Below are 105,248 nucleotides of genomic sequence, written 5' to 3'. Positions count from 1 at the left end.
TATCTATCTGTAGTAGGAGGAAAAAACATGATTGTTGGCGTTTCGAAGGAAATCAAGAACAATGAGTTCCGCGTCGGTATGACCCCTTCGGGTGTCGAGGCGATGCGCCGTGCTGGTCACACGGTCCTGATCGAAGAGGGTGCCGGCGTTGGCAGCGGCTTCACGGATGCCGATTACAAGGCTGTCGGTGCTGAGATCATCTCGGACAAGAAGGCTCTGTTTGATCGTTCTGAAATGATTGTTAAGGTAAAAGAGCCTCTCGAATCCGAGTATGACCTCTTCCATGAGGGTCAGATCCTCTTCACCTACCTCCATCTCGCAGCTGAGCCCGAACTTACACAGGCTCTCCTCAAGAAGAAGGTTGTCGGCATTGCCTATGAGACGGTTATCGGCAAGAATGGCCGCGGTCTCCCCCTCCTCGCTCCCATGAGCGAAATCGCAGGCCGTATGTCCGTCCAGATCGGTGCACAGTTCCTTGAGAGCCGTTACGGCGGCAGCGGCGTCCTCCTCGGCGGTATCGCAGGTGTCTCTGCAGGCCAGGTCGTCATCATCGGCGGCGGCAACGTCGGTACGAACGCTGCTAAGATTGCTGTCGGTCTCGGCGCACGCGTCACGGTTATCGATCTCTCGATCGAGCGTCTCCGTGAGCTCGATGACATCTTCGGCGGCCGTATCGTCACCGAGTACTCCTCGAGCTACAACATCGCTAAGTGGGTCAAAGAGGCAGACCTCCTCGTCGGCTCCGTTCTCATCCCGGGCGCTCGTACCCCGATCCTCGTCACCGAGGAAATGATCAAGACCATGAAGAAGGGCTCCGTTGTTGTCGACGTTGCAATCGACCAGGGCGGCTCCATCGAGACCTGCGATCACTGCACGACGCATGAGAACCCGACGTTCGAGAAGCACGGCGTTGTTCACTACTCCGTTGCAAACATCCCGGGCGCTGTTTCCCGCACGTCCACGCTTGGCATCACGAACGCAACGATTTCCTATGCTGTTGACATCGCAACAAAGGGCTGGAAGGCTGCACTCCAGCAGGTTCCCGGTCTCAAGTATGGTCTCAACACCATCGACGGTCACCTCACCAACGAGGCGGTCGCTAAGGCTCTGAACATTCCGTTCAAGTCCATCGATGAGTTCCTAAAGTAATTCTCCACTCTGACTGCTGAGGGGGCTGTTTCACTCCCATATGTTTCCATATGTGCCGTGAAACAGCCCCCTTTTTAAGTAAAGTAAAGCGTTTTGAGAAACTGAAAGGACTGGTTCACTTGGCTTCATGGAAACGCGTATGCATTCTTGCAGGCTCCTATCTGGGCTTCATGATTGGAACCGGCGTTGCAACGGGACAGGAAATTCTCCAGTACTATACGGCAAACGGCTGGATGATCTTCGGCACGGCTGTCGTCATTGCGATCATCTTCATTGTTGCTAACTACGGTTTTGCTCTTGCAGGACGCGATCACAACGCGACTTCCGGACAGCAGGCGTTCATCTTCTACAATGGCACGTTCCTTGGCAAGGCTTTTGACTGGTTTACGGTCTTTTTCTGTTATCTGTCATACTGCGTCATGGTCGCCGGTGGTGCCGCTACACTGCAGCAGCAATATGGACTTCCCGTCTACGTCGGCGCTGCAATTGTTGCCGTTCTCGCAGGCGGGTCGGTGGCGCTTGGCCTCGGCAAGCTCGTTGACATCATCGGGCGCATCACGCCGGCGCTTCTCTTTGCAATCGTCGGTATGGTCTTTGTCCATCTCGTTCAGCACATTGACACGCTTGCAGCAAATGCAGACCTCATCTCCTCCGGTCAACTCGAGATGACGCGTGTCGGCAGCAACTGGTTCATGTCCGGCATGTCGAACGGCGGCTACAGCATCCTGATGCTTGCAAACTTCAGCGCCGTCCTTGGTGCGCGTGAAGATTTCAAGACGCTGTTCCGCGCCAACGTCCTCTCCACCGTTCTGCTCGTTGTGCTCAACACGATCATCGGTCTCTCGATCATGAGCCGCATCACGGATCTCTATCAGGTTCAGATCCCGAACCTCGTCATTGTGGCAAGCCTCTCACCGGGTCTCACGACCATCTTCGGCGTTCTGATCTTCGTCGCGGTCTATACGACGGCGTGCCCGCTGCTCTGGACGGCAGTCGCACGCACTGGGGAAGAGGGCTCGGCCAAGTATAAGATGTGGGCGCTCGGTCTTGCGGCCATTGGCTTCTTCTTCGGCATGTTCGTGCCCTATCACATGATGCTCAACTATGTGTATGGTCTGAACGGCTACATCGGCTTTATCGTCATGGCTCTCATGTCGATCAAACTCATCCGCATGAAGTTCTTCTCGAAGGGGAGTGAGTCCTGATGCCGAATCGTGCAGCATGGGCGGAGATCAATATGGGGGCACTTTCCCACAACTACCGTGAGATCCGCTCGCGTATTGCAAAGGGTGCAAAGCTCTGTGCCGTGGTCAAGGCGGATGCCTATGGTCACGGGGCGATTGCCGTTGCGCGCGTGGCGCTCGAGGAAGGCGCAGACTATCTGGCTGTTGCAACCCTCTCCGAGGCGCTGAAGCTGCGTGCAGCGGGATTTACGACACCACTCCTCATTCTCGGACTCGTGGAGCCGGAGAGTGCGCGTGAGGTTGTGGACGGCGATATCACGCAGACGGTCTGCCGCATGGATCTCGTTGAGGCGCTCTCGAAGGAGGCTGTGCGTCAGGGCAAAACGGTAAAGGTTCACCTGACGATTGAGACCGGTATGGGGCGCATCGGCGTTCATCCGAAGGATGCTGCTGAGACGGCGAAGAAGATTGCCGCATTTCCAAATGTGGAGCTTGAGGGCGTCTTCTCCCATTTCGCTCTGGCGGATATTCCGGATAAGACCTTTACGAAAAATCAGGTCAAACTCTTCCAAGAGGCATGCAATGCAATCGAAGCGGCAGGAATTCACATTCCCGTCAAACATATTGCCGAGTCGGCTGCAATTCTTGAGATCCCAGATGTGCACTTCGACATGGTGCGTGCGGGCATCATCCAGTATGGGCTCTGGCCGTCGGATGAGGTTACGCGCCCCATCGACCTGCGTCAATGCATGAAGTTCTGTGCGCGCATCGTCTACGTCAAGACGATTCAGCCAGGCGAATCCGTTGGTTACGGACGGAAATTCATCGCAGAGCGTGAGACGCGTATCGCGACTCTGCCGGTCGGCTATGCGGACGGATACATCCGTGCTTATGCGGGCGGGAGTGTGGAGGTCTGCGGAAAGCGTGCCCCGATTGCGGGACGTGTCTGCATGGATCAGTTCATGATCGACATTACGGACATTCCAGAGGCGCAGATGGGCGATGTCTGCACGCTGTTCGGCTCGGAGACCCTTCCGACGGACGAGGTCGCAGGCTGGGCAAATACGATCAACTATGAGGTCGTCTGCCTCGTCTCTGAGCGCGTCCCTCGTGTCTATGTCAAGTAGCGTAATTTTCTGCGCGTGACGTTACCAAAGAGCGGGGCTGCTGCGGATGTGTTTGTGTCCGCGGCGGCTCCGTTTATTTATCATTATGAAAGAAAGGAACAGATATGAATACCTTGGTCAGCCCTGAGAATACATGGGTATTGATGACTGTGATGCTGCTCGCGGTAGCGGTTTCGGTCTATCTGGAGCAGAAATATGCTTGGGCGTCCCGCATTTCGGGCGCTGTCATTGCCCTGATTATTGCACTGGTTTTGGTTAATACGAATATTATTCCGCCGCATGCGGAGCTTTACGATGATATCGTATGGGGCTATGTCGTGCCCATCGCTATCCCGCTCTTGCTCCTCCAGACCAATATCCTGAAGATTTGGAGGGAGACGGGCCGTCTGCTCGTAATCTTCCTGATCGGTGCGGCGGGAACCATTGCGGGCGCGCTCCTTGGCTGTGTCCTGCTGGGCTCTGCAATCGACGGTCTGCCAAAGGTCGCAGCGATGATGACGGGGTCGTACATCGGCGGTGGTGTCAACTTTACAGCGCTTGCCGATGCATTCAAGGTCAGCGGTACGCTCGTCTCATCGACGATTGTCGCGGACAATCTCAATATGGCGATCTACTTTTTGATCCTCCTCGGAATTGCGGGGAATTCGTTCTTCCGCAGCATGTATACGCATCCTCTGATCGATGATGTGGAGAAGAACGGGGCATCCGATGAGGGGAAGACGCTTGCGGCGACCTACTGGGGACGCAAGGACATCTCGCTCAAGGATATTGCTATGTGTGTCACCTATGCGGTCGTCGTCGTCACTGCGTCGAAATTCATCGGTGCAACGCTCGGCGGACTGATCCCCGCAGACGCGAACTGGTTCACGAAGATGTGCAACACCTTCCTCGGCAGTCAGTATGTCTGGATCACGATGATCTCGATGATCTTTGCAACGTTCTTTGAGAAGCAGGCGAGCTCGATGAACGGCGCGCAGGAAATCGGTACATTCTTCATCTATATGTTCTTCTTTGTCATCGGCGTGCCTGCCTCCATTATGGAGATTCTGACGAATGCACCGCTGCTCTTCGTCTTCTGCCTGATTATGGTGGTTGTCAATATGCTCTTCTGCCTGATCGGCGGGAGGCTGCTCAAATTTGACCTAGAGGACATTATCATCGCTTCCAATGCGAACATCGGCGGCCCGACCACGGCGGCAGGCATGGCGATCTCGCAGGGATGGAACAAGCTCGTAGGACCCGCAATGCTGGTCGGTACGCTCGGCTATGTCATAGGAACGTATCTTGGCATTATTGTCGGCAGTATCTTGGGCGCATAGATGCGGGAGAGCAATGAATGAATACAAAGATAAGCGTCTTTGATGCGCACTCAGATCTGTTTACCAATGTCACCCTGCGCAGACAGCAGGGCGAGCAGTCGGTTATCCGCCGCTGTCACAGCGCGCAGCTGCAGGAGGGCAATATCCAAGCGATGACCTGCTGTGTATGGATTGATCCGCCGTACACGGATACGCCGACGGAGCGTATGGTTGAGATCATGTCCTCTGCCTGTGCGGAGCTGAGGGAGGCTGCGGATGTCGCAGAGACTGCATACTGTGCAGCGGATATTGAGCGCATCTGCGCGCAGGGAAAGCTGGCAATTCTCCTTGGCATGGAGGGGCTGAGCGGTCTGCGCGGGCAGGTCGACTTCCTGGATGTGCTCTATGCGTGGGGCGTTCGGCATGCAATGCTGACGTGGAACGAGGTCAACGAGTTTGCCAATGGCGCATGCAGTCCCCATGCAGATGCAGGGCTGACGCCGCTTGGCATCAGAGCTGTACAGCGCATGGAAGCGCTGGGGATGATCGTGGATGTATCCCATGCCAACGAGCAGACCTTCTGGGATATCTATGAGCACACGGAGAAGCCGTTCATCGCTTCGCACTCCAATGCCTACGCGCTGTGTGCGCACGCGCGCAATCTGAAGGACGATCAGATCAAGTCGCTCGCCGCGCGCGGCGGCGTGATCGGGATGAATGCGTGGCCGGAGTTCATCGCGGCGGAGCAGCCGAGTGCGGAGCGGCTGGCAGATCATGTCGATTACATTGCCGGGCTCGTCGGTGTGGATCACATTGCCTGCGGCTTTGATTTCTGCGATTATCTGCCGGGCGATACGCTCGCCTCGTTCGTCCATACAGAGGAGATGACTGCGGATCTCACGAGTGCGGCAGATGTACCGCACTTCCTTGATGTTTTGAAAAAACGGGGCTACAGTGCGGGAGATCTGGAGAAAATTGCGCATGGGAATTTCATGCGCATCGTCTCCGAGATCGTCGGCTGAATACGCGCTTTGCCGCATACAAATAGGACTGCCAAACGAATGGCAGTCCTATTTGTATGCACAGGATTCAGTCCTCCGTCTCTCGCTGTGCGATGATGGCGCTGATCTCGCGCTGCTGCTGTGCCTCAATGCGCTTCTGGATGAAGATGTTCGGGATGGAGACACCGACGACGACGGCGAGAATGATGGTGACGCCGTTTACGCCGAAGCGCAGCGCCTCCAGCAGCTCCTCGACGGAGATGGTCTGGATGTGCAGGACGGCGAAGAGGAGGCGATAGAGGAGGACGCAGGGGATGAGGGGGATGACGGGCGGGATGATGAGCAGGGTATTCGGCGTGTGAACGATATGGATGATCTTCAGCGCGGCGATGCCGACGACGGCTGCTGCTGCGAAGGAGCCGATTGCCTGCGGCAGTCCGAACTCGAGCATCAGGACGTTGCGAATGAGCATGGTCACAATGCCCTCGATAGCGACGATGGCGAGCAGCTTCTTCGGTGTGTTGAACATGATGGAGAAGCCGCCTGCCGCGAGGATGGCGGCAATCGCCTGATTGAGATAGCTGTCGGTCGGCTGTATGTGCACGTCCGAAATATTGTGTACGCCCGCAACGAGGATGGCAAAGGCGATGCCGAAGGTCATGCCGCCGATGATGAGCATCGTGTCCATTGCGCGCGTCATGCCCGAGGTGGTGAAGCGGTTCAGCAGGTCGCTCGCGGCGTTGATCGATGGGAAGCCGGGCATGAGGAAGATGGTGCAGGCGACGAGCGCATACCACATCGTAGGAAGCCCGAGCGCAGCGGGGATGATCCATGCGCCGAGCGTTGCGACAAAGCCCGTAATCATGGCGCATGCATAGGGGTTGAAGGCGTATCGCGTGCTCGTGCGGTGGGCGAGGAAACCCATGAGCGCCGCGATGGTGGCGACAAGCGCCTCTGTCCAGCTGCCGCCAAAGAGCTTGCACGAGCCGCCCGAGCCGACGGCGGCGCCGAGCGCAATGATCCAGTCGGGATAGCAGAGCGGACGCTCGCGGATGCGGTTGATTGCGCGCTCGATTGGATCCAGCGGCGTATTGCCGCGCAGGATACGCCATGTCAGCTTGCTGACAGCGGCGAGGACGGCGAGGTTGACACCGTGCTTCAGACATTTGCGGAACTGTGTAAAGGAGCGCTCACCGTCGCTGACGCAGAGCATGAGCGTCGTGTAGGTAACGTGCGACTGGATCTGCTCGGAGGGAATCCTGAGATGCACTGCCGCGCGCCGCATATCGCGCACGATGCGCGAACAGTCCGCGCCGTTCTCCATGAGTGTCTGCCCGATGTCGAGCAGGATCTTCATCTTGTGGTTGAGCATTTTATTGCTGTCTTTGGAGGCATTTTGTATGAGTTCAGTGTTCATAGGAGCATCACGGTCTGCCTTTCTCACCTGCTTACAATATTTTTGTCATTATATCACAGAAGATTATCGGCGTGAAATAAGAAATCCGGTATACAGATGGACAAATACTCTATGATAGATAAAAGCGATAGAAAGAATAAGTTTCAGCTATAAAAATTTATAAATATGTGACATTACTCACATGCACGTAAAAGCCTATATAGTAAAATTATATCGTATCTATAAGCCTTTTCAATGAAAGCCAAAATAATGGAGGGGTGAAGGCGTGAGCAGTATCTTTCAAAAGTTTAAGTATCTGATTCCAACGTCGAAATCCGCAGACGGTCACAATGAGACGCACGAGGGCGGGCGCGCATGGGAGAACATGTATCGCGACCGCTGGTCGTTCGACAAGACGGTCCGCACGACGCACGGGGTCAACTGCACGGGCTCGTGCAGCTGGAACGTCCACGTCAAGAACGGCATTGTGGCGTGGGAGAATCAGGCGACCGACTATCCGGAGACGGCGCCGGATATGCCGGACTTCGAGCCGCGCGGCTGCCCGCGCGGGACGACGTTCTCGTGGTATCTCTACAGTCCGCACCGCGTGAAGTACCCGTATATGCGCGGGGAACTCGCGGCTCTTTGGCGTGAGGCGCGTGCGGCGCATCCGAATGCGTACGAGGCATGGAAGAGCATCGCCTCCGATCCCGCAAAGAAGAAGCAGTACAAGCAGGCGCGCGGTATGGGCGGCTTTGTGCGCTCGAACTGGCAGGAGGTCAGCGAGCTGATCGCCGCCTCCGTGCTCTACACGGCGTACACCTACGGCTCCGACCGCATCTTCGGCTTCTCTGTCATCCCTGCAATGTCGATGCTGAGCTATGCGGCGGGCATCCGCTTCATGCAGCTCATGGGCGGTGTCGGCCTTTCGTTCTACGATTGGTACGCCGACCTGCCGCCCGCGAGCCCCCAGATCTGGGGCGAGCAGACGGACGTGCCCGAGTCGAGCGACTGGTACAATGCAGGCTACCTCATCACGTGGGGCTCGAATGTACCGCTCACGCGCACGCCGGACGCACACTTTATGGCGGAGGTGCGCTACAAGGGGACAAAGGTCGTTTCCATCGCGCCCGACTATGCCGAGTCCTCGATGTTTGCGGATACGTGGATTCCGCTCAAGGTCGGCAGCGACTCCGCAATGGCGATGGCGATGGGGCACGTCATTCTCAAGGAATACTACGTTGATCAAACAACGCCGTTCTTCCTCGAGTACACGCGGAAGTATACGGACTTCCCGTTCCTCGTGCGCATTGAGAAGAAAGAGGACGGCACGTACATCCCCGGGCGTATGCTCTCCTCGCGCGACATGGGGCGCGACGAGAAGCACGCGGACTTCCGCTACTACGTCGTGGACGACAAGACGGGCGATATCGTCATCCCGAACGGCACGCTCGGCGAGCGTTGGTCGACGCAGGAGAAGTGGAACATCCGCGAGGAGAACCGCGACACGGGCGCGGAGATCTGCCCACGTCTCTCCGTCTGGGATGACAAGACGGGGACGGTTGAGGTGCAGCTGCCGTACTTCGGCAACGATCGCAGGGAGCGTACGCTGACGCGTGCTCTGCCTGTGCGCAGCGTGAAGACGGCGGACGGCGAGGTGCTCGTCACGACGGTCTATGACCTCACGCTTGCAAACTATGCGATTGATCGCGGCATCGGCGGCGAGAGCGCAGGCTCGTACGAGGACGACACCCCATATACGCCCGCGTGGCAGGAGAAGTACACGGGCATTTCGCCCGATCTCGTCATCAAGACCGCACGCGAGATCGCGGACAACGCCATCAAGACGAACGGCAGAACCATGATCATCATGGGCGGTGGCATCAACCACTGGTTCCATGCGGACGTCGTCTACCGTACGATCGTCAACCTCCTGCTCTTTACGGGCTGCGAGGGGCGCAACGGCGGCGGCTGGGCGCACTACGTCGGGCAGGAGAAGCTCCGCCCGAACGAGGGCTGGGCGCGTATCATGACGGGTACGGACTGGCAGGCACCGCCGAAGCTGCTCAACTCTACCTCGTTCTACTACTTCGCGACCGACCAGTGGCGCAGCGACGAGATTCAGACGGATGCACTGACGGCGGCGAACGAAAATGCACGCTACAATCACGCGGCGGACTATGCTGTGCTCGCGGCGCGTCTGGGGTGGGCACCCTCCTACCCGACGTTCAACCGTGGCTCGAACGACCTCGCTGCGGATGCAAAGGCGGCGGGCTTCGAGGGCGCGGACGGCATCAAGGAATACATCGTCAAGAGCTTGAAGGACAAGAGCCTGAAGTTCGCATGGGAAGACCCCGATGCACCGGAGAATTTCCCGCGCAACCTCTTTGTCTGGCGCTGCAACCTGCTCGGCTCGTCCGCGAAGGGCAACGACTACTTCCTCAAATACCTCCTTGGCACGGAGAACAGCATCTTCCAGGAGGAGGACTGTGCGACGCGCCCGCAGGAGGTGAAGTGGCGCGAGAAGGAGGAGCTCATGCAGCCGGGCGGCGCGCTCGAGGGCAAGCTCGACCTCCTCGTTTCGCTCGATTTCCGCATGGCGGGCAACGCGCTTTACTCCGACATTGTGCTGCCGACGGCGACGTGGTACGAGAAAACCGACCTCTCTTCGACGGATATGCACCCGTTTGTCCATCCCTTCCAGCCGGCGGTCGACCCGCTCTGGGAGTCGCGGACGGACTGGGACATCTACCGCACACTGGCACAGGCGGTGTCGCAGGTCGCAAAGGACGCAAAGCTCACGCCGTACACGAACATCGCTGCGACCCCGCTCGGGCACGACAGCGAGGCAGAACTCGCGCAGCCGGACGGCATTGTGCGCGACTGGAGCAAGGGTGAGTGTGAGCCGATCCCCGGCAAGACCATGCCTAACATTGCATCGAATACGATTGACTATACGAAGCTCTATGAGAAGTGGATCGCGCTCGGCCCGAATGCGGGCGGCAAGACGGCGAGCCACGGCAATACGTGGGACTCGGCGGAGGACTACGAGGAGATTCGTCAGCGCAACGGCATCATTCAGAACAAGGACTATGTGTCCTACGGCTGTCCCTCCATCTACGAGGCGCGGCAGGCGATTGACGCCGTGCTCGGTATGTCCCCGACGACCTGCGGCAGGACGGCCGTCCGCGCATGGGAGGCGGTGGAGAAGCGCACGGGGCTGAATGACCTCGTGAAGCTCGCAAAGGATCGTGAGGAGGAGCGGTTCACCTACGATCAGGTTATCGCACAGCCGCGTGAGACGATCACGGCACCGACCTTTACGGGCAGCAACCAGAACCGCCGCTATACGCCCTTTACGAACAATGTGGAGGAGCTGATCCCGTTCCGTACACTCACGGGGCGCCAGCATTTCTACATGGATCACGAGGTCATGCGTGAGTTTGGCGAGGCACAGGCGGTCTACCGCCCGATCCTCGACTTCCGTCCGATGAACAAGTCGCTGAACGGCACGCAGAAGGAGATCACGCTGAAGTACCTGACACCCCACAACAAGTGGAGTACGCACAGCATGTACTTCGACGCGCAGCAGATGCTCACGATGTTCCGCGGCGGGCAGAGCGTCTGGATGAGCGAGAAGGATGCGGCGGAGATCGGCGTGAAGGACAACGACTGGATCGAACTGTACAACCGCAACGGTGTCGTCGCTTCGCGCGTCGTCGTCTCGCCGCGTATCCCGCACGGTGCGGTCTTTATGCACCACGCGCAGGATCGCCACATCAACGTACCGGGCTCGAAGATCTCGGGCACGCGCGCAGGCACGCACAACACGCCGACGCACATCCACATCAAGCCCACCCACCTCATCGGCGGCTATGGGCAGCTCAGCTACGGTTTCAACTACTACGGCCCGACGGGCAATCAGCGCGACTCGTACGTTGTCGTGCGGCGCATGGAGGAGGTAGATTGGCTTGAAGATTAAAGCACAGATTGCGATGGTCATGAATCTCGACAAGTGCATCGGCTGTCATACGTGCTCCATCCTCTGCAAGAACGTCTGGACGAACCGGCGCGGCGCGGAGTATATGTATTTCAACAACGTCGAGACCAAGCCCGGCATCGGCTATCCGAAGCAGTGGGAGAATCAGGAGAAATGGAAGGGCGGCTGGGAGCTGCGCGATGGAAAACTCGGCCTCAAGACCGGCGGCATGACGACGCGTCTTGCAAAGCTGTTCTATCATCCGCAGCAGCCCGAGATGGACGACTACTACGAGCCGTGGACGTACGACTACGAAACGCTGATTCATGGGAAGCGGCGCAACCATCAGCCCGTGGCGCGTCCGCGCTCGCTCATCACGCAGAAGCGCATGGAGATCAAGTGGGGACCGAACTGGGAGGACGACCTCGCCGACGGCGCGTCCGCACGCAAGGACTACAACCTCGCGAAGATCGGACAGGAGATCACGCTCGAGTTCCACGACATCTTCATGAAGCATCTGCCGCGCCTGTGCAATCACTGTCTCAACCCCGCGTGCGTTGCGGCGTGCCCCTCGGGCGCGATCTACAAGCGCGACGAGGACGGCGTGGTGCTCATCTCGCAGGACGGCTGCCGCGGCTGGCGTCACTGCGTTCCGTCGTGTCCCTATAAAAAAATCTATTACAACTGGGAGACGAACAAGGCGGAGAAGTGCACGTTCTGCTTCCCGCGTCTGGAGAACGGTCTGCCGACCGTGTGCAGCGATGGCTGCGTTGGACGCATGCGCTATATCGGTGTCCTGCTCTACGATGCGGACAAGGTCAAGTCGGCGGCATCCACCCCCGATCCGAAGGATATCTACAAGGCATACCTCAGTGCGCTCTGCGACCCGAACGACCCTGCGGTGGTCAAGGCGGCAAAGGAGGCGGGGATCCCCGACCGCTGGATGCGTGCGGCACAGAACTCGCCCGCACACAAGCTGATCGCCGAGTGGCAGCTCGCGTTCCCCCTCCATCCGGAGTACCGCACGCTGCCGAATGTCTGGTACGTCCCGCCCCTCAGCCCGATTGCACGGCGCGTCGAGGAGAAGGTCTTCTTCCCGGGCGCGGCGGAGATGCGCATCCCTGTCGCCTACCTCGCACAGCTCCTCACGGCGGGCGACGAGGCGGCGATCGAGCGCGTGCTGCACGTCCTCCTCGAACTGCGTGCCGTCATGCGTGCAAAGCAGACGGGCGATGCTCTGCCTGCGAATCTGACGCACGATGTGGAAACCTACGAGGCGATGTACCGTCTCCTCGGGCTTGCGAAACGCCGCGAGCGTTTCAACATCCCTGCGGGGCTTCAGGATGTCACGCATGAGAAACTGCGCGAGCTGCAGGGCTCGGTCGGCTATGCCTGTCCCGGAGGGTGCTGCTGATGGATACGAACCGCATTCAGACACCGCTCCTCCTCACCTCCTACCTGTTCGAGTACCCCTCGGCAGAGTGGTGGGAGGGCGTTCCCACCCATGCAGCGGCAGTTGCGGATGTCGAGCGTCCGCAGTCGCGCGAGGTGTTCGAGGAGTTCTTTGGCTACATCGGCGAGAGCGACAGACAGGAGTTCGAGGATGCCTACGTACGTGCCTTTGACTTCTCGCAGAATACGAACCTCTACCTCACGACGCACAACCGTACGGATTTCGGGAAGCAGTCCGAGGAAATGCTCGCATACAAGCAGCTTTTCCTCGATGCGGGCTATGACCTCGATCACGAACTGCCCGACTACCTGCCCGCGATCCTCGAACTTGCGGCGGCGGTGCCGGATAAACAGGCACTGCACATCCTGACCGAGGTGCGTCCGAAACTGGAACTCCTGCGCGACCGTCTGATCGAGGCGAAGCTGCCCTATGCGTTTCTCCTCGATGTCGTGCTCACGGAGGCGGCGGGACTCGAAGGGAGGACAGCATAATGAAACAATTCGCATGGGGCATCCTGCCCTACATCGCGTTCACGTTCCTCATCGTGGGGACGATTGTGCGCTACACTGTTTCTGAGCGGAACTGGACGACGAAGTCGAGTCAGTTCCTCTCCAAGAGCGACCTGAAGATCGCGGGGCCGATGTTCCACCTCGGTCTCGTCATGGCATTTGGCGGACACGTCATCGGCGTGCTCATCCCGAAGTTCATGACCGAGGCGGCGGGCATCGACGAGCACCTCTACCACATGATTGCGCTCGGCGGCGGAGCACCTGCGGGTATCCTCTTCTTCGGAGGCTTTGTCCTGCTCCTCATTCGCCGTTTCGGCAAGGACCGTATGGCGGTCAACACGTCGACAATGGACAAGTGGCTCTATTTGTTCCTCTTCCTTGCGATCTTTACGGGCTGCGCGTCCACGACGCTGAACGCCGTGCAGGGCGGGTTCGACTACCGCGAGACGATTTCTCCGTGGTTCCGCTCGGTTCTCGCACTCAGCCCCGAGATCGACTACATGGAGAACGTGCCGCTCATGTTCCGTATCCACATGTTCTCATGGATGGCAGTCGCGTTCCTCTTCCCGTTCACGCGTCTCGTCCACTGCCTCAGCGCACCCTTTGAGTACCTCGTGCGCAGCCCGATTATCTATCGGAAAAAATAAATCGGTGGATAGAAAATCCCCCTTCGCGCGAAAATCGTGCGAAGGGGGATTTTTAGCGGGGGGGGGGTGCATCAGCATTTGATGCCGCTGCCCTTGCGTGCGTAGAATACATATGTAATAATGATGGTCAGGAAGGTGAATCCAATGAGAAAATAGAATGCGGGGATAACATTGCCCTGCGTTGCGTACGAAAGTCCGAAGAGTTTCGGGATGAAGAAGGCACCGTATGCTGCAATTGCTGCTGTAAAACCTGTGACGAGCGAGGCGTGCACGGGATTTTCGAAGACGAACGGGATCATGCGGAACGATGCTGCATTGATGAAGCCCGTCGAGAAGAAGAGCACGAGGAATGAGCCGAAGAAGAGTGCGAAGTTATGCGCCTGGATGCCGAGCATGGTGACGAAACAGGCAACAAGCATCAGCAGCAGCGAGTAGAACGTAACCTTCGAGCCGCTGTTGACCTTGTCCGAGACCCAGCCGCCGATGGGGCGCACGCCCGCGCCGATGAATGGTCCGAGGAATGCCGCGTAGGCGAAGGAGACTTCGGGGAACTCGCGGTTGACGAGGAGTGCGAGAGCTGCCGAGTAGCCGATGAACGAACCGAAGCCGCAGGTGTAGATGACCGTGATAAGCCACGTGTGCTTGTTGCCGAAGATGGACATCATGCTGCGCGGACTCTGCTTCGGGATGGGCAGATTGTCCATGAACATCCAGACGAGGACGAGGGTGAGCGCGGTCGGAATCGCCCAGAAGTAGCAGACGTTCTGAAGGTAGACCTCCTTGCCCGCCGCGTTCATGAGCGGCTCACCGAAGAGGCCGCCGAAGCTCGCGCCGAGGAGCATCGGCGCAGTCAGGTAGATGAGCGAAACGCCGAGGTTGCCGATGCCGGCGTTGATGCCGAGGGCGAGACCCTTCTGCGCCTTTGGGAAGAAGAAGCCGATGTTCGCCATGGACGAAGAGAAGTTTGCGCCCGCAATGCCGATGCCTGCTACTAGGAGGACAAAGGTATCATAGGTCGTCGTTGTGTCCGTAAGGGCATTGCCGAGACCAATGAGCGGGATGAGCAGGAGGGCGGTCGAGATGAACGTCCAGTTGCGCCCGCCGACGATAGCGGGGAGGTAGGTGTAGATGAGTCGTCCCGTTGCGCCGACGAGTCCCGGCAGCGCTGCGAGCGTGAAGATCTCGTTGTCCGTGAAGTGAAAGCCCACTTGATTGAGCTGTGCGGCAATCGTCGCCCACATCGTCCACGCGACGAAGGCGAGGGTCAGCGCCCACGTCGAGGTGTAGAGATTCTGTTTTGCGACGCGCTCGCCGTATTTCTTCCAGAATGCCTCGTTCTCCGGATCCCAATGCGCGAGGATGTCGCGCCGTGACGGATTCTCGCCGAGAGCGGCGAGGATGTCTTTGCTTTCCATTTGCATCTCTCCCATAATGATTTCGTGAAACACTGAGGAAGGTTGTGCCTTATCAGAGTTTCCTATGAATTTTATATGAAAAAATTATAGTGAAAAATTTTTCTCTTGGATGTGACTGATGTCACAGGTTTTTCATAGTTTTTTCGATAATATTAAAAAATATGATAGGTGAGTCCTATGAAATGAACGGAGGTGAGACTTGTGGATCAGGAGGCGCTCATTCGGGAGATGATGTCGATCCCGGGGAAGGTGATATCGCTGCATGATGGGGCGTATCTGTTTCGTGAGGGCACGTCGGCGCGCTATTTCTACATTGTGCGCTCGGGGCATATCTTCATCGTAAAATATGGTGAGTCAGGGCGCGTCCTGTCGCTGCGCCTTGCGACGAAAGGGAGTCTTATCGGCGAGCTACCGCTCTATGAGGAAACTCCAACCTATATTTTCAGTGCGGTTGCACGCAGCGCGTCGGAGGTCTATGCGATCGAGTTCCCCGTGCTGCAATCCTATCTCGAGAAGCACCCGCATCTATCAATTGCGCTTCTCAAGCTGATCGGTCTGCACATGCGCAAGCAGCATCTGAAGTTCCGTGACCTTGTGCTTTACGGGAAGAAGGGTGCGCTCTACTCGACGCTCATTCGCCTTGCGAACAGCTACGGGATGCAGACGGATGAGGGGATTCTCATCTCCGTGCCGTTGACGAATCAGGAACTTGCGAACTACTCGGCATCCGCGCGTGAGAGTCTCAACCGCATGCTTGCCGATCTCAAAAAGAATGATGTGATTGCGATGCGTGGTCACCTCATCCTCATCAAGGACATCGAATTTCTCAAGGCGGAGATCCACTGCGAGAACTGCGGCAAGGACATCTGCAATATCGAATAAAAAAACGCCCGTCGGGGCGTTTTTTGTTATGGTATCGGTACAGCACTATACTTTTGGTCACCGAGTTGGTATCGCGCTCGCCCCGCCGTAAGATCGGTGAGTGCACGCTGGTGGAGCTCGATGTCGCCTGTCGGTACGAGGAGGGCGAGGGTGACGGCGTCCGCATAGTTTGTCTCGCCTGTTTGTAATGCAGCATCGCGTACATAGCGTTCGGCGGCTGCGAGGAGGTCGTAGTCGAGCTGCACGTACATCGTATGCAGCGGCGTCATGCGCAGCTTTGCCGCTGCCTCGAGTCCGAGACCTGCCGCGTGTGCATAGGCGCGGATGAGCCCGCCTGCACCGAGTTTGATCCCGCCGAAGTAGCGCACGACGGCGACAGCAGCATTTGTAATCTCACGCGCCTTGATTGCCTCTAGGATGGGGCTGCCCGCCGTGCCGCCCGGCTCACCGTCATCGCTCGAGCGTTGGCGGTCGGCACGCGCCCCGAGCACCATTGCATAGGGGACGTGGCGCGCCTCGTAGTGCTCCTTCTTTACGGATGCGAGCCATGCACGCACCTCCTCCTCGTCCTCTGCGTGGATGGCATAGGCGAGGAAGCGCGAGCGCTGAATCTCATACAAAACAGGGGAGACACCGCCCGCCGGTATCTCCCCTGTGATGGTCGTATAGGCTTCCATCGTTATTTGTTCTTGCGGTTGAAGTAGTCGATGATGCTTGCGTCGAGCAGAATGTAGGTCGGCCCCGTGCTCGCCGTCAGTTCACCCGCCTGAAAGATTGGGCAGACATAGCCGCGCCCGCCGAGGAAGTAGTTCGTCGGCACCTCGCGCACGGACTTCTCGGGCTGAATGGGGGTGTTGCGTCCCTGCTCGTTGTAGAGATGTCCATTCACCGCCTCGCCGTCGAGATCGGACGGTGTGACGTGGACGAAGAACGCGAGCGGCAGACGCTGACCCGTCTTCTTGTAGTAGACGTAGCCGTAGTCGTGGCGTGTCGGCTGGTTGCCGCGCAGCTCGTAGCGCAGATCCGTGAACGTCACGGAGAGGAAGTTGTCATCGTCGAGGTGGACGCGATAGCCGAACTCGCCGCGATAGAATGCGCCGCTCTCGTAGGCAGAGCGCACGCTCGCCGCCAGCGCCTCCATGTCGGCGTTGATGAGATTCGCGACAGCAGCGTCCTCGAGGCTGAGAACAGGATAGGCGATGGAGAGATTTGTCGTCGACTCGCGATGCTCGGTGACGGCTGCGCTCGTCGTGCCCGAGACCGTGATGACAAGCACGAGAGCGAGCAGCAAGGCTCTGAATTTCATAATACTAGCTCCTCCTTTACATAGTTGCTAATGATGATAATAAAAATTTACAGCTTTGTCAAATAAATCGTAGTAATCTATGCGTTCTTGTAGTATGATAAAGGCGCATTTTCATCCAGTGCAATCGGGAAGAAAGGTCGTGTTAGAAAGCCCATGGGCGAATCCACAATGAAACGGAAGCTGAAGCACAGACATCTTCAGTTCATCTCTCTCGGCGGCGTCATCGGGAGCGGATACTTCCTCGGAACGGGCTATGTGCTCGAGCAGGCGGGACCTGCTGCCATGATCTCCTATCTCCTCGGGGGCGTCATCGTCCTCGCGGTCATGCTCTGCCTCGCCGAGCTCGCGGTGGAAAAGCCGCTCTCGGGCTCCTTTGTCGTCTACGCGCGCGAGAATATCTCGGCGACGTGGGCGTGCGGTGTCGGCTGGTCGTATTGGGTGACATGGGTCTCCTATGTGCCGTCGGAGATGATCGCCGCCGGCATCATCATGAATGGCTTTTTCCCGGAGATCGGGACAATCTGGTGGGCGGTGTTCTTCGGTCTCATCGTCACCATTCTCAATCTGTTTCGTGTCGATAAATTCGGTGAGAGCGAGTTCTGGCTCTCGCTCATCAAGGTGACTGCGCTCGTTGCGTTCAGCGTGGTCGCGCTCCTCATCTGCCTTGGACTCATCGGTGAGGAGGGCTATATCGGGACGCGTATTCTGCTCGGCAGCGGCGGCTTCGCCCCGCACGGCTATTGGAGCATCGCACTCACGATGGTCATTATCCTTGTGAACTTTCAAGGGACAGAGATCATCGGTCTCGCGGCGGGAGAGACTGCCGATCCCGCACGCAGCATACCGACGGCGGTGCGCAATGTGACGTGGCGCATCATCGCGCTCTACATCGTGCCGATCACCCTCCTTATCTCAATTCTGCCGTGGGATCACGCCTCGCTCAGCGAGAGCGTCTTTGCGGCGGCGCTCGCCGAGCACGGATTCTCGCATCTCGCAGCGCTCTTCTCGCTCGTCGTACTCACAGCGGCGATCTCCTGCTCGAACTCGGGGCTCTACGGTGCGGCGCGGACGGTGCACGCGCTTGCGACCATGGGCATGGCACCGCGCGTACTCGAAGGACTCAGCGCAAAGGGCGTCCCCTCGCGCGCAATCTACGCCTCCATCCTCTTCTGCTGGGGCGTCATTGCGATCTATGCGATGAACCCGCACGCCGAACTCTATACCTATCTGCTCGCGCTCTCGGGCTTCTCGGGCGCGGTGGCGTGGATCTCGATTTGCTGGAGTCAGTATCGGCGGCGGCGCAGGCTCGAGGCGGAGGGGCAGGTGGAGCTCCTGCGCTACCGCATGCCGTTTTTTCCGTACGTGACCCTCTTCGGCATCTGGGCGCAGGTCTTCTGCCTCGCCTTCATGATCTTTATGCCTGAGCTGCGTTCCGCGCTCTATCTCGGTGTGCCCATGCTCGTTGTTCCCATGATTCTCTATCGCTTATTGCGGAGAAGGTAGAGAGATGTTATAATTACATTAAAGCGCCTTTGCAGATAGGGAGGTAAATTATGTTCGGATTGTTTGGGAATAAGAAAAGGGAAGAGGTCTCGCTCGCGGATCGGATCAAGGCGAAGCCTCTTGCCGTGGAGCCGCAGGCCCACGAAGAGGGAACGAAGACGCGTGCGCCGTTTGCCGGGCTCGGCACGGTGGGCGGCAGCGACATGAAGTCTGCCTATCTCTCGCGCAGTGAGCTGACGGCGGAGCGTCTGCGTGAGCTCTACGATGTGCCGGGCGGCCCTGCGATTGTGCTCGGCTTTATCTCCGCAGATCTCGCGATGGACGATGTGGCGCGCGCCGTGCAGTCTGCCTCGCCGCCCGATGTAAAGCTCCTGCTCATGACGACCTGCGGCGAACTGACACACACCCCAGGCACGCGCTCCTACTACATGGATGCGGCGGACGGGCGTGCGAAGGTGCTCCTGCAGGTGTTCAGCAAGCGCATGATCGCGCAGTCCTATATGATGACGATCCCTCTGCACAACGAGGATATGAGGCGCGGGGAGGCGACGCTTACACCCGCCGAGCGCGTTGTGCAGATCACAGCAGACGTGCGTGCTGAGCGCATTCCGTTCCCCGTGCGTTTCGATGACACCTTTGCCTTTGTCTACGTCGACGGCGTGAGCGCGTGCGAGTCCTTTGTCCTGCGGGCACTCTACGAGGCGGAGAGCCTGCCCTGCCCGTATGTCGGTGGCAGCGCGGGCGGTGCGCTCGACTTTTCCCATACCTACATCTACAACGGCACGCAGGTGCTCGAGAACCATGCTGTTATCCTCGTGGTGAAGCTCGCCGAGGACTACCGCTACTCCGTGTTCAAGACGCAGGCAGCGGAGGAGACGGGGGCGCACTGGACGATCATCGGCTCGGATGCGACGTTCCGCACCGTGGACACCGTTGCCGATGCCGAGGGACGTCCCGTATTATTCGCGGATGTGCTGATGGATTATCTGCATGTCTCGAGTGTCTCGGCACTCACGGATGCGCTTGCGGGTTATACATTTGCAACCCACGTCGGCAATCAGTTCTACATCCGCTCTCTGCAGAAGATTGACGAGGCGACGAAGCGCATGCACTTCTTCTGTGACATTACGACGGGCGAAGAGCTCTATCTCATGCGCCGTGAAAAATTCCTCGAGACGCTGCAGGCGGACTATGCGGGATTTTCCAAGGGCAAACCCGCGCCCATCGGAGTCGTGATGAATGACTGCATCCTGCGCCGTCTGACCTTTGCGGACGAAATCGGCCGTGCCGACCTCTTTGACGGATTCCCTGTGGCGGGCTACTCAGCGCTCGGTGAAATCGCAGGTATGCACATCAACGAGACGCTGACGGCGATCTTCTTTTATCAGCTCTCGGGCGGCGGCTTCTATGACGGCTATATGAACCGCTTCCCATCCGTCTATGCGCTCTGTCAGAAATCCTTCCTCGAGCACGAGGTCAGCCGTCTTGAGATCATTGGGCGCCTCAAGGACAGTATTATAGGTGAATTCAACGAGTACCGCGGCGAGATGGCGGGCATGTCCAAGGCGATGGCGCGCGTCGGCGAAAGTGCCGAGAACGTTTCCGGTCTCATTGACAAGCTGAGTAGCGGGCTCGGCGGTCAGGGCGACATGACGAAGGAGCTACTCGGACGGAATGCTGAGATCACGCCGAAGCTCGAACGTCTCACGGAGAGCACGAAAAAGATCGAGCAGGTCATGAACATGATTACGGAGATCTCCGCGCAGATCAACCTCCTCGCGCTCAATGCAGCGATCGAGGCGGCGCGTGCGGGCGAGATGGGGCGTGGTTTCGCCGTTGTTGCGGGCGAGGTGCGAAAGCTCTCCGAGAACACGCGTGAGCGCCTCGAGGCGTCGGATGAGGCGATTGGGGAGCTCCTGCGTGACGTGCAGGAGATCGACAAGATGCTCGCGACGAATCATGCACTTGAGGATCAGGTGGAGAATTTCGAGCAGGGATTTGACGGGCGCATGGCGGATCTGAAGAAAAGTCTGGACGATGGACTCGGCGCGATTCAACGCTCGACGGAGGCCATTGATCGTATGGCAAAGCTCGGCGCGCAGCTGACCGAGCGCTACGATGAGCTGGAGACGGTGCTCCGCTCCATTCGCTGAGAAAATTTCACAGCACAGAAAAAGCGCGGATGATGCCGCGCTTTTTCTGTGTCAGAACGATTTCATTAGAATGGATACGATGGTATAAGTGGAGGCGACGTAGAGCATGGCGAAGACGAGTTTGCGAAAGAGAGCGGCAGGCATAAAGCGCATGCTCTCGCGTCCCGCGATGATGCCGACGGCGAGCGCGGGCAGGAGATAGATGAACTCGTTGAATGCCGCCGTAAGCGGAAAACCGCCGATGAGGTAGCTGACGAGTGAGGTTGCATTGCCGAGGAAGAAGTAGACGAAGCAGGTTGCACGGAAGACATTAGGAGGCATGGAGGTGTAGGCAAGGTAGATCAGGAACGGCAGACCGCCCATGCCCGTCGTGATCGCCGTGAAGCCCGAGAGCATGCCCGTGATGATCGTGTTGCGCCGGCATTCCGGGATGCGGCGGTGCGAGATCTGCATGAGGAGGAGACTTAGCAGGACAACAACGTTGATGAAGACCTTCAGCGCGTCGTTCGAGATGTAGGTGAAGAAAAAGAAGCCGACGGGCTGGCCGAGGAGCATGCCGAGATACATCCAGCGCACGAGCGGCAGATTCGCCTGCCGCCGCATGAGGAAGCCCTGTACGGCGTTACCGCTGCATGCGAGCAGCAGCATGATCGGCACGGTCAGCTTCGGCTCGTAGAAGAACATCAGGAGGGGGGCGGCGATGATGACGAGACCGAAGCCCGTGATGGATTGGATGAATGCCGCGAAGAAGATCGCAAGCGTTGGCCCCATATGTGTGGCGACACCCGCAAGATAGTGCTCCAACGATACCCCTCCTTCATAAAAATTATGTTGCATCGTCATTGTACCACGAACAAACAGGGAATGCACGAGGTATGCCGTTGTATTTAGACGGATAGGGATATAGGAAAAAAGTCCGTATTTTTGTGACGAAAAATATGAATAATGATTGACGCGTTCATCCCGTTTCATGTATAATGAATCAAAACTATTAAAAGAAAATATCTCACGGTTTTGTTGTGAGATTTGGTTTGGATACTGGGAGGAGCAAGAGTATAGTGGAGAGATATTGCCCGCAGGAGATTGAGGCGAAGTGGCAGAAGCACTGGGAGAGTGCGCACAGCTGCCATACGGAGATGGATGACACGAAGCCGAAATACTACGTGCTTGAGATGTTCCCCTATCCGTCGGGAAAACTCCACATGGGTCATGTCCGCAACTACTCGATTGGAGACGTGGTCGCGCGTTTTCGGACGATGGAGGGCTACAACGTCCTGCACCCGATGGGATTCGATTCCTTTGGCATGCCCGCAGAGAATGCGGCGATCCAGAACAAGGTGCACCCCGCGCAGTGGACGTATGCGAACATTGAGAACATGGAGCGCCAGCAGCGCGCATTGGGGCTTGCGTACGATTGGTCGCGCGAGGTCATCACCTGCCGCGAGGACTACTACCGCTGGACGCAGTGGCTCTTCGAGCTGTTCTACAAGAAGGGGCTGGCTTACAAGAAGGCGGCGTCCGTCAACTGGTGCGACACGTGCGGCACCGTGCTCGCGAACGAGCAGGTGGAGGACGGCAAATGCTGGCGCTGCAAGTCCGAGGTGCACAAGAAGAACCTCGCACAGTGGTTCTTCAAGATTACGGACTATGCCGACGAACTCCTTGCCGATCTTGCGAAGCTGCCGGGGTGGCCTGAGCGCGTCAAGACCATGCAAGAGAACTGGATCGGGCGCAGCGAGGGACTGGAATTCCGCCTGCCCGCACCCGCACTTGCGACGGAGATTCCCGTCTACACAACACGCCCTGACACCGTATTCGGCATCACATTCCTCGCACTCGCACCCGAGCATCCGCTCGTGGACAAGATCTGTGCGATCAGCGACAAGGCGGACGAGATCCGCGCGTTCTGCACGCGCGTGAAGAAGCAGTCCGATATCGAGCGTGCATCAAGCGAGTCGGAGAAGGAAGGAATTTTCACAGGTCTGTACTGCATGAACCCGTTCAACGGGGAGCAGGTCGAGATCTGGATCACGAACTACGTCCTCTTCGAGTACGGCACGGGCGCGGTCATGGCAGTGCCTTCCGAGGATCAGCGCGACTGGATGTTTGCGACGAAGTACGGCATCCGCAAGATCCTCACGATTCGTCCGCCCGAGGGTGAGCTGCGCCTTGAGAACATGACAGCGGCGTATGTTGAGAAGGAAGGTTTCCTGATCAACTCCGGCAAGTTCACGGGCTTGGAGATGCACGCGGCGATGGGGGCAATCATCGACGAGGCGGAGGCACAGGGCTTCGGCAAGCGCCGCGTCAACTACCGTCTGCGCGACTGGCTTATCTCGCGTCAGCGCTACTGGGGCGCGCCCATTCCCATCATCAACTGCGAGGCGTGCGGCGAGGTACTCGTTCCAGAGGAGGAACTGCCCGTACGCCTGCCCGAGGATGTGTCGTTCGAGCAGGGCACGGTGTCGCCGCTCTCATCGAGCGAGCACTTCCTCCACTGTAAATGCCCGAAGTGCGGCGGCAACGCGACGCGCGAGACGGACACGATGGACACCTTCATCTGCTCCTCGTGGTACTACTACCGCTACGCCGACCCGCACAATACGGAGCGTCCCTTTGATCGGGACAAGGTCAACTACTGGGCACCCGTCGATCAGTATATCGGCGGCATTGAGCATGCGATCCTGCATCTCCTCTATGCACGCTTCTTCACGAAGGTGTTGTGCGATGCAGGGATGCTCGACTTCGATGAGCCGTTTACGAACCTCCTCACGCAGGGCATGGTCATCAAGGACGGCGCAAAGATGTCGAAGTCGCTCGGCAACGTCGTCTCGCCCGAGGAGATCATCGAGAAGTACGGCGCGGATACGGCGCGACTCTTCATCCTCTTCGCCGCTCCTGTGGAGCGTGATCTGGACTGGAGCGATCAGGGCGTCGAGGGAGCTTTCCGCTTCCTGAACCGTGTCTGGCGCATCCTCCTGCAGTTCGAGGAGGCGATCAAGGGCGCGCCGGAGTCCTATGACACGGCATCGCTTACCCCCGAGGAAATCGAGCTGCGCCGCGTCCTGCACACGACCATCAAGAAGGTCACAGAGGACGTGCGCGACCGCTTCATGTTCAATACGGCGATCTCCTCCATCATGGAGCTTGTCAATGCGTTCTACGCATTTCAGGATAAGGAGCTCAATCCCGCGCTTGTGCGTGAGACGGGGAGCGCACTTCTGCGCATGCTCGCGCCGTTTGCTCCGCATATCACAGAGGAACTCTGGGCACGCCTCTTTACGGGCAGTGTGCACGCTCAGAAATGGCCTGCCTACGATGAATCTGCACTCACGCAGGACGAGATCGAGGTGGTTCTGCAGATCAACGGCAAGGTGCGTGACCGCGTGAAGATTGCCGCCGATCTGGACAAGGCGGCGATGGAACAGCTTGTCACAGAGCTGCCGCGCGCGAAGGAACTCACGGCGGGCAAAGAGATCGTTAAGGTCATCTGCGTGCCCGGCAAGCTGGTCAATATTGTTGTCAAGGGATAAATAGGTATAACACCTCAGTTCAAGGAAGAAAAGGGAGAGATCAATCATCATGTTAAAAGCGTTTGCTGTTCGGAGCCTCCTGCCGGAAATGCTCATTGGGCGCACGGTCTACGAAGGCGAGACGGAGGTCGTTCTGGTTGAGGGCGGTACAGTTCTGGATCGTGCCACGATCAACCTGCTCAAGGAGAAGGGGATCGCGTCCGTCTATGTCGATGAGGACAGCATTCTCGCCGCCGTAGAGAAGGAAAAGGCGGCCAAGGCAGAGCCTGTTGAGGAGACTGTGACGCCTGAGCGGGACGCAAAGCTCGACGATAAATACGCCGAGGACTACCGCTATGTATACGGCGAGATGGAAAAGCTTTTCCAGGAGGCTGCCGTTACGGGGCGGCTCAACATGGATATCCTGCAGCCTGTCATGGCGAGCGGACGCCTGCGCGACCTTTACAAGGAGGGCGCAACGGCGGTCTCCATGATCTACACAATGAATCAGGATGGGGATTACAACATACACCACTGCGTACATCTCGCGATTCTCAGCGGACTGATGGCAAAGTGGATGGGGCTTGTGGGCATGGATCGTCAGAACCTTGTGCTTGCGGGACTCTTCCTCGACATCGGCAAGCAGTTCATAGAAAAGGATCTGCTCGAGAAGAAGGGGCGTCTCACGGAGGAGGAGTTCGACATCCTCAAGAACCACGTGGTTGACAGCTTCAAGCTTCTCGAGGGCAGCGATCTCTCCGGCCGCACGGATCTCATGAATGGAGTCATTCAGCATCACGAGCGCAATGACGGCTCCGGCTATCCGTCCGGACTCGAGGCGGATCAGATCTCAACGTTCGGCAAGGTGCTTGCTGTGCTCGACAGCTATGACGCGATGGCGTCCAGCCGCACCTATGCGGAGAAGCGCTCGCCGTTCGAGGTGTTCAAGATCCTCTATGCCGACGTTCTGGATGGGAAACTCGACTCCGAGTACGCCGTGCTCTTCATGCGCAAGCTCAACGCCGCGCTCAACGGCTGCTGGCTGCGCCTCTCGGACGGCACGGCAGGGCGCATTGTCTACATCGATGAGTCGCGTGTTACGGCAATGCCCGTTGTGCAGCTCACGGACGGCGGCTTCATCGACCTCAATACGGTGAAGGATCTCACCGTTGTCGAGATCATGACGGCAGCAGAGGTCAGCAAACTCTAATGCATCAATCAGGAAGCACCCTGCGGGGTGCTTTTTCATTCGCCGCTATTTCCATCGCACGATGAATGCGCTATAATACAGAGATGACTTTTCGAGAACAGCAGGGAGGGCAGCATATGGCGATGGTTCCAAAGCTCAATACGACAATATTCGAGGGGGAGATTCCGTTCAAGGTCGCCGCACCGTTCGAGCCGATGGGGGATCAGCCGCAGGCAATCGCCGATATTGCGGGCGGCATCGAGAATGGAATGGCAGCGCAGGTGCTGCTCGGTGCGACGGGCACGGGCAAGACCTACACGATGGCAAAGGTCATCGAGCAGGTGCAGCGGCCAACCCTCGTCATTGCACACAACAAGACGCTCGCGGCGCAGCTGGCGAGCGAGTTCAAGTCCTTCTTTCCCGACAACTACGTCGGCTATTTCGTCAGTTACTACGACTACTACCAGCCCGAGGCATACATCGCGCAGACAGACACCTACATCGAGAAGGACGCGTCCATCAACGACGAGATCGACGAACTGCGCCACTCCGCGACCTGTTCGCTGTTCGAGCGGCGCGATGTCATCATCGTTGCGAGCGTGTCGTGCATCTACGGCCTCGGCTCGCCGGAGAGCTATCACGAGATGGTGCTCTCCGTGCACAAGGGGCAGACGATCCCACGCGAGGCGATCCTGCAAAAACTCGTCTCCATTCGCTACGAGCGCAACGACATTGCCTTTGAGCGCGGGCGCTTCCGCGTGCGCGGCGATGTCGTGGAAATCTTCCCTGCGGGCTACAACAACCGCGGCGTGCGCATCGAGATGTTTGGCGACGAGGTGGAGCGCATCATCGAGTTCGATGTCATGACGGGCGATGTCTACGGCGAGCGCCTGCACTCGATGGTCTTTCCCGCATCCCACTACGTCACCGAGGACGAGGATATGAAAATCGCGATGGCAGACATCCGCACGGAGCTTGCGGAGCGTCTGGACGAGCTCAAGGGCGCGGGCAAACTCCTCGAAGCGCAGCGGCTCGAACAACGCACGAACTACGACCTTGAGATGATCGAAGAGATGGGCTACTGCTCGGGTATCGAGAACTACTCGCGCCATCTGACGCATAGGAAAGCAGGGGATACGCCGTATACACTGCTCGACTACTTCCCCGAGGACTTCCTCATCATGATCGACGAGTCGCACGTTACCCTGCCGCAGATTCACGCGATGTACGGCGGCGACCGCAGCCGCAAGATCTCGCTCGTGGACAATGGTTTCCGCCTGCCGTCCGCATTTGACAACCGCCCGCTGACGTTCGAGGAGTTCGCCGCGCGCGTCAACCAGATCGTCTACGTCTCGGCGACTCCCGGCAAGTACGAAATGCAGCAGGCGCAGCAGGTTGCACAGCAGATCATACGCCCGACGGGGCTGCTCGACCCCGTGGTCGAGGTGCGCCCGCTCGACGGGCAGATCGACGACCTTCTCTCGGAGATTCGCCTGCGCATCGAGCGTAACGAGCGCGTCCTCGTCACGACGCTCACAAAGCGCATGGCGGAGAACCTCACCGAGTACCTGCGCGAAGCGGGGGTCAAGGTGCGCTACCTCCACTCGGACATCGCGACCATCGAGCGCGCGGAGATCATCCACGACCTGCGCGCGGGCGAGTTCGACGTGCTCGTCGGCATCAACCTCTTGCGTGAGGGGCTGGATATGCCCGAAGTCTCGCTCATCGCCATCCTCGACGCGGACAAGGAGGGCTTTCTGCGCTCCGATACGGCACTCATCCAAACCATCGGACGCGCCGCACGCAACGCGCGCGGGCACGTCATCATGTACGGCGATGTCGTCACGGGCTCCATGCAGCGCGCCATCGACGAGACGGAGCGCCGCCGCGCGATACAGAACGAATACAACGAGGCACACGGCATCACGCCGAAGACGATCGAGAAGCCCATCGTGCCGCTGATCGAGATGACACTTGTCGCCGCCGAGGAGAAATCGCCGTACGGCAAGAAAGACGGCAAGGCGAAGAAGAAGCTCGGCAAGAAGGAGCGCGAGAACCTTGTCAAGAGCCTCCTGCGTGAGATGCAGCAGGCATCGCGCGCCCTCGAATTCGAGCGCGCAGCAGAACTGCGCGATATGATTGTGGAACTCGAAGGCGAACTGCCGAAGAAGAAAAATAGGAAAAATAGGGGAAAATGAACGAAAGCATCAAAATCGAAGGGGCGCGTGCCCACAATCTGAAGAATATCAACGTGGAGATTCCGCGCGACAAGCTGGTCGTGGTAACGGGGCTGTCCGGCTCGGGCAAGTCCTCGCTCGCCTTTGACACGATCTACGCCGAGGGGCAGCGCCGCTATGTCGAGTCGCTGTCGGCGTACGCGCGGCAGTTCCTCGGGCAGATGGACAAGCCCGACGTGGACAACATCGAGGGACTGTCGCCTGCGATCTCCATCGACCAGAAGACGACGAGCCACAATCCACGCTCGACGGTGGGCACGGTGACGGAGGTCTATGACTATCTGCGCCTCCTCTACGCGCGCGCGGGGCGCCCGCATTGCCCGAGCTGTGGCAAGCCCATCGCGCAGCAGAGCGTCGATCAGATGGTGGATGCCATCATGACGCAGCCCGAGGGAACGAAGCTCCTCATCATGGCGCAGCTTGTGCGCGGGAAAAAGGGCGAGCACCGCAAGATCCTCGACCAGATCCGCCGCGATGGCTATGTGCGCGTGCGCATCGACGGGGAACTGCGTGACCTCGGTGAGGAGATTGCTCTCGAGAAGCAGAAGAAGCATACGATAGAGATCGTTGTAGATCGCCTCGTTGTGCGCGCAGGCATGGAGAGCCGCCTTACGGACTCTCTCGAGACGGCGCTGCGTGCGGGCGGCGGCGTGGTCTACGTGCAGGTGGTGGACGGGGAGCTGCTCATGTTCAGCGAAAATTTTGCCTGTGTGGACTGCGGCATCTCGCTCCCCGAGATTGCGCCGCGTATGTTTTCATTTAACAGCCCGTTCGGCGCGTGTCCCGTCTGTACGGGACTCGGCAGTCACAAGGAGTTTGACCCCGATCTCGTCGTGCCCGACCCGACGCTCAGCGTGGCGGACGGTGTCTTTGCGCCGCTCTCGAAGAATCCAAACTCCTACGGCATGCGCGCAATCACGGCACTCCTCCGTGCACATGACTATGACGAGCACACGCAGTGGAACCGCATGGACAAGAAGACGCAGCAGATGCTCCTCCACGGCTCGGAGGAGTATGTCTCCTTCCAATATACGAATATGTTTGGCGAGGAAAAGGAGTACAACGTGCCCTATGAGGGCGTGCTGCCCGCGCTTGCGCGCCGTTATCGCGAGACGGACTCCGAGGAGATGCGCGAGAGCTACGAGGACTATATGACGGATACGCCCTGTACGGCGTGTCACGGGGCGCGTCTCAAGCCCGAGACACTTGCCGTCACCGTCGGCGGCAAGAACATTGCCGAGCTCACGGCGCTCACGATCCGAGAGGCGGACGCATTCCTTGCGGAGGCGGAGAAGGACTTTTCCCCGCGTGAAGCGAAGATCGCCGTGGAGATCCTCAAGGAGATTCACGCGCGTCTCAATTTTCTCCTCGACGTGGGGCTGGACTACCTCACGCTCTCGCGCGCAGCGGGCACGCTCTCGGGCGGCGAGGCACAGCGCATCCGCCTCGCAACGCAGATCGGCTCGGGGCTGATGGGCGTGCTCTACATCCTCGACGAGCCGAGCATCGGCCTGCATCAGCGCGACAACAACCGCCTGCTTGCAACCCTGCGCCACCTGCGCGACCTCGGCAATACGCTCATTGTCGTGGAGCATGACGAGGACACAATGCACGCCGCCGACCACATCATCGACATCGGACCCGGCGCGGGCGAGCACGGCGGCGAGGTGGTCGCCGAGGGAACGGCGGAGGAGATTATGGCAAACCCCGCCTCCATCACGGGACAGTATCTCGCACGCAGGAAGTTCATCCCCGTGCCCGCCGAGCGGCGCAAGGGAAATGGAAACGCGCTCGAGATTGTGGGCGCGGCAGAGAACAATCTCAAGAACATCAACGTGAAATTCCCGCTCGGGACGCTGACCCTCGTCACGGGCGTCTCCGGCTCGGGGAAATCCACACTCGTCAACGAGATTCTCTATCGCGGCGTCGCCTCGCGTCTCTACCGCGCGAAGGGAAAGCCCGGCAAGCACAAGAAAATCAAGGGGCTCGAGCATATCGACAAGGTGATCAACATCGATCAGCAGCCGATTGGACGCACGCCGCGCTCGAATCCCGCGACCTATACGGGTGTGTTCGACGCGATTCGCGACCTCTTTAGTCAGGTCTTGGAGTCGCGTATGCGCGGCTACAAGGCGGGGCGGTTCAGCTTCAACGTGAAGGGCGGGCGCTGCGAGGCGTGCCGTGGGGACGGCATCCTCAAGATCGAGATGCAGTTCCTCCCTGACGTCTATGTCCCCTGCGAGGTGTGCAAGGGAGCGCGATACAACCGCGAGACCCTCGAGGTGCACTACAAGGGCAAGACCATCGCCGAGGTGCTTGACATGATGATCGAGGAGGCCGTGACCTTCTTTCAGAATGTGCCGCGCATCGCGCGCAAGCTCGAGGTTATCCGCGACGTGGGGCTGGGCTACATCCGTCTCGGACAGCCCGCGACGACGCTCTCGGGCGGCGAAGCGCAGCGTGTCAAGCTCGCGACGGAGCTGTCGAAGCGCAGCACGGGCAAGACGCTCTACATCCTCGACGAGCCAACGACGGGACTCCATGCGGCGGACATCCACAAGCTGCTCGTCATCCTCCAACGGCTCGTGGACGGCGGCGATACCGTCGTCGTCATCGAGCACAACCTCGATGTCATCAAGGCTGCGGACTACGTGATCGACCTCGGACCTGAGGGCGGTGTGCGCGGCGGAACGATTGTCGCGCAGGGAACGCCCGAGCAGATCGTTGAAGTGCCTGAGTCTTATACAGGACAATTTTTGAAGCCGCTGCTTGAAGAAAAGCATCCCCTTTGAGCCTCCCCCGTGCGCCACGGGGGAGGGGGACCATGCGGAGCATGGTGGAAGGGGCGCCCAATCCATAAACGAACTGAAAAAGAAGGTAATGTAATGCTGATTTTAGGGCAGATGATCGTATTCTTTCTGATGATCTTTGCGGGGGCGCTCGCGCGCCGTTACAACATCATCATTCCAAACAATCAGGAGCAGTTTTCCTCCCTGATTGTCAACATCGCGTGCCCGTGCCTCATCATCTCGGCAGCGATGCGCGCGGAGGAGCACATGGGGCTCGCGCAGGTCATCGAGACCTATACCGCCTATGCGGCGCTGCTTGCAATGATGTGCATCGTTGGCTTCCTGCTGCCGCTCCTGTTGCGCTTTCGCGGGCGTCTGCGCGGGGCAGTGAACCTCTCGTTCTGGTTCAACAACTCGCTCTTCATGGGGCTGCCGCTCGTGCAGGGGGTGTACGGCGATCAGGCGGTCGTCTACATGACGCTCTTTTTCATTCCCGTCAATTTACTCTTCTTCGTCTACGGCGTCTCCTCCATCAGCATCCACAAGCGGCGTGGCTTCGAGATGTTCCGCATGCTCCTGAATCCAGGCATCATCGCCTCACTCATTGCGTGCGTGATCTACTTCGGTGAGATTCCGACGAATCCGTTGCTCTCGCAGGCTTTCGCAATGATCGGGGCGATGACCGCACCTCTGGCGATGATGATGATCGGCGCATCGCTTAAGGACATCCATATGCGCCATATGCTGACGGATCACAAGCTCCTGCTCTATACATTCTTGAAAGCAGTCGTCCTGCCGATTCCGATTCTCTTTGCGATGAAGGCGTTTGTCACGAATCCCTACATCCTCGGATGCAGCCTCGTCATCGTCGCCGCACCGACGGGCGGCATGGTTGCAATGGTCGCGCTCCTCTACAACAAGGTCGCCTATCCGCTGATGACGGAGATTATCGCGCTTTCGACACTGATCTCTGTGGCGACAATTCCGCTTGTGTCTATGATTACGGGGCTGTGATTTGCTACAAAGGAGGCATATTTGCTCACCGCGTTGACAATTTTCATGCTCGTCGTGCTCGCCTGTCTTGGACTGTCTGTCTTCTTCCTGCGCTATCTCGCTGAGGGTAAAATGCTCCTGACGGCGCGCATTGGGATTGTTGTTTTTGAAATTGCGGCGGTTGGCGGGCTGTTCTATCTGTTCAGCACGCACCGCACGGACGGTTGGGCGGGACTTCTGACGCTGCCGATCATCCTCTTTCTCGTTGGTCAGCTGATTGTCCTAGCCTTTGTCGTGCTTGCCGTCCTCCTGCGTTTCATCTGGCGCAGAATACGCGGCGTTCCGTATTCTGCGGAGCGGCGGCGCGTGCTGAAAAATGCAGCGCTCTATCCTGCGGCGGGCTTTCTTCTCAGCAGCTACGGTGCATTCATTGAACGGCATCAAACGGTGCGGCGCGACTATGTGATTCCCGTCAAAAATCTTCCGTCCGAGGCGGACGGCATGGTGATCGCGCAGATCAGCGACGTGCATCTCGGGACGTACTTCTCCGTGGAGGAGTTCGACGCGCTGCTTGCGGAGGTTGCGCGCGGCGGTGCCGATCTCCTCGCCGTGACGGGGGATGTCTTCGACGACGAGCCGCTGAACGAGGCGGCGGCTGAGGTGCTTGCCGCGCACGCGGGCGACTGGCGCGACGGCATCTGGTACTGCATCGGCAACCACGAATACTATCGGAATGCGCGCCCGCTCGTCGACCGCATGCAGCGCGAGGGACGTGTGTACGTCGTTCGGAACAGTGCGGCGCAGGTTACGGGACGCGGCACGCTCTGGATTGCGGGGACGGATTATCCGTTTGCGCGCGGCGAGGCGTTCTATCCCGAGAAAGAGGCGTACTTTGCGGCGGCGATGCAGAATGTGCCTGCAGATGCGGTGACGGTCTTGCTCGCGCATCATCCCGAGTTCATCGACGATGCGGCGGCGCATGGCGGCGTGCCGCTGACGCTGACGGGGCACACGCACGGGAGTCAGTTCGGCATCCTCGGACAGCCGCTCTTTCCCGTGTTCAAGTACACGCGCGGCATGGTGCGCATTGGTGAGAATTACGGCTACGTCCATACAGGCAATGGGAGCTGGTTTCCGCTGCGGATCGGCTGTCCGCCGGAGATTGCATATTTTAGATTGGAGAGAGTAGAACGATGAGCTGGATGGATGACTACACGGCGATTCGCGAGGACATTCACACAGGGTATATCTATGAGGCGATTGAGGCGATCCTCTATCTGCGCGCGCACGAGGAGATCCCCGCCGATGAGCAGTGGCGTTTCTCCGAGATGATGGGCGCGTGCTGCGGTGCACTCGCCGATACGGAGGGCGCAATTGCCGCGTATTTCGAGGCAGCGACGGAGGACAAATATCTGCGCAGCCAGCGCTCGCATTTCTCCAACTATCTCTATCTCTGTCATGCCGTCCCGAATCTGACGCCGAAGGAGCTCAAGGCGCAGTTTGATATGTACGCGACGCTCTATCGTCACGAGGAGCCGCTTCCGCTGCGTGCGGACGTTCATCATGCACGTCTGCGCATCGGCTTTATCGCGCAGCACTTCCTCGCCTCTTCGTCCTCCCTCTTCTACGAAGGGCTGATGCGCGGGCTGACGGAGAAATTCGATGTCTACGCGTACGCGCTCGACGACCGTGTGGATGATTTTACGGAGGAACTGTGCGGCGCATTGAACTATCGCGAGCTCGCCAATCGCTCCATCGAGGAACAGGCGGAGGCAATCCGCGCGGATGAGATCGACGTGCTCTTCGACCTCGGCGGACACACGGACGGCGGCATGACCCTCATGGTGCTCGCACGCCGCCCTGCGCCCGTGCAAATCTCGGGGATTGGTTGGTTTGCGACAACAGGCGTGCCGTTCGTCGACGGCTTCCTGACGGATGCGGTGCTGTCCCCTGCGGGCGCGGAGGAGTTCTACAGCGAGCAGCTTCTGCGTCTGCCGCACGCATTCTGCTTCACGCCAGATGTGGCGATGCGTGCAAGCACGGTGGCAGAGCGTCCCGCAGATGCGCCCGTGATGTTCGGTGTCATGCAGAACTTCATGAAGAGCAATGAGGAGTCGCTGAAACTCTGGGGACGCATTCTGAAAAAGCTGCCGAAGTCGCAGCTCGTCCTCCAGGATGCCGCCGTGGACAGCCCGCTGCGTGTGACGACAATCCTCGAGATGATCGAGGGGCTGAAGCTGCCCGCAAAGCGCATCTTCGTCCGCACGGGAAAGCGCGACTATCTCGGGGACTACGGGGACATCGACATCGCGCTCGACACCTTCCCGTATGCGGGGGGCGCGTCGACGGCAACGGCGCTCTACATGGGCGTGCCCGTCGTCACCATGCGCGGGGAAACGCACGCAGCACGCCTCGGCGCGTCCATGCTCACGGCGGCGGGGCATGCGGAGTGGATTGCGGACGATGCGCGCACGTATGAGAATCTTGCCGTGCGGATGGCAGAGGATATTGCTGCCGTGCGTGCAAGCCGTACAGCACTGCGTGGAGAGGCGGAGAAGTCTGCATTGATGGATGGGGCATCCTACCTCAGTGCAGTTACGGACGCGATCGAACGCATCTGGGCAGAGCGCGGGGACTTTTCGCGGTGAGGACGGAGCTGCTTGAACTCCTTGCACCGAGTGCGGAACGCCTTTGCATCCTTGTCGTCGACGGCTCGGAGCACCTTGCGCGGCTGCGGGAGATGTACCCGTACGCCGAGATGCACGCCGTTACGCCATACGAGGAGATTGCGGAGAATGAGATTGTTGCCGCGCTCGGCGTGCACTGGCACATCTTCGACTGGCGGCGCGACACGTTACCGTTTGCGGAGGAGACGTTTGACCGTATCATTTCGGCGTTTGCGATTGAGTGCGCCTATGAGCCGTATGACGCGCTCATGGCTCTGAACCGTGCGCTCAAAGAAACGGGAACCCTCTACACCTGCTACACCAACATCCGCTATCATCGCGTGCTTGCGGCTCTGCGTGACGGCGAGTTCCGCGTGCGCGGCGACCGTCACCTGTACGCAAAGCCCGAGATTGTGCGTCTCCTCAATGATACGCTCTACAAGGAAATCCACTTCTTTGCGGGGGAGCGCGACGACGATCCGTCGGCGGGGGAGGCATGGGCTGTGGAAGGCTTTCAAAACTTCAGCGACGACCTCATAACGCGCACGTGGCTCATACAGGCATCGCGCAGTACGGCGGCTGCGGCGAACCTCAAGCTGTTCTTCTCGCAGGAGTCGCGCCGCATGATGGCACGTCTCCTGCATCGCATCGAGTATGATATTGCGGCAGAGCATGCTGTGACGGAGCTGCGCGAACTCTGTATGCGCGAGGGAATCTTTTACGACTATCTTTCGGATTTCGTTGCAGAGGTCTGTGTGCATGAAGAACGTGTACGGTCACTGCTCACAGGAGTGCTTGCTGACATATAAAAAGTAAACCATAACTAAATATTTAGTTGACGGAATAAAAAACCTGCCTTATAATAGATGACATAAACATAATCTATGACAAGGCAGGTATTTTTTTATGCGCGTAAATCGTGTCAACGAACTGACGAAGAAGGTCATCGCGGGGTATCGTGTCAGCCGTGCAGACGACCGCTCCATCTTTATGGATACGCCCGTTGAGGAGCTTGGCGAGGGAGCATACCGCCTCCAAAAGCATTTTTGCGGGAACCACATCGACCTGTGTACGATCGTCAACGGACGCAGCGGCCGCTGCGGAGAGGACTGCAAGTACTGCGCACAGGCAGGGCGACATAAGACGGGCGTTGACACCTATGGCTTTATGGCACAGACGGATCTGATTGCGCATGCAAAGGCGAATCAGGACGCGGGTGCGAACCGTTTCTCCATCGTTACGTCGGGCGGGGCGCTCTCGGGGACGGAGTTTGAGCAGGCACTGGATGCCTACAAGGAGATGCGCCGCACGCTTTCCATCGACCTCTGTGCCTCGCACGGGCTGCTCACGCGCAGTCAGTTCCGTCGCCTGCGCGAGGCAGGTGTGACGAGCTATCATCACAACATCGAGACCTCGGAGCGCTACTTCCCCGAGATCTGCACGACGCACAGCTACGCCGACCGCATTCGCACGATCAAGGCGGCACAGGCGGAGGGGCTCTGCGTCTGCTCAGGCGGTATCATCGGCATGGGGGAGACGTGGGAGGATCGCTTCGACATGGCATTCGCACTGCAGGAGCTCGGCATCGAGTCCATCCCGCTGAACTCGCTCATGGCAATTCCGGGCACGCCGCTCGAACATCTCGCGCCTCTCTCGGGCGAGGATATTCTCAGAACGATTGCGATTTTCCGCTTCATCAATCCAACGGCGAACATCCGCCTTGGCGCAGGGCGCAAGCTCCTTCCCGAGAACGGAGCGACGGCGTTTCGCGCGGGTGCGTCCGCATCCATCACGGGCAATATGCTCACGACATCGGGGACAACCATCGCCGAGGATATGGAACTCATCCAAGAGATGGGCTTCACAAACCGTGACGAAGACTGCAGCGTCTCGACGGGGACGTGCGGCGCACGATGACATTGATTCCTACAACATTTACATAAAAAGCAGAGCTGCTGTACGAAATGGTACGGCAGCTCTGCTTTTGTGTTGGGGAAAGATATTTGAATGGAGGGGGCAGGTTACAGATACTCCTCGAATTGTTCCATATCCAAAATCCGTATACTGCGCCCCGTCGCCTCGATGATACCCTCGCGCTGCATCGCGCTCAGCTCGCGCGAGAGGGAAGGGCGGCTGACAGCGAGATAGGCGGCAATGAACTCACGGCTTACCTTAAGTGCAATCTGCCCTTTTTCGTCAATATGAGGGAAGAGGTAGCGGACAATCTTCTCACGCAGCGTGCCGCTCGCGAGAATTTTCAGCTTTGTGTGCATTGCATACGCCTTGCCCGCAAAGATCTTCATGAGGTTGCGCTGCACGATCAGTGCAGAGCGGCGTGGTGTCTCGCCGACATCGAGCGTGAAGAGGTGGCTTGATACCTCGAGCAGCTTTACCTTTGTCACAGCACGCACGTACATATCGTATGGGCGTTTCAGCACCTCGTAGACCTCGCCGAACATATCGCCGGGGCGGTCGATCTCCGAGATGAAGATCTGCCGTCCTGAGTACGTGTCCTTGAGGATGTGCACCTCGCCCTCGAGCAGAATGTAAAGCGAGTGAGGGAGATCCCCGTCGTGGAAAATGACTGCGCCCTTCGGGTAGGAGCGCAGCGCCACGTCACTGGAGGCAAGCAGCTCCGCTACATCCTCCTCGTTCATACCCTGCGCGAGACTGGTCTCGGCGAGAATTTGGGCAGCGTTTTCTTTGCTCATGGCATACTCCTGCATATATACGAAAAAACCGCCCACATAGGACGGCATCAGATACATACATGGTGCTCACTGAGGGATTCGAACCCCCGACCCCCTCCATGTGACGGAGATGCTCTACCAACTGAGCTAAGTGAGCCTGAGATAAAAAAATCCGCACACATGCGGATGAGAAAACAAATGGTGGGGTTAACAAGATTCGAACTTGTGACCTCCTCGATGTCAACGAGACACTCTAACCAACTGAGCTATAACCCCATTTTTCGCCGTTCATGTCCAAACGACAAGATGGATTATAACAGATGAACAAGCACTCTGTCAACCCGTATTTTCTAAATTATACAGCAGTGAATCAACACCTAAATTGCAATATCAAATCGGACAGTCGAGCATAACAGAATCAAAATTTATGGACGAAGATTTTTTAGCGCGGCATCGAAGCGCTCTTGTGGCGTTTCATAACCTAGAATCTTGCGTGGCAGCGTATTGATCCAATCCTCTACGTGCTGCACTTCTTCCTCGCTCAAGTTCGTCATATCCATGCCCTTCGGAATGAAATACCGAACGAGTGCATTCTGCTTCTCGTTCGTTCCACGTTCCCAAGGGGCGTAAGGATGAGCATAGTACACCTTCACCTCCGGAACAGCTTCTTGCAGACGAGCAAACTCGCTCCCATTGTCGCAGGTGATCGTACGAAATACCTGTGAAAATTGTGCCCCATAGAGCTCTCTTAGTTTGGCAAGCCCTTCGGCAACCGCCTCTGCGGTCTTTGCACGAATCTTTATAAGATGTCTTTTTCGCTTCTTACGTTCATCTGCGGCAAGTAGAACAGGATCCGTTCCCTTTTTTCCGACGATGGTGTCAAGTTCCCAATTTCCAAAGGATCAGGAGAGTGTTTGTCTTTGAGAATGGCATTTTCTACATACCGGATGAAGTCGTGTGCTGCGTTAAATTTGGACGGTTTTCCGGAGTTCTCACGATTGCGCTCATAGCGAATTTGACCGGACTGTGCAAAATACTGCTCGTAGTACGTCCAATCGGAACGCTTCTGCGTTACCGTGCCGCGCTTTATTTCCTCGTACAAAGTGGAGCGGGCGATGCCAAGGTCTTTGGCGATTTTCACCTTGGGAACACCAAGACGCAGCATCGCCTCGATCTGCCCGCGCTGATAGGCGTTTAAGTGTTTGAATGTGCGGCGTTTTGTGGTAGAATGTGCGTGGGACATACAGAACCTCCTGGTGGTGTTTGTGCAAAGATATTTTACCAGATTGATTCTGTATGTTCTACTTTTTTATGTGTCCGATTTCATTTTACAATGAACCTATGATTAACAGTATGGAATACGATTACCAATAGTAATTCTATGTAAAAGACAGTGATTTCGATTAAAATCCCTTGACGTTTTGTTTATTCTATGATAATCTACGGAAAGATTTTGGGAATTAAATCACAATTGAATACTTTGCCGATCGGGTGTGCATCGCACTTTATAGAGAAGCAGGTGAAAGACCTGCGCTGTCCCGCAGCTGTAATGCAGAGTCAACTCCAATACGTCACTGGGAAACTGGGAAGGCGGAGAAGACGAGGAAGCAGAGCCAGAAGAACTGCCCGATTGGAACGCTGTATCGTCCCTGCGAGAGACAGGAAGGCGCGATTATTTTTATGTGTTTCGTGTGCCTTTTTGCTGTGGGGAGCAAGAAGGCTTTTTGTTTGCTTTTTAATGCAGCAAATGTATCACGCTGTATTTTGCTTTATCGCTAAGACTGGATAAAGCAATGGGAAATATGGGACAGGGAAATACTGTCCGATTAACAGGGAGGTAAAATTTTTATGAAAAAAAGGAATCTTACTCTGTCGATTCTGGCCGCGCTTGTCAGTGCAGGTATGGGTCAGAACTTTGCGTATGCAGGACACGATGAGAATCTCCAGCACTATACGATTGACAATATCGTCGTAGAGGCGGAGCAGACGGTCAACCAGTTCAATGATATTGTCAAGAACAGTTGACAAATTTCTCACAAGGGAATGAACGCTTAAGTAGCTGCGGCAATAGAGTCATAGAACTGACGCCGCTTCACCATCGGAGGAAGCCCCCCGTTTGTTGAACAAATCCGACGGTTGTTCCAATAGCTCATGAAGTATCGCCAAACCAGTACCTTCAACTCTTCGATTGTCATCTTCTTTGTGTCATAGCGTCCATAGAGCAGCTCGGACTTCATGCGCGCCCACATACTCTCACAGCGCGCATTGTCATGACAGCGTCCACCGGCACTGTTCATGCTTTGACGAATCCCATAGGTATGAATTGCCTCCCGATACAGCTGACTCGTATACTGGCTGCCGCGATCCGAGTGCAGGATTGCTCCCCTGAGCTTTGGGTAGGAGAGCATAGCGTTATCCAGCATCCTTACGCATAGAGAAGCCTTCATGTTCGTGTCCATAGACAGTCCGAGCACGCTGGCATCATAACAGTCAAAGAGTGCTGAAATGTAGAGTTTTCCGTCATACGCCGGAATCTTTGTCATGTCAGTGACACACTTGGAAAGAGGTGTGTCGGCAGTAAAATCGCGCCCCATGAGATCCTCTGACATCTGTGCCTTATGATCTGTTTTGGTGATACCGTTCGGTCTATGATTGGGGCGATGACTTAAGCCAATCTCTTCCATAACACGGTAAACAGTTCGTTCACTCGGAATACGGACGCCTTCCGGCTGTTTGATCTTGAGTGCCTGATACATGCGGATTCTTCCGTAGGTGTCGTTGCATTCGTCCTCTGCATGAATCTGCATCATGGCGTCGGCAAGTTCCTGATATTTCCATGGGCGGTCTTTGCTCGTCAAATACTGATAAAATCCCTGTCTCGTGACATGGAGCATCTTGCAGCAGAAGCTGATATTTCCTTTGAGGGCGCCATCTGAGGTCTTGAACGCAATCAACTTCATGCGTTCGTTTTTGTTGACTTCAGACGGCTCGCGGCGAAAAAAGCGCTTGCTTCCTCCAGAAAGTCATTCTCTTTCTTTAGCCGTCGAATTTCCTTCTCCTGTGCTTTGAGTTGTGCACGAAGCTGTACGAGTTCCTCGTGCAGACTTAGGGCACTCTGCGGTGTTTGCGTGCCACACCCAAGATCCAAATATCCAAGCCGATGAGCACGCATCCATGTATACATTGTGTTCTTGGAAATTCCCAGCTCTTTGGCGGCTTTCGCCTGACCGATTTCCTGCGCCAGCTTGATTGCCTGCACCTTAAATTCGTGATCGTATTGTCTGTTTGTTGCCATTTTGATCTCTCCTTCTCCTCTTTGACTTTATCTAAAATCCTTGCAGAGAAGTTGTCAACTTTATTTATACAACATCACAATGACACGGTAACGGAACAGTCATACTACCGCACAGGCGGTGATGTGAAGGTCATAACACGCGAAGAAATTGAGAAGCGGCATTACACAGATGTGACAGAGGCAATTAAACGGATTCCCGGCGTGACCTTCCAGAATCCCGGGTATCGCGGCGGTGAGTATGGATATGTAGCGTATAACAATGGTGTTCTGATCAATGGTGATTCGCGTGTCATTATTCTGGTCGATGGGCGCCGCGTTGACAATGCTGCGAGCCAACGTATCAGCGGTTCGAGCCGACGTGGCACAAAATCTACGGGCGTCAATCTCGATCAGGTCACGAATATGGAAAATATCGAAAAGATTGAAGTGATCAAGGGCCCCGGCGCCTCAGCTTACGGACCGGATGCAACCGGCGGCGTAATTAATATCATTACGCGCAAAGGTGGCTACAGCACAGTTGGGACGATTGATCTGGCAAGCGGGTCGTGGAATAAGCATAATTATTCATTTAGCTATTCCGGTTCTCTGGATCATGATAACTCTCTGCATTATTTTGTTTCGATGAATCGCACGATGTCCGGCGATACAGAATTCAAGGACGGACAGACGGGTGATGTCATTCGCCTGCCGGGTTCTCGTTATAGAGAAGACGGAGCAAATATTCGAATCGACAAGGATTTTGACAAAAAGCATAGCTTGAGGTTATGGTATAACCACAAAAGCGGACGGGATGGTTATCCCGTTGCAACACCGAGCGCAAAGTATTGGAATGAAAGAGATTGGTACCGTATTTTATTCGAGATCGTCGTGGGGCGCTACGATTCGAACCACAAGCTCACAGAAAAGGGGCAATGGTGGACGGATCAGCGTCAGCCGGGGTATCACAATGTCTATCTGACACGATATATGTATGACATCTCCAACGACTTTAATAATAACGACTGGGATTTGGTATATACCTTCAATAAAGATAAGGGAATGGAGAGCTTCGTCCGTGCCTATTATCAGAACCATATTTATAGGGGGCGCGCTGCATTTCAATTTTCGAAATTCGGCGGCGGCGGTGGAAATGGTGCCGGTGTAGGTTATGATGAATACAACAATACGTTCCCGACAGGAACTACTTATGAGCAAATGTATGCGTGGATGAAAGAACATTTGGCGCCGTTCCCAGGTGGGGATAAAAAGGCGATGGATGAATGGGTAGCAAAGACGGGGGGCGTGTCGCCTGTCACAGACTGGCACCGTGAGGAAAACAACGGAATAGAGCTGCAATATGCAAAGTCGCTTGGCAAGCATGATGTTATTGCAGATTTCAATTATGACAAGGCGAAAAACTATACGTGGCGCAATCGGAGAGCGGGAGATTATTCCGTGACACATCTGTCTCGTGACACAATAACGGGATATGTGCAGGATAAGATCCATGTATCGGACAAGTGGGATGTTACTCCAGCGTTGCGCTATTCGCATTACAGTTCCTTTGAGAATACGAATTCTAGCGATACGCAACAGGGAAAGGGCAAGACAAGTGCACTGACCTATGCGCTCAATACGCAGTATATGTTCGACGACACGATGAGTATGTATTTTGGCTGGACGCGTATTTTCCGCCCACTGCGTGAGGGAGACTATTCGACTGCAAATGGGGAATATCCGAACATGTTGGAGGACGAGGAAGGTCATGTAATGACGATCGGTTTGCAAAAGTTGCTCGGCAATAAGACCTCCATCGGTGTGAACTACAACTGGACAGATATGACAAATGCTGTTGCGACGCTGCCCATCTGGTCAACCCGTTTGAATGATTTTGCGGCAACGGCGGTCAATGCACGGGAAAAGAAGACCGCGTTCAACATAACGCTGGATCATCAGTTTAATCCCCATGTGACACTGAGCGCCTCATACGATCACATGTATGATAAGTGGTCGGCAAAAGACGGTATGAGAATCGATCCGAACTGGGGATATGTCAGTGCTGACGATATCAATGTACAGATCAACCGCCTGCGACCCGCAAATCATTATGCGCTGAATCTTTCCTATGAGAATCGGAAGCTCTATACCGGATTGCTTGCAAACTGGTATACGGGGAATAATACGAGCGCATTTACCTCGCGGCAATTCCTTCTCCTCGATTGGAACATCAACTATCAGGTGGCGAAGGATTTCAACGTATACATGGTGGTCAGCAATCTCACAAATCAATCTTATGAAACGACGTATAACGCGCGCAATGGCATCGGCTCTGCGGCTATGCCCGGTCGTTCGTTTGTGATTGGCGCAAAATACACATTCTAAAATGTAGATACACGATGGCAAGCGGGGGGGCGACTGCTTGCCATTGTGTTTGAGGGGCTCTATTTATGAGAAGAATTTCGATCTTATTGGTTGTTCTCGTTATAGTCGTGATCCTTTTGCTCGGGAGAGAGCGCTCCTCCATATATAGAGATGAGTCTGAAACAAAGGCTTTGATCCACCAGACGGGGCAGAATCTCGTAGAGATACAGACCTTTGATACGGCAAAGCAGCCACGCTCAATCTATTTGACAGAGATACCATCACGCGTCTTTGTGAGTGAGGGCAGTATTTTGGAATCATTGCTGGCTTTGGGACAGGGCGACAGGATCGTTGCCGCATCGATCAGTGGGGCGTCGAGCGGCGCATACGAGAGGATTCGGCAGGAGTATCCTGAGGAGCTTGAGAAGGTACCGCATATCGCGCCGCAGGGAATGAACAGGGAGCAGGTTGTCGCCTATGCTCCGGACTTTATCATGGGATGGCAGTCCGCCTTTACATTGTCGCGGTTTGGAACTGTTTCATGGTGGCAGGAACGCGGGGTCAATACCTATATTGCTGCGACATCGAATCATGTATTGAAGTACGGTACTATTGAGGACGAATGTAAATTTCTGGATGATATCGGGCGTATTTTTGAGGTGAAAGATCAGACGGATTCTCTTATCCATTCCATTCATGCTGAGCTGGAAAAGGATGGTGAGTGGATCGCGCAGCAAAAAAAGCAAGACGTTATGGTTATCGAGATCAATGGACGGGCGATTACAAATTATGATGATGGATGGCTTGTAGGAGATATGGTGAAGCGTCTGGGGGGGCACATGCCTGTTACCAGCCGTCGTGTGAGCGAAGAGGTGCTGTTTGCGTATGATCCGGATGTCATATTTGTAGTGTATTTTAATCCTCAACACGGAAAGCATGCGGAGGAATTTTTAGGAGATGTGCGCTTTAATTCGTTGAAGGCATCGAAAAACAAGCGGATCTATATGCTGCCGTTCTGGTATATGTATACCCCGGCAGTCAACACATTGGAGGGTATTCGGGCGATCAAGAGGGGGCTGTATCCGGAATTATGAATCGTAAAGATTGGCGGCATGCCGTAATCCTTCTCGAACTATTTTTGATTTTGCTCGTCAGCATGGCGGGCGCACTGACGATTGGCACGGTATCCCTATCTGTCGGAGATGTGGTATCCGCAGTCTATGACTCCCTGCGCAGCAGTGTGCCGATTGATGCGCCGGGGCAGGGGCCGCTGCATGATATTGTATGGCTGCTCCGTATGCCGCGTATTCTCATGGCTGCGTGTATTGGTGCGGGGCTTGCAACATCGGGTGTCATCATGCAGGCGATTGTGAAAAATCCGCTTGCTGACCCCTATATTCTGGGCGTTTCTTCCGGTGCCTCTCTCGGCGCAACGGCAGCAATTTTGCTTGGTGTTGGCGTATCACTGGGTGAGAACTTCGTTGGGATCGCCGCATTCATCGGTGCCTTTGCCATATCGCTTGCGATTGTCTTCATTGCGAATATGGGAGGGCGTGCGAATGCAGTGAAGCTCCTGCTCGCGGGCATGGCGCTCAGCGCTGTATGCAGCGCGTTTGCCAGTTTCATTGTCTACTTTGCGAACGATAAGGACGGCATCCAGTCCATCACATACTGGCTGATGGGGAGCATGGCGGGGGCGAAATGGTCGACGCTGCAGGTGATGATTCCGATGAGCATTATCATACCGTTCTTTTTCTACACGCAGGCAAAGATTTTGAATTTGATGCTCCTCGGAGATGATACGGCGATCACGCTCGGCGTGGATCTGCATAGATATCGGCAAGCATATCTGCTTGTCAGTGCACTTCTCGTTGGTTTTGCGGTCTATGCGGCGGGCATGATCGGCTTTGTCGGACTTATCGTCCCGCACGTCAGCCGCATGCTGGTCGGCGCAGATCACAGGAGGCTGCTGCCGATTGCAGCGCTCTCCGGCGCAATCTTTCTCGTCTGGGCAGATGTGCTCTGCCGCGTGATTATTCCGCAGACCGAACTGCCGATCGGGATTCTGATTTCGATGATCGGAGCGCCCTGCTTTATCTATCTGATGGTGAAGCGGACGTATGGTTTTGGCGGCGCGTAGGTGGGGTGAGCATGTGATGGATATTCGCGTAGAAGCGTTGGAAAAGAGTTTTGATGGGCGGCAGATTTTAAATAAAATTTCTCTTGCGGTACATAATAAGGAATTCGTCGGCATTATCGGCCCGAACGGGAGTGGAAAGAGCACGCTCCTCAAGTGCATCTATCGTGTGCTCAGTCCGGATGGCGGCACCATGTTCCTTGGCGGGGATCGTCTGGATGATCTTTCGGTACGGGAAACGGCGACACGACAGGCTGTGCTCGCCCAGCATCATGCGTTCTCGTTTGATTTCAGCGTGTTGGAGGTCGTTCTGATGGGGCGCAGTCCCCACAAGCGCATGTTGGAGCGCTATCATGAAGAGGACTATAAACTTGCCAAGCGCTATTTGGCATTCACCGGGATGGAAGCCTTTGAGGAGCAGCCCTTTTCCAGTCTGTCGGGCGGCGAGCAGCAGCGCGTGCTTCTCGCGCGGGCGCTCACGCAGTCGACTGCCTGTCTGATTCTCGATGAGCCGACGAATCATCTGGATATTCGCTACCAATTGGAGATCATGGAAAATATTCGGCAGATGAATCTGACGGTGATTGCCGCGATTCACGATCTCAATGTCGCCGCCTCATACTGCGATCGAATTATTGCGATGAAAGACGGCATGATATTGAGAGAGGGAACCCCCGAGGAGATTTTCACAGATGAGTTTATCTATGAATTGTATGGTGTGCGGGCAAGAATTCACCGCTTTGGAGATGGGAATATTGTGATTTCGTATCATCTATAGAAATTGTTCCCTTTATATTTGTGAGGCAAGCTCTCCCAGGGATATCCGAAACAATAATGACATAACGCAGGGAATATGATTGCTAGTAATTATTTATATGCCTAAAACAAATGAATTTAAGAAAAAATTGTCTTGACACACAATTTGGAGTATGATACCCTACATAAGGTTCTTGAGAGCCAAATTATAATTGAATTATTTGCCGATGAGGTGTGCGCCGCGCTTAATAGAGAAGCAGGTGAAAGACCTGCGCTGTCCCGCAGCTGTGATGCGGAGTCGCCCCCAACACGTCACTGGGAAACCGGGAAGGCGGGGGAGGACGAGGATGCAGAGCCAGAAGAACTGCCTCGTTGGAACGCTGTATCGTCCCTGCGAGAGACAGGAAGGCGCGATAAGATTTTTTTGTATGCCTTTTTGCCAGCGAGCAAGAAGGCTTTTTGTTTTGTTGCGATTGTGACGATCAGGCGGATCTCACCGGATTTGCCGATGGCATTACTGGAAACGAAATGTGGATGTACGCATTCGGACATTGTTTCCATAAATGTATAGCCGTATTTGTGACCTATGTGTGATAAGGAGACCGATTGAATGAAGAAGAACCTGAAGAAGTCTGCTGTGCTTGGCATCTTACTGTCAACTGTTGCGTACGGGGGACTTGACGTTCATGCACAGGAAGTGAACGAGTCTGAATCCACTGAAGAAACAACAGAATCCGTTTCTTATACGACAAAGGATATTGAGGTCGAGGGAGAACTCAAAGACCCATTTGGCAACGTGATCACGGAGCAGTCCTACTACCGCACGGGCGGCGACGTGAATGTCATTGATCGGGATATGATAGAGAAACGGCATTATGAGCAGCTGACGGATGCACTGCGGCATGTACCGGGGGTTTTAGTCCGCACGCCAGGATTTCGCGGCGGTGAGTTTCAGATCGCCAACAATCATAATGTTGTGAGTATCAACGGTGATGATCGCGTTGTTGTACTTGTTGACGGACGGCGTGTTGATAATTCTGTGAGCGATATCTTTGGATCCTACTCCGATGCTGAGACAAAGGCAAATGTCGATATTAACCAAGTAATTAACATGAATGGTATCGAGAAGATTGAAGTCATCAAGGGACCTGGCGCTTCGATCTACGGCTCAGACGCAACGGGTGGCGTCATCAACATTATCACGCGTAAAGGTATCGATCAAACGGAGGGGACACTCGACATTTCGACGGGCTCGTGGCATCGTCATAACTATAAACTCAGCTATGCAGGCAGTCTCGATGAGAACCGTCTCAAATACTTTGTCGGGCTGAGCCGCGAGATGAGCGGTGATTCCAAATATAAGGACGGTCTCAGCGGCAACACCTATACCTTTGTCAATACGGGGTATAAGGATGAGGCCGCGAATATCCGTATCGACTACGATTTCGACAAGAATCATACGCTGCGTTTTGCGCATAATCACATGCAGAGTGATGCAGACTATCCGATGGCGGCGCCCGACCATAAATACTTTAATCCGACGGACTGGGAGCGCATTAAGAGGCATTGGCTGACACCAAGGAGCCCGAAGGGAGAGTCTGTATTCCCAGGATTCCGTACCAAGTGGGCAATTTGGGCGGCAACGGGAGCATTCAGCGCCTATAACAAGAACAATCACGATTTGACCTATGTGTTCCATCGTGACAGCGGGATGGAAAGTTTTGTGCGCGTCTATCAGCAGAATGAGCGTTATTGGGGATCGAACGGACAGGAGGACATACTTGCTGATACGCCCGTTCCGGAGACCCCAGAATGGTATGCATGGGCAAAGGCTCATTACAAAGGGCGAGATTTTCGGAAGTGGTATGACCGTCTCGGCAATGAGGGAATCCAACTGCAGCTTGGTAAGGCGTATGGGAAGCATAATGTGCTGACGACATGGTCGTATGACAGTTCGGAGTATGATCATATCTATCTTGGTACTGGAAAGATATACCATTTGGAGCGCAGTACGCTGACGGGCTATCTTCAGGACAAGATTTTCCTCTCGGATAAATGGGAACTGACCCCTGCGGTACGTTATGCACGCTATAATGACATCGGTCAACGGACAAAAACCGATGTGGAATCAACGATTCGAACCTCGGGCGGCGCTATTTTTACGCCGTCACTGAATACGCAGTATGCTTTTGACAAGGCGACGAGTGCATATTTCGGCTACAGCCGGATACACCGTCCCATCAAGGTGGACGACTATACGAACGATCTTGGTCCGCGTCCGCTCGAAGATGAAAAGGGCGATGTATGGACGGTGGGTGTTCGTCACGCATTCAGCAAGGACACATCGCTTGCCGTTCACTACAATTATACGCACATGGCCAATGCAATTACGGAGTACAGCGTTTGGGACGATGATGAAGGAGATTTTACTGCGAAGTCCATCAATGCAAAAGAGGTAAAGAAGGCGTTCAACCTTTCTCTTTCGCACCGTTTCCGCCCGCATTGGTCGCTGACGCTGAATTACACCCATGCCTTTGACAAGTTCTCTGCAAAGGATGGACTCATCTTTGACCCTGCACTCACATGGGCGAACGGAAATGTTAATGCTGCCATCAATGACATGCGCCCTGCAAATGTCTATATGGCGGATCTCGTCTATGAGAACGGCAAACTCAATACATCGCTGACGGGAACGTGGTATACGGGCTGCAATACGGCGGCATTTACGAGTGCGCGCGCACTCCTGCTCGATTTCAACATCAATTACAAGCTGCATGATGACATGACGATCTATGCATCGGTGTCAAATCTCACGAATCAATCCTACGAAACGATTGTGTCAGAGTATCATGGAAAAGGCTCTTGGCCGGAGGCGGGACGTCGTTTCATGATCGGTGCGAAGTATACGTTCTAAGAATTCCATAGAATATAATGGCAAGTTGGTTCGATAACCACTTGCCATTATGTTTGAGGTGTTATAGCAATGAAAAAATCTATTCTGTTATTGTTTGTTATGGGGGGCATTATCATAGCGGCTGCAATGGTTCGGGATCCATATCCTGTTATGGACGAGCCGCGCAATAATTACGTTAATGATATACGACATGAGTCAATCGAGATTCAAAATATTGATACGAATGAGGAGCCACGGTCCATTTATCTCACAACAATACCTTCCCGCGTTTTTGTATGCGATGGCGTTTTGCTGAATACCCTGATCCCGCTGGGGATTGGGGATCGGATTATTGGGGCATCAATTAGCAACACGGCAAGCGGCCTTTATGAAAATTTGAAAAGGGAATATCCGGAGGAGATCAAAAAAATACCGCATATTTCTTCTCGGCTTATCAGTCGTGAAGAGCTGATTTCCTATCAGCCGGATTTTATTATTGGGTGGAAATCTGCATTCTCTCCGCACCGATTTGGCAGCATCCGATGGTGGGAGGCGCGCAGTATCCCATCCTATGTTGTCGCGACTTCCAATCATGTGAAAAAATCCGCGACCATCGAAGATGAGTGTAAGTTCTTAGATGATATGGGGCAGATTTTTGACGTGCAAGAGAAAACGAATGCTGTCATACGGGATATTTATGCGGAGTTGGAGATTGACTGGACGGATGACAGGGTGAAGCAGCAGGATGTCATGGTTGTGGAGGTTGATGGGAACGAGGTCATGAACTATGATGAGGGCTGGATCGTGGGAGATATGGTACGGCGTTTGGGCGGGCGTATGCCCCTTCAAAGTGAATCGGCAGGTGTGGAGGAGATGATCCTGCAGAATCCCGATGTAATATTTGCGGTATATTTCGATGAGCGGCATCGTGCGCAGTCGGAGGCATTCTTTCGAAATGTGCGCTTGAACTCACTGCGTGCGGTGCAAAACAAGCGTATCTATATGATTCCCTTTGGCTATATTTACACGCCGGGAATTAAGACGCTTGATGGTTTGCGTGCGATCAAAAAGGGATTGTATCCCAATATGTAATGACCTGCCCCCCAAAGTTAGACTTAAAGAGGGGGGCAGGTCAAAAAACTTTGTGTAACAGTCCCTTCATACGCCATGTATGCAGGGATTATTTCTTCCGGCGTTTCTTACGCTCCTGAGGAAAAAACTCTACTTCTGTTGGTACAGCTTCTTTTCGCAGTCCGAGCCAGAGGAAGAAGCCAAGGGCGACGAGACCGAAGCCGAGACTGGTCATCTGGGCACTGGTAAAGAGTCCGAGGTATTTCTCCGTGTAGTCGCCGCGCAGGTACTCGAGGGCGAAGCGCACGAGGCTGTAGAGCATGACGTAGAGGGCGAAGCACTGTCCACGTGCGTGTCCACGTGCGCGGAAGATGAGCAGCAGCGCAAAGATGACGATGTCGAGCTGCCCCTCCCAGACCTCCGCCGGCCAGAGCGGCTGCGCACCGTAGGTGTGGTGCGCGAGGGTGGTGTCGGGGTAGAGGATGCCGTAGCTGCTGCCCGTCGGTGCGCCGAAGGCATCCCCGTTGAGGAGGTTTGCGCAGCGGCCGAGCGCCTGTCCGAGGACAATCGCAGGAGCGGCAATGTCCATAAAGTGGATGGTGTCGAGCTTGTGATTTCGGCTGTAGAGGATGCCGACGAGCACACCGAGAAAGACACCGCCCTGGATCGCCATGCCGCCCTGCCAGACGTTCAGAATCTCGGTCAGGTGGTGCTGGTAGTAGTCCCAGTCGAAGAAGAACACGTCCCAGAGCCGCGCGCCGAGGAGTCCCGCGATGCCGCAGTAGATGCCGAGATCGGGAATGTGCTTCTCATAGCCGCGTCCGTCCGTCTTTGCGAGGAAGTAGCCGACACCCGTCGCAAGCAGGATGGAGAGGGAGATGACGACACCGTACGAGCGGATGGGGAAGTCTCCGATGTAGAAGAGATATTGATGCAAGGAAGCCTACCTATCCTCTCTACTCTGCCTCAAAGAGCGGCAGCGACTCGAGGAAGATAATATCCGTGCGCTTTACCGCATCGCCCTCGGCAAGCACGGCAGCCTGTCCGACGACGTGTGCGCCCGCCTTTTCGGCGAGATTGCTGAGTGCCGTCATGGAGCCGCCCGTGCTGATGACATCGTCGAGGAGGAGCACCTTGCGCCCCGCAATGCGGTCGATATCCGCACGCGTGAGATAGAGCCGTTGCTTGCCCATTGTCGTAATCGATTCATCCTCGACCCAGATGGGATCTTCCATGTATGCCTTGACAGATTTGCGTGCTGTGATGTAGTAGGGCATTCCAATCTGCCGTGCAAGCTCCGCCGCGAGGGGGATTCCCTTCGTCTCGGCGGTCATGATGATCTCGGCTTCGGCGGGCACCTTCTTTGCGAGTTCACGCGCACAGTTTTCGCAGAGTTCGACATCGCCGAGCATGACGAAGCCGGCAATTGCAAGACTGTCACTCAGGTTGAGGATGGGGAGACTGCGCTTGCAGCCCGCGACCGTAAGATCGTAGTATCGTTTTGCCATAATGCACCCTTTAGAGTCCTTTCTCTGTGAGGACGAGCTCTACGGCGTTCAGTACGTCGTTGATATTGTCCTCGGTGATGATGAGCGGCGGCTGAAACGCCATGACGTTGCGTCCGATGCCATTCTTGCCGATGATAAAGCCCCTGTTTTTGAGCTCTTCAAGTACCATGTCGAGTTCGGCGGCGGCGGGGGATTTGTCCGCGTGGACGAACTCTGCGCCGACCATCAGTCCGAGTCCGCGCACATCGCCGATGATGGGATGGCGTTTCTGGATTTCCCTGAGGCCTGCACGCAGCTGCACTCCACGCCGTTCGGCGTTTCCGATGAGATCGTGCTCCTCGATATAGCGAATGACATGAAGGCCTGCCGTTGTGGAGACGGGGTTGCCGCCAAGTGTCGATGCGCCGGGCTTCGTGTAGGTATCCGCGACCTCAGGCGTGGCGATGAATGCGCTGATGGGTGCACCGTTGCCGAGTGCCTTCGCCATGGTCATAATGTCGGGCGTGACGCCGAAATGCTCGATGGCGAACATCTTGCCCGTGCGCGCAAAGCCCGTCTGCACCTCGTCCGCGATGAAGAGCACGCCATAGTGGTCGAGGATCTCCTTGACGCGTTTGAAGTAGTTCTTGGGCGGGACGATGATGCCAGCATTGCCCTGAATGGTCTCCGCGATAAATGCGGCAGGACGCCCAGAGGTGGCACTTTTGATCGTTTCCTCGAGCTCGTAGGTGCAGTCAATGCCGCACTCCTCGGGCGTATGCTGATGCGGGCAGCGGTAGCAGTAGGGATTTTTGACAAAGTGGATGCCGCCGACGGGATTCGGGTCGGTGCGCCACATGGAGATGCCCGTGAGGCTCATCGTGAGCTTCGTGCGCCCGTGGAGACCGCCGCGCAGAGCGATGAACTCGCTGCTGCCCGTGGCAACCTGGGCGAGAAGTGCTGCACCCTCGTTCGCCTCTGTGCCCGTGGAGCAGAAAAAGCTTTTTTGGAGTTTTCCCGGTGTGATGCGTGCAAGCTGCTCGGCGAGGTTGACGAAGTTCTCCGTGAGGTAGATGTTGCAGACGTGTTGGAGCGTGTTCAGCTGCTCTGTGACGGCGGCATTGATCGCGGGATTGCAGTGCCCGCAGTTGATGACGGAGACACCCGCAAAGCAGTCAAGATATTTCCTGCCCTCGCTGTCGTAGAGGTACTGCATCTCGCCGCGTACGATCTGGCGCGGCTCGCTGTAGAAATGCCCAAGACAGGGCATGATGTATTTCTGCTTTTTCTCAAGGATGGCGGCTGCGCCGATATAGTTCTTCTCGTTCGAGGAAGCTGTGTCCATGAAGTATTCTTTCTAGTATCAGATTGAATTACGGCTCTGGCGGAAACGGTACGTGCCAATGCCGAGTGGGCGCGGCGAAATCTCCGTGAGCCGCTCGAAATCCTCTGTCCGATAGCCGTCACTGCCCGCCGCGAGGCGGTCGAGTGCAGCGCGGTAGATGCGGACGATCTCTGCGGTCACGTCCGCCGTATAGTCCTGCGCCTCGATGCGATAGGAGCCGAGTCCGTTGAACTTCTCCAAGTAGGGATAGAGACACAGATCCTTTGCAAAGTAGAGGTGGTTGCGCCCGTACTGGTCGATGCGGATGGAGTGCACGCCGCCCGCCTCGTCACGAAACGCGTAGAGGCGATCCAACAGCTCGGGTGCAGCGAGGTCGCTGTAGTTCGGCAGCGACATCGCGGGGAAATTGTAGTCGCAGATCATCGACTCGTATGCACCGTGGATGACTGCCTCAACGGGCAGCACAGCGTTCTCGACGATCTGACGCAGCTGCTGAAACGAAAGCTCGTAGGAGGCGGTCGCCATCGTGAGCCCGTTCTCCTTGAGAAAGGTGATTGCGAGGTGGTTAAAGATGTTGAACGAATGGTCCGCCTGCACAGGCAGCTTCGTGAGCGTGCGTGCGAGCTTCAGCGTGCCGAGGTTGCCGACCATGATGCCGTCAACGCCGATGTCGTTCAGTGCGGCAAAGAACTGTTCGAGTTCACCGCACTCACGGCGCATGGTCGTGCGCGGTGTGTTCACGACGACGCGTGCGCGTCCTGCTGCATAGCGGACGAGATCCTCGTAGTCCGTGAGCTTCCACGGGCGGTTGGGGCGGAATGCCTCGCCGCCGACATAGACGGTATCGGCACCCGCATCCACCGCCGCACGCGCAGCATCGACCGTGCCGACGCGAACGCTGAGATGGCGGCTCGGCGCATTTTCCTTTTCAATCGGGCGTTCGGCGCGCAGCACCTCGTCGGCAAAGCCCGCCTCTTCGACCGCTTGGCTGAAGAAGCGCGGTTCGCGCTCGCCCGTCATGCCGATGTCGACAGCCGTCGGCTGTCCGAATGCAAACGTCGTCGTGTAGTCGCGTACACGGTTGTCGTAGAGTGTACGCCAGCCCTCCTCATCCGTTGTGTAGCCATTCGGGTCTGCAATGTAGGCATCAATTGCCTTGCGGTAGGTAGAGACGAGCCGCGCGATGAACTCGGGCGAACGCATCCGCCCCTCAATTTTGAACGAATAGACCCCCGCCTGAATGAGTGCGGGGATGGAGCGGTACATGCACATATCCTTGAGTGCGAGCTTATACGGCCCGGGGCTGTTCGCATCGAGCACTTCTCCTGTCGTCTCGTCGATGAGGGCGAACGGCCAGCGGCAGATCTTCATGCAGCGTCCGCGATTGCCGCTCTGTCCGAAGAGCACCCCCGAGTGGATGCATTGACCGCTCTCGGAGATGCACATATCGCCGTGCATGAAGTACTCGACCTCTATGCCCGTGCGCGTGCGGAAAAGTGCGAGTTCGGAGAGCGTCATCTCGCGCCCGACGACGATGCGCGTGATGCCATACTCCTTGAGTTTTTCGATGGCGTGCTCGTTGTGCGTGTTCATCATGACGGAGGTGTGCAGGGGGACGGTGATGCCCATCTCGTGTACGAGTTCGAGTACGGCGAAGTCCTGGACGAGGATTGCGTCGGGGCGGATCTCGTTGAGGTAGGCGAGGTATTCGCGTAGCGCGGGCAGCTCCTCGTTGCTGATGAGGTTGTTGAGCGTGACGTAGAGCTCAACATTGTGCGCGTGCGCGTAGTCGACGGCTGCCTTCAGGCGCTCGTCATCGAAATTGAAGTCGCCCTCGTGCAGACGCATATTGAAATGTTTGCCGCCGAGATAGACGGCATCCGCACCCGCTGCAATGCCTGCGGTCATGGCATCCCATGTGCCCGCCGGGGCAAGCAGTTCGACGGATTTTCGGTGTAACAGCATTGTGTAAAAAACTCCTTCTGGCTTGAGAACTTGTTGCTCCGATCAACGAAGCGTTCCCCGATATTGCTTATGATTATAGCAGGAAAAGCCATTTCTTTCAAATGACGAAGCGGGATTCGGTGCATTCCATGATAGGTTTTTGTTACTTATACATAAGGAAGTTTTTTCGCCGTTTTCCTTGTAAAAGAAATGCTTTTCGGGTATATTATACATAGATTTTATTGTTTCTTCCATTAATTATAAATTTTATCTAGTACCACGTGTTTTGACATAATTTTTTTACCTTACAATTATTGTTTCTGATTATTTATTTTCCCTATGTATTTATTTTATACTCTAATAAGGAGGCCTGTGTATGGGAGAGTTTGGAAGTCTGGGGATTTTTCTCGTGGTGGCGCTGCTGTTTCCTGTCATGGCGCTCGGTCCTGCATTTCTCTTGCAGCCGAAGCAGCCGTCACCGCAGAAATACATCCCCTACGAGTGCGGTGTCGACCCGATCGGCTCGCCGTATGTGCAGTTCCGCGCGGGGTATTTCCTCTACGCGCTGCTCTTCATCGTCTTTGACATCGAGACGGTGTTCCTCTATCCGTGGGCGGTGGAGTTCCAGATGCTGGGGCTGTTCGCGCTGCTCGAGATGTTCGTCTTCGTCGGAATTCTCGCGCTCGGCCTTGGCTATGCGTGGCGAAAGGGGGATCTCACATGGAGATAGCGGATCGCGTTCCCGAAAGCCTGCGGCACAATGTCTTCGTGGTGAAGCTCGACGAGCTTCTGCGCTGGGCGCATGCGAGCTCGATCTGGCCGCTCTCTTCGGGGCTTGCCTGCTGTGCAATCGAGATGATGAGCACGGCGACGGCGCGCTTCGACCTCGCGCGCTTCGGCTACGAGGTGTTTCGCCCGTGTCCGCGTCAGGCGGATCTCCTGATCGTTGCGGGGACGCTGACGTGGAAGATGGCAGATCCGATTGTACGCCTCTACGAGGAGATGCCCGAGCCAAAATATGTGATCGCAATGGGGGCGTGTACAATTGCGGGCGGCCCCTTTGCGGATTCGTATGCCGTTGTGCCGGGCGTGGATGAGATCCTGCCCGTGGATGTCTATATCCCCGGCTGTCCGCCGCGTCCCGAGGCACTGATCGACGGGATGCTCAAGCTGCGCGAGAAGATTCTACACCCCGAACGGGTCGCTGCCGAGCGTGCGTTCTGGGCGGAGCAGGCGGAGAAGAAGGCGGTGAACGCATGAGAAAAAACTATGTATCTCTCGATGCGCTTGCCGGCATCCGACTTGCCTTTCCCAATGCAGAGTACGATGCCGAGGCAGAGCGTCCCGCCCTCTATATCGGGGCAGATGAACTCATCGCGCTGCTGACATTCCTGCGCGACGACAGCAATCTGCAGCTGACGCGTATGGAGAATGTGACGGCGGTCGACTGGAAGGATCGCTTTGAGATGGTCTACCATCTCTTTTCATACACACATATGCACTGGCTGACGGTGAAGGTGACGCTGGATCACGATGCCCCCGTCATCCCGTCGGCAACGGCAGTGTTCCCGGGCGTGGAGTTCGAGGAGCGCGAGGTCTATGACCTCATGGGAATCACGTTCACGGGGCATCCCGATCTCAGGCGCGTGTTTCACCATGAGGATTTCGTCGGGCATCCGCTGCGCAAGGACTTTGTGCCGCCGCCTCCGCCGAACATTCCGCGCATCCGAAGGGAGGGGATCTGATGGTACGCAGCGAGACCTACACGCTTAACATGGGGCCGCAGCATCCCTCGACGCACGGCGTTCTGCAGGTACAGCTCGAGCTTGACGGTGAGCGCATCGTGAAGGCGACGCCGATCATGGGCTATCTCCATCGCGGCATCGAAAAGCTGCTCGAGGACAGGACGTATGTGCAGGGACTCCCCTATACGGATCGCCTTGACTACATCTCTGCGATGAACAACAATTTCGGCTATGCGCTTGCGGTTGAGGAGCTTGCGGGCATCGAGACGACACCGCGTGCGGAGTACATCCGTGTCATCATGGCGGAGCTGAACCGCATCAACAGCCATTTGATCTTTATCGGGACGCTTGCAAACGATCTGGGCGCGTCGACGGGAATGCTTTACTGTTTCCGCGACCGCGAGAAGATCCTCGACATCTTCAACCTCGTCTGCGGTGCACGGCAGACCTTCCACTATATCCGCATCGGCGGGGTCAAGGAAGACATCTCACCCGAGGCAGAGGTGCTGATTCGCGCGTTTCTCGATGAAGTTCCCGTTTTTCTTGAGGAGTACAACAAGCTTCTGACGGGGAACGAGATCTTTATCCGCCGCATTGTGGGGACATCGCCGCTGACAACGGAACAGGCACTGTCCTACAATATGACGGGGCCGAATCTGCGTGCGACGGGGCTGGCCTTTGACCTGCGCAAGGTGGATGGCTACAGCGTCTATGACGACTTTGACTTTGACATCCCCGTGGGCAAGAACGGCGACAACTGGGATCGCTACATGGTGAAGCTGAATGAGATCGCCGAGAGCGCGAAGATCATTCGTCAGGCGATCGACGGTCTGCCCGAGGGTGACTTTATGGGGAAAAAAGTACCCAAGGTCATCAAGCCGCCGAAGGGCGAGGTGTTCAGCCGTACGGAGGGCACGCGCGGCGAGCTCGGCTTCTACATTGTCAGCGACGGGACGACGAAGCCGTACCGCATCCACATCCGCCGCCCCTCGTTCGTCAATATGCAGGGGCTGGATGCGATGTGCCGCGGTATGTTCATCGGTGACTCGGTCGCCGCGTATTCATCCATCGACCCGATCATGGGCGAAGTGGACTGCTGAGAAAGGAGGCAAATGATGGAACTTTCTTTCTTGGGAGCGATTGCACTCACGCTGCGCGCTGCTGTTTACAGTGTTGTGCCGATCCCGTTTGTGGTGGATCTTGTCATGACCTTCGTCGGCATCGCAATCCTGCTCGGGATCATCTCGATGGCGGCGATTGTCTTCACCTATGCGGAGCGCAAGATCTGTGCGTTCATCCAGGTGCGCATCGGTCCGAACCGCGTCGGCGGACGCTTCGGTCTGCTTCAGCCCATCGCGGATATGCTGAAACTCATGAGCAAGGAGGATATCATGCCCGCCGGTGCGGACAAGGTGGTCTGGGCACTCTCGCCCGCACTGCTCTTTGTGCCTGCGGCACTCGCCTATGCGTTCTTCCCGTTCGATGCGGGCGCGGTACTCGCCGATGTGAACGTGGGTGTGTTCCTCCTGTTCGCTGTCTCGGGACAGGCGGTTCTGCCGTTCCTGATGGGGGGCTATGCGTCGAACAATAAATACTCGTTCATCGGCGGCATGCGCATCGTCGGGCAGATGCTCAGCTATGAGGCACCGCTGCTCTTTTCGCTGCTCGGTGTCGTCATGATTACAGGCTCTCTGCGCATGGACGACATCGTGCAGATGCAGGCGCAGACAAGCTGGTTCATCTTCATGCAGCCGCTCGCGTTCATCATCTTCCTGATTGCGGCGGTCGCGGAGACGAACCGCACGCCGTTCGACCTCGTGGAGGGCGAGTCCGAGATCATTGCAGGCCCCTTTACGGAGTACTCGGGGATGCGCTGGGCGCTGTTCTTCCTTGCGGAGTACGCGAACCTCCTGACGGCGGCGATTCTCGCGACAACGTTCTTCCTGGGCGGCTACAGCGGCCCCGAGTTCCTGCCGGGCTTCGTCTGGTTCGCCCTCAAGGCGGTACTCATGGTGCTGCTCATCATGTGGTTCCGATGGACGTTCCCACGTACGCGCGTCGATCAGATCCTCACCTTCGGCTGGAAGGTGCTCGTGCCGCTCTCGATCCTCAATGTCTTTTTGACGGGGGTCGGGATGTATCTCGTCGGTATTGTCTAAAGGAGGGGCTCTGATGTTTGGAAAAGGCCTCTTGACAGGCATGAGCGTCACATGGAAGCATCTCTGGGGCAAGAAGGAAACGTTCTGCTACCCCGAAGAAAAACTTCCGATGACGGATAATTTCCGCGGGGGAAACCTCGCGATGGACTGGCGTGTCTGCATCGGCTGCTCGATGTGTGCGAATGCGTGCCCGAACAAGGCACTCGATCTTACCATTGTACAGGATGCAAAGAAAAAGCGTCATATGAAGTCCTATGTGCACAAGTCCGGACGATGCCTCTACTGCAATCTCTGCGTGGAGGTCTGCCCCGTCAAGACCCTCGTCTGGGACAAGGAATATGCGATCTCGACGTGGAGCAAGGAGACGATGACCCACGACGCAATGACGGATGCGGATCGCGCGGATCTGGAGGAATTCCTCGCGCAGGTCGAAGTTGAGGCAGCGGAGGAAAAGGCGAAGAAGGAAGCCGCTGCCAAGGCAAAGGCGGAGGCGGCCGCGAAGGCAAAAGCCGAGGCGGAGAAGGCGGCGGCGGAGAATCCGGAGACGGCAAAGCCTGCGGCAGCGGAAAAACCCGCTGCACCCGCCGATGCAGCAGAAAAAATGGCGGCGGCGAAGGCGGCTGCAGCCAAGGCAGCTGCGGCAAAAGCCGCCGCAGCAAAATCTCCGGTGGCGGAGAAATCGGCTGAGACGAAGGCGGAGCCGCCCGTCGAAACGAAGAACACGGAGCAGAAAGGAGGGACGGCATGAGTATCATCTTCTATTTTCTTGCGGCGGTGACAATCATCGGTGCCCTCGGTGTCGTCCTGTCCCCAAATGTTGTGCACAGCGCACTCTTCCTCGTCCTCTCCTTTATCGGTGTGGCGGCGATCTACTTCTATATCGGCGCGGAGTTCCTCGGCGCGGTGCAGCTGATGGTCTACAGTGGCGCGGTTGCCGTCCTCATTGTCATGGCGATTATGCTGACGCGGCGCGACTCAATGGCGCAGTCGAACCCCTCGCAGAAGCTCTTTCGCCGCGTGGTGACGGGTTTGCTCGCGGGCGGCTTCTTCTTCCTCATCGGTCTCGGCATCGTCCTCTCCCCCTTGCCGGGTGGAGAACTCGGCGCATCTACGGGTGCGCAGGAGATTGCGCGGCTGATGCTCGGCACGTACATCCTGCCGTTTGAGATCGTGGCGGTGCTGCTGCTCGTCGCGATGGTCGGGGCACTTGTCCTCGCGAGGGGAGGGGATACGGCATGATTGGACTGCCAGATTTGCTCTTTGTCGCGGCCGTACTCTTCTGTATCGGACTTTACGGTCTGCTCACACGGCGCGGCATCATCCCGATTCTCATGTGCGTGGAGCTGATGCTCAATGCGGTGAACATCAACCTCGTCGCATTCGACCGCTTCTATGCACACAACATGGAGGGACAGCTCATGGCTCTCTTCTCGATTGCGGTCGCCGCGTCCGAGATCGCCGTCGGGCTTGCCCTCGCATTCCGTCTGTATCAGATCCGCTTCACGACGAATGTCGATGAACTGGATACGCTCAGAGACTAGGGGAGGGGAGCAATATGTTTACATTTGCACTCACGCATGCCTATCTGATCCCACTCTTCCCTGCGCTCGCATTTCTCATCATCGGGCCGTTTACGCGGCAGGAGAAAAACCTCTCCGCGACGATCGCAATCACGATGATGTCTCTTGCGTTCGCGTTCTCTGTCTTCGTCGCTCTCGCCACCGTGAACTATCAGATCACGATGAACGATCCCTATGTGATGAAGGCACTCTGGGCGCAGATCGGCGATGTGAAGCTGACAATGGGCGTGCTCATCGATCCTCTCGCGGCGATGATGCTCGTCATTGTGACGCTTGTCTCGCTGCTCGTCTATATCTACTCCGTAAGCTACATGGAGCACGACGAGGGGATGGGGCGTTTCTTCGCGTTCATCTCGCTGTTCTCGGCGGCGATGCTCGGGCTCGTCGTCTCGGTCAACTTCCTCCAGCTCTACGTGTTCTGGGAGGGGGTCGGACTTTGCTCGTACCTCCTCATCGGCTTCTACTATCACAAGGTTTCGGCGCGTGAGGCGGCAAAAAAGGCATTCATCACGACCCGCATCGGCGATTTCGGGATGCTCGTCGGCATCCTGCTCGTCCAGATGGTGTTTGGTACGATGGATTTCATCGAGCTGCGTATGCTCGTGCCCCCCTATGTTCTCGCTGCGGGCACGGGCTTCCTGACCGTCATCGGCCTCCTGCTCTTTATGGGGGCGATCGGCAAGTCGGGACAGTTCCCGCTCCACGTCTGGCTGCTCGATGCGATGGAAGGCCCTACGCCCACATCGGCACTCATCCATGCGGCGACAATGGTCGCGGCGGGTGTCTACCTCGTCGCACGCGCATTCTTCATCTTCAGTGAATCTCCGTTTGTGATGGACTTTATCGCGGGGCTCGGTGCATTTACCGCGCTCTTTGCGGCGATCATCGCCGTGACCCAGCGCAAGTTCAAGTCGGTGCTCGCGTACTCGACCATCAGTCAGCTCGGCTATATGATGCTTGCGGTCGGTGTCGGTGCGTTCTCCGCCTCGATGTTCCACCTCATGACGCACGCCTTCTTCAAGGCGATGCTCTTCCTCTGTGCGGGTGCCGTCATGCACGCACTGCACGATGAGACGGACATTACGAAGATGGGCGGCCTGTGGAAAAAGATGCCGCTGACCTTTGCGGCAATGCTTGTCGGTGTGCTTGCCATTGCGGGCATTCCGCCGTTCTCGGGCTTCTTCTCAAAGGATGAGATCCTCGCGGCGGTCATGCACGCGAGCACCCCGCTCTACGTGATGGCAACCGTCACGTCCTTCCTAACGGCGTTCTATATGGCGCGTCTGCTCATTTTGGCGTTCCTTGGCGAGAGCCGCAGCAAATACGAGGCTCACGAGGTCGACGCATTCATGCGCTGGCCAATGATTATGCTCATTATGCTCACCCTCGTGAGCGGCGCGTTGGGGTACTTCGGCGGCTTCTCCGTTTGGGTCAATGAAGGTGTACCGCATCATGAGACAATCGACTGGACGGTTGCAGGGACGAGTACGGTGCTTGCACTGATTGCCTTTGCCGCCGCCTATCAGATCTACGGGCGGCACAGTTTGCGGACGGCGATGCAGCAGCGCAGCTACGGTTTCCTCTACCGCGTCGTCTATAACAAGTTCTACATCGACGAACTCTACGGTTATTTCCGTGAGCGGCTCGTCTACGGCACGGCGCTGATCCTGAAATGGGTCGATGAAAAGATCTTCGACAACATTATGATCGGTCTGGGGGCGTATGCGCTCGCCACGAGCGACCTCCTCACGGAGTCTGCGAACGGGCAGGCACAGCGGTACGTCGTCGTATTCTACACGGGTGTGCTCATTCTCCTTTGCTACGCGCTCTATTGGGCGATACAGATCATCGCTTACTGGGGAGGTGGGTTCCGATGATGACATTTCCGATTCTTTCGGTCATTCTCCTGACCCCGCTTGCGGCAGCACTCATCATTGCGCTTCTGCCGGGGCGGCTGCACGATACGATTCGTCAGCTCTCCGCGTTTGCGATGATGGTCGCAACCATCCTCACGCTCTTTGTCTATGCGGACTATGATATGGCGCGCGGCGGGATGCAGTACACGGAGTACATCCCGTGGATCACGGATCTCGGCGTAGCGTATTCGCTTGGTGTTGACGGCATCTCGCTGCCCATGCTTCTGCTCTCGAGTGTTGTCGGGCTTGCCGCAATCTACAGCTCGTGGCACGTGGAGAAGCGCGTGAAGGAGTACTTTGTGCTCCTCCTCATCGTCATTGCAGGCGTGTCGGGGGCATTCCTCGTGCGCGACCTCTTCTTCTTCCTTGTGCTCTGCGAGATGGTTGTCATTCCGGCGTACCTGATGGTGCTCATCTGGGGCTCGTCGGAGCGCGTGAGCAAAGAGCATGCGGCGATGAAGATGACGATCTTCCTGCTCGTCGGCTCGGCATTCATGCTGCTCGGTGTGCTCCTCCTGTATGTGAGCGCGTACGAGTCGGGGATGCGCACGTTCGATTTCGAGGCACTTGCTACTGCCGCACTCATGGGGCATATCTCGTGGGAGATACAGGTCACGGCATTCTTCCTCCTCCTCATCGGGTTCGGGTCGCATCTTTCGATGTTCCCGTTCCACATCTGGTCCCCCGACGGCTATGCGGGCGCGCCGACGGCAATCTCGATGATCAACGCAGGTGTGCTGAAAAAGATCGGAGGCTACGCGCTCATCCGCATCGGCTTCTTCATTCTGCCGCTCGGTGCAAAGTTCTGGGCACCCGTGATCGCCGTGCTTGCGATGATCAACGTCATCTATGCGTCCTACATTGCGCTCGCGCAGCGCGACATCAAGTACATGATTGCGTATTCCTCGGTTTCCCACATGGGCTATGTCCTGCTCGGCTTTGCGGCTCTGAACGTCGTGAGTGTGAGCGGTGCGGTTGCCTACATGGTTGCGCACGGCATTATGCTCGCGCTCTTCTTCTCGCAGGTCGGCTATGTCTATGAGAAGACGGAGCTGCGCAGCGTCGGCGACCTCTGGGGACTGGCACATCATATGCCGCACATCACGGTCGGCTTTATGCTCGCGGGTCTGTGCTCGCTCGGGCTGCCGGGGCTGATCGGCTTTATCCCGGAGTTCACGATCTTCGTCGGCATCATCGAGGTCTATCCCGTGATTGCCGTGATTGCCGTTTCGGGCATCATCTTCACGGCGTTCTACGTCCTGCGCATGCTCGCGCGCGTGCTCTTCGGGCCGCGTGTGGAACGCTTTGCGAAATTCCCCGATGAGCGCAAGATTGACATTGTGCCGCTCGTCGTGCTCGGCGTCTTCCTCGTCGGATTCGGTGTGTTCCCGGGACTGCTCATGAATGTCGTGGATACGGGGGTTGCCCCGCTCGCGCCGCTCTTTGAACTGATTCAGGATGCGCCGACAATCTTAGGAGGTGGGCACTGATGCTGCAAGCGATGAATTTTACCGCGATCTCCGTGGAGATCGGAATCGCCGCACTGATGGCGGTGGTGCTCGTCACCGATCTCGTCCTCAAAAAGGACGCGCCGCGCTGCCCTGTGGTCTGGCTGACCGTTGCAGGGCTTCTCGGTGTGCTCGCGCTTGCCGTGGGCATGTACCCGCCCGACGGCGGTGCGACCGCATTCTATGCGGGACTTTACATCGTCGATGGCTATTCCGTGTTCTTCAAGATTCTCTTCATCATCGGGATTCTATCGACCGTCATCTTTGCGGCGGACTATGTGGAGCAGACACTTAGGCACAAGGGGGAGTTCTATCTGCTCCTTCTCTCGGCGCTGCTCGGCATGTGCGTCCTTGCCTCGGCGAACGACCTCATGACGGCGTTCGTCGGACTTGAGCTGATGACGATTTCGTTCTACGGGCTCGTTGCGATTCGTACGGATTCGCCGCTCTCGGCGGAAGCGGGCATCAAGTATCTCGTCTTTGGCTCCGGTTCGACGGCGGTGCTGCTCTACGGTATGAGCCTCGTCTACGGCATGACGGGGACGATGGTGTTCCAGAACATTGCACAGGGGCTTGGGCTCGTGTTCTCACTCGGGCTGATCGGCGTGGTCTTTATCCTTGCCGGTTTCTTCTTCAAGCTCTCGATCATTCCGTTCCACCTCTGGGCACCCGATGTGTACGAAGGTGCGCCCGCACCCGTGACGGCACTCCTTGCGATGTGCTCGAAGGCAGCGGGGATTGCGATCCTGCTGCGTGTGCTCTTTGTGGCATTCCCGTTCCTCTCGCCGTACTGGGCGCATCTGCTTGCAATTTTTGCGGCGGTTTCGATGGTCGGCGGCAACCTCATGGCATTCCGTCAGACGAATATTAAGCGTATGCTTGCATACTCGTCCATTGCACAGGCAGGCTACATGATGACCGCGATGGTCGCGACGAATGCAGCGGGCATCAAGGCGGTGCTCTTCTACGCGATGGTCTACGTCTTCGCAAATGTCGGCGCGTTTGTCACAGTATCCTACCTTGAGACGAAACGTGGCGGCGCGGACTTTACGAGTGTGCGCGGACTTGCAAAAGACTCCCTGCTCCCGGCGGGCATCCTGATGGTCGCCCTGCTCACGATGGCGGGCATCCCCCCGACGGCGGGCTTCGTCGGGAAGATCTACATCTTCTCCGCCGCGATTGACGCGGGCTATCTCTGGCTCGCGGGTGTCGGCTTCGTCATGTCGATGATGTCCGTCTACTACTACCTGCTTGTCATCAAGGAGATGTTCCGCGATGTCGAGGAGGGGGAGAAGGTGGTCGAGGAGCATCTGCGTCTGCCGCTTCCGGCAAGCGCAATGGGGATCATCGCCGTCGCCTTTTCTCTCATCATCGGCGTCTGGGCAGAACCGCTCTCGATCTTCAGCAATGTTGCGGTCTATACGTTTATGAGGTAAACTTAATCATCCAATGCCCAATCAAAAAACGCTCGACGGAACGTCGGGCGTTTTTTGTGTGCTGGGGAAAAGTTTCTATTTCATCTCGTCTAGGATGGAGTCATCGCCGCCCTTGAAGAGCATGTATCTAGCGAGATCTTCCTGGAATTTGCCGATGTCATCGGGAATCCACTTGCCCGTGTCCTTGTCCTTTTTGACCTCGACCTCGAAGGACTGCTGTCCCGCAACCTTGGCATTCTTCATGTCGTCGGAGAATAGCTTCAGGTACATATCACCGAACTTGTCAAGAGCTGACATATCGTTTGGATCCATCTTCTCGATCTCTTTTTCCATCTTTTGCATTGAACCCATCATGACAGAAGCGAATTCAATGTAGTCGGTCGTGATCTTGACCTTAGCGGAATTATCGCTCTTGGATACGACCTCCGTCTTGATCTTTAGTTCTTTGAGTTTGTCACCCATGATCTTCTGGGCACTGTCCATTCCTTCCTGCGTTGCGCTGAGACTCTTCCCGAGCTCTTTGATGAAGACCTCACTGATGGGCTTGGCACCGTCGCCTGTCAGCTTGAAATCCTTCATCGCAGCGGTATCACCGTGACCGATTCCCTCCGCGAGTGCCTGGACATCAACATTCGGATCGTTCCCGCCGCAACCCATGAGCGTGACACTCGTAAAGAGTGCGAAACAGAGGGCGAGCAAGAGCTTGCTCATCGTTGACATATAGGTGTTCATCGTCGTTCCTCCTTTTCCTGAGAAAAAACCAAAACCAACCCAATATCCCTTTTGGATACTCTCCAGAAAGTTCCCCTATATTTTATCACAGGCAAAGAAAAAACGTACTGTCATAAATAACAGGTTTCACGAAAAATTTTGAAAAAATTCTATAAAAATAGATCTGCCGCATCATTTATGCAGCAGATCCAAAAGAAAGTATAGAAATCTCGGACAAAACAATGGGCTGAAGTTATCAGCGGCTTCTATATATCCCAGTGCAGTCCTTCTGGATTCGGTGTCGCGCGGTCGATTTCACGCAGAATCCACGGGGCATTTTCATGTGTCGCGGCAAAGGCATCCGCAAGGCCCTGCTCATACGCAGGCGGGATCTCCATCGCGTGAATTGCCATGTGCATATAGTCCTTTGCGATGAGAACGACGCCGCGCTCGGCGGCGAGATGTGCCTTGAACCGATAGCCGTAGTAGAGATAGGAATTGTGCGGCACCGCCTCCGCAAGGCCGTCAAAGGCGGCAATGCGCTCATCTGCCTCCGCCTCTGCTTCCTCGGTCATGCGCAGCTTGTGCATGAGATTCCAGCGATCCGCCCAGAGCTCGCCGCGCAGGATGTACTTGTAGAGGAAATCCGTGGATTCGGCACATTCGATCGCCAGGTTGATGTGCTCAAGCGCAGCTTCCCGGGTCGCCTTGTCCGCCGCTTCGAGGGCACTCAGCCCCTGCATAGCATAGACTTTTTCCTCTACATCCTGTGCAAGCTCCTCGTTCGGCTCTGCGTCGACGACGCTCAGAAAGAGCTCCAAGGCTTCGGCATGGTATTCTTCGGTCTGTGTGAGGAAGTGGGCAAGGCGTGCGCGTGCATGCCAGTCCTCCACACCGCCTGCAAAGAGCTCGTGCGGCGGGGCTGCCGCTCCGAGACGATCCAAAACAACGTGGATGAGTTCGTGAAAGTGTTCCTGTGTCATAGTTCTATCACCTGTTTCATACGGTCTAAAAGGGGAAGGTCGTGCGTGATGACGATGAGCGTACCGCCGCGTGCATCGAGTGCCGCGAGCACACACTCAATCAGGCGTGCACCACGCTCTGCATCCAGTCCTGCTGTGGGTTCATCGAGGAGGAGCAGCGGGGCATCGGAGGCAAGGGCAAGCGCCGTGAGAAGGCGGCTGCGCTGTCCACCCGAGAGCCGTGCGGCATTTACACCGAGCGGCTCGTCGAGGCCTGCGGGGAGCGCATGCACGACATCGGCAAGCTGCGCTGTTTCAAGTGCATGCCACATCCGCTGCTCATCCATATCCGCGTGCAGGCGCAGGAAGTTGTCACGCGTCGATGTGCTGAAGAGAAAGCTCCCCTGCAGGGACGCTCCAAAGAGGGCGCGTGAGGCGTCGGCAGAAATGGCGGTGTGCGGTACTCCTCTATATGAGATTGTACCGTTGTCGGGCTCCCAGAGGCGCAGGAGAAGGCTTGCAAGCGTGGTCTTGCCTGCGCCGCTCTCGCCGATGATCGCCGTGTGCTCGCCGCGCCGAATCGTGCATGAAAAATCCTGCAGGATCGGAATGCCGTCATGGTAGGCAAAGGCGAGATGCTCCGCCGCAATCAGCGGAGCATCCTCCTGCCACGCGAGAGAGGATGCTGACAAGTTTTTTTCAGAGGACTGTTCCTTTGCTGGCAGGATCGTCTCTGCTGCCTGCACTGCCTCCACTGCACCGAGGCTTGCGGCGGGCAGAGGACGGTACTCGCTGATAACGGCTTCGAGGACGAGCACCCAGACAGCGTACTGCACGCCTGTCAGTGTCCCGTCCGCGACGCGCGGCGTAAGGAGAACAATCAGGAGAATCCAGACCGCGACACGCAGAACATCGAGCAAGGTGAAGAGGCGCTCGCGCTTCGTGCGTTTGTCATCCTGTTTTTGCTGAAAAACCTCCGCTGCATGATCGAGCTGTCCCTGTGTCCGTCTGAGTGTACCCGCCGCCGCAAGCTCAGCACGTCCGTCGAGGCGGTCGAGCAAAATTTCTCGATAGGAAGTGCTCTCCGTGCGCAGATCTGCTTCATGCAGAAGGTGGGGGAGGGCGAGATGCAGGAGATAGAGAAATGCAATAAGAAGTGCGCCCCATGGGCTGAGCGGCAGGAGTACCGCACAGGTCACGGCAGTGAGCATTCCTGCAATCAGCGGCTGCGGAACGGTACGCAGGTAGAAGTCACGCAGGGTCTCGCAGCCCGTCAGAAGATCGTGCAGAAATTCGCCTTCGCGGACATTGCCCTCCCGCAGAGGAATCGTTGCAGCAGAACGTCGATAGGTTGCCTGCTGTAGGTTCTCATAGCACGCAAATGCAAGTCGATGGGAGAGCAGACGGTCGAGATAGCGAAAGACGGCACGCCCGATGCCGCACGCCCGCACCAATGTAATCGCAAGTGCAAGCGTGGAGAGCGGCGGCTGCAGTGCCGCGCTTGCGATGATCCACGCAGCCGTCCCGATCAGAGCAATGCCCGAGGCGGCCGCGAGAACACCCGCGAGGAGGGCGGGCAATGCCTTTGACGGTGCCGCGATTGCGAGCAGACGAACAAGTGCAGTCATGCGTGCTCACCTCCCAATGTGATGACATGATCTGCCCACGCAATGAGTGCGGGGCGGTGTGATGTCAGAATCAGCGTGCGATGATGGGCAAAGCGCGTCAGTGCATGAATGACGGTTGCTTCTGTCGCTTCGTCCAGTCCCGCTGTCACCTCGTCGAGGAGGACAATGGGGCGGTTCTGGAAGAACGCCCGTGCGAGCCCGAGACGGTGACGCTGTCCGGCAGAAAGGGGATGTCCGCCCTGTCCGAGCGGTGTCCGAAGTCCCTCGGGCAGGGCGCACACGAAGTCTCCGAGTGCCGCTGCTTCGAGCGCCTCGATAGCGGCTTCGTCCGAGGCGTTTTCATGCCACAGGCTGACATTCTCGGCGAGCGTTGCTGTAAAGATATGCGGCTCCTGTGGTACGTAGGTGATGAGATTTTGTTTTGTTGCCTCCGAGAGCTGTGTAAGGTCAAATACGTTGGCGCTCCCTGCCCCGTCCGCGAGCACAATCTTTCCCTCGGTCGGTGCAATCTGACCTGCGAGCAGGAGGAGCAGCGTGGACTTGCCGATGCCGCTCGCCCCTGCGAGCACCGTGGACTTTCCTGCGGGGAAGGAGAGGGTCAGATCGGTAAGCACCTCCTCCGCGGTCAGTGGATAGCGATAGGAGAGCTGTTCTGTATGCACGGCGGGCGGTGACAGGATCTGACTGCGTGCGCCGTCCGTGGGGGAGGGGAGATCCAGATAGGGGGTGAGCGCCTCCTCTGCCGTCTTTGCATCCATCGCTGCATGGAATGCAATGCCGCCCTCGCGCAGTGGCTGATAGAACAGCGGCGCAAGAATGAGTACAAAGAACGCCGGCTGGAAGGACATCATTCCTTCCAGAAGACGCAGACCGATGGAGACGGCAATGAGCGCAATCGAGAGGGTGGTAATCAGCTCCAGTGCGAATGCCGAGACAAAGGCAAGCCGGAGAACGGAGAGCGATGCCTCGGCGAAGCTGTGGCTCATATGCGCGAGATGCACGCCCTCGGCATCGATGCGGCGAAAGATCTTGAGCGTCATTGCCGCGCGCACAAGCTCGCCGAAGCCGTTTGTGAGCGTCTGCATCTTGTCCCACTGGCGTTCGCTCGCACGGCGCGTCGCCTTTCCGATGAGGAAGAGCAGGAACGGCGCAATCGGCAGCGTTACGAGGAAGAGCAGCGCCGAGAGTGGGTCTGCAAACGCCGTGACAATGAGGATCAGAGGGATGAGCACTGCGCCCGCAATCATCGTTGGCAGCACCGTGTGGAAGAATGGGTCGAGTGCATCTACGCGCTCAAGGGTCAGTGTCAGTGTACCTGCAGAGGTACGTCCGTGCATCAGCATCGCCTCGTGCAAGGCCGTGCGTACAGAGAGGCGCAGCCGATGGGAGAGCTGCGCCTCGATGCGTCCCTTGGGGAGGCGCAGCAGTGCCATAGAGAGGACGCACAAAAACAGCATCAGAAGATCTGATGCTGTTTCGGTAGGTCCGCCGTGCTCCATGAATACTGCATTCACGATGACGGCAGTTTCCCATGCCGCCGCGATGACGAGCCCCCCGTGGAGGAGTTCGATCACCGCGCGTATGAGGAGGCTGCTGCGTTCGGTGTGCAGCACAGAGCGTAGAATGGACTTCTTTTTTTTCATTGTGATTAGTATGCCTGATGTCCCGCATCGTTTGGAGAGATGCGTTTGCGGAAGATGTAGTACGTCCAGATCTGATAGCCGAGGATAATCGGAACGAGGATGACCGCTGCGACTGTCATGATGGAGAGTGTGTACTCCGTTGAGGACGCATTGTAGATCGTGAGGCTCCAGCCCGCATTCAGGCTTGAGACCATGAGGCGCGGGAAGAGCCCCGCGAAGAAGCCAACCGTCGTGCCCGCGATGGCAAGACCGCCAAGGATGAACGCGGGTTTATGTGCCTTGGCATAGAGCGCACCGATGGCAGCGACAAACGCTGCGGCGGAGAGGACAAGTGCGCCAGCTGCAAGCGGGCTGCTGTAGAGGTCGGTATTCGTGTACGTGAGTACCATGCAGAGTACGTAGAGAAGCGCTGCAGCGACACCGAATTTCAGCCCATAGCTGCGTGCACGCTCCAGCAGGTAGCGATCCGTAAGGCGCAGGTTCAGGAATGTCGCGCCGTGGAATGCAAAGACTGCGAAGAATGTCACGCCGCCGACCACCGTGTACGGGGTCAGGAGATCGAAAAAGCCGCCTCGATAGACCATATTTGCGCCGATGGGCAGACCCGCGATGAGGTTCGTGACAACCACGCCCCAGAGGAACGCGGGGACGATGCTGCCGAACGCAATCGCACACGACCATGCGCGCTGCCATTTTTCATCCGTGCGCTGATGGCGAAACTCGAATGCGACCGCACGCAGGATGAGCGCGACGAGCATGAGAAAGAGCGCAATGTAGAACGTGCTGAAGAGCGTGGCGTAGACATGCGGGAATGCCGCGAACATTGCGCCGCCCGCCGTAATCATCCAGACCTCGTTCCCGTCCCAGACAGGGCCGATGGAGCGAACGATCTGAGAGCGGTCGCTCTCCTTGTCCGAGAGGAGTGTGAGCAGTGTGCCGACACCGTAGTCGAATCCCTCAAGGAAGAAGAATCCCGTGAAGAGGACGACGATGAGCACGAACCAGAGAATATTGTAGTCCATTCTTACTTCCCTCCTTCGATGGCAGGTGTGATCTGCGTGCGGCGGATGAAGCGGAAGGCGATGTAGAGCGCCGTGATGATGAGCAGCAGATAGAGCACGGTAAAGCCGATTATCGTGAACATAATCTCTGCCGAGGTAAGGTTCGGCGACACACCGTCAACGGTTTTTTGCAGCCCCATGACGAGCCACGGCTGACGACCCATCTCCGCAACGATCCAGCCGCAGGAATTCGCAATAAAAGGAACGATGACGAGCCACGGGAGCGCGAAGAGTAACTTCTTCGCCGAGAACAGCTTGTCCTTTTTCGCGAGGTAGAACACCACGAGCGAGACGAGCACCATGAAGAAGCCGGCGCCGACCATCGCACGGAACGCGTAGAAAAGCATGGTGACATGCGGACGGTAGTCGCCAGGACCAAATTTTTCGACGGCTTCCTTCTGAAGGTCGTTGATGCCGCGCACCTCACCCTGGATGCCGTCATGTACCATGATCGTGAACATATAGGGGATCGTGATCTCGAAGTCGTTGTGCCCCTTCTCCATGTTTGGATAGGCGAGTACAGCGAACGGCGCAGGATCCTCCGTCTCCCAGAGTGCCTCCATCGCGGCGAGCTTCATCGGGCTTGCCTGCGCGAGATACTGCGTGTGCAGATGTCCGCTTGCGATGACGCCGACGACGCCGACAATGGTGTAAATCGCGCCCGCCTTGATCGCCTGTGTAAAGGCGTAGCGTGATTCCGTATCGTGGAGCAGCTTCCAAGCCGAGACCGCCATGACGACAAAGCCCGCCGTCGTGATGCCGGCAAAGAGCGTATGAGACTGCTCGCCGAGGATGTAGTGATTCGTCACGAGTTCAAAGAAGCTCGCCATTTCCGCGCGCCCGTTGGCAATGGTGTAGCCGACAGGGTGCTGCATGAAGGAGTTCGCGACGAGAATCCAGAACGCGGACAGATTGCTGCCGAGAGCAACGAGCCAAATACAGGCACAGTGTGCCTTTTCCGGCAGCTTATCCCAGCCGAACATCCAGATGCCGAGGAACGTCGACTCGAGGAAGAACGCCGTCAGTGCCTCAAGTGCGAGCGGTGCGCCGAAGATGTCGCCCATGAAGCGCGAATACTCCGACCAGTTCATGCCGAACTGGAACTCCTGCACCAGACCGGTAGCGACACCCATCGCAAAGTTGATGAGAAAGAGCGTGCCGAAGAAATGCAACAGCTTTCGGCAGGTCTTCTTCCACTCCGGCTTCTTCGTCCGCACATAGCACGTCTCAAGCATGGCGACGAAAATCGCCATGCCGAGGGTGACGGGGACGAAGAGAAAGTGATAGATGGTGGTGATTGCAAACTGCCATCGTGACAGCAGCACTTCTTCCATTTCCAAACCCCTCCTAAAATAAAATACCTATGATGATAATAACACCGACTTTTGTGCGCTCTCTGCGACAAAAGACTCTGATTCGGTGAATTATATCATAGGTTAAAATGAAATACAAGTTAGATGGATATATTCACTTATTTAAGAATGAATATTTATTAACCTCATTCCCGAAGTGCGTTCACAATGAGCAGAATGAGGAGCAAAACAAGAGCACCGCCGACGATGGGATAGGGGAGCACGGTGGCATCGAAGAAGGTGAGTACGCCCGCTGCGGCAGGTGTAAAGAGGAAGAGAAAGAGGAGGCTCAGCCAGCGATTCTGTTTTGCGCGTGCGCGTGCGGCATTGCATGTGTCCCAGAGCGTGACAAGACTCGGCAGCCCCTCCTTGTCCAGTACAATGTCCGGCATGAAGCTTGTGGATCGTCCCTGGTTGCGCAGTGCCTGTGCCTCAAAGTAGGCAGCATCCTCAGGAGGCATAAGCGGCTCCATTTCGCTTGGCTTCTCATCGTTCTGTCCGCGCATGAGTTCCTCATGCAGCGGATCGCGCGGCGTGTCTTCCTCTTCGGGGGTGGGCTGTTTCTCGAGCGAGGAGGGGCAGCCGATGCTGATGTCTGCTGCACGCAGGGCTGGCTGATCTGCCATAGGGTCACCGACCATCGCAACGACTGCACCGCGCGATTGGAGCAGACGGATCTCGCGTGCCTTGTCCGTGCCCGTGAGGTCGGCGCGCACCTCGCTGATACGGAGCTCTTTGCCCGTTGCATTTGCGAGGCGCTTCGTCTCACCCGTGAGGAGGATGAGGGAGAGTCCGCGCTCCTTCAGGGCGATCAGTGCGCGCCGCGCCTCTGCTCGTACATCGTCGCGGACGGCGATGATGCCGCGCGCGTATTTGCTTGAGCTGACGAAGAGTGGCGTCTGTCCGCTCGTTGCAAGCTGATCGGCGCGCGTGAGGAGCGCAGCGCTGATCTCGATGTTCTCCTCCTGCAGCCACTCCTTCTTGCCAACGCGCACAGGCGTGCGTGCAATCAGCGCCTCGACGCCGAAACTCTCCGTCTCGCGCGCGGCAGAGTGACGCTGCAGGTGCAGACCGCGCTGGACAGCGGTGTCGTAGAGTGCATGCGCATAGGGGTGTGTTGCCTCGCGCTCGGCACTCGCGGCGAGTGCGAGCAGAGAGCCCTGCGTCATGCCCTCGGGCACGAGCGCAGAGATGAATACGCTGCCTTCCGTGAGCGTGCCGTTGCGGTTGAATGCGATTGTGTCCACATGCAGCAGCTCCGTGAGTGCGCTCATGCGGCTGCATGTGATACCCGAGTCACGCAGCCGCCGCTTGATGCGCAGTCCAATGAGCATGCGCGAGACAATGAAGGGCAGAGGCGAAGCGGCGAGAAAGACCCCGAGAAAAATTTCGGACGCTGCTTCGACTGTGATGTCGCCCGCGATGTACCAGTATCCCGCAGCTCCTGCCGCAAGAACGACGCTTGCGATAAAATGAAAGAATGAAGAAAACATTTTTTTCAAGGACGTTCAACTCCTGTCCTGTTACTTTTACACGGGCATTATAGCACAGGCGCGGGGATGTGACAAATCTCTTATCTACGTCCATCTGAGAGACTGTTTTATCAGCGATTCCCAAGATTTTCTTGTGTGCACATCGTTTCTATGGTATAATTCAGTTATTGTGATAATGTAAATTACATTTTGGAGATACGACATGGAGCTATTGCACGCAGTTTTTTCCATCTTTTCAGAACGCAGTGCGTTCTTTGTACAGCTCTTGGTTGAGCACCTGTGGATCTCGGGGGCAGCAATCGGCATCGCTGTTGTGCTTGGCGGGGTGGCAGGTGTCCTCATTCATCGTTATGAGCGCGCGGCGGCACCGACGCTTGGCACGGTGAACTTTCTCTATACGATCCCATCGATTTCGATGCTCGGTTTTTTGATTCCGTTTTTCGGCATCGGCAACCGCTCGGCGATCATTGCACTCACGATCTATGCACTCCTGCCGATGGTGCGCGCGACGCATACGGGGCTTGCGCAGATACAGCCCTCGCTTGTGGAGGCGGCAATCGGCATGGGCGGCTCGGCGTTTCATGTGCTGACGCGCGTTCAGATTCCGCTTGCGATGCCCGTCATCATGTCCGGGATTCGCAATATGGCGACGATGACGATTGCACTTGCCGGCATTGCGTCCTTTATCGGTGCGGGCGGTCTCGGTGTTGCCATCTATCGCGGCATCACGACGAACAACCCCGCGCTCACGATTGCGGGGAGCCTCCTGATCGCCGTGCTTGCGCTCGTGGTGGACGGCGCACTGGGGCAGGTCGAGGCGTGGCTGAAACGCCCCGCACGCATCACAGGAAACGTACGCGCTGCCTATGCGGGGGCAGCTGCCGTACTGCTCATTGCCGTGAGCACCGTGACCTACGGCTTCTTTGGCAAGGCGGATGTTGTCCATATTGCGACCAAGCCGATGACGGAGCAGCTGATTATGGGCGAGATGCTGAAACTCCTGATTGAGCACGATACGGGGCTCGAGGCGCGCATCACAGCGGGCGTCGGCGGCGGTACGTCGAACATCCACCCCGGGATGGAGAGCGGCGCGTTCGACATTTACCCGGAGTATACGGGAACGGGCTGGAACATGGTGCTCAAGGAGGAGTCAAAATACAGCGAGGAACTGTTTCCGCAGCTGTCCGAGGAATATGAGCGGCGTTTTGCGATGCGTTGGGTCGGGATGTACGGCTTCAACGATACGTTCGGCGTTGCCGTTCGGCGGGAAATTGCTGAGAAGTACGATCTGCACACTTACTCTGATCTGCGCCGCGCTGCCCCGCAGCTGACGTTTGGTGCGGAGTATGATTTCTTCGAGCGTGCGGATGGATTTCCCGCGCTCTGCAAGGCATACGGACTTGATTTTGCACGTACGGTTGATCTCGATATCGGGCTGAAATATCAGGCGCTTGCGAACAAGCAAATTGATGTGATGATTGTGTTCACGACGGATGGGCAGCTTGCGGCGGCAGATGCACGCGTCTTGACGGACGATCAAGGATTCTTTCCGTCCTATCGCTGCGGCAACGTCGTGCGCGCGGAGGTCTTGGATCGCCATCCAGAGCTTGATGCTGCGCTCGAAAAGCTGACGGATAAGATCACAGATGAGGAGATGGCGGCAATGAACTACGCCGTCGAGAGTGAGGGCAAAGAGCCACGCGCCGTTGCGGAAGAGTTTCTGCACGGGAAAGGAATTGTTTGAGCGTGAATGTGCGCCCCCATCACTGTAGCGGTGGTGGGGGCGCTTTATGCTATTCCTTGAAAATCTCTCTGCATAATGTTAGAATACAGAAGAGTAAAAATATTTCGCAGGAGGAAGCGTTATGAGTATAAACACAACAAAGGCGGAGCAGGACAAGGTGCTCCGTCTGATGGCGGAGAAGTACTCGACGAAGGAGATTGTCTACGAGAAAATCGTCTATCTGAAATCGCAGCTCATGCTGCCGAAGGGCACGGAGCACTTCATGAGCGATCTGCACGGCGCGTACGATTCGTTCTTTCACATCCTCAACAACTGCTCTGGTGTCATCAAGGAAAAGGTGGACTACTGCTTCGGCGAGCGTATGACGGAGGAGGAGAAGGCGGAGTTCTGCACGCTGATCTACTATCCGCGCGAGAAGGTGGAGCAGCTCACGGTGGAGGGCAAGGCGGACGCAATCTGGTATCAGCAGAACATTGCGAATCTGCTCGAGCTGACCAAACTCATGAGCTGGAAATTCCCTGCGAGCAAAATGCGCAGCTACATTCCCAAACGCTACGAATCCGTCATTGTGGAGCTGCTGAGCACGCGCCCCGAGCTGGATGAGGCGCAGCTCTACTACTATAAACAACTGATTGAGACCATCGTGGAGATCGGCGGCGGTACGGACTTCATCGATGCGTTCAGCGTGCTCGTCAAGCGGCTCGCGGTCGAGCGCATCCATATCGTCGGCGACTTCTTCGATCGCGGCGACCGTCCTGACGGCATCCTCGACCTCCTCATGCAGCATCCGTCCGTTGACATTCAGTGGGGGAACCACGACGTGCTCTGGATGGGTGCGGCACTCGGCAGTGAGGTCTGTATTGCAGCGGTCATCCGCAACTCGCTGCGCTACCGCAATACGGACGTGCTGGAACGCGGCTACGGCATCAGCCTGCGCCCGCTCTCGACGTTTGCCTCGCGCATCTATCCCGATGAGAACCCGATCAAGGCGGCAGAGCGTGCGATCTCGATGATGATGTTCAAGCTTGAGGGGGCGCTCATCAAGCGCAATCCGGACTTCCACATGGAGGATCGTCTGCTCCTCGATAAGATCAACTTCAGCCTATCCTGCGTCACATTGAACAATGGACGGCGCGTGGAACTCGATAGTGCCTACTTCCCGACGATTGACGACGGCGCGGACTGCTACGAACTGACGGAGGAGGAGCGGCACATCATTGACGATCTGCGCTCCTATTTCCTTGAGAGTAAGGCACTCCAACGCCATGTGGACTATCTCTACGAGCGCGGCAGTATGTATATGTGCTACAACGGCAACCTGCTCTTTCACGGCTGCGTTCCCATGAATGAGGACGGCAGCTTCCGCACCATTACCTACAAGGGCGAGGAGTACACGGGACGCGCGTGGATGGACTTTTGTGAGGAAAAGGCACGCGCGGCTTGGAACGAACACGCGCAGGAAGGCTTGGACTTTATGTACTTCCTCTGGTGCGGACTGCTCGCGCCGACCTCGGGACGCTCGTTCACAACGTTTGAGCGTTCCTTTATCTCCGACGAGTCGACGTGGAAAGAGCCGTCCGACCCATATTTCCGCCTCATCAAGGAGGAGGCGATCTGCGAGAAGATCCTTGTGGAGTTCGGGCTTGACCCCAAGCACGGGCACATCATCAACGGGCACGTTCCCGTCAAGGTGAAAAAGGGGGAGAGTCCGTTGCGTGCGAATGGTCGTGCGATCATCATCGACGGCGGTTTTGCGACACCATATCACTCCAAGACGGGCATCTCGGGCTACACACTCATCTACAACTCGCGCGGGCTGCGTCTCCTCCAGCATCAGACGGTGGCGAATGTGCGTGAGGCACTGCGCGAGAACCGCGACATCGAGTCCGTCTCGCAGACGGTCGAGCTGCAGGCACGCAGCTGCCTTGTGCGCGACACCGATCGCGGCGCGGCGATCATGGACGAGATCGCTGACCTGCACGCCCTCCTGCGAGCATATCAGACAGGGCATATCAAGCCGCAGTAAGAGCATAAGAAAGCCCGCACATTGCATTCGATGTGCGGGCTTTCTTATGCTCTTATGGATTCTTCTTCAGCCACATACTCCACGGTACGGCATAGTCGTTCTCGTGATTCTGCTGAACGTAATCGTAGAACTTTGCGATCATCTCTGACTTGTGATGGTAGTCTGCATCCTCCCATTCCGTCGGTGCATGCTGCATGGTCGGGTCGTAGGCGAGGTATGCTCCGCCGAGCAGGTACTGACGATAGAGGATGTCCTTCAGCGGGACGGAGGGATTTTTTATCATATCGTACATCGCCATAAAGCTGGTCGTGCGTCCCTTGCCTGCCTGACAGTGAAAGTGTATCCATGTGTCCGCGGGAATTTTTTTCACGAGATCGACAAATTTGTCGATGGTCTGCGGGTCTGCCCATTTGTGGTCGGTGACGGCGAGACGGACGTAGCGCACGCCCGCATCCTCGACCAGCTGGCGCTCCGTCATCGCCTCCATGACGTGAATGGTCTGCTGATTTTTGGGCTGCTTTTTCTTATCGAGGTGCGCGAGCACTACGATCTTTCCCTGTGCACTGCGAATGCGCATGTTCTCGTCACGCAGTGCCTCGTGCTTCGTCCTGCCGATGTTGCCCCAGTCGTGCTTGCCGTACCAGCTGACGGCGTTTCCATTCATGAAGCCGTGCGACTCCTGCCGCAGATCGACGATACAGATCGAGCCCTTTGCGCGCGTGTGCAGGTCTTTCAGCAGTGCATGAAAGGCAGGGACGGAGAACTCTGCGCTTCCCGAGAGCGGCAGGGCGTCCAGTCCCTCACGAGAGGGAGTGTAGTTCGGGTCGACACCGAACTTCGCTGTGTCTGTCCGCGTTTGGAACGGCGATCCCGCCGTGCGGAAATTGTGCGGCAGCTCCGCCGCATTGCCCGCAGTCATGTCGATGCGCCAGAGATAGCCCCGGTAGTCTGCATTCGTATCGGCGGCAGAGGCAGTGTATGGGATGATACATAGCGTGCATAATAGCAGGGCAGTGAGTAAATGTTTGAATGCGTGCATGAGATCCCTCCGCTGTGTGAACCGACGATCCTTTCGGAATCGCTGATAAAACCTTTGCTCGAATGACGTGGATTTTATCTGTGCTGTCTATATCCATTGTTGGTTATAGCACTCTTTGGATAAAGGTGCAAGAGAAATCTTGGGCAGATGTCGCCTGTTCCTTGAAAAATCCCCTTCCGTGTGCTAGAATGACGTGACTATGCTACGGGAGGGGTTTCTTTGTACGAGAAAGTAGATACCAATCTGAATTTTGCCGCGCGCGAGAAAGCCGTTGCGGATTTTTGGCGCGAGAATCATATTGCACAGCAGGCGGTGGATCAGCGTGAGGGCTGCGAGACGTTCACGTTCTACGACGGTCCGCCGACGGCGAACGGCCGCCCGCACATCGGGCACGTTCTGACGCGCGTCATCAAGGATATGCTGCCGCGCTATCAGTCGATGAAGGGGCGCAAGGTGCTCCGCAAAGCGGGCTGGGATACGCACGGTCTGCCCGTGGAGCTGGAGGTCGAGAAGGCGATCGGCATCAACGGTAAGGAGCAGATCGAGGACTACGGCATCGAGCCATTCATCAAGAAGTGCCGTGAGTCGGTCTGGACGTATAAGGCGATGTGGGAGGAGTTCTCCGATGTCGTCGGCTTCTGGGCGGATATGGAGCATCCCTACATTACCTATGAAAATGACTTTATCGAGTCCGAGTGGTGGGCGCTCAAGGAGATCTGGAAGAAGGGGCTCCTCTATCAGGGACACAAGATCGTCCCGTACTGCCCACGCTGCGGCACGCCGCTCTCTTCGCACGAGGTTGCGCAGGGCTATAAGGATGTGACGGAGCGTTCGGCAATCGTGCGCTTTAAGGCGGCGGACGAGGATGCCTATTTCCTCGCATGGACGACGACGCCGTGGACGCTCCCGTCGAACCTCGGCCTCTGCGTGAATCCGAATGTGACCTATGTGAAGGTGCGCGTCTACGGCAAGGTCTACTATCTCGCCGAGGCTCTGATGGACAGCGTATTTGCGGATTCGTGGGGCGACCGTGAGATCCTTGCGACGATGAAGGGCAGCGAACTCGAATACCGCAAGTACGAGCCGCTCTATCCCTTTGCAACGAAGGACGTGCAGGATAAGGCGTTTTTCGTCATCTGCGACGACTATGTCACGACCGAGGACGGCACGGGCATTGTCCACACCGCACCCGCCTTCGGTGAGGACGATAACCGCGTCTGCCGCAAGTACGGCATGCCGTTCGTTCAGTTCGTCAATGACAAGGGTGAGATGACGGAGGAGACGGACTGGCCGGGGGTCTTCGTAAAGGATGCCGACCCGTTGATTCTCGACGATCTCGAAAAGAGCGGCAAGCTCTTCAAAGCCCCCGAGTTTACACACAGTTATCCGCATTGCTGGCGATGCGACACGCCGCTGATCTACTATGCACGTGCCTCGTGGTTCATCCGCATGACGGCGGTGCGCGACGCGCTCGTGGCGAATAATGCGACGGTCAACTGGATTCCGAAGACGATCGGCGACGGGCGTTTCGGCAACTGGATCGAGCATGTGCAGGATTGGGGCATCAGCCGCGACCGCTACTGGGGTACACCGCTCAATATCTGGAAATGCTCCTGCGGGCACGAGCATTCGGTTGGTTCAATCGAGGAGCTGCGTGAGCTTCAGCCGAATTGTCCCGCCGATATCGAGCTGCATCGTCCGTACATTGATGCAATCACGTTCCCGTGTGAGAAGTGCGGTGCACAGATGCACCGCGTGCCCGAGGTCATCGACTGCTGGTTCGACTCGGGGGCGATGCCGTTCGCGCAGTGGCACTATCCGTTTGAGAACAAGGAGATCTTTGAGAAATATTTCCCCGCAGACTTCATCTCCGAGGCGGTCGATCAGACACGCGGCTGGTTCTACTCTCTGATTGCGATTTCGACGCTGCTCTTTGACAAGAGCCCGTACAAGAATGTCATTGTCCTCGGTCATGTGCAGGACGAGAACGGGCAGAAGATGAGCAAGTCGAAGGGGAATGCGGTCGAGCCGATGGACGCGCTACGCCGTCACGGTGCAGATGCGATCCGTTGGTACTTCTACGAGAACAGTGCGCCGTGGCTGCCGAACCGCTTCTCCGACGATGCGGTGCAGGAAGGCGCACGAAAGTTTATGGGGACGCTCTGGAATACCTACGCGTTCTATGTTCTCTATGCGAATATCGACAATTTCGACCCGACGGCGCACACGCTTGACTACAGCCGCCTCTCGGTCATGGATCGCTGGGTGTTCTCACGTCTGAATACGATGGTGCGCACGGTGGATGACTGCCTCGGCAATTACCGTGTCACCGAGGCGGCGAAGGCGGTGCAGTCCTTTGTGGAGGAGCTGTCCAACTGGTACGTGCGCCGCAGCCGCAGCCGCTTCTGGGCGAAGGGCCTGGAGCAGGACAAGGTGGATGCCTACCTGACGCTCTACACCGCGCTTGTGACAACGGTGAAGGCGGCGGCACCGATGGTGCCCTTTATCACGGAGAGTATCTACCGCAACCTCGTCTGCTCGGTGGACAAGACGGCGCCGATCTCCGTGCATCTTGCGGACTTCCCGACGGTGAACGAGGCGCTTATTGACACGCAGCTTGAGGAGAATATGGAGATCGTCCTCGCGGTTGTCACCCTCGGACGCGCGGCGCGCAATGCGGCGAATATCAAGAACCGTCAGCCGGTCGCGCGTATGTTCATCAAGGCGGAGCATACGCTGCCGGAGTTCTTCGTTGAGATCATCGAGGACGAGCTGAATGTCAAGGAGGTTGCGTTCCGCGACGATATGTCGGCCTTCCTCGCCTATCACGTGAAGCCGAATTTCCGCGTGCTCGGTGCGAAGGTCGGCAAGCAGATGAATGCGGTCAAGAAGGCACTCGAGGAGAGTGACGGCGCGGCGGTGAAGGATGCGCTTGCGGGCGGCGGCAGCTATACGCTGCACCTCGCAGACGGCGATGTCACGGTCACGTCGGAGGATGTCGAAGTGACCGTCTCGCAGCAGGAGGGCTACAACTGCCAGAGCTATGGCGGCGTCACGGTTGCGCTTGAGACGACGCTTACGGAGGAGCTCCTTGCGGAGGGCTTTGTCCGCGAGATCATCAGCAAGGTACAGACCATGCGCAAGGAATGTGGGCTTGAGGTGACGGATCACATTGCGCTTGGCCTTACGGGGAATGCAAAGCTCACGGCAATCGCCCAGAAGAACGAGGCGTTTATCCGAGAGATTACGCTCGCTGATTCCGTATCCTACGACACGCCCGTTGGTACAAGCAAGGACTGGAACATCAACGGTGAGAAGCTGACGATCAGTATCAAGTAAAATTTTCGGCAACGAGCCGCTTTGTTCGGGGATTCCCGAATGAAGCGGCTTTTCTATTGACATTGTGGGGACATATCGTATAATGAAACACAACAAGCGAATTGTGAAATAGGAGAGTGGTCGCAATGGTAAAATTCAGCTACTACGGTCATGCGGCTTTTTTGCTCGATGACGGGACGAACAGGGTTCTTGTGGATCCATTCCTGACGGGAAATCCGACGGCAAGCATCGCGGCGAATGAGGCCGCCTGTGACTTTATCCTGCTCACACACGCGCATGGGGATCATCTCGGCGATGCACCATCGATTGCGGCACGCACGGGGGCGGCGATTGTCGCCATCCCCGAGGTCATCTCCGTCTGTGAGGGGCAGGCGTGCGCAGAGATCAAGTCGCATCCGATGAACATCGGCGGCTCGCTTGACCTGCCGTTCGGAAAGGTACGCATGACGTTCGCCCAGCACAGCGCGGGCGTTGCGGGCGGGATTGCCTGCGGCTTTGTGATCTACATCGGCGGCAAGGTTGTCTACTACTCGGGTGATACCGCTCTCTTCAGCGATATGCAGTTGATCGGACGCAAGGATGCGATCGACTATGCCGTGCTCCCCATCGGCGACAACTATACGATGGGTCTTGAGGATGCGGCGATGGCGGCACAGTGGCTGAACGCGAGCCATGTCATCCCCATTCACTACGATACATGGCCGATCATCGCGCAGGAAGTGAACCACTACAAGGAGGTCACGGAGGCGATGACGCGTGCGCGGGTGAATATTGTTGCGCCCGGCGAAACCATCGAACTTTGACCGTGCATGCAAAAAGCCCGCTGCTCGTCCTCGTCGGACCAACGGCGGTCGGAAAGACGGCGCTTTCGCTGCAGCTTGCGGAGGCGCTCGGGACGGATATCATCTCGGGCGACTCTATGTGCATCTACCGCGGCTTCGATATCGGCAGCGCAAAGCCGACAGCCGAGGAGCAGGCGCGTGTGCGGCATCATCTCGTAGATATCTTGGACGCAGACGAGCCGTTTTCCGTGACGGAGTTTGTCACATGCGTCGCTGCGCTCGTACGGGAGCACGAGGAGCAGGGGCGGCTACCGTACATCGTTGGCGGGACGGGGCTCTACATCAAGGCTCTCATTGAGGGCTATGACTTCAACGAGACACAGGAGCACAGCTGCTTCCGCCGCGCGATGGAGAGGATTGCACAGCGACGCGGAAATGAACGTGTGCATGGCTTCCTTACACATCGCGATCCCACAGCAGCGGCACGTCTGCACGCGAACAATCTCAGGCGCGTCATCCGTGCACTTGAGACACTGCGCTACGGTGCAGAGCATATCTCACAGGAGAGCGCGATGGATGCGGGGGATGCGCCCTACGATGCGTTTGTCATCGGACTCACGCGGGCACGTGCGCATCTCTACGAGCGGATCAATATGCGCGTGGAGGCGATGTTTGCGGCGGGGCTTGCGGACGAGGTGACTGCTCTCCTTGCGTGCGGGATTTCACGCGCTGCCCCGGCGATGAAGGGCATCGGCTACAAGGAGACGGCGGCGTATCTCGCGGGTGAGATGAGCTTTGCAGAAACACTCGCTGCCATCCAGACGGCGACGCGCCGTTTTGCAAAGCGTCAGATGACATGGTATCGGCGCATGCCCTACATCCACTGGTATGATGCGGATACACAGACAGAGACCGAACTCCTGCACGCGATCCTTGCGGATGTGTGTGCATGGCAGTGCAATAGAGAAAGGAGCGCTCAGGCGTGACGGCAAAAATCATCAATCTGCAGGACAATTTTCTCAATCAGGTGCGCAAGGACGGGATGCTCGTGACGATCCATCTTGTGAACGGCTTTCAGATCAAGGGAACGGTGCGCGGCTTTGACAATTTCGTCGTCATGGTGGACACGATGGGAAAGCAGCAGATGATCTACAAGCATGCGATCTCGACCATCACACCCGCACAGCCTGTCAAGACCATGACGGAGGAGTCCTGAACCTGTGGAAAACGTAATGCTGCCGGAATGTGTTTGGTGCGGCATTTTTAGGAATCACTGATAAAATGAAGTCTGCCGGATGGCGGCAGTGTTTATCAGTGATTCCTTTATTTGAGGAGAAGATATGAAGACACGCGGTTTTGAAATCATCTCGATGTATCGGGCGGTAGGCATCCATCTGCCGGAGCGCAAGACGGGGGCGAGTACGGGCTATGACTTCGCTGCGGCGGAGGAGGTCGTGATCCCGCCGGGGGATGGGGCTCTTATCCCGACGGGCGTCAAGGCGTATATGCAGCCCGACGAGGTGCTGCTCATCTACATTCGCTCGAGTGCGGCGCTCAAGAAGCATCTCATGCTGATGAACAGCGTTGGTGTGATTGATGCGGACTACTACGGGAATGCGGAGAACGAGGGACATATCTACATCCCTCTCTACAACTACGGGAAAGAACCTGTCCGCATTGCGGCGGGGGAGCGCATCGCGCAGGGGATCTTCACGCATTATCTCACGGTGGATGGCGATACGGCGGGCAGCGGAGCTGTGCGCGCAGGGGGATTCGGATCGACGGGTTCCTGACATAATGTCCCGCGAATTTGTTAAATAACTTTCATTCACGACACAATTTTTGACAGGAAAACGAAACTCATTTATAATGACGTTGCATTACAATAAATATGATCGGGATGGAAATCTCTTATGAAACTTTCGACGAAGGGGCGCTACAGTGTGACTGCGCTCTATGAACTTGCCCTCCACTACGGGGAGGGGGTTGTTCCGCTCAAAACGATTGCGCAGACGCAGCTGATCTCGGAGACCTATCTCGAGCAGCTGATGGTGCCGCTGCGCCGTGCGGGTCTTGTGGAGAGCGTGCGCGGGGCGCAGGGCGGTTACACACTCGCGCTTCCGCCCGAGGAGATCACCATTGGGCGCATCATTACGGCGGTGGAGGGGCCGATTGCTCTCGTGGACTGTCTGCTGACGGATGCGGAGGCGGGTGATCAGAGCTGCGTGCGCGTGGGACAGTGTGTGACGCGCCAGATCTGGAAGGAGGTTCGCGACAGCATCAACGCTGTGCTGAACAATATTTCACTTGCAGATCTCATGGAGCGCAATCAAAACCGCGTGGGATGCAATCAGTGAGATATTCTGCTCTCTGCACTTTTGAAGGCTTTACAGCAGAATGGAAAATATTTGTCTTTGCTCAAAACTTCATGTATAATTAGAACGATATATTCCGAAAGTGACACACGTTTGGGAGGGAGTCTCATGGTAGGGGACATCTTGCGGCGCGAGCGCGAGAAGCAAGGGCTGACGATTGCCGATATCGAGAAGGGGACGAGTATTCGCGGGCTTTATATCGAGCACATCGAACGGGGCAACATCGCCGAGTTGCCGGGGCTGGTCTATGCAAAGGGCTTTGTGCGGAATTATGCAAAATTCCTAAATCTGGATGCGGAACCTCTCGTGCAGCAGTTTGCAGAGGAGAACGGGAGCACGAGTGCACCCGCGCCGCCGCTGACGGAGGCACCGCCGCGGCGCATTTCGCTGAGCAATGTGGGCGATGAATCCCTCTCGCAGATTTCGATCGGCAGCTCGAGTTCCTCCTATGCGGGGATCTTCGGCAAACTTGCCGTGGGTATCATTGTACTTGTCGCTCTCGTGGGCGGCGGTGCGGCTGTGATCTCTGCGATCAACTCGTCTGCGCAGGAGACGCCTCAAGCGCCGTCGGTGAAGACGGAGCAGCCGGCTACAGCATCTGCAGCAGCAGAGGCGGATGCGTCCGATGTGGCGCGTACAGCGGCGAATGCGGATGGGGTGCGCGTGAGCGTAACCCTTTCGGAGCGCTGCTGGACAGAGGTCAGCGTCGACGGCAAGGAAGTCTTTGAGGGGATCATCGAGAGCGGCAAGACCGAGAGCTGGCAGGGCAGGGAGAGCGTTGTTGTCCGCGCGGGCAATGCGAGCGCGCTCGACGTGACGTTCAACGGCAAGAAGCTCGGAAAATTTGGTGAGAACGGCGAAGTCGTGGAACGCCGCTTCACGAAGACGACGAAGGATCTGAAGGATACGCTGCTGCCCGCACCTGCACGTGCAGAAAAGAGCAGCACCTCGGACAAGAAGGATGCCAAGAGCACAAAGGATGCGGTGAAGACGCAGTGAACTACGGCGCATGAGGAAGGATGAGCACGATGAAATGTCCTTTTTGCAAGAAGCCGGACAGTCGGGTAATCGACTCGAGAGCCGCTGACGACGGGGCGACAATTCGCCGCCGCCGCGAGTGCGGCGAGTGTGGACGGCGCTTTACTACCTATGAGGTGGTGGAGAAGCTGCCGCTCATGGTGGTGAAGCGCGACAATCGGCGCGAGCCGTTCAACCGCGATAAGCTCCTCACGGGAATCATCCGTTCCTGTGACAAACGCGATATATCGATGGAGCAGATCACGAACTTCGTCGCGGAGATCGAGCGCGACATTCGAAACCGCACGGAGCCGGAGGTGCCCTCGGAGAAGATCGGGGAGATCGTGATGGAGCGGCTGAAGGATTTTGACGAGGTCGCCTACATCCGATTTGCCTCCGTCTATCGGAAGTTCGACGACATCACGAATTTTATCGAGGAGCTCGAAACACTGCGCGCGCGACGCGGGAAGGAGTAATTAGAACGAAAGAGGTAGAACTTGGATCATCGGCTGAAGAGCAGTTTGCAGGAGCGCTTTGCACGGGAGCGCGGCAGCTATCGCTATCCTGCGGGAGGACGCACGCGCTTTGCGCTCGTCTATCCGAACACCTACTTCGTCGGGATGTCGAACCTCGGGATTCACATTATCTATGATCTCCTCAATCGGCGCGGAGATACGGCGTGTGAGCGCGTATTCCTGCCCGACCGCACGGAACTCCCGCGCTATGAGCGCACGCAGACGCCGATGATGAGCGTGGAGACGCAGACGCCTCTTGCGGACTTCGCTGTCATCGGCTTTGCCATTTCGTTTGAAATGGACTATTTTCACGTTGTTAAAATGCTTGCGCTCAGCCATGTGCGTCTGCGCGCCTCCGAGCGTACGGCGCGTGATCCACTCATCATTGCGGGCGGGCCGTGTGCGACGTTCAACCCCGAGCCACTGGCGGAGATTGTGGACGCCTTTGTGATCGGAGAGGGGGAGGCAGTTATGCCTGCCCTGATGGATGCCTATCACGAGGGTGTTCGTCAGGGCACGGATCGCGCCGCACTCCTGCGTCGCCTTGCACGCGTCCCCGGGGTCTATGTGCCCGCGCTCTACCGCGTGGATTACGATGCGGCGGGACGGATTGCCGCGCTCTCGTCCGAGGGGGAGATTCCGCAGACAATTGCGCGGCAGTGGGTCGAGGATCTCGACGCGCATCCTGCGCATACGGTTGTGGTGACAGAGGATACGGAGTTCAACCTCTATCTCATTGAGACGGCGCGCGGCTGCGGACGGCACTGCCGCTTCTGCATGGCGGGCTACTGTTTCCGCCGCCCGCGCAACCGCTCCCTCGCCGTCATCGAGGAAGAGGTGCGTGCGGCGCTGCCCTACGGGAAGAAGATCGGGCTGATGGGGGCGGCGATCTCGGACTATCCCGAGATTGACGAACTCTGCCGATCCATCCTCGGCGAGGGGCTCTCCATGTCCGTCGCTTCCTTCCGTGCGGATTCGGTGACGAAGGAGCTCGTCGAGGCACTTGCCGCAAGCGGTCTGCAGACGCTGACGCTTGCGCCCGAGGCGGGGAGCGCGCGGATGCGCGCTGTCATCAACAAGGGCATTGAGGAACATCATCTCTTTACGGCGATTGATCTCGGTGCGGCGGCGCATATTCCGAACTTCAAGCTCTACATCATGGTGGGGCTGCCGTTCGAGGAGGATGCGGACATCGCGGCGATCATCGACCTTGCCGAGCGGCTGCGCCGCTATATGGACGAGAGGGGAAGCCGCGGGACACTCACGCTCAGCGTGAATCCGTTTGTGCCGAAGCCCTTCACGCCGTTCCAGTGGATGCCGATGGCATCCAAGAAGCGCCTCGACGCCGTGATGAAGACTCTCACACAGGCGCTGCGCCGCACGAAGAAGATTGTCGTCAATTTCGAGTCGCCGAAGGAGGCACTCGTACAGGCGATTCTCGCGCGCGGCGACCGCCGTCTCTCCCTGCCACTTATGCGCGCCGCAGCGGGCCGCGGGGCAAAGGATCTCGTGCCCGAGATGCGGGACGCGGGTCTCTCTCCCGACGACTATCTCACGCGCGAATGGGCGGAGGATGAGATACTCCCGTGGGAGCATCTCGATATGGGGTTTACGAAGCACTATCTGCGGCAGGAATACGAGCGGGCAGAGTCGCTCAAGGCGACGCTTGGCTGCTTTGACGGCTGCACGCGTTGCGGCGTCTGCAGAGCGAACAAAGAAAGGACGAACGCATGAGTTTTGTACTGCGGCATATACGGGACAATATTTGGAGTGGGCGGCTCGATATTTTTCCCGAGGACAGGCTCGTACATGGCTTCTCAGCGCGGCAGGGCGGCGTGAGCGTAGCGCCGTTTGACGCGCTCAACATGGCGCTGCACGTCGGCGATGATCCCGCGCACGTTTGGGAGAACCGACGGCGGTACTTTGCGGCACTCGGTCTAGACGCCGAGCGCATTTGTACGATCCGTCAGGTGCACGGCACGGAGATTGTGCGCGCCTTTCGGCGGGATGCGGGGCGCGGCGCGCGGGACTATGCGGACGCGCTTGCGGATGCAGATGCCGTCATCACGAACGACAGCGGCGTTGCGCTCATGCTCTGCTATGCGGACTGCGTGCCCGTTCTCCTCTACGACCCCGTCCACAATGCAGTAGGCGTTGTCCATGCGGGCTGGAAGGGCACCGTGCAGCGGATTGCGGCACAGACCGTCGCACGCATGGGCGAGGAGTTCGGCACGGAGCCCTCTGATGTGATTGCGGGAATTGGTCCTTCCATTGGAGCGGGATGCTATACGGTCGGCGCGGAGGTTGCGGAGCGCTTTCGCACGGCATTCCCATCCTATGCGGATGAGATTATAGAGGAGAGGGATGGCGCAATCCATCTCGATCTCTGGTCGGCGAATCGTCTGCAGCTTGTAGAGGCGGGCGTTGCTGCGGGCAATATCGATAGTGCGGACACGTGCACCTCATGTGACCGCGCATTCTTCTATTCCTATCGTGCCGCAGGCGGCAGGACGGGGCGACTGGCGGCGGTGATGGAACTGAGATGAATGACGATATGATGATAGGCACACGGATTCAGGAGGTGCATGCGGCGATCGAAACCGCACGCGCACGGCGTACGTCCGTCCCGAAAGATGCGCCCGTGGAGCTGATTGCCGTGACGAAGAATCATCCCGTAGAGGCAATGCAGGCCGCGATCGACGCCGGTATCATGAACATCGGTGAGAATCGCGTGCAGGAGGCGCTGGACAAGGCACAGACCTTGGAGCGTGAGGTCAAATGGCATCTCATCGGACATTTGCAGCGGAATAAGGTGAAACATGCTGTACGGCAGTTCGATCTGATTCATTCGGTGGATTCCGTCCGCCTTGCGCAGGAGATCGACAAGGCGGCAGAGAAATTCGGCAAGGTGCAGAACATCCTCGTGCAGGTCAATTTGGCGCGTGAAGAGAGCAAATCCGGTGTATACCGTGAGGAACTAGATGATGTACTTGCGGAAATTGAGGTGCTGCGCGCCATTCGCTTGCAGGGATTTATGTGCATTGCGCCGAATTATGACGATGTGGAGGAGTGTCGCCCACTCTTTCGCGCGATGTACGAGCTGTTTCGGCAGGTGAAGGAGTGTGAGCCGCGCACGGCGGATATTCGCTACCTGTCGATGGGTATGACCCACGATTACGAAATCGCAGTGGAAGAGGGAGCAAATCTCGTGCGTGTTGGCACGGCGATATTTGGTGCACGTCAATATGCACTAGGAGTGTGAGGGATCAGTGAGTATCTTTAAGAAAATATCCACGAAATTCATCGGCATTACGCCGGAGGATGAGGCGGAGGAAAACGAGCAGCAGGAAGCGGAGAAGGAGAAGAAGTCCGCGCCTGTGACCGAAATCGGCGCACGTACGAACCGACGTGTGGAGACGGGGGCAAACCTCTCTGCATTTCCGGACTTTTCTGCGCCTTCGAGCACGGGTGGCGGCACCCCGATCGACAATGTGGTCGCGGCATACCGCATGAATGTCGTTGTCATTGAGCCGCAGACCTTCGATGATGCACAGCAGGTCGCGGTCAATCTGCAAAAGAAGAAGCCCGTTGTGCTCAATTTTGAAAAGACGGAGAAGAGTGTGGCAAACCGCATTATCGACTTCATCAGCGGCACGACGTATGCGCTCAACGGCGACATCAAGAAGATCAGCAACAATGTTATCCTCTGCGCACCGCATAATGTCAATGTCAGCTACTCCGAGGAGGAGCATCGTCTCGGCGACGATATGTCGTTTCCAAACAGGTAGCAGATGATGCGTGACGATATTCAGATTGGCATCATCGGCGGCGGCGCGATGGCAGAGGCTCTGATTGCAGGCTTGACGACGCGCGGCAGTGTTCCCGCATCCCATATCAGCGTATCGGAACACAAGGCTGTGCGCTGTGACGTGCTTACGCAGCGCTATGGCATACACGCACAGGTAGGGGCAGAATCCTTTCTGCCCCGTATTGACGTGTTCATTCTCGCTGTAAAGCCAGCAGCGGCAGCTGCTGCGATGCAGGAAACGGCGCATCTGTTGAAGGAGGGGGCTCTTGTCCTCTCCATTGTTGCGGGTCTGACGATTGCAGAGATCGAGGCGGCATATCCCGCGCATCCCGTTGTGCGTGCGATGCCGAATACGCCGCTCGCTGTGGGGGCGGGCATGTCCGCCTATGCGTGCGGAACGCATGCAGGGGCGGCAGAGTTGGCGGCGGCAGAGATGATACTCGGCGCTGCGGGACGGACAGTTGCAGTGCATGAGGGCGATCTCGATGCAGTGACGGGACTCTCGGGCAGCGGGCCGGCATATGCGTTCCTCATGATGGAGGCGCTGATTGAGGGCGGTGTGGCGGCAGGCCTCAGGCGTGAGACGGCGGCAATGCTCACAGCGCAGACACTGCTTGGTGCGGCTGAGATGGTGCTGTCGGCAAGGAGTTCACCCGCCGATCTGCGTGCGGCGGTCACGAGTCCTGCGGGCACGACGGCTGCGGGGCTGCGCGTCATGGAGCGCGCAGGCGTGCGCTCGGCGCTGATTGAGGCAGTGCTTGCGGCAGCGGAGCGATCCAAAGAGTTGGGGAGAAAATAATGGCAGCGGAACAGAAGGAGCGGATTCTCCGCTTTTATCGGGGGACAGAGGGCGAGGAGATAGCGATCCGTCTGCTCGATCTCGCCGAGGCGGTTATGAAGACGGAGAAATTCCGCATCAGTCCCTTTCTCGACCCGTACGGGCAGGAGATTGCGGAGACGATATGCGCGAGCTATGACGGGATTCAGCTTGACCTTGACGGCGGCTATGCAGGTGCGGAACGCCAGCGTGCAATGCTGCGCCATCGGGATTTTCGTGGGACGCCGGACGGCTTTGCGATCTCCTGTGTGGAGTCAGTGTGGAACGGGCAGTTCGCACGGCTCACGCACCGCGATGTACTCGGCGCTCTTATGGGGCTTGGCATCGAGCGCGAGCTGATCGGTGATATCCTGCCCGCGCCGGACACGGCGAAGATTATCTGCGACACAAAGATCGCAGACTTCATCGTGAACAATCTGACGATGATCGGCGCGGTTGGTGCCAAGGCTGCACTTTCAAATTTGGAAGAAATCGCGCCGCGCGAGGAGCGGACGAAGGAGATCCGTGCGACGGTCGCCTCTCTGCGCCTTGATTCCATTGTCGCTGCGGGATTTGGCATCTCGCGCAGCCGCGCAGCGGACGACATCGCGGCGGACAAGGTGAAACTCAACTGGCAGAGTGCGGGCAGCGCCTCGAAGACGATCAAGGAGGGCGATGTGCTCTCTATGCGCGGACGCGGGCGCCTCGAGGTGACCGAGGTGCGCGGGCAGACGAAGAAGGGGCGCACGGTCGTCGTATTGAATCGATTCTTTTGAGGAAAGGCGGGAGCAGGATGCTGACACCAATGGATATACACGCGAAGGAATTTAGCAAGAGCTTTCGCGGATTCGATGAGAACGAGGTCAACGATTTCCTAAACGAGGTCATGGAGGCGTATGCCTCTGCGCTGGACGAGAATGAGCACCTGCGCGCGGAGCTTGCGCGGGAGCGGGAGAAAGTCGAGGACTTTCGGCGCATCGAGCAGAGCGTGCGCGAGACGCTTGTGGTCGCGCAGAAGACCGCCGAGGATACGATGACGAATGCGAAGCAAAATGCTGACCATACGCTCGAGCTCGCGGCAAAGGAGGCGCAGAATCTGCGCCGCGAAGCGACGCTCCAGGCAAAGGCACAGCTGGATGAGGCTGCCGACAAGGTGCGCGCCGTCGTGGCGGAGTACGAGCGCCTCGTGCGCGAGAAGCATCAATTCCTGCGACGTATGAAGGGAAATGTGCAGGCGGAGCTCGCACTCATTGAGGATGCGATTGCGGAGATGCCCGATATGATGGCTGAAAAGAAGGCAAAGAGCCTTGTGGAAGAGGTCGATAGGAAGAGCGAGGAGGACGTTTGAGAGCGATGAGCGGACGCGTAAAAGCCGCATTTTCCTTTTTGTTGATCCTGCTGATCGATCAGTTGGTCAAATACTACGTGGAACTGACGATGCTGCCGGGGGAGAGCATTCCCGTCGCGGCGCCGTTTTTTCATATCACCTTCGTCCTCAACCCGGGCGCGGCATTCGGGATCTTCCGCGACCAGCAGTGGCTCTTCCTCGCGACAGCAATCGTCTTCTCCGTCGCCTTCCTTGTGTTCTATGAGCGTCTGCGCCGCAGCGGCAGTCTCATTCACTACGGCAGCGTTGCACTTGCGGCGGGGGCTGTGAGCAATCTGATCGATCGCATCCGCCTCGGGCTCGTTGTGGACTTCTTCGACTTCCGCGTCTGGCCCGTGTTCAACATCGCGGACATTGCCATCGTCCTGGGGACGGCAGCCGTGCTCTGGGCGCTCTTTGTGCAGAAAAAGGAAATCCGATCATGAGCACTGTATTCATTGCCAAACACGCAGGTGAGCGTCTGGATCGTGCGCTTGTTGTGCATATGCCCGATCTCTCACGCAGCTATGCACAGCGCCTGATCGAGACAGGCCAGGTCACGGTGGACGGTGTGGCGCGCAAAGGGAACTACAAGCTGCGCGGCGGCGAGGAGATTGCCTGCACTGTGCCGCCCGCCGAGGAGGTCGAGATCCGCGCGGAGCAGATTCCGCTCGACGTGCTGTATGAGGACGAGGACATGATCGTCATCAACAAGGTGCGCGGCATGGTCGTGCATCCCGCTGCGGGCGTCGTGAGGGGCACGCTTGTCAATGCGCTCCTCTATCACTGCAAGGATCTCTCGGGCATCAACGGTGCGCTGCGCCCCGGCATTGTGCACCGCCTCGACAAGGATACCTCGGGGGTGATGGTTGCGGCGAAGAACGATATGGCACATCACTTCCTTGCGCGTCAGATTCGCGACAAGGAAGCGCGGCGTGAATACCGTGCGATTGTATACGGAAACATCGTGCCGCGCGCGGGAATTATCACGGGCGACATTGGACGTCACCCGACCGACCGCAAAAAGATGGCAATCGTGCGCGAGAACGGCAAGCCTGCAACGACGCATTTCGAGGTGCTCGAGCGCTTCGGTGCATATACCTATATATCCTGCCGACTCGAGACGGGGCGCACCCATCAGATTCGCGTTCATCTGACGAGTATCGGGCATCCGCTCGTGGGTGATGCGAAGTATACGGCGAAGAAGAATCCCTTTGCTATCGTGGGACAGGCGCTTCACTCGCTCACACTTCGCCTTGTCCATCCACGCTCGGGGGAGGAGATGGCGTTTACCGCACCACTTCCCGCAGATATGGAGGAGATTTTGCATACGCTGCGCACGGACGGATAAGGAGGTACGCACATGACGGAATTTAGGGAAAAGGCTGTCCTGATGGACGATGACGGCATTCGGCGCGCTCTCATGCGCATTGCACATGAGATCGTCGAGAAGAACAAAGGCACGGAGAACCTCGTACTCGTCGGCATCCGCACGCGTGGTGTCCCCATTGCTGCGCGTATTGGCGCAGAGATTGCGCGCATCGAGCAGCGCGAGCTGCCGTGCGGCGTGCTCGACATCACGCTCTACCGCGACGATCTCAACGAGCTCTCCTACCAACCCATCGTGCATCCGACGGAGATGCCGCACGACATCACGAGCAAGACCATCGTGCTCGTGGACGATGTGCTCTACACGGGACGCACAATCCGCGCTGCGATGAACGCGCTTCTCGACATCGGACGCCCGCGCATGATACAGCTTGCCGTACTCATCGATCGCGGGCACAGGGAACTGCCCATCCGCGCGGACTACGTCGGCAAGAATGTGCCGACTGCCGCGCTCGAGGACGTGTCCGTGCTCTTGCAGGACACGGACGGCGTGGAAAAGGTCGTCATTCGGGAACGCGTTTGACAATCCCCGTGCTGAGAGCCGCAGCGTTGCGGCTCTTTTTTGTATCTTGACGGAAGTTTTGCAATAGAGGTATAATGAAATCGGGACATTTGTAGGGGCTCATACAAGGGCGGCGACTAGAGAGAACCTCCTGAATGTGATGGAGCAAGAGTGACGGAGCAATCGTATGATTTTTTACGGCGATAAGCAAAAGTCCATGTTGGATGAGGAGCAGGCCTCAGCGGATGAGCTGGAGGCATGTGACCTTGAGGCGGAGGAAGAAGAATCGGACGAGGTGGGGGCGGAGAGCAGCGTCTACGACGGCTGCACCGACGAGGAGCTGCTCGCACATATTCGTTCCTGTGAGGGCGATGAGGCACTCGATTATCTCATCAATAAATATCGTAATTTCGTGCGCTCCAAAGCGCGCTCCTACTTCCTCATCGGTGCGGATCGCGAGGATATCGTACAGGAGGGCATGATCGGCTTCTTCAAGGCAATCCGCGACTATCGCGAGGATAAATTATCGTCGTTCCGTGCGTTTGCCGAGCTCTGTGTGACGCGGCAGATCATCACGGCAATCAAGACGGCGACACGGCAGAAGCACATTCCGCTGAACTCCTACGTCTCGCTCAACAAGCCAATCTACGACGAGGACTCTGACCGCACGCTGCTCGATGTACTCTCAGGTGCGCGGATCAGCGATCCCGAGGAGCTCGTCATCAGTCACGAGGAGTTCATCGACATTGAGCAGAAGATGGAGGAGATCCTGAGCGACCTCGAATGGCGCGTGCTCATGAGCTATCTGGACGGCAAGTCCTATCAGGAGATTGCCGTCGACCTGCACCGTCAGGTGAAATCCATCGACAATGCGCTCCAACGCGTGAAGCGCAAGCTGGAAAAATATATGGAGTCGCGCGGCGACGATCTCGACATTGGGACGGTCTACCGGGGGCTCACGACGATTAACCGCGGCGTGCGCATGCCGGAGGAATAGAGGGGGGCACCCCTCTTTTTTTATGAGGAATTAACCGCAAAATATTTTGAACCTGATATAATTTGAGCAAGATCTATTTCTTCTGATTGAAAAAGGAGGTTATCTTATGTGGAAGAAGATTCAATGTGCCGTCATTGCCTGTTTGCTGTGCGTGACATGTGCAGCAACGGCGTCTGCTGCGGTGCGTTCGGATGACGTGAGGCGGGCAGAGAAGCCGGAGCGCATCGAGCTCGTACTGGTTCTCGATAAGAGCGGCTCTATGCAGGGACTCGAGTCCGATACGATCGGCGGATTCAACTCCATGATCGAGAAGCAGAAGGCTCTTTCGACTCCTGTAGACGTGACTGCTGTGCTCTTTAACGATACGACGGATGTCCTTTATACGCACAAGAATATTCGTCTCGTGCGCCCGCTGACGGACAAGGAGTATGAGGTGGGGGGTACTACGGCGCTACTCGATGCCGTGGGCAATACGATCCTGAAGGTGGAGCGCGAACCGTCGGTCAAGAGCAGGGGCACGAAGGTCGTCTTCGTCATTATCACGGACGGGCTCGAGAACGCGAGCGCAGAATTCTCGAAGACGAAGGTCAAGCAGATGATCTCGGACAAGCAGGAGAAAGCGGGCTGGGATTTCATCTACCTTGGTGCGAACATTGATGCGGTCGAGGAGGCGGATGCCATCGGTGTGAAGAAATCGAATGCCGTGACCTATAAAAACACGAGAAAGGGTGTCCGTGCGAACTACGATGCGGTTTCTGCCTTTGTTGCAGAGACGGCGGAGCGTGGTGACGCCGATACATCGGGGGAATGGCGGTCATATGTGGAAGAAGATACGACAAAATAAGCGTGCGAGTGATTGACAATTTGCGTATAACGATGTATGCTATCTATGTTGTTATAATTTAATCTTTGGGAGACAGGTGCAGCGCAGTTGTGCATGCTTAATAGAGAAGCCGGATGAGCCGGCGCGGTCCCGCCACTGTGAGGGGAGCGAACCTGCAAGGGTGTCACTGAGAGGAGATTCCTCTTGGGAAGGCGCAGGGGAGCGATGAACCGAGCCAGGAGAACTGCCTGTTTGACAATCCACCGCGTGCCATGGGCACAGACCTGCGAGCGACAGGAAGGGGATTCGTGAATTTGATTCACGGGGCTTTCTTGTTGCGGCAGGAAAGCCTTTATTATTTATATTTTATGGGAGGAATTCGGATGAAGAATTGGAAGAAAATGCTGGTTGCGTCTCTCGCGTGCTCGGCAGTCCTCGGCTTTTCGTACAGCCCGGCAGAGGCCTCGTATGAGCTGAACCCCGAGGTCAAGACGGCGACCCCCGCGCTCATGGAGGCATCGGAGATCGGCGTGCTCAAGTATGAGAACCCGCAGATGCAGAACTACACGAACAAGGACGCCATTGTTGTGATGAGCTTCGGTACGACGTTCAAGGAGACGCGTGAGAAGACGATCGAGGCAACGGTGGACGCGATCAAGGCGGCGCATCCGGGCGTGAAGGTCGTGACGGCGTTTACCTCTCATATCATCATCGACCGCATTGCCAAGAACGAGGGCAAGAAGTATCCGACGCCTGAGGAGGCGCTCATGCAGCTCAAGGCGGACGGCTACTCGCGTGTGGCACTCGTCTCCCTCGATGTCATCCCGGGCATGGAGTACTCCTATGTCAAGGCCGTGTTCCATGAGTACAAGGAGCAGTTCAAGACGATGACCTGCGGCACCTCCCTTATGTACTGGCAGGGTCAGGAGGATCAGCCGGATGACGTGATGGAGTTCCTCCAGGCGGTTTCCAGCCAGTTCCCGAAACTGGCAAAGGGCGAGGCGCTGCTCCTGATGGCACATGGTACGCCGCATGTCTCGAACGCGTACTATTCCGTGATTCAGGCGAAGCTTGATGCGCTCGGATATAAGAATGTCTATGTCTACACGGTTGAGGGCTGGCCGAGCCTCGAGGATGTCATTCCGAAGCTTAAGGCAAACAAGATCAAGAATGTGACGCTCATGCCGATCATGATGGTTGCAGGCGATCATGCGCACAATGACATGGCAGGAAAAGATGCGGATTCGCACAAGAGCATTCTCGAAGGAGAGGGCTACAAGGTCGATACCTACATGCATGGCCTTGGCGAGAACAAGATGATCCGCGATGTCTATGTGGAGCGTGCAAATGATGCATGGGATGCTCTGCAGGGCAAGAAGGATGCCGATGCGGATCACATCAAAATGATGCGCTAAGAGAAACAGACAGCTGCAATACTTGCGGTGCGGGTCTGCCATAGAAGTTTTACTTCTGTGGCAGACCCTTTTCTTTGCTGAAATACCCTGCTATAATAGGTGGGCATGAAAGTACGGGGCAATGATGTCGGCACGTGAAGGAGAATAGAGCAATGAAGATCGCAGTTGTAGGGACAGGGATGATCGCGCGGGAGGCGCTCATCGCCCTGCGTCAGCTGGAGGGCATCGAGGTTGTCACCATCTGCGCGCGTCCGCACAGTCGGGAGAAGGCGCGGGTACTCGCGCAGGAGTTCGGTGTGCCACAGGTGGCAACGGACTACGGGGCAATGCTCGCGGCGCATGAGGCGGACTTCGTCTATATCGGCATCGTCAACAGTGCGCATTTTGACTACGCGCGGCAGGCGATTGCGGCGGGCTGGCACGTCATTCTCGAAAAGCCCTTTACATCGACCCTCGCGGAGGCGGAGGAGCTGATTGCCCGCGCGCGTGCGGCGCATTGCTATCTGTTCGAGGCCGTGACACCGCTCTTCCTTCCGAACTATGTGGGCATACTGGAGACATTGCCGCAGCTCGGACTCATTCGCCTCGTGCAGGCGAATTACTCGAAGTATTCGAGTCGCTATGATCGCTATCTTGCACGCGATGTTGCGCCCGCATTCGATCCCTCGCTCTCGGGTGGTGCGCTCTACGATCTGAATGTCTACAATCTCGAGCTCATTGTCTCGCTCTTCGGACGCCCGAAGTCCGCTGCCTACACCGCGAATGTGGGCTTTAACGGCATTGATACCTCAGGGGTGATGACGATGCGTTATGACGGCTTTGTTGCAACGGCGGCGGCGGCGAAGGACAGCTCGAGCCCCTCCTTCTTTATGATTCAGGGCGAGTCTGGTTGGATTCGCGCGGACGGTGAGGTGAACGCACTCTCTTCCTTTACCGTCGGCCTGCGTGGCAGGGAACCGGAGACCTACGAACTGAACCGTCATGAGCATCGCATGGTGCACGAGTTCGAGGCGATGCGGGATATCTTTGCACGCAAGGATTATATGAGCGTGGAGGAGGGTCTTCAGATCTCGCGGACGGTGATGGCAGTGATGGAGAAGGCGCGCCTCATGGCAGGGATTCAGTTTCGGGCGGATTGAGATCAATGGAATCCATGATGATCGAGATGGAGAATCTCGTCAAGAAGTTTCCGCATACGAATGCGGAGCAGAAAAAGAGCTGGAAGACAGCGGTTGCGGGGGTGACACTCGCCGTGCGGCGCGGAGAGGTATTCGGCCTCCTAGGACCCAATGGAGCGGGCAAGACGACGATCATCCGCATGCTCACGATGCAGACGCAGGCGACGAGCGGTGTGGTTCGCATCGGCGGGCAGGATATTTGCCGCGACCCGCGTGCTGTCAAAGAGATGATCGGCGTTGTGCCGCAGCATGTGAATTTCGATCAGGAGCTCACGGTCTGGGACAATATGGAGCTGCACGCGCGTCTGCACCATATGGGCGGCGTGGAGCGGACGCAGCGCATTGAGGAACTCCTCCGTGAGATGGAGCTCTCGGAGGTGCGCAATGACAACGTACGTCGCCTCTCGGGCGGCATGAAGCGGCGCCTCCTCATTGCGCGTGCACTGATCCACCGACCGCAGGTGCTCTTTCTTGATGAGCCGACGGTTGCACTCGACCCGCAGATCCGGCGGCATATCTGGGATCTCGTGCGCGCGGTCGCAAAGAGCGGTGTGACGGTTCTCTTGACGACCCATTACATCGAGGAGGCGGAGGCGCTCTGTGACCGCGTGTCGATCATCAACAAGGGCGGGCTCGTCGATGTGCAGACGCCGCGCACATTCTGTGAGAATCTGGGCGCGTATGCGGTGGAGTGGGATGAGGAGAGCGGCCGCTCCTATCGCTTCTTCCACACGCGCGAGGAGGCACGTGCCCATGCGCGTATGCTTGAGGAGCAGATGCAGCGCGTTCTCCTGCGCCCGACGAATCTCGAGGATGTCTTCATCGAGATGACGGGACGAAAGGAGGGGCTCTGATGCTGCGGGATATCTGGACGGTGTTCTGGCGCGACTGGGTTGTTCTGCGCCGCCGTCTGACGAAGTACATTCTGAGCCGCATGGTCTCGCCTCTGATGTTCCTTATCGCGTTTGGCTGGGGGCTCGGACGCAGCATCGACGTGGGCACGGGCTCGTATCTGGACTTTCTCGTGCCGGGGCTTCTCGCGATGAACTCCATGAACATCAGCTTTAACAGCATCATCTCTGTGCATGCGGAGCGCGTCTATCACAAGAGTCTCGAGGAGTACCTCATCGCGCCGATTCGTCCCGATGCGTTCGTCATTGGCAAGGTCGCGGGCGCTGTCGTGCGTGGACTGATTTCGTCTGCAATCATCGTTGTGCTCAGCTATCTCTTCGGCGCGCAGTTCACAATCACGCCGCTCTTTCTCCTCGTGCTTGCACTGAACTGTATGATCTTCGCGGAGATCGGCTTTCTCGCGGCGATGTATATCTCCACCTATGAGGAGATGAGCCAGGTCAACCTCTACGTCCTGCTCCCGATGTCCTTCCTTTGCGGGACGTTCTTCTCGACGGCGGCGCTGCCGGGTGTCGTGCGTTGGATTGTGGAAGTGCTGCCGCTGACGCATACGAGTCACCTCCTGCGCAGCCTCGGATCGGCGGGGGAGTTCTCCGTGCTCTCGCTTGCGGTGGTCGTAGGCTATGCGGCTCTGGGGATCGCGGCGGGGACGTGGAAATTCCGCCGGCTGACGGATTAGGAAAAGGATCATCATGCTCAGACATATCTTTCATCACAGGGGAGCGCGCGAAGGTTGCGCGCATTTCTGTTGCACCAAGGTCGAGGACTTCGGCGTCTCCTTTGGGACGTTCGAAGTCTTTTCGCATGTTAATCTCCATTTTCACTGCGGCGAGCTGACCGCAATTATAGGCCCGAACGGTGCGGGCAAGAGCACGCTCCTGCGCGCAATCCTCGGTGAGGTTGCGCATACGGGCAGTCTGCGTTTCGTCGACGCGGAGGATCGGCACACGGGAAAGCCCGTGATCGGCTATGTACCGCAGTATCTGCGCCTCGATCTGACGGCGCCGACAACGGTGCTGGATCTCTTTATGGCGTGTGTGACCATGCGCCCCGTCTGGCTCTTTCCTGCACGGTGCTATCGCGTGCGCGTCACTGAAAAACTTGCACGCGTGCGCGCGGAGCATCTGATCGATCGCCGCCTCGGCGCACTTTCAGGCGGAGAGCTGCAGCGCGTCCTGCTTGCACTCGCCCTCGACCCCCTGCCGAACCTTCTGCTCCTCGACGAGCCAGTCTCGGGCGTCGATCAGAGCGGACTCTCACTCTTCTATGACATTGTGGGGCAGCTGCGCGCGCAGGAAGACCTTGCGATCCTTCTTATCTCGCATGACCTCGGCATGGTCGCGCGCCATGCCGACAAGGTTGTGCTCATGGATCACGGGATTGCAGCGGCAGGAGCGCCGGATACGGTCTTTGCAAGCCCTGCGATGGAGCGTCTCTTTGGCATCCTACCCGATCTCCGTCATCTGCACAGGCGCGCCGAGGAGCATGGGGGAGAGGAGGCTGCGGCATGGAACTGATCTACGGGGCAATGGATGCACTCCTGCCACTGGCATGGATGGAGTACACCTTCATGAAGAACGCGCTCCTTGCAATCCTCCTCATGACACCGCTCTTCGGACTGCTCTCGACGATGGTGGTCTCGAGCCGTATGGCGTTCTTCTCGGACTCCCTCGGGCATGGCGCGTTTACGGGCATTGCCATCGGTGTGCTCGTCGGCATATTTGCACCGCTCACATCGCTCATCCTCTTTTCGATTGCGTTTGCACTTCTCATCACCTACATCAAGCACCGCACAGCGGCATCGGCGGATACGGTCATCGGCGTGTTCTCCTCAACGGCGATTGCCGTCGGTCTCATGATTATGAGTCACGGCGGAGGCTTTTCGAAATTTTCTCCGCTCCTCATTGGAGACATTCTGAGCATTACCCCTGCTGATCTCGCGGGTCTGCTCGCCGTCGATGCCGTCGTCTTCGTTGGCTGGATGCTGCTCTTCAACCGATTGCTTCTGCTATCCGTGAACGCCTCACTTGCGCGCAGCCGCGGTGTCTCAATATTTGCCGTGGAGGCTCTGTTCGCCGCGCTGCTCGCCGTCGTTGTAGCTGTGAGCATCCAGTGGGTCGGCATCCTCATCATCAACGCACTGCTTGTCCTGCCGGGGGCAGCCTCGCGGAATCTCGCGGGAAGCGTCAAGTCATATCATCTGTTGTCAGTTCTCATTGCGCTCGGCGCGGGTCTCGCTGGGCTCTTTGCGGCATACTATTTCGGTATTGCGGCGGGTGCGGCGATCGTGGCGGCGGCGGCGCTGATGTTCTTTTTCTCGCTTGCCCTGAGCCCTCATTTTCGACAGTAATGTCCCAACCCGTGCCCTATTTTTTTTCAGTGATCTATGCTAAAATGAAAGAGAATATTGTAAAGTATGAGGAGGAGGGCATTCTCATGAATATTACGATTGGCAGCGACCACGGTGCCGTGGATCTCAAAGAAGAGGTCAAGATGGTGCTCCATGAATTCAGCGATGTGCATGTAAAGGATGTTGGAACCTTTGGAAAGGAGGCCGTCGATTACCCTGACATCGCGGAGAAGGTCTGCGCCGATGTCATCTCGGGAAAGGCGGATCGCGGGATCGTGCTCTGCGGCACAGGGCTTGGCATCTCGATTGCAGCGAACAAGATCAAGGGTATCCGCGCGGCACTCTGCGCTGATGTCTATACGGCAATTATGTCGCGGAAGCACAACGATGCGAATGTGCTTGCCCTTGGTGGCCGCGTGACGGGCTTCGGCCCTGCGGGCGAGATTGTGCGCGCGTGGATTCGCACGGAGTTCGAGGGTGGGCGTCATGCGCGCCGTGTCGAAAAAATTATGGCGCTGGAAGATCAGAAAAACGGTTAAGGAGAGTTTCTATGAGCATGATGGATTCGTTGGAAAAGGTCGACCCACAGACGTTTGCGGCGATTGAGGATGAACTGAACCGCCAGCGTACGAAGCTGGAGCTCATCGCCTCGGAAAACATCGTCAGCCGCGCGGTTATGGAGGCGCAGGGCAGTGTCCTCACGAACAAGTACGCAGAGGGCTACCCGGGAAAGCGCTACTACGGTGGTTGTGAATACGTCGATGTGGCGGAGCAGCTTGCGATTGACCGCGCAAAGGAGCTCTTCGGAGCGACATGGGCGAATGTGCAGCCTCATTCGGGCGCGCAGGCGAATATGGCGGTCTTCTTTGCACTGTTGCAGCCGGGCGACACGATCCTCGGCATGAATCTGACGGACGGCGGGCATCTGACACACGGCAGCCCCGTCAACATCTCTGGGACATATTACAAGGTCATTCCTTACGGTGTGGATCGCGAGACGGAGCGCATTGACTACGATGCGCTTGAGGCGCTTGCGAAGGAGCACAATCCCAAAATGATTATCGCGGGTGCTTCGGCATATGCACGCACGATTGACTTCGAGCGCATCGGGGCGATTGCAAAGGCGGTCGGCGCGTTCTTCATGGTGGATATGGCGCATATTGCGGGGCTTGTCGCCGCAGGGCAGCACCCCAGTCCCGTGCCCTATGCCGATGTTGTGACCACGACCACCCACAAGACCCTGCGCGGGCCGCGTGGGGGACTTATCCTCGGGCGCGATGAGGAACTTGGCGCGAAGATCAACAAGGCGGTCTTCCCCGGCATTCAGGGCGGTCCTCTCATGCACGTCATTGCGGCAAAGGCAGTTGCGCTCGGCGAGGCTCTCCAGCCCTCGTTCAAGGAGTACGGCGCGCAGGTCGTGAAAAATGCGGCAGCACTCGCGGATGAACTGACGAAGTGCGGCTACCGCATCGTATCGGGCGGGACGGACACACACGTCATGCTCGTCGATCTCACGAACAAGGAGATCACGGGCAAGGAGGCGCAGAACCTCCTCGACGAGGTCAGTATCACGGCGAACCGCAATACGATTCCGTTCGAGCCGCGCAGCCCGTTCGTCACGAGCGGCATTCGCCTTGGCTCACCTGCGCTCACGTCGCGCGGCTTCAAGGAAGAGGATATGCGCGAGGTGGCGCGCATTATCGCATACGTCCTCGACGCGCCGACCGATGAAGCGCGTAAGGAAGAGGCGCGTAGCCGCGTCGCCGCACTCTGTGCGAAATACCCCCTGTACGAATAACATATCTCTGAAAGAAAGGAAGCCTCTCCCATGGCTGATACATTCCATCCGTCCGATATTCCGAGTCTCCATCTCGTCGATCATCCGCTCATCCAGCACAAGCTGACCATCATGCGTATGAAGGAGACGGGGACGAAGGAGTTCCGCGAGCTGCTCTCGGAGATTGCCATGCTCATGGCATATGAGATCACGCGCGATTTCCCGCTGCGCGATGTGGAGATCGAGACGCCCGTCGCACGCTGTCATGCGAAGATGCTCGAGGGCAAGAAGCTCGGCATCGTGCCCATCCTGCGCGCAGGGCTCGGCATGCTCGACGGCATATTGACCCTCGTACCTGCCGCGCGCGTGGGGCATATCGGACTCTACCGCGACCCCGAGACACTTGCGCCTGTCGAGTACTACGCAAAGCTGCCGAGCGGTGTCGAGGATCGTACGCTCATCGTCCCCGACCCCATGCTCGCTACGGGCGGCAGTGCGTCGGCGGCACTCACCATGCTCAAGGAAAAGGGCGCACGCAGCATCATCCTCATGTGCCTCGTCTCCGCGCCCGAGGGCATTCGTCGCGTGGCTGCCGATCATCCCGACGTGCCGATCTATGTCGCAGCCGTCGATGAACGCCTCAACGATCACGGCTACATCGTGCCGGGTCTCGGCGACGCAGGCGATCGCATCTTCGGGACACTGTAATAAACATAATGCAAAAGACGACTGCCTGCGCAGTCGTCTTTTGCATTATGGAGTATGAGTTACTCTTATCCCAAAATGTTGACGAAAAATGTATATGGATAATTAGGCAGCAAAGACTTCTTATGATATAGAAATGTGGTGAACAATCTCCGTCATATCTTCTGGTAAGGGGGCTGTGATGGTCAGACCTTCATGTGTGCACGGCTGGCTGAGTGTGAGCTGTGTCGAGTGTAGGGCGTGACGGGTGATTCGTTCCGTATTGCCGCCGTAGAGATCATCGCCGAGCAGCGGATACCCGAGGTGGGCGAGGTGGACACGGATCTGGTGGGTACGTCCCGTTTCGAGGCGCAGTCGCAAAAGGGTATGTTCTCCGTTCGTCCACACCATTTCATAATGTGTGCGCGCGGGCTTTCCATCGGGCGCGACATGGCGCAAGATGATGCTCGGCAGGGCGCGTGCAATCGGCGCATCGATCGTGCCTGACGTAGGTGTAATCGCTCCCTCGATCAGCGCCAGATACGTTCGCTCAAGTGTATGTGTACGCGCAATCTGATGCTGCACCTCGGGACGCTTGGCGATGAGGAGCAGCCCTGAGGTGTTGCGGTCGAGGCGGTGGCAGGGGTGAAAGTCGAGAGAGATACCACGCGCGGTATAGAGTCCCAGCACGGCGTTTGCAACGGTGCCGTGTGCCTCCTTTGTCGTCGGATGGACGAGTTGCCCCGCAGGCTTGTCGATGACGAGGAGATCGTTGTCCTCATAGACAATGGAGAGCGGTAGCTGCTCCGGTGTGATGGAGGAGACGATGGGCAGTTCGTAGGAGACAATATCA

At 57.0% G+C, this 105,248-nt stretch carries 91 protein-coding genes, 2 tRNA genes, 1 pseudogene and 3 riboswitches (1 of these 97 only partly in view); of the genes and pseudogenes, 70 read left to right on the top strand and 24 right to left on the bottom strand.

Features of this window, described 5'->3' with window-relative positions; translation table 11 throughout:
* Nucleotides 1-27 precede the first annotated feature (27 nt).
* The 5 genes from ald to H1B31_RS11265 all read left to right on the top strand — a co-directional run bounded on the left by ald (nt 28) and on the right by H1B31_RS11265 (nt 5,780).
* A complete protein-coding gene (ald, locus tag H1B31_RS11285) occupies nt 28-1,149 on the top strand; it encodes an alanine dehydrogenase (protein ID WP_185980391.1) in 1,122 nt (373 codons plus the stop codon).
* A 119-nt stretch (nt 1,150-1,268) separates the two neighbouring features.
* Nucleotides 1,269-2,354, top strand: coding sequence for a YkvI family membrane protein (locus tag H1B31_RS11280; RefSeq protein ID WP_226372110.1), 1,086 nt, complete (start codon nt 1,269-1,271; stop codon nt 2,352-2,354).
* Nucleotides 2,354-3,460 carry an alanine racemase gene (alr, locus tag H1B31_RS11275; protein ID WP_185980389.1) on the top strand — a complete coding sequence of 369 codons (1,107 nt, stop codon included), beginning with the start codon at nt 2,354-2,356 and terminating at the stop codon, nt 3,458-3,460. Before H1B31_RS11280 ends, alr begins: the two co-directional genes overlap by 1 nt.
* A 104-nt stretch (nt 3,461-3,564) precedes the next feature.
* Nucleotides 3,565-4,779: a DUF819 family protein gene (locus H1B31_RS11270; protein ID WP_185980388.1), complete on the top strand. Its 1,215-nt coding sequence runs from the start codon at nt 3,565-3,567 to the stop codon at nt 4,777-4,779.
* A gap of 17 nt (nt 4,780-4,796) precedes the next feature.
* A complete protein-coding gene (locus tag H1B31_RS11265; protein ID WP_185980387.1) occupies nt 4,797-5,780 on the top strand; it encodes a dipeptidase in 984 nt (327 codons plus the stop codon).
* A gap of 67 nt (nt 5,781-5,847) precedes the next feature.
* Here H1B31_RS11265 and H1B31_RS11260 read toward each other — a convergent pair whose 3' ends face one another.
* Entirely contained in the window at nt 5,848-7,176 is a 1,329-nt protein-coding gene (locus H1B31_RS11260) for a threonine/serine exporter family protein (protein ID WP_185980386.1), read from the bottom strand.
* Nucleotides 7,177-7,441: 265 nt separating this feature from the next.
* Between H1B31_RS11260 and H1B31_RS11255 the strand changes: the two genes are divergently transcribed.
* Genes H1B31_RS11255 through narI form a run of 4 tightly spaced genes read left to right on the top strand, consistent with a single transcriptional unit; the run spans nt 7,442 to nt 13,743 of the window.
* Nucleotides 7,442-11,137, top strand: a complete 3,696-nt coding sequence (locus H1B31_RS11255) for a nitrate reductase subunit alpha (protein WP_185980385.1) — start codon at nt 7,442-7,444, stop codon at nt 11,135-11,137.
* Nucleotides 11,127-12,548 (top strand): nitrate reductase subunit beta, encoded by a 1,422-nt coding sequence (narH, locus tag H1B31_RS11250; protein ID WP_185980384.1) that lies wholly within the window; start codon nt 11,127-11,129, stop codon nt 12,546-12,548. The genes H1B31_RS11255 and narH overlap by 11 nt, the downstream gene beginning before the upstream one ends.
* A complete protein-coding gene (narJ, locus tag H1B31_RS11245) occupies nt 12,548-13,078 on the top strand; it encodes a nitrate reductase molybdenum cofactor assembly chaperone (RefSeq protein ID WP_185980383.1) in 531 nt (176 codons plus the stop codon). Before narH ends, narJ begins: the two co-directional genes overlap by 1 nt.
* Entirely contained in the window at nt 13,078-13,743 is a 666-nt protein-coding gene (gene narI, locus H1B31_RS11240) for a respiratory nitrate reductase subunit gamma (protein WP_185980382.1), read from the top strand. Before narJ ends, narI begins: the two co-directional genes overlap by 1 nt.
* A 71-nt stretch (nt 13,744-13,814) precedes the next feature.
* On the opposite strand, the gene H1B31_RS11235 is transcribed toward narI, so the two are convergent.
* The gene (locus H1B31_RS11235) at nt 13,815-15,164 is read right to left on the bottom strand and encodes an MFS transporter (protein ID WP_185981298.1); all 1,350 of its coding nucleotides are present in this window, start codon (nt 15,162-15,164) and stop codon (nt 13,815-13,817) included.
* 195 nt (nt 15,165-15,359) lie between these two features.
* Here H1B31_RS11235 and H1B31_RS11230 point away from each other — a divergent pair, with 195 nt between their 5' ends.
* Entirely contained in the window at nt 15,360-16,040 is a 681-nt protein-coding gene (locus H1B31_RS11230) for a Crp/Fnr family transcriptional regulator (RefSeq protein ID WP_009441935.1), read from the top strand.
* Between the two features lie 26 nt (nt 16,041-16,066).
* Here the strand turns inward: H1B31_RS11230 and H1B31_RS11225 are convergent, their stop codons facing one another.
* Both H1B31_RS11225 and H1B31_RS11220 read right to left on the bottom strand, forming a co-directional pair.
* Nucleotides 16,067-16,717 (bottom strand): IMPACT family protein, encoded by a 651-nt coding sequence (locus H1B31_RS11225; RefSeq protein WP_009441934.1) that lies wholly within the window; start codon nt 16,715-16,717, stop codon nt 16,067-16,069.
* A 2-nt stretch (nt 16,718-16,719) separates the two neighbouring features.
* Nucleotides 16,720-17,346, bottom strand: a complete 627-nt coding sequence (locus H1B31_RS11220; protein WP_185980381.1) for a polysaccharide deacetylase family protein — start codon at nt 17,344-17,346, stop codon at nt 16,720-16,722.
* Nucleotides 17,347-17,499: 153 nt separating this feature from the next.
* Here H1B31_RS11220 and H1B31_RS11215 point away from each other — a divergent pair, with 153 nt between their 5' ends.
* Nucleotides 17,500-18,849 (top strand): amino acid permease, encoded by a 1,350-nt coding sequence (locus H1B31_RS11215; RefSeq protein WP_185980380.1) that lies wholly within the window; start codon nt 17,500-17,502, stop codon nt 18,847-18,849.
* A gap of 50 nt (nt 18,850-18,899) precedes the next feature.
* A complete protein-coding gene (locus H1B31_RS11210) occupies nt 18,900-21,002 on the top strand; it encodes a methyl-accepting chemotaxis protein (protein ID WP_185980379.1) in 2,103 nt (700 codons plus the stop codon).
* A gap of 51 nt (nt 21,003-21,053) precedes the next feature.
* On the opposite strand, the gene H1B31_RS11205 is transcribed toward H1B31_RS11210, so the two are convergent.
* Nucleotides 21,054-21,806 carry a sulfite exporter TauE/SafE family protein gene (locus tag H1B31_RS11205; protein WP_185980378.1) on the bottom strand — a complete coding sequence of 251 codons (753 nt, stop codon included), beginning with the start codon at nt 21,804-21,806 and terminating at the stop codon, nt 21,054-21,056.
* 254 nt (nt 21,807-22,060) lie between these two features.
* On the opposite strand from H1B31_RS11205, the gene leuS reads away from it, so the two are divergent.
* From leuS to bioB, 9 genes are all read left to right on the top strand, one after another.
* A complete protein-coding gene (gene leuS / locus H1B31_RS11200) occupies nt 22,061-24,535 on the top strand; it encodes a leucine--tRNA ligase (RefSeq protein WP_185980377.1) in 2,475 nt (824 codons plus the stop codon).
* 49 nt (nt 24,536-24,584) lie between these two features.
* A complete protein-coding gene (locus H1B31_RS11195; protein ID WP_185980376.1) occupies nt 24,585-25,724 on the top strand; it encodes an HD-GYP domain-containing protein in 1,140 nt (379 codons plus the stop codon).
* Between the two features lie 116 nt (nt 25,725-25,840).
* Nucleotides 25,841-27,901 (top strand): excinuclease ABC subunit UvrB, encoded by a 2,061-nt coding sequence (uvrB, locus tag H1B31_RS11190; protein ID WP_185980375.1) that lies wholly within the window; start codon nt 25,841-25,843, stop codon nt 27,899-27,901.
* Nucleotides 27,898-30,732 (top strand): excinuclease ABC subunit UvrA, encoded by a 2,835-nt coding sequence (uvrA, locus tag H1B31_RS11185; RefSeq protein ID WP_185980374.1) that lies wholly within the window; start codon nt 27,898-27,900, stop codon nt 30,730-30,732. Before uvrB ends, uvrA begins: the two co-directional genes overlap by 4 nt.
* Nucleotides 30,733-30,825: 93 nt before the next feature.
* On the top strand, nt 30,826-31,743 hold the full coding sequence (locus H1B31_RS11180; protein WP_009441924.1) for an AEC family transporter: 918 nt from the start codon (nt 30,826-30,828) through the stop codon (nt 31,741-31,743).
* A gap of 45 nt (nt 31,744-31,788) precedes the next feature.
* A complete protein-coding gene (locus tag H1B31_RS11175; protein ID WP_185981297.1) occupies nt 31,789-32,919 on the top strand; it encodes a metallophosphoesterase in 1,131 nt (376 codons plus the stop codon).
* The gene (locus H1B31_RS11170) at nt 32,916-34,370 is read left to right on the top strand and encodes an O-linked N-acetylglucosamine transferase, SPINDLY family protein (RefSeq protein WP_185980373.1); all 1,455 of its coding nucleotides are present in this window, start codon (nt 32,916-32,918) and stop codon (nt 34,368-34,370) included. Before H1B31_RS11175 ends, H1B31_RS11170 begins: the two co-directional genes overlap by 4 nt.
* The gene (locus H1B31_RS11165) at nt 34,367-35,197 is read left to right on the top strand and encodes a methyltransferase domain-containing protein (protein WP_185980372.1); all 831 of its coding nucleotides are present in this window, start codon (nt 34,367-34,369) and stop codon (nt 35,195-35,197) included. The genes H1B31_RS11170 and H1B31_RS11165 overlap by 4 nt, the downstream gene beginning before the upstream one ends.
* Before the next feature lie 97 nt (nt 35,198-35,294).
* The gene (gene bioB, locus H1B31_RS11160) at nt 35,295-36,305 is read left to right on the top strand and encodes a biotin synthase BioB (protein ID WP_009441920.1); all 1,011 of its coding nucleotides are present in this window, start codon (nt 35,295-35,297) and stop codon (nt 36,303-36,305) included.
* 104 nt (nt 36,306-36,409) lie between these two features.
* On the opposite strand, the gene H1B31_RS11155 is transcribed toward bioB, so the two are convergent.
* The 4 genes and pseudogenes from H1B31_RS11155 to H1B31_RS11590 form a co-directional block, all read right to left on the bottom strand.
* Nucleotides 36,410-37,099, bottom strand: coding sequence for a Crp/Fnr family transcriptional regulator (locus H1B31_RS11155; protein WP_037347144.1), 690 nt, complete (start codon nt 37,097-37,099; stop codon nt 36,410-36,412).
* A gap of 60 nt (nt 37,100-37,159) precedes the next feature.
* A tRNA-Val gene (locus H1B31_RS11150) sits at nt 37,160-37,235 on the bottom strand.
* Between the two features lie 42 nt (nt 37,236-37,277).
* Nucleotides 37,278-37,354 (bottom strand) — tRNA-Val (locus tag H1B31_RS11145).
* A gap of 149 nt (nt 37,355-37,503) precedes the next feature.
* Nucleotides 37,504-38,321: pseudogene (locus H1B31_RS11590) on the bottom strand (IS30 family transposase).
* A gap of 229 nt (nt 38,322-38,550) precedes the next feature.
* A riboswitch (cobalamin riboswitch) is annotated at nt 38,551-38,722 on the top strand.
* Nucleotides 38,723-38,926: 204 nt separating this feature from the next.
* Between H1B31_RS11590 and H1B31_RS11135 the strand changes: the two are divergent.
* Nucleotides 38,927-39,103: a hypothetical protein gene (locus H1B31_RS11135; protein WP_185980371.1), complete on the top strand. Its 177-nt coding sequence runs from the start codon at nt 38,927-38,929 to the stop codon at nt 39,101-39,103.
* A gap of 26 nt (nt 39,104-39,129) precedes the next feature.
* On the opposite strand, the gene H1B31_RS11130 is transcribed toward H1B31_RS11135, so the two are convergent.
* Complete coding sequence (locus tag H1B31_RS11130; RefSeq protein ID WP_006696189.1) at nt 39,130-40,038, bottom strand: IS3 family transposase; 909 nt, start codon at nt 40,036-40,038, stop codon at nt 39,130-39,132.
* Nucleotides 40,035-40,373 (bottom strand): transposase, encoded by a 339-nt coding sequence (locus tag H1B31_RS11125; protein WP_006696190.1) that lies wholly within the window; start codon nt 40,371-40,373, stop codon nt 40,035-40,037. Before H1B31_RS11125 ends, H1B31_RS11130 begins: the two co-directional genes overlap by 4 nt.
* Nucleotides 40,374-40,496: 123 nt before the next feature.
* Between H1B31_RS11125 and H1B31_RS11120 the strand changes: the two genes are divergently transcribed.
* The 6 genes from H1B31_RS11120 to H1B31_RS11095 all read left to right on the top strand — a co-directional run bounded on the left by H1B31_RS11120 (nt 40,497) and on the right by H1B31_RS11095 (nt 49,591).
* Complete coding sequence (locus tag H1B31_RS11120; RefSeq protein WP_264175546.1) at nt 40,497-42,734, top strand: TonB-dependent receptor; 2,238 nt, start codon at nt 40,497-40,499, stop codon at nt 42,732-42,734.
* 65 nt (nt 42,735-42,799) lie between these two features.
* Nucleotides 42,800-43,807, top strand: a complete 1,008-nt coding sequence (locus H1B31_RS11115; RefSeq protein WP_185980370.1) for an ABC transporter substrate-binding protein — start codon at nt 42,800-42,802, stop codon at nt 43,805-43,807.
* The gene (locus tag H1B31_RS11110; RefSeq protein ID WP_185980369.1) at nt 43,804-44,853 is read left to right on the top strand and encodes a FecCD family ABC transporter permease; all 1,050 of its coding nucleotides are present in this window, start codon (nt 43,804-43,806) and stop codon (nt 44,851-44,853) included. The genes H1B31_RS11115 and H1B31_RS11110 overlap by 4 nt, the downstream gene beginning before the upstream one ends.
* A 16-nt stretch (nt 44,854-44,869) precedes the next feature.
* The gene (locus tag H1B31_RS11105) at nt 44,870-45,628 is read left to right on the top strand and encodes an ABC transporter ATP-binding protein (protein ID WP_185980368.1); all 759 of its coding nucleotides are present in this window, start codon (nt 44,870-44,872) and stop codon (nt 45,626-45,628) included.
* 191 nt (nt 45,629-45,819) lie between these two features.
* A riboswitch (cobalamin riboswitch) is annotated at nt 45,820-45,992 on the top strand.
* Between the two features lie 224 nt (nt 45,993-46,216).
* Complete coding sequence (locus H1B31_RS11100; protein ID WP_185980367.1) at nt 46,217-48,520, top strand: TonB-dependent receptor; 2,304 nt, start codon at nt 46,217-46,219, stop codon at nt 48,518-48,520.
* A 69-nt stretch (nt 48,521-48,589) separates the two neighbouring features.
* A complete protein-coding gene (locus H1B31_RS11095; RefSeq protein ID WP_185980366.1) occupies nt 48,590-49,591 on the top strand; it encodes an ABC transporter substrate-binding protein in 1,002 nt (333 codons plus the stop codon).
* 88 nt (nt 49,592-49,679) lie between these two features.
* Here H1B31_RS11095 and lgt read toward each other — a convergent pair whose 3' ends face one another.
* The 4 genes from lgt to H1B31_RS11075 are packed head-to-tail and all read right to left on the bottom strand — an operon-like array spanning nt 49,680 to nt 54,367.
* Complete coding sequence (gene lgt / locus H1B31_RS11090; RefSeq protein WP_185980365.1) at nt 49,680-50,507, bottom strand: prolipoprotein diacylglyceryl transferase; 828 nt, start codon at nt 50,505-50,507, stop codon at nt 49,680-49,682.
* A 19-nt stretch (nt 50,508-50,526) separates the two neighbouring features.
* On the bottom strand, nt 50,527-51,078 hold the full coding sequence (locus tag H1B31_RS11085) for a phosphoribosyltransferase family protein (protein WP_185980364.1): 552 nt from the start codon (nt 51,076-51,078) through the stop codon (nt 50,527-50,529).
* A gap of 10 nt (nt 51,079-51,088) precedes the next feature.
* Complete coding sequence (locus H1B31_RS11080) at nt 51,089-52,402, bottom strand: aspartate aminotransferase family protein (protein WP_185980363.1); 1,314 nt, start codon at nt 52,400-52,402, stop codon at nt 51,089-51,091.
* 18 nt (nt 52,403-52,420) lie between these two features.
* Nucleotides 52,421-54,367 carry a peptidase U32 family protein gene (locus H1B31_RS11075; protein ID WP_185980362.1) on the bottom strand — a complete coding sequence of 649 codons (1,947 nt, stop codon included), beginning with the start codon at nt 54,365-54,367 and terminating at the stop codon, nt 52,421-52,423.
* 355 nt (nt 54,368-54,722) lie between these two features.
* On the opposite strand from H1B31_RS11075, the gene H1B31_RS11070 reads away from it, so the two are divergent.
* From H1B31_RS11070 to H1B31_RS11020, 11 genes are read left to right on the top strand one after another with little or no spacing between them, the layout of a single operon-like run.
* The gene (locus tag H1B31_RS11070; RefSeq protein ID WP_009655904.1) at nt 54,723-55,076 is read left to right on the top strand and encodes an NADH-quinone oxidoreductase subunit A; all 354 of its coding nucleotides are present in this window, start codon (nt 54,723-54,725) and stop codon (nt 55,074-55,076) included.
* Nucleotides 55,067-55,606 (top strand): NADH-quinone oxidoreductase subunit B, encoded by a 540-nt coding sequence (locus H1B31_RS11065; RefSeq protein WP_185980361.1) that lies wholly within the window; start codon nt 55,067-55,069, stop codon nt 55,604-55,606. The genes H1B31_RS11070 and H1B31_RS11065 overlap by 10 nt, the downstream gene beginning before the upstream one ends.
* The gene (locus H1B31_RS11060) at nt 55,603-56,091 is read left to right on the top strand and encodes an NADH-quinone oxidoreductase subunit C (RefSeq protein WP_185980360.1); all 489 of its coding nucleotides are present in this window, start codon (nt 55,603-55,605) and stop codon (nt 56,089-56,091) included. Before H1B31_RS11065 ends, H1B31_RS11060 begins: the two co-directional genes overlap by 4 nt.
* A complete protein-coding gene (locus tag H1B31_RS11055) occupies nt 56,091-57,191 on the top strand; it encodes an NADH-quinone oxidoreductase subunit D (RefSeq protein ID WP_185980359.1) in 1,101 nt (366 codons plus the stop codon). Before H1B31_RS11060 ends, H1B31_RS11055 begins: the two co-directional genes overlap by 1 nt.
* Nucleotides 57,192-57,203: 12 nt before the next feature.
* Nucleotides 57,204-58,250 carry an NADH-quinone oxidoreductase subunit NuoH gene (nuoH, locus tag H1B31_RS11050; protein WP_185980358.1) on the top strand — a complete coding sequence of 349 codons (1,047 nt, stop codon included), beginning with the start codon at nt 57,204-57,206 and terminating at the stop codon, nt 58,248-58,250.
* A gap of 13 nt (nt 58,251-58,263) precedes the next feature.
* Nucleotides 58,264-58,998 carry a 4Fe-4S dicluster domain-containing protein gene (locus H1B31_RS11045; protein ID WP_185980357.1) on the top strand — a complete coding sequence of 245 codons (735 nt, stop codon included), beginning with the start codon at nt 58,264-58,266 and terminating at the stop codon, nt 58,996-58,998.
* Nucleotides 58,995-59,489, top strand: coding sequence for an NADH-quinone oxidoreductase subunit J (locus H1B31_RS11040; RefSeq protein ID WP_185980356.1), 495 nt, complete (start codon nt 58,995-58,997; stop codon nt 59,487-59,489). The genes H1B31_RS11045 and H1B31_RS11040 overlap by 4 nt, the downstream gene beginning before the upstream one ends.
* Nucleotides 59,486-59,791, top strand: coding sequence for an NADH-quinone oxidoreductase subunit NuoK (gene nuoK, locus H1B31_RS11035; protein WP_066847389.1), 306 nt, complete (start codon nt 59,486-59,488; stop codon nt 59,789-59,791). The genes H1B31_RS11040 and nuoK overlap by 4 nt, the downstream gene beginning before the upstream one ends.
* Before the next feature lie 14 nt (nt 59,792-59,805).
* Nucleotides 59,806-61,707: an NADH-quinone oxidoreductase subunit L gene (nuoL, locus tag H1B31_RS11030; RefSeq protein ID WP_185980355.1), complete on the top strand. Its 1,902-nt coding sequence runs from the start codon at nt 59,806-59,808 to the stop codon at nt 61,705-61,707.
* Complete coding sequence (locus H1B31_RS11025; protein ID WP_185980354.1) at nt 61,704-63,236, top strand: complex I subunit 4 family protein; 1,533 nt, start codon at nt 61,704-61,706, stop codon at nt 63,234-63,236. Before nuoL ends, H1B31_RS11025 begins: the two co-directional genes overlap by 4 nt.
* Nucleotides 63,236-64,690 carry an NADH-quinone oxidoreductase subunit N gene (locus tag H1B31_RS11020; protein ID WP_185980353.1) on the top strand — a complete coding sequence of 485 codons (1,455 nt, stop codon included), beginning with the start codon at nt 63,236-63,238 and terminating at the stop codon, nt 64,688-64,690. Before H1B31_RS11025 ends, H1B31_RS11020 begins: the two co-directional genes overlap by 1 nt.
* A gap of 75 nt (nt 64,691-64,765) precedes the next feature.
* Here the strand turns inward: H1B31_RS11020 and H1B31_RS11015 are convergent, their stop codons facing one another.
* From H1B31_RS11015 to H1B31_RS10985, 7 genes are all read right to left on the bottom strand, one after another.
* Nucleotides 64,766-65,422, bottom strand: a complete 657-nt coding sequence (locus H1B31_RS11015) for a hypothetical protein (protein WP_009441898.1) — start codon at nt 65,420-65,422, stop codon at nt 64,766-64,768.
* A gap of 245 nt (nt 65,423-65,667) precedes the next feature.
* Nucleotides 65,668-66,384 carry a tetratricopeptide repeat protein gene (locus H1B31_RS11010; RefSeq protein WP_185980352.1) on the bottom strand — a complete coding sequence of 239 codons (717 nt, stop codon included), beginning with the start codon at nt 66,382-66,384 and terminating at the stop codon, nt 65,668-65,670.
* Nucleotides 66,381-67,991: an amino acid ABC transporter ATP-binding/permease protein gene (locus H1B31_RS11005; RefSeq protein ID WP_185980351.1), complete on the bottom strand. Its 1,611-nt coding sequence runs from the start codon at nt 67,989-67,991 to the stop codon at nt 66,381-66,383. Before H1B31_RS11005 ends, H1B31_RS11010 begins: the two co-directional genes overlap by 4 nt.
* A complete protein-coding gene (gene cydD / locus H1B31_RS11000; protein WP_185980350.1) occupies nt 67,988-69,634 on the bottom strand; it encodes a thiol reductant ABC exporter subunit CydD in 1,647 nt (548 codons plus the stop codon). Before cydD ends, H1B31_RS11005 begins: the two co-directional genes overlap by 4 nt.
* A 5-nt stretch (nt 69,635-69,639) precedes the next feature.
* Complete coding sequence (gene cydB, locus H1B31_RS10995) at nt 69,640-70,656, bottom strand: cytochrome d ubiquinol oxidase subunit II (RefSeq protein WP_185980349.1); 1,017 nt, start codon at nt 70,654-70,656, stop codon at nt 69,640-69,642.
* Between the two features lie 2 nt (nt 70,657-70,658).
* Complete coding sequence (locus H1B31_RS10990; protein WP_185980348.1) at nt 70,659-72,029, bottom strand: cytochrome ubiquinol oxidase subunit I; 1,371 nt, start codon at nt 72,027-72,029, stop codon at nt 70,659-70,661.
* Between the two features lie 164 nt (nt 72,030-72,193).
* Complete coding sequence (locus H1B31_RS10985; RefSeq protein ID WP_185980347.1) at nt 72,194-73,549, bottom strand: HAD-IC family P-type ATPase; 1,356 nt, start codon at nt 73,547-73,549, stop codon at nt 72,194-72,196.
* 193 nt (nt 73,550-73,742) lie between these two features.
* Between H1B31_RS10985 and H1B31_RS10980 the strand changes: the two genes are divergently transcribed.
* Together H1B31_RS10980 and H1B31_RS10975 are read left to right on the top strand one after the other, a co-directional pair.
* Nucleotides 73,743-75,284, top strand: coding sequence for an ABC transporter permease/substrate-binding protein (locus H1B31_RS10980; RefSeq protein WP_185980346.1), 1,542 nt, complete (start codon nt 73,743-73,745; stop codon nt 75,282-75,284).
* Nucleotides 75,285-75,405: 121 nt separating this feature from the next.
* Nucleotides 75,406-77,310: a fructose-1,6-bisphosphatase gene (locus tag H1B31_RS10975; RefSeq protein WP_185980345.1), complete on the top strand. Its 1,905-nt coding sequence runs from the start codon at nt 75,406-75,408 to the stop codon at nt 77,308-77,310.
* A gap of 52 nt (nt 77,311-77,362) precedes the next feature.
* On the opposite strand, the gene H1B31_RS10970 is transcribed toward H1B31_RS10975, so the two are convergent.
* The gene (locus tag H1B31_RS10970; RefSeq protein ID WP_185980344.1) at nt 77,363-78,349 is read right to left on the bottom strand and encodes a phosphatase domain-containing putative toxin; all 987 of its coding nucleotides are present in this window, start codon (nt 78,347-78,349) and stop codon (nt 77,363-77,365) included.
* A 219-nt stretch (nt 78,350-78,568) separates the two neighbouring features.
* On the opposite strand from H1B31_RS10970, the gene ileS reads away from it, so the two are divergent.
* The 29 genes from ileS to upp all read left to right on the top strand — a co-directional run bounded on the left by ileS (nt 78,569) and on the right by upp (nt 104,419).
* On the top strand, nt 78,569-81,688 hold the full coding sequence (gene ileS, locus H1B31_RS10965; RefSeq protein WP_185980343.1) for an isoleucine--tRNA ligase: 3,120 nt from the start codon (nt 78,569-78,571) through the stop codon (nt 81,686-81,688).
* Between the two features lie 125 nt (nt 81,689-81,813).
* Nucleotides 81,814-82,491, top strand: coding sequence for a metal-dependent hydrolase (locus tag H1B31_RS10960; RefSeq protein ID WP_185980342.1), 678 nt, complete (start codon nt 81,814-81,816; stop codon nt 82,489-82,491).
* Complete coding sequence (miaA, locus tag H1B31_RS10955) at nt 82,488-83,456, top strand: tRNA (adenosine(37)-N6)-dimethylallyltransferase MiaA (protein ID WP_185980341.1); 969 nt, start codon at nt 82,488-82,490, stop codon at nt 83,454-83,456. Before H1B31_RS10960 ends, miaA begins: the two co-directional genes overlap by 4 nt.
* Nucleotides 83,453-83,686 (top strand): RNA chaperone Hfq, encoded by a 234-nt coding sequence (gene hfq, locus H1B31_RS10950; RefSeq protein WP_009441885.1) that lies wholly within the window; start codon nt 83,453-83,455, stop codon nt 83,684-83,686. Before miaA ends, hfq begins: the two co-directional genes overlap by 4 nt.
* 124 nt (nt 83,687-83,810) lie before the next feature.
* Complete coding sequence (locus tag H1B31_RS10945; protein ID WP_185980340.1) at nt 83,811-84,263, top strand: dCTP deaminase/dUTPase family protein; 453 nt, start codon at nt 83,811-83,813, stop codon at nt 84,261-84,263.
* Between the two features lie 120 nt (nt 84,264-84,383).
* Nucleotides 84,384-84,827 (top strand): RrF2 family transcriptional regulator, encoded by a 444-nt coding sequence (locus H1B31_RS10940; protein ID WP_185980339.1) that lies wholly within the window; start codon nt 84,384-84,386, stop codon nt 84,825-84,827.
* 126 nt (nt 84,828-84,953) lie between these two features.
* On the top strand, nt 84,954-85,844 hold the full coding sequence (locus H1B31_RS10935) for a helix-turn-helix domain-containing protein (RefSeq protein ID WP_185980338.1): 891 nt from the start codon (nt 84,954-84,956) through the stop codon (nt 85,842-85,844).
* 29 nt (nt 85,845-85,873) lie between these two features.
* On the top strand, nt 85,874-86,338 hold the full coding sequence (gene nrdR / locus H1B31_RS10930; RefSeq protein ID WP_037347088.1) for a transcriptional regulator NrdR: 465 nt from the start codon (nt 85,874-85,876) through the stop codon (nt 86,336-86,338).
* A 21-nt stretch (nt 86,339-86,359) separates the two neighbouring features.
* Nucleotides 86,360-88,111 carry a TIGR03960 family B12-binding radical SAM protein gene (locus tag H1B31_RS10925; RefSeq protein ID WP_185980337.1) on the top strand — a complete coding sequence of 584 codons (1,752 nt, stop codon included), beginning with the start codon at nt 86,360-86,362 and terminating at the stop codon, nt 88,109-88,111.
* A complete protein-coding gene (gene pgeF, locus H1B31_RS10920) occupies nt 88,108-88,923 on the top strand; it encodes a peptidoglycan editing factor PgeF (RefSeq protein ID WP_185980336.1) in 816 nt (271 codons plus the stop codon). The genes H1B31_RS10925 and pgeF overlap by 4 nt, the downstream gene beginning before the upstream one ends.
* Complete coding sequence (locus tag H1B31_RS10915) at nt 88,920-89,639, top strand: YggS family pyridoxal phosphate-dependent enzyme (RefSeq protein ID WP_185980335.1); 720 nt, start codon at nt 88,920-88,922, stop codon at nt 89,637-89,639. The genes pgeF and H1B31_RS10915 overlap by 4 nt, the downstream gene beginning before the upstream one ends.
* 7 nt (nt 89,640-89,646) lie before the next feature.
* Nucleotides 89,647-90,165: a cell division protein SepF gene (locus H1B31_RS10910; protein ID WP_009441877.1), complete on the top strand. Its 519-nt coding sequence runs from the start codon at nt 89,647-89,649 to the stop codon at nt 90,163-90,165.
* Between the two features lie 6 nt (nt 90,166-90,171).
* Nucleotides 90,172-90,984, top strand: a complete 813-nt coding sequence (gene proC, locus H1B31_RS10905) for a pyrroline-5-carboxylate reductase (RefSeq protein WP_185981295.1) — start codon at nt 90,172-90,174, stop codon at nt 90,982-90,984.
* Nucleotides 90,984-91,778 (top strand): YlmH family RNA-binding protein, encoded by a 795-nt coding sequence (locus H1B31_RS10900; RefSeq protein ID WP_185980334.1) that lies wholly within the window; start codon nt 90,984-90,986, stop codon nt 91,776-91,778. The genes proC and H1B31_RS10900 overlap by 1 nt, the downstream gene beginning before the upstream one ends.
* Nucleotides 91,779-91,795: 17 nt before the next feature.
* Entirely contained in the window at nt 91,796-92,350 is a 555-nt protein-coding gene (locus tag H1B31_RS10895) for a DivIVA domain-containing protein (protein ID WP_185980333.1), read from the top strand.
* 5 nt (nt 92,351-92,355) lie between these two features.
* Complete coding sequence (gene lspA, locus H1B31_RS10890; RefSeq protein WP_009441873.1) at nt 92,356-92,814, top strand: signal peptidase II; 459 nt, start codon at nt 92,356-92,358, stop codon at nt 92,812-92,814.
* Complete coding sequence (locus H1B31_RS10885; protein ID WP_009441872.1) at nt 92,811-93,719, top strand: RluA family pseudouridine synthase; 909 nt, start codon at nt 92,811-92,813, stop codon at nt 93,717-93,719. The genes lspA and H1B31_RS10885 overlap by 4 nt, the downstream gene beginning before the upstream one ends.
* 12 nt (nt 93,720-93,731) lie before the next feature.
* On the top strand, nt 93,732-94,280 hold the full coding sequence (gene pyrR / locus H1B31_RS10880; protein ID WP_009441871.1) for a bifunctional pyr operon transcriptional regulator/uracil phosphoribosyltransferase PyrR: 549 nt from the start codon (nt 93,732-93,734) through the stop codon (nt 94,278-94,280).
* Nucleotides 94,281-94,446: 166 nt separating this feature from the next.
* Nucleotides 94,447-95,256 carry an RNA polymerase sporulation sigma factor SigH gene (gene sigH / locus H1B31_RS10875; protein WP_009441869.1) on the top strand — a complete coding sequence of 270 codons (810 nt, stop codon included), beginning with the start codon at nt 94,447-94,449 and terminating at the stop codon, nt 95,254-95,256.
* Between the two features lie 106 nt (nt 95,257-95,362).
* Complete coding sequence (locus H1B31_RS10870) at nt 95,363-96,100, top strand: vWA domain-containing protein (RefSeq protein WP_009441868.1); 738 nt, start codon at nt 95,363-95,365, stop codon at nt 96,098-96,100.
* Nucleotides 96,101-96,157: 57 nt separating this feature from the next.
* A riboswitch (cobalamin riboswitch) is annotated at nt 96,158-96,345 on the top strand.
* 117 nt (nt 96,346-96,462) lie between these two features.
* Nucleotides 96,463-97,494 carry a sirohydrochlorin cobaltochelatase gene (locus tag H1B31_RS10865; protein WP_185980332.1) on the top strand — a complete coding sequence of 344 codons (1,032 nt, stop codon included), beginning with the start codon at nt 96,463-96,465 and terminating at the stop codon, nt 97,492-97,494.
* 152 nt (nt 97,495-97,646) lie between these two features.
* A complete protein-coding gene (locus H1B31_RS10860) occupies nt 97,647-98,633 on the top strand; it encodes a Gfo/Idh/MocA family protein (protein WP_185980331.1) in 987 nt (328 codons plus the stop codon).
* Nucleotides 98,634-98,638: 5 nt separating this feature from the next.
* Entirely contained in the window at nt 98,639-99,526 is an 888-nt protein-coding gene (locus tag H1B31_RS10855; RefSeq protein ID WP_185980330.1) for an ABC transporter ATP-binding protein, read from the top strand.
* The gene (locus H1B31_RS10850) at nt 99,526-100,263 is read left to right on the top strand and encodes an ABC transporter permease (RefSeq protein ID WP_185980329.1); all 738 of its coding nucleotides are present in this window, start codon (nt 99,526-99,528) and stop codon (nt 100,261-100,263) included. The genes H1B31_RS10855 and H1B31_RS10850 overlap by 1 nt, the downstream gene beginning before the upstream one ends.
* 13 nt (nt 100,264-100,276) lie before the next feature.
* Nucleotides 100,277-101,101, top strand: a complete 825-nt coding sequence (locus tag H1B31_RS10845) for a metal ABC transporter ATP-binding protein (RefSeq protein WP_185980328.1) — start codon at nt 100,277-100,279, stop codon at nt 101,099-101,101.
* Nucleotides 101,092-101,934 carry a metal ABC transporter permease gene (locus tag H1B31_RS10840; RefSeq protein WP_185980327.1) on the top strand — a complete coding sequence of 281 codons (843 nt, stop codon included), beginning with the start codon at nt 101,092-101,094 and terminating at the stop codon, nt 101,932-101,934. The genes H1B31_RS10845 and H1B31_RS10840 overlap by 10 nt, the downstream gene beginning before the upstream one ends.
* An 86-nt stretch (nt 101,935-102,020) precedes the next feature.
* Nucleotides 102,021-102,473 carry a ribose 5-phosphate isomerase B gene (rpiB, locus tag H1B31_RS10835; protein ID WP_037347140.1) on the top strand — a complete coding sequence of 151 codons (453 nt, stop codon included), beginning with the start codon at nt 102,021-102,023 and terminating at the stop codon, nt 102,471-102,473.
* Between the two features lie 11 nt (nt 102,474-102,484).
* Nucleotides 102,485-103,732: a serine hydroxymethyltransferase gene (glyA, locus tag H1B31_RS10830; protein WP_318842521.1), complete on the top strand. Its 1,248-nt coding sequence runs from the start codon at nt 102,485-102,487 to the stop codon at nt 103,730-103,732.
* 30 nt (nt 103,733-103,762) lie between these two features.
* Nucleotides 103,763-104,419, top strand: a complete 657-nt coding sequence (gene upp / locus H1B31_RS10825; RefSeq protein ID WP_185980326.1) for a uracil phosphoribosyltransferase — start codon at nt 103,763-103,765, stop codon at nt 104,417-104,419.
* 120 nt (nt 104,420-104,539) lie between these two features.
* Here upp and H1B31_RS10820 read toward each other — a convergent pair whose 3' ends face one another.
* Nucleotides 104,540-105,248: the 3' portion of an RluA family pseudouridine synthase gene (locus H1B31_RS10820; RefSeq protein WP_185981293.1), read on the bottom strand. The gene runs 167 nt beyond the window's last position; 709 of the gene's 876 nt are visible here — the last part of the coding sequence; the start codon falls outside the window, past its right edge; it ends in the stop codon at nt 104,540-104,542.

This window comes from Selenomonas timonae (assembly GCF_014250475.1).
Taxonomy (GTDB): domain Bacteria; phylum Bacillota; class Negativicutes; order Selenomonadales; family Selenomonadaceae; genus Centipeda; species Centipeda timonae.
The sequence above is the reverse complement of the archived record's forward strand: the minus strand, read 5'-3'. Positions and strand labels throughout refer to the sequence as shown.

Excerpts from the sequence above, each read along its gene's own strand:
- ald (WP_185980391.1), top strand. The coding sequence starts at position 28 with ATGATTGTTGGCGTTTCGAAGGAAATCAAGAACAATGAGTTCCGCGTC.
- alr (WP_185980389.1), top strand. The coding sequence starts at position 2,354 with ATGCCGAATCGTGCAGCATGGGCGGAGATCAATATGGGGGCACTTTCC.
- H1B31_RS11270 (WP_185980388.1), top strand. The coding sequence starts at position 3,565 with ATGAATACCTTGGTCAGCCCTGAGAATACATGGGTATTGATGACTGTG.
- H1B31_RS11265 (WP_185980387.1), top strand. The coding sequence starts at position 4,797 with ATGAATACAAAGATAAGCGTCTTTGATGCGCACTCAGATCTGTTTACC.
- H1B31_RS11260 (WP_185980386.1), bottom strand. The coding sequence starts at position 7,176 with ATGAACACTGAACTCATACAAAATGCCTCCAAAGACAGCAATAAAATG.
- narJ (WP_185980383.1), top strand. The coding sequence starts at position 12,548 with ATGGATACGAACCGCATTCAGACACCGCTCCTCCTCACCTCCTACCTG.
- narI (WP_185980382.1), top strand. The coding sequence starts at position 13,078 with ATGAAACAATTCGCATGGGGCATCCTGCCCTACATCGCGTTCACGTTC.
- H1B31_RS11235 (WP_185981298.1), bottom strand. The coding sequence starts at position 15,164 with ATGCAAATGGAAAGCAAAGACATCCTCGCCGCTCTCGGCGAGAATCCG.
- H1B31_RS11225 (WP_009441934.1), bottom strand. The coding sequence starts at position 16,717 with ATGGAAGCCTATACGACCATCACAGGGGAGATACCGGCGGGCGGTGTC.
- H1B31_RS11220 (WP_185980381.1), bottom strand. The coding sequence starts at position 17,346 with ATGAAATTCAGAGCCTTGCTGCTCGCTCTCGTGCTTGTCATCACGGTC.
- H1B31_RS11215 (WP_185980380.1), top strand. The coding sequence starts at position 17,500 with ATGGGCGAATCCACAATGAAACGGAAGCTGAAGCACAGACATCTTCAG.
- H1B31_RS11210 (WP_185980379.1), top strand. The coding sequence starts at position 18,900 with ATGTTCGGATTGTTTGGGAATAAGAAAAGGGAAGAGGTCTCGCTCGCG.
- H1B31_RS11195 (WP_185980376.1), top strand. The coding sequence starts at position 24,585 with ATGTTAAAAGCGTTTGCTGTTCGGAGCCTCCTGCCGGAAATGCTCATT.
- uvrB (WP_185980375.1), top strand. The coding sequence starts at position 25,841 with ATGGCGATGGTTCCAAAGCTCAATACGACAATATTCGAGGGGGAGATT.
- uvrA (WP_185980374.1), top strand. The coding sequence starts at position 27,898 with ATGAACGAAAGCATCAAAATCGAAGGGGCGCGTGCCCACAATCTGAAG.
- H1B31_RS11180 (WP_009441924.1), top strand. The coding sequence starts at position 30,826 with ATGCTGATTTTAGGGCAGATGATCGTATTCTTTCTGATGATCTTTGCG.
- H1B31_RS11175 (WP_185981297.1), top strand. The coding sequence starts at position 31,789 with ATGCTCGTCGTGCTCGCCTGTCTTGGACTGTCTGTCTTCTTCCTGCGC.
- H1B31_RS11170 (WP_185980373.1), top strand. The coding sequence starts at position 32,916 with ATGAGCTGGATGGATGACTACACGGCGATTCGCGAGGACATTCACACA.
- bioB (WP_009441920.1), top strand. The coding sequence starts at position 35,295 with ATGCGCGTAAATCGTGTCAACGAACTGACGAAGAAGGTCATCGCGGGG.
- H1B31_RS11155 (WP_037347144.1), bottom strand. The coding sequence starts at position 37,099 with ATGAGCAAAGAAAACGCTGCCCAAATTCTCGCCGAGACCAGTCTCGCG.
- H1B31_RS11135 (WP_185980371.1), top strand. The coding sequence starts at position 38,927 with ATGAAAAAAAGGAATCTTACTCTGTCGATTCTGGCCGCGCTTGTCAGT.
- H1B31_RS11130 (WP_006696189.1), bottom strand. The coding sequence starts at position 40,038 with ATGAAGTTGATTGCGTTCAAGACCTCAGATGGCGCCCTCAAAGGAAAT.
- H1B31_RS11125 (WP_006696190.1), bottom strand. The coding sequence starts at position 40,373 with ATGGCAACAAACAGACAATACGATCACGAATTTAAGGTGCAGGCAATC.
- H1B31_RS11115 (WP_185980370.1), top strand. The coding sequence starts at position 42,800 with ATGAGAAGAATTTCGATCTTATTGGTTGTTCTCGTTATAGTCGTGATC.
- H1B31_RS11110 (WP_185980369.1), top strand. The coding sequence starts at position 43,804 with ATGAATCGTAAAGATTGGCGGCATGCCGTAATCCTTCTCGAACTATTT.
- H1B31_RS11105 (WP_185980368.1), top strand. The coding sequence starts at position 44,870 with ATGGATATTCGCGTAGAAGCGTTGGAAAAGAGTTTTGATGGGCGGCAG.
- H1B31_RS11100 (WP_185980367.1), top strand. The coding sequence starts at position 46,217 with ATGAAGAAGAACCTGAAGAAGTCTGCTGTGCTTGGCATCTTACTGTCA.
- H1B31_RS11095 (WP_185980366.1), top strand. The coding sequence starts at position 48,590 with ATGAAAAAATCTATTCTGTTATTGTTTGTTATGGGGGGCATTATCATA.
- H1B31_RS11085 (WP_185980364.1), bottom strand. The coding sequence starts at position 51,078 with ATGGCAAAACGATACTACGATCTTACGGTCGCGGGCTGCAAGCGCAGT.
- H1B31_RS11080 (WP_185980363.1), bottom strand. The coding sequence starts at position 52,402 with ATGGACACAGCTTCCTCGAACGAGAAGAACTATATCGGCGCAGCCGCC.
- H1B31_RS11075 (WP_185980362.1), bottom strand. The coding sequence starts at position 54,367 with ATGCTGTTACACCGAAAATCCGTCGAACTGCTTGCCCCGGCGGGCACA.
- H1B31_RS11070 (WP_009655904.1), top strand. The coding sequence starts at position 54,723 with ATGGGAGAGTTTGGAAGTCTGGGGATTTTTCTCGTGGTGGCGCTGCTG.
- H1B31_RS11065 (WP_185980361.1), top strand. The coding sequence starts at position 55,067 with ATGGAGATAGCGGATCGCGTTCCCGAAAGCCTGCGGCACAATGTCTTC.
- H1B31_RS11060 (WP_185980360.1), top strand. The coding sequence starts at position 55,603 with ATGAGAAAAAACTATGTATCTCTCGATGCGCTTGCCGGCATCCGACTT.
- H1B31_RS11055 (WP_185980359.1), top strand. The coding sequence starts at position 56,091 with ATGGTACGCAGCGAGACCTACACGCTTAACATGGGGCCGCAGCATCCC.
- nuoH (WP_185980358.1), top strand. The coding sequence starts at position 57,204 with ATGATGGAACTTTCTTTCTTGGGAGCGATTGCACTCACGCTGCGCGCT.
- H1B31_RS11045 (WP_185980357.1), top strand. The coding sequence starts at position 58,264 with ATGTTTGGAAAAGGCCTCTTGACAGGCATGAGCGTCACATGGAAGCAT.
- H1B31_RS11040 (WP_185980356.1), top strand. The coding sequence starts at position 58,995 with ATGAGTATCATCTTCTATTTTCTTGCGGCGGTGACAATCATCGGTGCC.
- nuoK (WP_066847389.1), top strand. The coding sequence starts at position 59,486 with ATGATTGGACTGCCAGATTTGCTCTTTGTCGCGGCCGTACTCTTCTGT.
- nuoL (WP_185980355.1), top strand. The coding sequence starts at position 59,806 with ATGTTTACATTTGCACTCACGCATGCCTATCTGATCCCACTCTTCCCT.
- H1B31_RS11025 (WP_185980354.1), top strand. The coding sequence starts at position 61,704 with ATGATGACATTTCCGATTCTTTCGGTCATTCTCCTGACCCCGCTTGCG.
- H1B31_RS11020 (WP_185980353.1), top strand. The coding sequence starts at position 63,236 with ATGCTGCAAGCGATGAATTTTACCGCGATCTCCGTGGAGATCGGAATC.
- H1B31_RS11015 (WP_009441898.1), bottom strand. The coding sequence starts at position 65,422 with ATGAACACCTATATGTCAACGATGAGCAAGCTCTTGCTCGCCCTCTGT.
- H1B31_RS11010 (WP_185980352.1), bottom strand. The coding sequence starts at position 66,384 with ATGACACAGGAACACTTTCACGAACTCATCCACGTTGTTTTGGATCGT.
- H1B31_RS11005 (WP_185980351.1), bottom strand. The coding sequence starts at position 67,991 with ATGACTGCACTTGTTCGTCTGCTCGCAATCGCGGCACCGTCAAAGGCA.
- cydD (WP_185980350.1), bottom strand. The coding sequence starts at position 69,634 with ATGAAAAAAAAGAAGTCCATTCTACGCTCTGTGCTGCACACCGAACGC.
- cydB (WP_185980349.1), bottom strand. The coding sequence starts at position 70,656 with ATGGACTACAATATTCTCTGGTTCGTGCTCATCGTCGTCCTCTTCACG.
- H1B31_RS10990 (WP_185980348.1), bottom strand. The coding sequence starts at position 72,029 with ATGGAAGAAGTGCTGCTGTCACGATGGCAGTTTGCAATCACCACCATC.
- H1B31_RS10980 (WP_185980346.1), top strand. The coding sequence starts at position 73,743 with ATGGAGCTATTGCACGCAGTTTTTTCCATCTTTTCAGAACGCAGTGCG.
- H1B31_RS10975 (WP_185980345.1), top strand. The coding sequence starts at position 75,406 with ATGAGTATAAACACAACAAAGGCGGAGCAGGACAAGGTGCTCCGTCTG.
- H1B31_RS10970 (WP_185980344.1), bottom strand. The coding sequence starts at position 78,349 with ATGCACGCATTCAAACATTTACTCACTGCCCTGCTATTATGCACGCTA.
- H1B31_RS10960 (WP_185980342.1), top strand. The coding sequence starts at position 81,814 with ATGGTAAAATTCAGCTACTACGGTCATGCGGCTTTTTTGCTCGATGAC.
- H1B31_RS10945 (WP_185980340.1), top strand. The coding sequence starts at position 83,811 with ATGAAGACACGCGGTTTTGAAATCATCTCGATGTATCGGGCGGTAGGC.
- H1B31_RS10940 (WP_185980339.1), top strand. The coding sequence starts at position 84,384 with ATGAAACTTTCGACGAAGGGGCGCTACAGTGTGACTGCGCTCTATGAA.
- H1B31_RS10935 (WP_185980338.1), top strand. The coding sequence starts at position 84,954 with ATGGTAGGGGACATCTTGCGGCGCGAGCGCGAGAAGCAAGGGCTGACG.
- nrdR (WP_037347088.1), top strand. The coding sequence starts at position 85,874 with ATGAAATGTCCTTTTTGCAAGAAGCCGGACAGTCGGGTAATCGACTCG.
- pgeF (WP_185980336.1), top strand. The coding sequence starts at position 88,108 with ATGAGTTTTGTACTGCGGCATATACGGGACAATATTTGGAGTGGGCGG.
- H1B31_RS10915 (WP_185980335.1), top strand. The coding sequence starts at position 88,920 with ATGAATGACGATATGATGATAGGCACACGGATTCAGGAGGTGCATGCG.
- proC (WP_185981295.1), top strand. The coding sequence starts at position 90,172 with ATGCGTGACGATATTCAGATTGGCATCATCGGCGGCGGCGCGATGGCA.
- H1B31_RS10900 (WP_185980334.1), top strand. The coding sequence starts at position 90,984 with ATGGCAGCGGAACAGAAGGAGCGGATTCTCCGCTTTTATCGGGGGACA.
- H1B31_RS10895 (WP_185980333.1), top strand. The coding sequence starts at position 91,796 with ATGCTGACACCAATGGATATACACGCGAAGGAATTTAGCAAGAGCTTT.
- lspA (WP_009441873.1), top strand. The coding sequence starts at position 92,356 with ATGAGCGGACGCGTAAAAGCCGCATTTTCCTTTTTGTTGATCCTGCTG.
- H1B31_RS10885 (WP_009441872.1), top strand. The coding sequence starts at position 92,811 with ATGAGCACTGTATTCATTGCCAAACACGCAGGTGAGCGTCTGGATCGT.
- pyrR (WP_009441871.1), top strand. The coding sequence starts at position 93,732 with ATGACGGAATTTAGGGAAAAGGCTGTCCTGATGGACGATGACGGCATT.
- sigH (WP_009441869.1), top strand. The coding sequence starts at position 94,447 with ATGATTTTTTACGGCGATAAGCAAAAGTCCATGTTGGATGAGGAGCAG.
- H1B31_RS10870 (WP_009441868.1), top strand. The coding sequence starts at position 95,363 with ATGTGGAAGAAGATTCAATGTGCCGTCATTGCCTGTTTGCTGTGCGTG.
- H1B31_RS10865 (WP_185980332.1), top strand. The coding sequence starts at position 96,463 with ATGAAGAATTGGAAGAAAATGCTGGTTGCGTCTCTCGCGTGCTCGGCA.
- H1B31_RS10860 (WP_185980331.1), top strand. The coding sequence starts at position 97,647 with ATGAAGATCGCAGTTGTAGGGACAGGGATGATCGCGCGGGAGGCGCTC.
- H1B31_RS10855 (WP_185980330.1), top strand. The coding sequence starts at position 98,639 with ATGGAATCCATGATGATCGAGATGGAGAATCTCGTCAAGAAGTTTCCG.
- H1B31_RS10850 (WP_185980329.1), top strand. The coding sequence starts at position 99,526 with ATGCTGCGGGATATCTGGACGGTGTTCTGGCGCGACTGGGTTGTTCTG.
- H1B31_RS10845 (WP_185980328.1), top strand. The coding sequence starts at position 100,277 with ATGCTCAGACATATCTTTCATCACAGGGGAGCGCGCGAAGGTTGCGCG.
- H1B31_RS10840 (WP_185980327.1), top strand. The coding sequence starts at position 101,092 with ATGGAACTGATCTACGGGGCAATGGATGCACTCCTGCCACTGGCATGG.
- rpiB (WP_037347140.1), top strand. The coding sequence starts at position 102,021 with ATGAATATTACGATTGGCAGCGACCACGGTGCCGTGGATCTCAAAGAA.
- glyA (WP_318842521.1), top strand. The coding sequence starts at position 102,485 with ATGAGCATGATGGATTCGTTGGAAAAGGTCGACCCACAGACGTTTGCG.
- upp (WP_185980326.1), top strand. The coding sequence starts at position 103,763 with ATGGCTGATACATTCCATCCGTCCGATATTCCGAGTCTCCATCTCGTC.